Source organism: Priestia sp. SB1 (genome assembly GCF_038898415.1).
Genome location: NZ_JBBJSS010000009.1, coordinates 171906 through 287248, shown reverse-complemented (window position 1 = coordinate 287248; position 115343 = coordinate 171906). Strand labels below are relative to the sequence as shown.

General features: G+C 37.8%; 124 protein-coding genes and 1 riboswitch (2 of these 125 cut by a window edge). Of the genes, 29 read left to right on the top strand and 95 right to left on the bottom strand.

Annotation, left to right across the window (positions count from 1 at the left end):
• From WKH56_RS29250 to WKH56_RS29240, 3 genes are all read left to right on the top strand, one after another.
• Window positions 1–21, top strand: partial view of a hypothetical protein gene (locus WKH56_RS29250; RefSeq protein WP_028413566.1) — the final stretch only. 288 nt of this gene lie to the left of the window's left edge; the window shows 21 of its 309 coding nt (coding positions 289–309); its start codon lies off the left edge, out of view; it ends in the stop codon at window positions 19–21.
• Window positions 22–161: 140 nt separating this feature from the next.
• Window positions 162–308 (top strand): hypothetical protein, encoded by a 147-nt coding sequence (locus tag WKH56_RS29245; protein WP_098626789.1) that lies wholly within the window; start codon window positions 162–164, stop codon window positions 306–308.
• Between the two features lie 129 nt (window positions 309–437).
• The gene (locus WKH56_RS29240; protein ID WP_028413567.1) at window positions 438–650 is read left to right on the top strand and encodes a hypothetical protein; all 213 of its coding nucleotides are present in this window, start codon (window positions 438–440) and stop codon (window positions 648–650) included.
• A gap of 60 nt (window positions 651–710) precedes the next feature.
• Here WKH56_RS29240 and WKH56_RS29235 read toward each other — a convergent pair whose 3' ends face one another.
• The 5 genes from WKH56_RS29235 to WKH56_RS29215 all read right to left on the bottom strand — a co-directional run bounded on the left by WKH56_RS29235 (window position 711) and on the right by WKH56_RS29215 (window position 3233).
• Window positions 711–1145, bottom strand: coding sequence for a MerR family transcriptional regulator (locus tag WKH56_RS29235; protein ID WP_033578828.1), 435 nt, complete (start codon window positions 1143–1145; stop codon window positions 711–713).
• A 238-nt stretch (window positions 1146–1383) separates the two neighbouring features.
• Window positions 1384–1521, bottom strand: coding sequence for a hypothetical protein (locus WKH56_RS29230; RefSeq protein ID WP_176551739.1), 138 nt, complete (start codon window positions 1519–1521; stop codon window positions 1384–1386).
• A 148-nt stretch (window positions 1522–1669) separates the two neighbouring features.
• Window positions 1670–2278, bottom strand: coding sequence for a methyltransferase (locus tag WKH56_RS29225; protein ID WP_342837182.1), 609 nt, complete (start codon window positions 2276–2278; stop codon window positions 1670–1672).
• Window positions 2279–2346: 68 nt separating this feature from the next.
• Window positions 2347–2523, bottom strand: a complete 177-nt coding sequence (locus WKH56_RS29220; RefSeq protein ID WP_165573411.1) for a hypothetical protein — start codon at window positions 2521–2523, stop codon at window positions 2347–2349.
• A 95-nt stretch (window positions 2524–2618) separates the two neighbouring features.
• Window positions 2619–3233 carry a poly-gamma-glutamate hydrolase family protein gene (locus WKH56_RS29215; protein ID WP_230624623.1) on the bottom strand — a complete coding sequence of 205 codons (615 nt, stop codon included), beginning with the start codon at window positions 3231–3233 and terminating at the stop codon, window positions 2619–2621.
• Window positions 3234–3624: 391 nt separating this feature from the next.
• On the opposite strand from WKH56_RS29215, the gene cyoE reads away from it, so the two are divergent.
• The gene (gene cyoE / locus WKH56_RS29210; RefSeq protein ID WP_013056789.1) at window positions 3625–4542 is read left to right on the top strand and encodes a heme o synthase; all 918 of its coding nucleotides are present in this window, start codon (window positions 3625–3627) and stop codon (window positions 4540–4542) included.
• 24 nt (window positions 4543–4566) lie between these two features.
• Here the strand turns inward: cyoE and WKH56_RS29205 are convergent, their stop codons facing one another.
• Together WKH56_RS29205 and WKH56_RS29200 are read right to left on the bottom strand one after the other, a co-directional pair.
• Window positions 4567–5505 (bottom strand): carbohydrate kinase family protein, encoded by a 939-nt coding sequence (locus tag WKH56_RS29205; protein WP_310884374.1) that lies wholly within the window; start codon window positions 5503–5505, stop codon window positions 4567–4569.
• Between the two features lies 1 nt (window position 5506).
• Entirely contained in the window at window positions 5507–5716 is a 210-nt protein-coding gene (locus WKH56_RS29200) for a cysteine-rich CWC family protein (protein WP_033578825.1), read from the bottom strand.
• A gap of 158 nt (window positions 5717–5874) precedes the next feature.
• On the opposite strand from WKH56_RS29200, the gene WKH56_RS29195 reads away from it, so the two are divergent.
• Window positions 5875–7233 carry a D-serine ammonia-lyase gene (locus WKH56_RS29195; RefSeq protein ID WP_310884373.1) on the top strand — a complete coding sequence of 453 codons (1359 nt, stop codon included), beginning with the start codon at window positions 5875–5877 and terminating at the stop codon, window positions 7231–7233.
• 31 nt (window positions 7234–7264) lie between these two features.
• Here WKH56_RS29195 and WKH56_RS29190 read toward each other — a convergent pair whose 3' ends face one another.
• The 3 genes from WKH56_RS29190 to WKH56_RS29180 form a co-directional block, all read right to left on the bottom strand.
• Window positions 7265–8647 carry a PH domain-containing protein gene (locus WKH56_RS29190; protein WP_257042552.1) on the bottom strand — a complete coding sequence of 461 codons (1383 nt, stop codon included), beginning with the start codon at window positions 8645–8647 and terminating at the stop codon, window positions 7265–7267.
• Entirely contained in the window at window positions 8640–9122 is a 483-nt protein-coding gene (locus tag WKH56_RS29185; RefSeq protein WP_310884372.1) for a PH domain-containing protein, read from the bottom strand. The genes WKH56_RS29190 and WKH56_RS29185 overlap by 8 nt, the downstream gene beginning before the upstream one ends.
• 142 nt (window positions 9123–9264) lie before the next feature.
• A complete protein-coding gene (locus WKH56_RS29180) occupies window positions 9265–10596 on the bottom strand; it encodes an NAD-dependent malic enzyme (RefSeq protein WP_034265658.1) in 1332 nt (443 codons plus the stop codon).
• Window positions 10597–10899: 303 nt separating this feature from the next.
• Between WKH56_RS29180 and WKH56_RS29175 the strand changes: the two genes are divergently transcribed.
• Window positions 10900–11478 (top strand): LOG family protein, encoded by a 579-nt coding sequence (locus WKH56_RS29175; protein ID WP_028413576.1) that lies wholly within the window; start codon window positions 10900–10902, stop codon window positions 11476–11478.
• 29 nt (window positions 11479–11507) lie between these two features.
• Here WKH56_RS29175 and WKH56_RS29170 read toward each other — a convergent pair whose 3' ends face one another.
• Window positions 11508–12719: a cytochrome P450 gene (locus WKH56_RS29170; protein WP_310884371.1), complete on the bottom strand. Its 1212-nt coding sequence runs from the start codon at window positions 12717–12719 to the stop codon at window positions 11508–11510.
• Between the two features lie 285 nt (window positions 12720–13004).
• Between WKH56_RS29170 and WKH56_RS29165 the strand changes: the two genes are divergently transcribed.
• Together WKH56_RS29165 and WKH56_RS29160 are read left to right on the top strand one after the other, a co-directional pair.
• The gene (locus WKH56_RS29165; RefSeq protein ID WP_155404483.1) at window positions 13005–13736 is read left to right on the top strand and encodes a ZIP family metal transporter; all 732 of its coding nucleotides are present in this window, start codon (window positions 13005–13007) and stop codon (window positions 13734–13736) included.
• 83 nt (window positions 13737–13819) lie between these two features.
• Complete coding sequence (locus tag WKH56_RS29160; RefSeq protein WP_028413579.1) at window positions 13820–14365, top strand: DUF4825 domain-containing protein; 546 nt, start codon at window positions 13820–13822, stop codon at window positions 14363–14365.
• Between the two features lie 20 nt (window positions 14366–14385).
• Here the strand turns inward: WKH56_RS29160 and WKH56_RS29155 are convergent, their stop codons facing one another.
• The 11 genes from WKH56_RS29155 to WKH56_RS29105 all read right to left on the bottom strand — a co-directional run bounded on the left by WKH56_RS29155 (window position 14386) and on the right by WKH56_RS29105 (window position 26347).
• Window positions 14386–15288, bottom strand: coding sequence for a GNAT family N-acetyltransferase (locus tag WKH56_RS29155; protein ID WP_048021212.1), 903 nt, complete (start codon window positions 15286–15288; stop codon window positions 14386–14388).
• Window positions 15289–15437: 149 nt separating this feature from the next.
• Window positions 15438–16787: an L-fucose:H+ symporter permease gene (fucP, locus tag WKH56_RS29150; RefSeq protein WP_048021214.1), complete on the bottom strand. Its 1350-nt coding sequence runs from the start codon at window positions 16785–16787 to the stop codon at window positions 15438–15440.
• A gap of 88 nt (window positions 16788–16875) precedes the next feature.
• A complete protein-coding gene (gene nagB / locus WKH56_RS29145; RefSeq protein WP_048021216.1) occupies window positions 16876–17601 on the bottom strand; it encodes a glucosamine-6-phosphate deaminase in 726 nt (241 codons plus the stop codon).
• Between the two features lie 107 nt (window positions 17602–17708).
• Window positions 17709–18668 carry a shikimate dehydrogenase family protein gene (locus tag WKH56_RS29140; RefSeq protein WP_048021218.1) on the bottom strand — a complete coding sequence of 320 codons (960 nt, stop codon included), beginning with the start codon at window positions 18666–18668 and terminating at the stop codon, window positions 17709–17711.
• A gap of 19 nt (window positions 18669–18687) precedes the next feature.
• Window positions 18688–19641, bottom strand: coding sequence for a phosphotriesterase family protein (locus tag WKH56_RS29135; protein WP_048021221.1), 954 nt, complete (start codon window positions 19639–19641; stop codon window positions 18688–18690).
• Window positions 19641–20303: a bifunctional 4-hydroxy-2-oxoglutarate aldolase/2-dehydro-3-deoxy-phosphogluconate aldolase gene (locus WKH56_RS29130; protein ID WP_048021223.1), complete on the bottom strand. Its 663-nt coding sequence runs from the start codon at window positions 20301–20303 to the stop codon at window positions 19641–19643. The genes WKH56_RS29135 and WKH56_RS29130 overlap by 1 nt, the downstream gene beginning before the upstream one ends.
• Window positions 20287–21252 carry a phosphoglycerate dehydrogenase gene (locus tag WKH56_RS29125; RefSeq protein WP_047751097.1) on the bottom strand — a complete coding sequence of 322 codons (966 nt, stop codon included), beginning with the start codon at window positions 21250–21252 and terminating at the stop codon, window positions 20287–20289. Before WKH56_RS29125 ends, WKH56_RS29130 begins: the two co-directional genes overlap by 17 nt.
• Window positions 21253–21271: 19 nt before the next feature.
• Window positions 21272–21856: a glucose-6-phosphate isomerase family protein gene (locus WKH56_RS29120; RefSeq protein WP_310884370.1), complete on the bottom strand. Its 585-nt coding sequence runs from the start codon at window positions 21854–21856 to the stop codon at window positions 21272–21274.
• A gap of 22 nt (window positions 21857–21878) precedes the next feature.
• A complete protein-coding gene (gene xylB / locus WKH56_RS29115; protein ID WP_048021225.1) occupies window positions 21879–23387 on the bottom strand; it encodes a xylulokinase in 1509 nt (502 codons plus the stop codon).
• Between the two features lie 107 nt (window positions 23388–23494).
• A complete protein-coding gene (locus WKH56_RS29110) occupies window positions 23495–24253 on the bottom strand; it encodes a GntR family transcriptional regulator (protein ID WP_049164277.1) in 759 nt (252 codons plus the stop codon).
• 234 nt (window positions 24254–24487) lie between these two features.
• Window positions 24488–26347 (bottom strand): N-acetylmuramoyl-L-alanine amidase, encoded by a 1860-nt coding sequence (locus tag WKH56_RS29105; protein WP_048021226.1) that lies wholly within the window; start codon window positions 26345–26347, stop codon window positions 24488–24490.
• A 471-nt stretch (window positions 26348–26818) separates the two neighbouring features.
• Here WKH56_RS29105 and WKH56_RS29100 point away from each other — a divergent pair, with 471 nt between their 5' ends.
• Window positions 26819–27199 carry a plasmid mobilization protein gene (locus tag WKH56_RS29100; protein ID WP_028413582.1) on the top strand — a complete coding sequence of 127 codons (381 nt, stop codon included), beginning with the start codon at window positions 26819–26821 and terminating at the stop codon, window positions 27197–27199.
• 56 nt (window positions 27200–27255) lie between these two features.
• Here WKH56_RS29100 and WKH56_RS29095 read toward each other — a convergent pair whose 3' ends face one another.
• From WKH56_RS29095 to WKH56_RS29040, 12 genes are all read right to left on the bottom strand, one after another.
• Window positions 27256–27435: a DUF8096 family protein gene (locus WKH56_RS29095; RefSeq protein ID WP_025752091.1), complete on the bottom strand. Its 180-nt coding sequence runs from the start codon at window positions 27433–27435 to the stop codon at window positions 27256–27258.
• A gap of 97 nt (window positions 27436–27532) precedes the next feature.
• Window positions 27533–28534, bottom strand: coding sequence for an N-acetylmuramoyl-L-alanine amidase family protein (locus WKH56_RS29090; protein WP_048021228.1), 1002 nt, complete (start codon window positions 28532–28534; stop codon window positions 27533–27535).
• A 96-nt stretch (window positions 28535–28630) separates the two neighbouring features.
• Window positions 28631–29167 (bottom strand): hypothetical protein, encoded by a 537-nt coding sequence (locus WKH56_RS29085; RefSeq protein ID WP_048021230.1) that lies wholly within the window; start codon window positions 29165–29167, stop codon window positions 28631–28633.
• A 135-nt stretch (window positions 29168–29302) separates the two neighbouring features.
• Window positions 29303–30625 (bottom strand): LLM class flavin-dependent oxidoreductase, encoded by a 1323-nt coding sequence (locus tag WKH56_RS29080; protein WP_048021231.1) that lies wholly within the window; start codon window positions 30623–30625, stop codon window positions 29303–29305.
• Between the two features lies 1 nt (window position 30626).
• Window positions 30627–31349: a riboflavin kinase gene (locus tag WKH56_RS29075; protein ID WP_048021233.1), complete on the bottom strand. Its 723-nt coding sequence runs from the start codon at window positions 31347–31349 to the stop codon at window positions 30627–30629.
• A gap of 165 nt (window positions 31350–31514) precedes the next feature.
• The gene (locus WKH56_RS29070; protein ID WP_048021236.1) at window positions 31515–32288 is read right to left on the bottom strand and encodes an amino acid ABC transporter ATP-binding protein; all 774 of its coding nucleotides are present in this window, start codon (window positions 32286–32288) and stop codon (window positions 31515–31517) included.
• Entirely contained in the window at window positions 32285–32995 is a 711-nt protein-coding gene (locus WKH56_RS29065) for an amino acid ABC transporter permease (RefSeq protein ID WP_014460395.1), read from the bottom strand. Before WKH56_RS29065 ends, WKH56_RS29070 begins: the two co-directional genes overlap by 4 nt.
• A 27-nt stretch (window positions 32996–33022) precedes the next feature.
• A complete protein-coding gene (locus WKH56_RS29060) occupies window positions 33023–33721 on the bottom strand; it encodes an amino acid ABC transporter permease (protein WP_048021238.1) in 699 nt (232 codons plus the stop codon).
• A 74-nt stretch (window positions 33722–33795) separates the two neighbouring features.
• Window positions 33796–34617, bottom strand: coding sequence for an amino acid ABC transporter substrate-binding protein (locus tag WKH56_RS29055; RefSeq protein ID WP_033578803.1), 822 nt, complete (start codon window positions 34615–34617; stop codon window positions 33796–33798).
• 69 nt (window positions 34618–34686) lie between these two features.
• Window positions 34687–34953, bottom strand: coding sequence for a glutaredoxin family protein (locus WKH56_RS29050; RefSeq protein WP_028413591.1), 267 nt, complete (start codon window positions 34951–34953; stop codon window positions 34687–34689).
• A gap of 26 nt (window positions 34954–34979) precedes the next feature.
• Window positions 34980–35504, bottom strand: a complete 525-nt coding sequence (locus tag WKH56_RS29045; protein WP_048021240.1) for a GNAT family N-acetyltransferase — start codon at window positions 35502–35504, stop codon at window positions 34980–34982.
• A gap of 10 nt (window positions 35505–35514) precedes the next feature.
• A complete protein-coding gene (locus WKH56_RS29040; RefSeq protein ID WP_048021241.1) occupies window positions 35515–36045 on the bottom strand; it encodes a hypothetical protein in 531 nt (176 codons plus the stop codon).
• Between the two features lie 327 nt (window positions 36046–36372).
• On the opposite strand from WKH56_RS29040, the gene WKH56_RS29035 reads away from it, so the two are divergent.
• Both WKH56_RS29035 and WKH56_RS29030 read left to right on the top strand, forming a co-directional pair.
• Window positions 36373–37398 (top strand): LLM class flavin-dependent oxidoreductase, encoded by a 1026-nt coding sequence (locus WKH56_RS29035; RefSeq protein ID WP_048021244.1) that lies wholly within the window; start codon window positions 36373–36375, stop codon window positions 37396–37398.
• A 305-nt stretch (window positions 37399–37703) separates the two neighbouring features.
• The gene (locus tag WKH56_RS29030; RefSeq protein ID WP_048021246.1) at window positions 37704–38525 is read left to right on the top strand and encodes a Cof-type HAD-IIB family hydrolase; all 822 of its coding nucleotides are present in this window, start codon (window positions 37704–37706) and stop codon (window positions 38523–38525) included.
• 48 nt (window positions 38526–38573) lie between these two features.
• On the opposite strand, the gene WKH56_RS29025 is transcribed toward WKH56_RS29030, so the two are convergent.
• Together WKH56_RS29025 and WKH56_RS29020 are read right to left on the bottom strand one after the other, a co-directional pair.
• Window positions 38574–39917, bottom strand: coding sequence for a 2-hydroxycarboxylate transporter family protein (locus WKH56_RS29025; RefSeq protein ID WP_028413595.1), 1344 nt, complete (start codon window positions 39915–39917; stop codon window positions 38574–38576).
• A 143-nt stretch (window positions 39918–40060) separates the two neighbouring features.
• Window positions 40061–41770, bottom strand: a complete 1710-nt coding sequence (locus WKH56_RS29020) for an NAD-dependent malic enzyme (RefSeq protein ID WP_034269256.1) — start codon at window positions 41768–41770, stop codon at window positions 40061–40063.
• 498 nt (window positions 41771–42268) lie between these two features.
• On the opposite strand from WKH56_RS29020, the gene WKH56_RS29015 reads away from it, so the two are divergent.
• Window positions 42269–42673, top strand: coding sequence for a hypothetical protein (locus WKH56_RS29015; RefSeq protein WP_048021248.1), 405 nt, complete (start codon window positions 42269–42271; stop codon window positions 42671–42673).
• A gap of 28 nt (window positions 42674–42701) precedes the next feature.
• Here the strand turns inward: WKH56_RS29015 and WKH56_RS29010 are convergent, their stop codons facing one another.
• The 8 genes from WKH56_RS29010 to WKH56_RS28975 form a co-directional block, all read right to left on the bottom strand.
• The gene (locus WKH56_RS29010) at window positions 42702–44192 is read right to left on the bottom strand and encodes a peptide MFS transporter (RefSeq protein ID WP_048021250.1); all 1491 of its coding nucleotides are present in this window, start codon (window positions 44190–44192) and stop codon (window positions 42702–42704) included.
• A 527-nt stretch (window positions 44193–44719) separates the two neighbouring features.
• A complete protein-coding gene (locus WKH56_RS29005; protein ID WP_048021252.1) occupies window positions 44720–46084 on the bottom strand; it encodes an allantoinase in 1365 nt (454 codons plus the stop codon).
• A gap of 376 nt (window positions 46085–46460) precedes the next feature.
• A complete protein-coding gene (locus WKH56_RS29000) occupies window positions 46461–47888 on the bottom strand; it encodes a sensor histidine kinase (RefSeq protein WP_048021254.1) in 1428 nt (475 codons plus the stop codon).
• Entirely contained in the window at window positions 47878–48552 is a 675-nt protein-coding gene (locus WKH56_RS28995; RefSeq protein ID WP_028413601.1) for a response regulator transcription factor, read from the bottom strand. The genes WKH56_RS29000 and WKH56_RS28995 overlap by 11 nt, the downstream gene beginning before the upstream one ends.
• A gap of 178 nt (window positions 48553–48730) precedes the next feature.
• Window positions 48731–48889 carry a hypothetical protein gene (locus WKH56_RS28990; protein ID WP_155017217.1) on the bottom strand — a complete coding sequence of 53 codons (159 nt, stop codon included), beginning with the start codon at window positions 48887–48889 and terminating at the stop codon, window positions 48731–48733.
• A gap of 30 nt (window positions 48890–48919) precedes the next feature.
• Entirely contained in the window at window positions 48920–49795 is an 876-nt protein-coding gene (locus tag WKH56_RS28985; RefSeq protein ID WP_048021256.1) for a peptidylprolyl isomerase, read from the bottom strand.
• Between the two features lie 25 nt (window positions 49796–49820).
• Window positions 49821–50822 carry an acyltransferase family protein gene (locus WKH56_RS28980; RefSeq protein WP_048021257.1) on the bottom strand — a complete coding sequence of 334 codons (1002 nt, stop codon included), beginning with the start codon at window positions 50820–50822 and terminating at the stop codon, window positions 49821–49823.
• A 298-nt stretch (window positions 50823–51120) separates the two neighbouring features.
• Window positions 51121–52533 (bottom strand): amino acid permease, encoded by a 1413-nt coding sequence (locus WKH56_RS28975; RefSeq protein ID WP_034269273.1) that lies wholly within the window; start codon window positions 52531–52533, stop codon window positions 51121–51123.
• A 364-nt stretch (window positions 52534–52897) separates the two neighbouring features.
• Between WKH56_RS28975 and WKH56_RS28970 the strand changes: the two genes are divergently transcribed.
• The gene (locus WKH56_RS28970) at window positions 52898–53551 is read left to right on the top strand and encodes a GntR family transcriptional regulator (protein WP_048021259.1); all 654 of its coding nucleotides are present in this window, start codon (window positions 52898–52900) and stop codon (window positions 53549–53551) included.
• Between the two features lie 179 nt (window positions 53552–53730).
• Here the strand turns inward: WKH56_RS28970 and nhaC are convergent, their stop codons facing one another.
• On the bottom strand, window positions 53731–55137 hold the full coding sequence (gene nhaC, locus WKH56_RS28965; protein ID WP_028413606.1) for a Na+/H+ antiporter NhaC: 1407 nt from the start codon (window positions 55135–55137) through the stop codon (window positions 53731–53733).
• A 323-nt stretch (window positions 55138–55460) separates the two neighbouring features.
• Here nhaC and msrA point away from each other — a divergent pair, with 323 nt between their 5' ends.
• The gene (gene msrA, locus WKH56_RS28960) at window positions 55461–56366 is read left to right on the top strand and encodes a peptide-methionine (S)-S-oxide reductase MsrA (RefSeq protein ID WP_033578792.1); all 906 of its coding nucleotides are present in this window, start codon (window positions 55461–55463) and stop codon (window positions 56364–56366) included.
• A gap of 3 nt (window positions 56367–56369) precedes the next feature.
• Here the strand turns inward: msrA and WKH56_RS28955 are convergent, their stop codons facing one another.
• Together WKH56_RS28955 and WKH56_RS28950 are read right to left on the bottom strand one after the other, a co-directional pair.
• The gene (locus WKH56_RS28955) at window positions 56370–57065 is read right to left on the bottom strand and encodes a YqjF family protein (RefSeq protein WP_221833449.1); all 696 of its coding nucleotides are present in this window, start codon (window positions 57063–57065) and stop codon (window positions 56370–56372) included.
• A 19-nt stretch (window positions 57066–57084) separates the two neighbouring features.
• Window positions 57085–58038 (bottom strand): NAD(P)/FAD-dependent oxidoreductase, encoded by a 954-nt coding sequence (locus WKH56_RS28950; RefSeq protein WP_342837161.1) that lies wholly within the window; start codon window positions 58036–58038, stop codon window positions 57085–57087.
• A 199-nt stretch (window positions 58039–58237) separates the two neighbouring features.
• On the opposite strand from WKH56_RS28950, the gene WKH56_RS28945 reads away from it, so the two are divergent.
• Entirely contained in the window at window positions 58238–58570 is a 333-nt protein-coding gene (locus WKH56_RS28945; RefSeq protein WP_033578790.1) for a hypothetical protein, read from the top strand.
• 35 nt (window positions 58571–58605) lie between these two features.
• On the opposite strand, the gene motB is transcribed toward WKH56_RS28945, so the two are convergent.
• The 3 genes from motB to WKH56_RS28930 all read right to left on the bottom strand — a co-directional run bounded on the left by motB (window position 58606) and on the right by WKH56_RS28930 (window position 60499).
• Window positions 58606–59439, bottom strand: a complete 834-nt coding sequence (gene motB, locus WKH56_RS28940; protein WP_025752068.1) for a flagellar motor protein MotB — start codon at window positions 59437–59439, stop codon at window positions 58606–58608.
• A complete protein-coding gene (motA, locus tag WKH56_RS28935; protein WP_033578789.1) occupies window positions 59432–60226 on the bottom strand; it encodes a flagellar motor stator protein MotA in 795 nt (264 codons plus the stop codon). The genes motB and motA overlap by 8 nt, the downstream gene beginning before the upstream one ends.
• Window positions 60227–60355: 129 nt before the next feature.
• The gene (locus tag WKH56_RS28930) at window positions 60356–60499 is read right to left on the bottom strand and encodes a hypothetical protein (RefSeq protein WP_014460421.1); all 144 of its coding nucleotides are present in this window, start codon (window positions 60497–60499) and stop codon (window positions 60356–60358) included.
• Window positions 60500–60639: 140 nt separating this feature from the next.
• Between WKH56_RS28930 and WKH56_RS28925 the strand changes: the two genes are divergently transcribed.
• Window positions 60640–60918 carry a hypothetical protein gene (locus tag WKH56_RS28925; RefSeq protein ID WP_014460422.1) on the top strand — a complete coding sequence of 93 codons (279 nt, stop codon included), beginning with the start codon at window positions 60640–60642 and terminating at the stop codon, window positions 60916–60918.
• Window positions 60919–60931: 13 nt separating this feature from the next.
• Here the strand turns inward: WKH56_RS28925 and WKH56_RS28920 are convergent, their stop codons facing one another.
• From WKH56_RS28920 to WKH56_RS28890, 7 genes are all read right to left on the bottom strand, one after another.
• Window positions 60932–61591 (bottom strand): serine/threonine-protein kinase, encoded by a 660-nt coding sequence (locus WKH56_RS28920; RefSeq protein ID WP_028413611.1) that lies wholly within the window; start codon window positions 61589–61591, stop codon window positions 60932–60934.
• A 119-nt stretch (window positions 61592–61710) separates the two neighbouring features.
• Entirely contained in the window at window positions 61711–62997 is a 1287-nt protein-coding gene (locus WKH56_RS28915) for a cytochrome P450 (RefSeq protein WP_080968672.1), read from the bottom strand.
• Window positions 62998–63104: 107 nt separating this feature from the next.
• A complete protein-coding gene (locus WKH56_RS28910; protein WP_013082880.1) occupies window positions 63105–64598 on the bottom strand; it encodes an aldehyde dehydrogenase family protein in 1494 nt (497 codons plus the stop codon).
• Window positions 64599–64726: 128 nt separating this feature from the next.
• Window positions 64727–67708 (bottom strand): type I pullulanase, encoded by a 2982-nt coding sequence (gene pulA / locus WKH56_RS28905; protein WP_310884369.1) that lies wholly within the window; start codon window positions 67706–67708, stop codon window positions 64727–64729.
• Between the two features lie 79 nt (window positions 67709–67787).
• Complete coding sequence (locus tag WKH56_RS28900) at window positions 67788–69182, bottom strand: L-cystine transporter (RefSeq protein WP_063247276.1); 1395 nt, start codon at window positions 69180–69182, stop codon at window positions 67788–67790.
• A gap of 252 nt (window positions 69183–69434) precedes the next feature.
• Entirely contained in the window at window positions 69435–69803 is a 369-nt protein-coding gene (locus tag WKH56_RS28895) for a hypothetical protein (protein WP_013056739.1), read from the bottom strand.
• Window positions 69804–69907: 104 nt separating this feature from the next.
• A complete protein-coding gene (locus WKH56_RS28890) occupies window positions 69908–71191 on the bottom strand; it encodes an ATP-binding protein (RefSeq protein ID WP_048021268.1) in 1284 nt (427 codons plus the stop codon).
• A gap of 325 nt (window positions 71192–71516) precedes the next feature.
• Between WKH56_RS28890 and WKH56_RS28885 the strand changes: the two genes are divergently transcribed.
• Together WKH56_RS28885 and WKH56_RS28880 are read left to right on the top strand one after the other, a co-directional pair.
• Window positions 71517–72893, top strand: coding sequence for a M28 family peptidase (locus tag WKH56_RS28885; RefSeq protein ID WP_048021271.1), 1377 nt, complete (start codon window positions 71517–71519; stop codon window positions 72891–72893).
• A 164-nt stretch (window positions 72894–73057) separates the two neighbouring features.
• Complete coding sequence (locus WKH56_RS28880) at window positions 73058–74536, top strand: potassium/proton antiporter (protein ID WP_048021273.1); 1479 nt, start codon at window positions 73058–73060, stop codon at window positions 74534–74536.
• A gap of 39 nt (window positions 74537–74575) precedes the next feature.
• Here the strand turns inward: WKH56_RS28880 and WKH56_RS28875 are convergent, their stop codons facing one another.
• The gene (locus WKH56_RS28875) at window positions 74576–75343 is read right to left on the bottom strand and encodes a polysaccharide deacetylase family protein (protein ID WP_048021275.1); all 768 of its coding nucleotides are present in this window, start codon (window positions 75341–75343) and stop codon (window positions 74576–74578) included.
• A complete protein-coding gene (locus tag WKH56_RS28870; RefSeq protein ID WP_013056734.1) occupies window positions 75344–75487 on the bottom strand; it encodes a hypothetical protein in 144 nt (47 codons plus the stop codon).
• A gap of 139 nt (window positions 75488–75626) precedes the next feature.
• Here WKH56_RS28870 and WKH56_RS28865 point away from each other — a divergent pair, with 139 nt between their 5' ends.
• Both WKH56_RS28865 and WKH56_RS28860 read left to right on the top strand, forming a co-directional pair.
• Window positions 75627–76136 carry a hypothetical protein gene (locus WKH56_RS28865; RefSeq protein ID WP_033578782.1) on the top strand — a complete coding sequence of 170 codons (510 nt, stop codon included), beginning with the start codon at window positions 75627–75629 and terminating at the stop codon, window positions 76134–76136.
• 21 nt (window positions 76137–76157) lie between these two features.
• A complete protein-coding gene (locus WKH56_RS28860) occupies window positions 76158–76733 on the top strand; it encodes a hypothetical protein (RefSeq protein ID WP_048021277.1) in 576 nt (191 codons plus the stop codon).
• Window positions 76734–76779: 46 nt separating this feature from the next.
• On the opposite strand, the gene WKH56_RS28855 is transcribed toward WKH56_RS28860, so the two are convergent.
• The 3 genes from WKH56_RS28855 to ltaS form a co-directional block, all read right to left on the bottom strand.
• Window positions 76780–77925 (bottom strand): toxic anion resistance protein, encoded by a 1146-nt coding sequence (locus tag WKH56_RS28855; RefSeq protein WP_310884366.1) that lies wholly within the window; start codon window positions 77923–77925, stop codon window positions 76780–76782.
• A gap of 24 nt (window positions 77926–77949) precedes the next feature.
• The gene (locus tag WKH56_RS28850; protein WP_028413622.1) at window positions 77950–78594 is read right to left on the bottom strand and encodes a 5-bromo-4-chloroindolyl phosphate hydrolysis family protein; all 645 of its coding nucleotides are present in this window, start codon (window positions 78592–78594) and stop codon (window positions 77950–77952) included.
• A 165-nt stretch (window positions 78595–78759) separates the two neighbouring features.
• Entirely contained in the window at window positions 78760–80697 is a 1938-nt protein-coding gene (gene ltaS / locus WKH56_RS28845; RefSeq protein WP_013056729.1) for a lipoteichoic acid synthase, read from the bottom strand.
• Between the two features lie 669 nt (window positions 80698–81366).
• Between ltaS and WKH56_RS28840 the strand changes: the two genes are divergently transcribed.
• Window positions 81367–81819, top strand: a complete 453-nt coding sequence (locus tag WKH56_RS28840) for a hypothetical protein (RefSeq protein ID WP_013056728.1) — start codon at window positions 81367–81369, stop codon at window positions 81817–81819.
• On the opposite strand, the gene WKH56_RS28835 is transcribed toward WKH56_RS28840, so the two are convergent.
• The gene (locus WKH56_RS28835; protein ID WP_228307693.1) at window positions 81816–82334 is read right to left on the bottom strand and encodes a glycosyl-4,4'-diaponeurosporenoate acyltransferase CrtO family protein; all 519 of its coding nucleotides are present in this window, start codon (window positions 82332–82334) and stop codon (window positions 81816–81818) included. The genes WKH56_RS28840 and WKH56_RS28835 overlap by 4 nt on opposite strands.
• On the bottom strand, window positions 82277–83380 hold the full coding sequence (locus WKH56_RS28830; RefSeq protein ID WP_048021281.1) for a glycosyltransferase family 2 protein: 1104 nt from the start codon (window positions 83378–83380) through the stop codon (window positions 82277–82279). The genes WKH56_RS28835 and WKH56_RS28830 overlap by 58 nt, the downstream gene beginning before the upstream one ends.
• Window positions 83381–83516: 136 nt before the next feature.
• Between WKH56_RS28830 and WKH56_RS28825 the strand changes: the two genes are divergently transcribed.
• Window positions 83517–85028: a phytoene desaturase family protein gene (locus tag WKH56_RS28825; protein WP_048021283.1), complete on the top strand. Its 1512-nt coding sequence runs from the start codon at window positions 83517–83519 to the stop codon at window positions 85026–85028.
• A gap of 31 nt (window positions 85029–85059) precedes the next feature.
• On the opposite strand, the gene WKH56_RS28820 is transcribed toward WKH56_RS28825, so the two are convergent.
• On the bottom strand, window positions 85060–85812 hold the full coding sequence (locus WKH56_RS28820) for an SDR family NAD(P)-dependent oxidoreductase (protein ID WP_033578776.1): 753 nt from the start codon (window positions 85810–85812) through the stop codon (window positions 85060–85062).
• A gap of 219 nt (window positions 85813–86031) precedes the next feature.
• On the opposite strand from WKH56_RS28820, the gene WKH56_RS28815 reads away from it, so the two are divergent.
• Entirely contained in the window at window positions 86032–87405 is a 1374-nt protein-coding gene (locus WKH56_RS28815) for an MATE family efflux transporter (RefSeq protein ID WP_028413627.1), read from the top strand.
• 86 nt (window positions 87406–87491) lie between these two features.
• Here the strand turns inward: WKH56_RS28815 and WKH56_RS28810 are convergent, their stop codons facing one another.
• Together WKH56_RS28810 and WKH56_RS28805 are read right to left on the bottom strand one after the other, a co-directional pair.
• Complete coding sequence (locus tag WKH56_RS28810; protein WP_025752053.1) at window positions 87492–87770, bottom strand: AbrB/MazE/SpoVT family DNA-binding domain-containing protein; 279 nt, start codon at window positions 87768–87770, stop codon at window positions 87492–87494.
• Between the two features lie 374 nt (window positions 87771–88144).
• The gene (locus WKH56_RS28805; RefSeq protein WP_013056721.1) at window positions 88145–88525 is read right to left on the bottom strand and encodes a replication termination protein; all 381 of its coding nucleotides are present in this window, start codon (window positions 88523–88525) and stop codon (window positions 88145–88147) included.
• A gap of 229 nt (window positions 88526–88754) precedes the next feature.
• On the opposite strand from WKH56_RS28805, the gene WKH56_RS28800 reads away from it, so the two are divergent.
• Window positions 88755–89189, top strand: coding sequence for an Hsp20/alpha crystallin family protein (locus tag WKH56_RS28800; RefSeq protein ID WP_013082862.1), 435 nt, complete (start codon window positions 88755–88757; stop codon window positions 89187–89189).
• 42 nt (window positions 89190–89231) lie between these two features.
• Here WKH56_RS28800 and WKH56_RS28795 read toward each other — a convergent pair whose 3' ends face one another.
• Together WKH56_RS28795 and WKH56_RS28790 are read right to left on the bottom strand one after the other, a co-directional pair.
• Window positions 89232–89993 (bottom strand): anti-sigma factor, encoded by a 762-nt coding sequence (locus WKH56_RS28795; protein WP_028413628.1) that lies wholly within the window; start codon window positions 89991–89993, stop codon window positions 89232–89234.
• A complete protein-coding gene (locus WKH56_RS28790; RefSeq protein ID WP_028413629.1) occupies window positions 89990–90556 on the bottom strand; it encodes an RNA polymerase sigma factor in 567 nt (188 codons plus the stop codon). The genes WKH56_RS28795 and WKH56_RS28790 overlap by 4 nt, the downstream gene beginning before the upstream one ends.
• A gap of 149 nt (window positions 90557–90705) precedes the next feature.
• Between WKH56_RS28790 and WKH56_RS28785 the strand changes: the two genes are divergently transcribed.
• Window positions 90706–91104, top strand: coding sequence for a thiol-disulfide oxidoreductase DCC family protein (locus WKH56_RS28785; RefSeq protein ID WP_028413630.1), 399 nt, complete (start codon window positions 90706–90708; stop codon window positions 91102–91104).
• A gap of 159 nt (window positions 91105–91263) precedes the next feature.
• Here WKH56_RS28785 and proC read toward each other — a convergent pair whose 3' ends face one another.
• Genes proC through WKH56_RS28765 form a run of 4 tightly spaced genes read right to left on the bottom strand, consistent with a single transcriptional unit; the run spans window position 91264 to window position 94038 of the window.
• Window positions 91264–92067, bottom strand: a complete 804-nt coding sequence (gene proC, locus WKH56_RS28780) for a pyrroline-5-carboxylate reductase (protein ID WP_028413631.1) — start codon at window positions 92065–92067, stop codon at window positions 91264–91266.
• 3 nt (window positions 92068–92070) lie between these two features.
• Complete coding sequence (bshB2, locus tag WKH56_RS28775; RefSeq protein ID WP_048021287.1) at window positions 92071–92733, bottom strand: bacillithiol biosynthesis deacetylase BshB2; 663 nt, start codon at window positions 92731–92733, stop codon at window positions 92071–92073.
• Window positions 92734–92756: 23 nt separating this feature from the next.
• Window positions 92757–93104 carry a YojF family protein gene (locus WKH56_RS28770; RefSeq protein ID WP_013056714.1) on the bottom strand — a complete coding sequence of 116 codons (348 nt, stop codon included), beginning with the start codon at window positions 93102–93104 and terminating at the stop codon, window positions 92757–92759.
• 46 nt (window positions 93105–93150) lie between these two features.
• On the bottom strand, window positions 93151–94038 hold the full coding sequence (locus WKH56_RS28765) for a 5'-3' exonuclease (RefSeq protein WP_048021288.1): 888 nt from the start codon (window positions 94036–94038) through the stop codon (window positions 93151–93153).
• A 243-nt stretch (window positions 94039–94281) separates the two neighbouring features.
• Here WKH56_RS28765 and WKH56_RS28760 point away from each other — a divergent pair, with 243 nt between their 5' ends.
• The gene (locus WKH56_RS28760) at window positions 94282–94593 is read left to right on the top strand and encodes a hypothetical protein (RefSeq protein WP_016763842.1); all 312 of its coding nucleotides are present in this window, start codon (window positions 94282–94284) and stop codon (window positions 94591–94593) included.
• Window positions 94594–94643: 50 nt separating this feature from the next.
• Here the strand turns inward: WKH56_RS28760 and WKH56_RS28755 are convergent, their stop codons facing one another.
• Window positions 94644–95444 (bottom strand): GIY-YIG nuclease family protein, encoded by an 801-nt coding sequence (locus WKH56_RS28755; protein ID WP_028413633.1) that lies wholly within the window; start codon window positions 95442–95444, stop codon window positions 94644–94646.
• Window positions 95444–96373, bottom strand: a complete 930-nt coding sequence (gene panE, locus WKH56_RS28750; RefSeq protein ID WP_048021290.1) for a 2-dehydropantoate 2-reductase — start codon at window positions 96371–96373, stop codon at window positions 95444–95446. Before panE ends, WKH56_RS28755 begins: the two co-directional genes overlap by 1 nt.
• Before the next feature lie 251 nt (window positions 96374–96624).
• Between panE and WKH56_RS28745 the strand changes: the two genes are divergently transcribed.
• Entirely contained in the window at window positions 96625–97545 is a 921-nt protein-coding gene (locus WKH56_RS28745) for a CobW family GTP-binding protein (RefSeq protein WP_014460454.1), read from the top strand.
• A 32-nt stretch (window positions 97546–97577) separates the two neighbouring features.
• Here the strand turns inward: WKH56_RS28745 and WKH56_RS28740 are convergent, their stop codons facing one another.
• Window positions 97578–97736: a hypothetical protein gene (locus WKH56_RS28740; RefSeq protein WP_013056708.1), complete on the bottom strand. Its 159-nt coding sequence runs from the start codon at window positions 97734–97736 to the stop codon at window positions 97578–97580.
• Window positions 97737–98030: 294 nt separating this feature from the next.
• On the opposite strand from WKH56_RS28740, the gene WKH56_RS28735 reads away from it, so the two are divergent.
• The gene (locus tag WKH56_RS28735) at window positions 98031–98357 is read left to right on the top strand and encodes a MerR family transcriptional regulator (RefSeq protein ID WP_013082852.1); all 327 of its coding nucleotides are present in this window, start codon (window positions 98031–98033) and stop codon (window positions 98355–98357) included.
• Between the two features lie 91 nt (window positions 98358–98448).
• Here the strand turns inward: WKH56_RS28735 and rarD are convergent, their stop codons facing one another.
• The 14 genes from rarD to WKH56_RS28665 form a co-directional block, all read right to left on the bottom strand.
• Window positions 98449–99375: an EamA family transporter RarD gene (gene rarD, locus WKH56_RS28730; protein ID WP_048021292.1), complete on the bottom strand. Its 927-nt coding sequence runs from the start codon at window positions 99373–99375 to the stop codon at window positions 98449–98451.
• 146 nt (window positions 99376–99521) lie between these two features.
• A complete protein-coding gene (locus tag WKH56_RS28725; protein WP_310884365.1) occupies window positions 99522–100091 on the bottom strand; it encodes a cob(I)yrinic acid a,c-diamide adenosyltransferase in 570 nt (189 codons plus the stop codon).
• Complete coding sequence (locus WKH56_RS28720; RefSeq protein ID WP_033578770.1) at window positions 100088–100513, bottom strand: bifunctional adenosylcobinamide kinase/adenosylcobinamide-phosphate guanylyltransferase; 426 nt, start codon at window positions 100511–100513, stop codon at window positions 100088–100090. Before WKH56_RS28720 ends, WKH56_RS28725 begins: the two co-directional genes overlap by 4 nt.
• A complete protein-coding gene (locus WKH56_RS28715) occupies window positions 100465–101079 on the bottom strand; it encodes a histidine phosphatase family protein (protein WP_048021295.1) in 615 nt (204 codons plus the stop codon). The genes WKH56_RS28720 and WKH56_RS28715 overlap by 49 nt, the downstream gene beginning before the upstream one ends.
• Window positions 101037–101810, bottom strand: coding sequence for an adenosylcobinamide-GDP ribazoletransferase (cobS, locus tag WKH56_RS28710; RefSeq protein ID WP_028413639.1), 774 nt, complete (start codon window positions 101808–101810; stop codon window positions 101037–101039). The genes WKH56_RS28715 and cobS overlap by 43 nt, the downstream gene beginning before the upstream one ends.
• Window positions 101807–102367 (bottom strand): bifunctional adenosylcobinamide kinase/adenosylcobinamide-phosphate guanylyltransferase, encoded by a 561-nt coding sequence (locus WKH56_RS28705; protein WP_028413640.1) that lies wholly within the window; start codon window positions 102365–102367, stop codon window positions 101807–101809. The genes cobS and WKH56_RS28705 overlap by 4 nt, the downstream gene beginning before the upstream one ends.
• The gene (gene cobD / locus WKH56_RS28700) at window positions 102364–103443 is read right to left on the bottom strand and encodes a threonine-phosphate decarboxylase CobD (protein ID WP_028413641.1); all 1080 of its coding nucleotides are present in this window, start codon (window positions 103441–103443) and stop codon (window positions 102364–102366) included. Before cobD ends, WKH56_RS28705 begins: the two co-directional genes overlap by 4 nt.
• On the bottom strand, window positions 103418–104404 hold the full coding sequence (gene cbiB, locus WKH56_RS28695; RefSeq protein ID WP_033578767.1) for an adenosylcobinamide-phosphate synthase CbiB: 987 nt from the start codon (window positions 104402–104404) through the stop codon (window positions 103418–103420). The genes cobD and cbiB overlap by 26 nt, the downstream gene beginning before the upstream one ends.
• Window positions 104405–104408: 4 nt before the next feature.
• Window positions 104409–105017, bottom strand: a complete 609-nt coding sequence (locus tag WKH56_RS28690) for an adenosylcobinamide amidohydrolase (protein WP_048021298.1) — start codon at window positions 105015–105017, stop codon at window positions 104409–104411.
• A gap of 88 nt (window positions 105018–105105) precedes the next feature.
• The gene (locus tag WKH56_RS28685; protein WP_028413644.1) at window positions 105106–106065 is read right to left on the bottom strand and encodes an ABC transporter substrate-binding protein; all 960 of its coding nucleotides are present in this window, start codon (window positions 106063–106065) and stop codon (window positions 105106–105108) included.
• 259 nt (window positions 106066–106324) lie between these two features.
• A riboswitch (cobalamin riboswitch) is annotated at window positions 106325–106457 on the bottom strand.
• Window positions 106458–106547: 90 nt separating this feature from the next.
• Window positions 106548–106862, bottom strand: coding sequence for a thioredoxin family protein (locus WKH56_RS28680; protein WP_013056696.1), 315 nt, complete (start codon window positions 106860–106862; stop codon window positions 106548–106550).
• A gap of 188 nt (window positions 106863–107050) precedes the next feature.
• A complete protein-coding gene (locus tag WKH56_RS28675) occupies window positions 107051–107653 on the bottom strand; it encodes a YpjP family protein (RefSeq protein WP_028413645.1) in 603 nt (200 codons plus the stop codon).
• 380 nt (window positions 107654–108033) lie between these two features.
• Window positions 108034–108819: a class I SAM-dependent methyltransferase gene (locus WKH56_RS28670; protein ID WP_221833481.1), complete on the bottom strand. Its 786-nt coding sequence runs from the start codon at window positions 108817–108819 to the stop codon at window positions 108034–108036.
• Window positions 108820–108947: 128 nt separating this feature from the next.
• Window positions 108948–109385, bottom strand: a complete 438-nt coding sequence (locus WKH56_RS28665) for a BrxA/BrxB family bacilliredoxin (RefSeq protein WP_013056693.1) — start codon at window positions 109383–109385, stop codon at window positions 108948–108950.
• 241 nt (window positions 109386–109626) lie between these two features.
• Between WKH56_RS28665 and WKH56_RS28660 the strand changes: the two genes are divergently transcribed.
• A complete protein-coding gene (locus WKH56_RS28660; RefSeq protein ID WP_028413647.1) occupies window positions 109627–110511 on the top strand; it encodes a polysaccharide deacetylase family protein in 885 nt (294 codons plus the stop codon).
• 30 nt (window positions 110512–110541) lie between these two features.
• Here the strand turns inward: WKH56_RS28660 and WKH56_RS28655 are convergent, their stop codons facing one another.
• The 5 genes from WKH56_RS28655 to WKH56_RS28635 form a co-directional block, all read right to left on the bottom strand.
• Window positions 110542–111666: a conserved virulence factor C family protein gene (locus WKH56_RS28655; RefSeq protein WP_034269350.1), complete on the bottom strand. Its 1125-nt coding sequence runs from the start codon at window positions 111664–111666 to the stop codon at window positions 110542–110544.
• A gap of 63 nt (window positions 111667–111729) precedes the next feature.
• Complete coding sequence (locus tag WKH56_RS28650) at window positions 111730–113628, bottom strand: ABC-F family ATP-binding cassette domain-containing protein (RefSeq protein WP_033578764.1); 1899 nt, start codon at window positions 113626–113628, stop codon at window positions 111730–111732.
• Entirely contained in the window at window positions 113609–114262 is a 654-nt protein-coding gene (locus tag WKH56_RS28645; protein ID WP_033578763.1) for an HD domain-containing protein, read from the bottom strand. Before WKH56_RS28645 ends, WKH56_RS28650 begins: the two co-directional genes overlap by 20 nt.
• A gap of 124 nt (window positions 114263–114386) precedes the next feature.
• Window positions 114387–114863 carry a glutathione peroxidase gene (locus WKH56_RS28640; protein ID WP_028413651.1) on the bottom strand — a complete coding sequence of 159 codons (477 nt, stop codon included), beginning with the start codon at window positions 114861–114863 and terminating at the stop codon, window positions 114387–114389.
• A gap of 61 nt (window positions 114864–114924) precedes the next feature.
• Window positions 114925–115343, bottom strand: the 3' portion of a protein-coding gene (locus WKH56_RS28635) for a hypothetical protein (protein ID WP_168760665.1). It continues 100 nt past the right edge of the window; 419 of the gene's 519 nt are visible here — the last part of the coding sequence; the start codon falls outside the window, past its right edge; the stop codon is at window positions 114925–114927.

Below are 115343 nucleotides of genomic sequence, written 5' to 3'. Positions count from 1 at the left end.
GCAAGCCAGGACGGATTTTAAACTTACCTCAAGCATTCCCGTTTCTTTTGAGCGAGAATGCTTTTTACATATCTTCCGTCGTTTTTGATAGCACGAAGGATATTTGATTAAACTTTACATAAAATAAAATTCGACTATAAAAAAGAAAAGGAGAAAATCACATGAAATCCCCTGTTGTTATTTGTCCTAACTGTCATTCTCAAAAAGAGCTCGCTACCGTTTTAACTGCTCAGTCCAATCAAAACGTTATCTATATATGCTCAGCTTGCGGCTATAAGCTGACAAACATTAAAACAAGCAAAGGATAACCAGTATCTCTCCCCTCACTTAGTACCTATACTTAATACGTTCTTCTGTCCACATACAAAAATTAACGTTTACGTAAATGTTATTATTTTTGTATACTGATAGTATTATGGGAAAGGGAGTTGAAGAAGTTGAAGTTTAAAATGAAGGAACGCGGGCAGCTGCATTTGAGTCCAGAAGGAAAACAATTGATTTTAGACTTATACGAATCAAATATGATGGAATCTGTAAATGAAGCTTTGGATGCTGAAACAAGAAGCTTTCACAGCGGAAAAGCCGACGGGATACAGGCTATTCTACTTCTTTTAGGGGTACAGCTAGAAGAAAACTCTTCACAATCATAAATAAATTCCCTATAAAACACATAAAAGCAGACGCACTCTTCTGGTGAATGCGCCTGCTTTTTATGATTCTTCCTGCTCGAATTTTACAATTGCAGCCTTAGCACGATCTCTCAGTGACAGAAGGTCAGACTCTACTTTTAAGATGTTTTTCTTTTTCTGTTCAATCAGCTTGAGCTGCTCTTCTACCGTATGTAACACTTGCTCTAACTTTTCTTTTTGTTGACTTGTTCCTTTCACTTGCCTATAATCCATCTTTTGTATTTCAAGAGTATCACTTAAAGCAAGAAATTCCTGTAATTCTTGAAGTGAAAAACCCATGACTTCTTTGGCATTCGTAATTTTCTTTAAGAATTCTACGTGTTCTTCCGTGTACAGACGAAATCCACCTTCACTTCTTGGAGGTGCTGGCATCAGTCCAATTTGTTCATAATAACGAATCGTACGTTTTGTTAAACCGCTTTGCTTCGCTACATCATCTATTTTTAGTTCACTCATTTTTAAATCCCCTTTAATCAATTAACAATGTCAACTTTTCGTACTTTTTACTATTATACACTAACGCTAGATATCTCAAAACAAATCTGAACAGCTGTGCACTTATTTAAAAATAAATAAGCAATTTCTTCACCCTTTTTTAGAGTAAAAAAATTGCTTATACAGTATATACTGGGTTCTTTTCTCTAAAACCTTATCATAAATGCCGTTTCTGTTAATTTACGATTTAGCATACAAATTAATAAATTTGTTTTTGAGACTTCTTATTTCTATCGACTAAATGTTTATTAACTTGTATGTAGCCTTCTCTTTCTGTACTAGCCCCGCCTGCGCTGAGTACACCGATAGCCACGCATGCTATCCAACCTAGTTTCATTATAACAGAAAGCGCTTACATAATAAAGTGTTATGCTTTAATTTCTAAAAAGTTATAAATAAAATCAGCAGGTCTTTTTCTAGCCCCTGCTAATTTGTTAAATAGAACGAGCGACGATACACCTTTATGAAATAGTAAATAAGTCGTCTTAATAAGCTACTTTATAAATCAAAAACCGTTCATATGGATTTTTACGATTCAACTCTGGCAGCATTACCTCTTCTTTTAAAATGAAAGAAGGGTGTTTTTCGAGATGATGAAGATAATCCTCTGAACTATAATACAAAATTAAATCAATCTCGCGCTTATTCTCTTCCCACGAAAGCAAAATATTGTTCACTACTTGGATAAAAATTTGAACTGAAAAAGGATAAAAAAAATAAAAGCAGTTGTCTAGTGGGTGAATCTTATATTCCTGGGCTAAACAACACTGAAAATAAATATGACTTTTTCGGCCCTTGGCTTTTTTTAAATAGCGCCTCTGATTATCTATGGCCTGCTCATAGAAGTGCTCATTCATTTCTATCCCTACAGCGGTGGCATTACATAGGTAGTTCACATAAAAATTCAGCCTTCCTTTCCCACACCCGAAGTCGACAATTCTATCGCTGCTTGTTAGCTCATACTGACTGAAAAGTGCTTCTAATGCACTATAAGGCGTGGGTTCATAACGATGGTAATGAAATGAATCATTAAATCCCTTTTGTTCTCCCGTTGTTTTTATATTTAATAAAGCGTCATAATATTGTTCATTCATGGCCAATCTCCTGTTTATAGTTGTCGAAAAAGAGAAAGAAGGACAGATGTCCTTCTTTCTCTTTTTACTCACTCTACTTTTACGCGCATTTCTGATATTTTAAGACCAATCTCTTCGATTAACTGCACAGCTTCCGCTCGTTTTTGATCATCTAATGTGCTGATTTCTGGTATGTCTATGCTTTTTAAATATCGATAAGAGGCTTTAAGTCGTTCTAGGGTATCTTCTTGGTCAAACTTTTTCATGATTATCTCCTCCAGTTTATGTAGTTACTATATGTATACCACAAACATGTCCGTAATAAATCTAACCTGTTTAATAAATACTAAACGTATCTGATTTATCTAAGAGGAAATGCACTTCTAATAGCTGATATATACTCAAAAAATTCCTGGGTTTTAGAATTTTTACGTTCATTTCTCGTGTTAGTTGAAAAAAAAGCTTCTCTTTGCGCTTTACTTATCTCAATTTGCACACCCATCCGCCTAGCTGTTTTATTGGTTATATTTCTAGGGCTTGTACCGGAAACAGGATCTTGATCTGATAAAATTTCTGTACTAAAGCCTTTAGAAACAAGCGCTTCATGTATTTTGGACCTTAACGCTTTGTCAGCACCGCCGATTTTAGTATGCTTTTCACTTTTGTCGTTGTATCCATGAAAAGATACTGCATAGTCTTCTTTTGATATAATCGTTAACGCATGAGGTTCATCAAAATGAGTGGATGTGATATGAAGATCGGCATTTCCTGATTTCTTTAACCCTTCAAATATATAGTACGAGTATTCGTTGCCCGCTAGGCCAACAGCAAGTTCGGATGTTCCAGTTTCGATACCTCCGCCGTGTATCGCGAGCATAATAATGTTAGAAGGTCTGATTTCAAATTGAATTTTGTAGTCTTGGTTGTATACTTCATAAGAGGCAAGTTCAGAGAAGCTAGCATATTTATCTGGCATCATATATCCTCCTTGTGAATAAGACATAGTAAATAAACTTATTAGTTCTTTCTTTAATGTACCACATCTTTTCTTTCATCACATACTATGTGATTGCAATTACCAATAAATATGGTACGATTAAGTTCGAGTTTCTTGCTCGTTAAAAGTTCACCAGATAGTCAAAATTTTCGTTTTTAAGCATTCCATTTTTATCTTATAATAAAGGATGTACTTATTTTCAGTCGGAAATTCGACATTTTTCTTTGTTTTTTAAAAAAGTTCAAGGAATGTTAACAATTTTTACGAGCAACCTTGATGTAATTACGATATTTTTTTGTTAAAATAGTTTAGTTGATTAATAAAGATTAGGTTTATTCGTGTAAGAATAAGCTCAAAAAGGAGAATTGCTGTGAAAAATACCGAAGTTATCACAAAGGAATCACTTCCTATCAATCAGTATTTTTCCCGGGAAGTAATCAGTGCTATTATAAAAACTGGGATTATTAAATCGAACTCACTAGGAATGGTTGCTGGGCTTTGTCTCGCAATTGCTGTTAATGACTTAAGCTTTGTGACACAAATTCCTATCATTATTTTGGCTTTAATTGGGACATCCTTTGTCGTAGGAGGAGCTGGGGCAGTTAATAACTTCTATGACCGTGATATCGATGCGATCATGAAACGTACAAAAGACAGACCGACGGTAACAGGAGCGGTCAACCCTAAATTTGCTCTATGGTTAGGACTGGCTTTATTTGTTATTGGTGTAGGTATTTTATTTTTAGTTTCTAACATGGCCGCCATTATGGGTATTTTAGGATTTTTCTTTTATGTAGTGCCTTATACTATGCTTACAAAACGTACAACCATTTATAATACCGAAGTCGGAAGTATTTCTGGAGCTATGCCTCCAATCATTGGATGGGCCGCTATTTCACCAGACTTATTCCATCCAGTAGCAATTGGATTGTTTGTATTTATGTTTTTATGGCAGCCTCCTCACTTCTACGCTATTGCGATTAGAAGACTTGAGGAATATAAAGCCGCAGGTGTACCAATGCTTCCTGTAGTAAAAGGTATCCGTCGTTCCAAAGTCCAAACGCTTGTATACCTAGTTATTTTGCTAGCGGCATCGTTCTTATTTTTATCGTTTAGTAAAATTATCGCATTTACAATGTTCGGTTTAACACTCGTGTGGATGCTTCTTGGGATTGTTGGATTTAAAAAATTAGAAGATACAAAATGGGCTACTTTAATGTTTGTGTTCTCATTGAACCACCTTACGATTATTTTTGCCCTTATGATTATACTGTCATTTTTTAAATAATAAACGTTCAAAAGCAGGTAGCTATTAGCTACCTGCTTTTATATTAGATACTTCTTTTGCTTTCAGTGAAATTATTCCTCCGTATCTCGCCGAAACTGCTCCACCTAACGCGTTGGCAAACATTGTGTACTGCTTACATGACTCCTCACGTTCAGGCAAACCTTTTTCATGAATACACCAGAGAATTCCTGCCATAAATGCATCCCCCGCTCCCGTTGTGTCTATCGCCTGTACTTTTTTTACACTCACATGAAGCGTTTGATTTGCAGTAACGGCTACTGCGCCATTTTCTCCTTGAGTGACCCATACGAACGGAATATGATACGCTCTCAGTTTCTCTAGGCTTTCTGCCAGATCTGTTGAATTCATCAAAAATAGGAGCTCATCTTGAGAAATTTTCAAAATATCTGTTTCGTACAAAAACGATGTTACGATATTTCTACATGCTGCTTCACTTTCCCATCTTTTCATTCGAATATTCGGATCAAACGCTACAAGCATACGATATTTTTTTGCGAGCCTCACAGCTTCTCTTGTAGTTTCCTGGGAAATCGGATGAAACAAAGTGCCTGATCCAAAATAAAAAATCGCTGCCTTCTCAAATAGAGCTTCCTGCAGCTCATATTTATACACTTGCTCATGAGGGGTAGAATCTATGTAGGAATGAAAGTAACGATCTCCTTCTTTATTTTTATGTACATACACTTCACAAACTTTTTTCGTCACCGAAGTTACACAGCCGCTTTGGTTTACTCCTTCAATTAAAAGCTTCTTTCTTACAAAATCACTTGTTTCATCACTCCCTAACTTGCAGATATAAGATGCTTTTGCTCCTAACTTCTGAACTCCAACTGCTACATTAACGGTTGTGCCTCCTAAAAAAGGGTCAAAGTCAGTGTTAGATTCATTTTTGGCGATAAAATCAATAAATGCCTCACCGTATGAAATAATTCCTTTTTTCACGTTAATCCCCACCTTCTTCCTTCTGTCTCGCAACGCATTTGACGCATACACACGCTTTCCCTCTGCTTTCTAAAGGAATTTGTTTAAACAGATCAGGAGTAAAAACTTTCTGCATGCACCAACACTTTTCTATTTCTCTGCCTTGTACAGAAGCACAGTTATTTTTCTCTCCGCAGATAGGACATCTGCTATCATCGCCTGAAAATGCCATAAATTCCTCTCCTTTTTTCTATGCAGTTGTATAAGTTATCTTTATTAGTATACAAGAGGCAGTTAAAATGCGCTTTCTGCTTTTTGATATTTTCGTTTTCAACTTCTTCTATTCTTGATACTATATAAAGGAAATAACATATTGAGAAAGGAGCCTTTATGACTACACATTTATTTCACCAAAAACCCCTTGCTACATGGATGCGTGAATATCCTTTATTAACACCTTTAATCAATAAACAGGAAATACTTTGGATAAATCCTTATTTAAAACCTGCTCAAGAAGCACTTTCGTTTCTTTCTTTACATACCAAAGATATAAAAGATGCAAAAGAGCGACTTTCTCGCTTTTCTTCTTTTCTTCAAATCGCTTTTCCGGAGCTAAAAGCATCAAAAGGAATCATTGAATCACCTCTTCAAGAAATTGCATACATGAAAGACTATTTAAATCAACAAATGAATAACGAGCTGCAAGGAAAATTATTGATGAAATGCGATCACGACCTTCCTATATCAGGTTCTATTAAAGCAAGAGGCGGCATTTATGAAGTATTAAAATTTGCTGAAAGTCTTGCTATCAAAGAAGGGCTGCTTACTGAAGAAGACAGCTATGCTCTTCTAGCTGAAGAACGATGTAAAAAGTTATTTTCTTCTTATTCTATTGCAGTAGGATCTACCGGTAATTTAGGTTTAAGCATTGGTATTATAAGCGCCGCTCTCGGCTTTAACGTCACCGTCCATATGTCAGCCGATGCGAAGAAATGGAAAAAAGATCTGCTTCGTTCGAAAGGCGTAACCGTTATTGAATATCAGTCTGACTACGGAAAAGCCGTGGAAGAAGGACGAAAGCAAGCCGAAGCAGACCCCGCCTGTCATTTTATTGACGATGAGCAGTCTAGAGATTTATTTCTTGGTTATTCCGTCGCTGCCTTACGCTTGGAAAAGCAGCTAGCCGAGCTGCAAATTCAAGTAGACGCTGAACATCCTTTATTTGTCTATTTACCTTGCGGAGTAGGCGGAGGTCCTGGCGGTATTACGTTTGGATTAAAAGCAATATACGGTGATCATGTTCACTGCTTTTTTGCTGAACCTACTCACTCTCCTTGCATGCTGCTTGGATTAATGACCGAGCTGCATGATGGCATTTCCGTTACCGATATTGGACTTGATAACATAACAGCTGCCGATGGACTAGCTGTAGGAAGGCCATCTAGCTTTGTAGGCGAAACGATAAAATCGCTTATTAGCGGAATTTATACTGTAGAAGATGATCAGCTTTTCCGATTTATTTATGAGCTAGCCAATCGTGAAAATATGTATATAGAACCTTCAGCAGCGGCTGGTTTACAAGGGCCTCTTCACCTGATGGAAAGCGGGTCTTCCTATATACAAGCGCAAGCACTAGAAAACGATATGTCAAAAGCTACTCACCTTGTATGGTCAACTGGAGGCAGTATGGTGCCCGCTGACGTGATGAATAGCTATTACGAGCAAGGAAAAAAGTTAATGAATAGATAACGTCAAAAGGCATGAAGAACAATGATATTCTTCATGCCTTTTTAGAAGAAGTAGCTTGCAGAAAGATAGGATGCCAAATTTCAAATGGAAAATATCCCGATTTATAGCTGCCGCTTGTACCCATAGTTGAAATTTTTATTTTCCTGTATCCTTTTTTCCATAAAAAGGTGCCTGCAAACACCTCAATTTGCTCCACTTTCTTCCTTCTAATAATCGTTGTTTTTCGTGTTAAAAACTGTGAGCGAATAGCGACAAATACCTCGTTCATCATTAAGCCGCCTTGGCGATAGCCCAACCAGTGAATAAGTACATATGCAAGGCATAGCACAGCAATAACCCACACGAACATTGATTTCCAAAAGCTGATGCCAATCCCTGCCGCTACAAATAACAAGAGCGGTAATAGTAATGGGTACCATGCATATTGAATAGCTGTATTTCTTGGACACTTTATATATTCGTAGTGCGGGACATATACGTTCATTAACGCTGAAATCTCTTTTTGCTGGATAAACGGGTGTAAATAGACCTTTTCTTTTAAATCAGAGGTTACGACATTTAACGAAACGGAAGACCATCCAAATAAGCGTCGAACCAACCCTTCCTCTATCGTAACAGCCTGTATTTTATGAAAAGGAATCGTAAGGGATTTCTTATTTAATAGTCCGTATTTAATATGTAGATAATGATCGTAGCGTTCCACTGTGAAACCGCCAAATCGTATCACATATAAAACGATAGACAACAAATAAGCAAGCACCACAATTGCAGCCACTAATACAAATAAACCAAGCATCGATTGATGAATCACTTCTTCGTAAGCTGTCTTCACCCAGCGGTTGATATACGTATCAATATACTGATAGAGAAAACCAAGAGCAGCAAATATATAGCCAAAATTCCCGGAAAACGCAGCAGCTAACGCCAGCTGTTTCACCGACACTTTCATCATACGTTCAGGACTTTTTTCTGTTATTTCCGGCTGACTCCCTGACAGCTTTAACGTATCTTTAAGATGGTGCGCTTCTTTTAGTGAAATACCAGATAAATCAATTTCAGCATCCGTACCGCTGCTGGCCGTGTCAATACGAAGCCGGGCTAAGCGAAGAATTCTAAAGACAAACGGCTGATCTAACTGAATCGATTGAATGCGATTTCGTTGAATAAATCGTTTTTCTTTTTTAAAAATCCCTTTATACAGACGCACTTCCGTTTCCGTTACTTCATAACGAAATTCCCTCCAGGTAAAAAAAGCAAATAAAGCGACTACGCCTCCCGCTAATAGCGTTGCCCACCAATATGTAAACAACAGGTGCCGATTGACGATAAATACAAACACAAAAGGCAGGATATTATTTTTTATATGTTCAATAAATGCTATTGCAATATATAGCGGATGCAGCCGCTTACTCATCTTCATCATCTACCTCTGCTAGTCTAGCAATATACTCTCGCAGTGCTTCAGCATCTCTTTGTACGAGTGCAGGAATTTCGACGCTTCCAGCTGCTGTGATGATTTTAACAGATGCCAAGTCGAATTTTCGAAAAATCGGCCCTGTCAACGTTTCAACGTGCTGTACTTTCACAAGGGGAATTTTCGTATGATACCAGATGAAGAGCCCTCTTTGCACATCAATTTGAGTATCTGTTACTTCATATGAATATACATTCATATATACATTTGGAGCTATAATTGTATATATGATAAAGCTCACGACTAATAGTCCAGCTGATATCCATCCAATAATTGACCACCAATCAAAAAGATGAACGAGTAGAAAATAACCCGCTGTTGCCAGAAGCCACAGGCTATGCGTAAAAATGGATTGCCAGCGCATCGCTTTTTTAGCCTCGAGGGGCAATTTGCCCTTTAAATGTTCAAACTCCATAGAAACTCCTTTCTCTACCTTTTTTACTATTACTATTACTATATTACGTTAAAAAAGGAAAAAAGTTTCATCGTTTACTATTTTCTTATTATTTTTTGATAAAAAACAAACAAGGCTGCCTATTTCGAGGCAGCCTTGTTTGTTATCGATAAACGCCGTCTTTCTCTCCGTGTGCAACAGCCGCTCTTTCAACTGCTTCAGATACTGCTTCGTGTACAGCTAGATTAAGAGGGTGAGGAACTAAATCGCCTGGACGCGTTGAATTTGCAATGGCTTCAGCTGCAGCTACAAGCATCGTATGCGTAATATCACGCACTCCCGCATTTAATACTCCTCTGAAAATACCTGGGAAGCCAAGCACATTATTCACTGACCTTCCGTCAGTAGCATAAATAGCTCCTGCTTCAAGAGCATCTTCAGGTTCAATTTCTGGTTTTGGATTAGAAAGTGCTAAAATGATTTGCCCTTTTCGAATCCATTCTTTCTGTATTAAGCCAGGTACACCTGTTGTCGCAATAACAATATCACAGTTCTCCATAAGCTCTTCTAATGAATCAGCTACTTTTCCACCGTAGCTGACCAAGCGCTCATTCGCTTCAGGAGACTTATCAGCTCCTATCACCTGTTTGACACCGTAAGCCATGAACATTCTGCAAGTAGCGATACCAGCAGCTCCTAAACCAATCTGCCCTACTTTTGCTTCTTTCAAATTCACACCTGTGCTGCGACAAGCTGAGATAGCTGCTGCTAGCGTCACAACTGCTGTTCCGTGTTGATCATCATGCATAACTGGAATATCTAGTTCTTCTTTTAAACGTTCTTCAATTTCAAAGCAGTGAGGCGACCCTATATCTTCTAGTAAAATACCGCCAAATCCTGGTGAAATATTTTTAACCGTTTGAATGATTTCTTCCGGCTCATTTACATTCAACAAAATAGGGATAGCGTTTACACTGGCAAGCTGATCAAATAACGCAGCTTTTCCTTCCATAACAGGCATTCCTGCAACTGGACCAATATTCCCTAGTCCTAGTATAGCGGTACCATCCGTTACAATCGCAACCGTGTTTCCAATGCTCGTATAAATTTTAGCTTTGTCGGGCTGTTCTTGAATAGCACGGCAAACGTTTGCTACACCTGGTGTATATACTCTTCTTAAGTCAGCGATCGACTCAATTTTCATTTTGCTTTTCATTTGAATTTTACCGCCTTCATGCGCATGAAGAACTTCATCTGATACTGTATGTAAAGTAATGCCTTCTAAACTGCGAACCGCTTCAAGCAATTCCTCAAGCTGGTCTTCACTTTCTACTTGAACCGTAATACTTCTCATCGTGTAGTTATGTCCTACTTTAACGGTTTCAACCTCGCCAATGTCTCCTCCTACATTTCCAATGGCTGTTGCTACTCTTCCTAAGTTTCCCGGTACAGTCGGTGTTTGTACCATTAATGTGCGTATTAAATTATTCATCATATCCCCATATCCCCCTTGTCCTAATCCTGCAAGTACGTATACTTACTAATGAAGCATTTAAAACGGTCCAATCTCCCATAAGTTCATATTATCTACTTATCTTACAAGTAGATCTATGCGTACTCTCTTTTTCATCGAAAGAAATAGATAACGCTTTCAAACAGATGTTTCGCTTTGATTATAAGCAAAGTTTTTAGAATAATCAAGCGATGACATTGTGAAAATTCATAAATTATTAAGAAGGATTTTGTTGTTCATAAACAGAAAAGACTTATATAGAGAAGAAACAAAGGAGTGAAGAAATTGAAATCAATTTGTGTGTTTGCAGGATCAAGCGCAGGAATAAAAACAGAATATAAAGAGGCCGCCGTCTCGCTAGGACGCTACATGGCCCAAGAAAACTACCGGCTGATTTACGGAGGCTCACGAATGGGCCTGATGGGAGAAGTCGCAAATGAAATGCTTGAACATGGGGGCGAAGTCATTGGTATTATGCCCCGCGGTTTGTTTAGCGGTGAAATTGTTCATACCGCGCTGACAGAACTCATCGAAGTAGAGAGCATGCACGAGCGAAAAGCAACTATGCACGAGTTAGCAGATGCTTATATTGCCCTTCCTGGAGGTTTCGGGACATTTGAAGAGCTGTTTGAAGCTCTTTGCTGGGCTCAAATTGGCATACATAAAAAACCAGTGGGGTTATTAAATGTAAACGGCTACTACAACCCGCTTATGCAAATGGTTCAGCATGCAGTAGATGAAGGATTTTCTACGGATTCTGCTATTCGTCTCATCAATATTTCTGATACTCCCGAACAGCTTATCTCTTCAATGGACACCTATACGTCTCCTTCAGAGGACCAAAAATGGAAGACTGAACGCTAAAAAGCAAGCGCATCATTTGCGCTCGCTTTTCAGGCGTTGTCAAAAGTAATTTCATATTTTTTTACCCCAAAAACAAAAGGGCTATCTATTGGCTTCAAAGACTGATTCTGAACTTTGGAAAATTCCCCTTTTTCTAGTAATTTAGCAAAGGCAATTTTCCCTTCCATTCTTGCTAACGGTGCTCCTAAGCAAAAATGGATGCCAAAACCAAAGCTTACGTGAGGATTCGTTTTACGACGCACGACAAAAGTGTTAGACCGTTCAAACTTAGCTGAATCTCTATTTGCACTTGCTGCCCAGCTAATTACCTGCTGCCCTTTTTTAATTTTACACTCTCCAAGTTCTACATCTTCAGCGGCTATGCGTCCAATCGCTTGAATAGGAGGATAATAGCGGAGCGTTTCTTCCACGAGATTCGGAACTAGGGATATGTCTTGACGAACTTCATTCTGTATGTCTATGTCTTCTGTCATATACCGGACTCCGTTCGTAATTAAGTTTGTTGTTGTTTCATTGCCCGCTACTAGCAATAGAATACAAAACCCTAGTACTTCCTCTTCTGTTAAATGTTCGCCGTCAATTTCTGCTTCTAAAAGCAGCGAAATCAGATCTTCTTGTTTCTTTCTCTGACGCTCAGCGATAATTTCTTTAAAATACCCTTGTAAAAAAAGCACCCCTTCATTACGCTTTTGCATCATTTTCGCAAAAGCTTCGTCTGAATTATTTTCAGCACCGCTCACTAAGTCATCGGAGTACTTTTTAAACAGTGCTCGATCTTGTATAGGTACTCCTAGCAGCTCAGCTATTACAATAATCGGCAGTGGTCCAGCAAAATCTTCTACTATATCAAACTTTTTTTTGCTGCTTACTTCATCTAATAAATAATCTGCAATCTCTTCAATATGACCCTCCAAGTGCTGAATAGCTCTTGGTGTAAAAGCTTTATTCACTAAGTTTCGTAATTTTGTGTGTTTTGGAGGATCCATCATTAAGATACTTTCTTGGCGTTCTTCCATTGCTCGTTTGGATGAAAAAAGCGACGGGTTTTTTAAAATATACTTTACTGTTTCGTAATCAAATACATCCCAGCAGTTTCGGCTTTCATCGTAACGAATAGGTGCTTCTTGACGCAGACTGTTATAAATATCAAATGGGTAAAGCTGGTGTTCAACGGATTTAATTTCTTGCATAGGAATTAAGTTAGCATAACGATTTTCTCTTTTCACTGCTTTTGGATTCATCTCGTCTTCCTTCTTTCGTTTAAAAGTGACCTCATTAAGTTTTTTGACCTTCTACAGATGAAAGAATTTTTTTCCATCTTTATATCTTTTGATCAGACTATCACAAGGTTTTTTCACTTTCAACGGACATAATCAGAAAATTTTGTCAATTATACAGAAGACTTATTTTATTTAAGGTCTAAATCAGTGATTCTTTTCCATTTTTTTAGTTCTTTTATCTTGTTTCATAATAATCACATAGATGGTTACACTACAAATAAGTACGCAAGAAAGTAGGGATCTCATGTGATAGATGCCCTTATGTGGGGTGGTGTCTCAGGCTCAGCTGTATTAATTGGAGCTATTATAGCTATTTTTGTACCTTTAAAAAAACAGTTGACTGCTTATATTATGGCTTTTGGCACGGGCGTTTTGTTAGGAGCTGCTACTTACGAGCTCATTCAAGATTCGGTAAAAGAAGCGGGAATTATTGCTTCTTCTTTAGGCTTCTTAACAGGCGCAGCACTTTTTACTCTTCTTGATATGTCTTTAGCTAAAAAAGGTGCTCACAAAAGAAAACGTTCAAACCACCTTGTCCCAGCTAGCTCAGGACTAGCCATTTTTATTGGTACCATTATGGATGCTATACCTGAATCACTGATGATTGGCGCAAGTTTGATTGAACAGCACCACGTTAGCTGGCTGCTTGTTGTTTCTATTTTTATCAGCAATATACCGGAAGGAATCTCCGGGACAAGCGGACTACTAAAAAGCCAATATAAGCGAAAGAAAATTTTTTCATTATGGCTTTCGGTCTTCTTTATATCAGCTCTTTGTTCTTGGATTGGATATCTATTTCTTCAAGACGCTACCCCAAACATGATGGGCTTTATTGCCTCATTTGCCGGTGGTGGAATTGTGGCCATGGTTGCTTCTACGATGTTGCCGGAAGCTTTTGAAGAAGGTGGTCCTATTATTGGTTTTATTGCTTCATTAGGGTTATTAACTTCTATTATTTTGGATTATCTGTCTTTTTAATGAATAAACTTATATTTTGTATGAAACAAAAAGTGTAGGTCTTTCGTCTTTACAAATAGATATAAACAAAAGGAGTTACCATTATGAAAAAAATAGATGCTTCTCTTACACTTTGTATAGTGCTCACTTGCCTATCAGGGTGTGCCTATGCACCTCATAATAATCTGTCTGCTGAAAGAGTCTCTGCTTCTTCTATTCATCATACTTCTTCTTTAAAACGTGATACTTCAATAGAAGAAATAACAAATAAACTTCCAGGACACGTTTATTTAAAAGGTATAACTTTTCAAAATGCGCAAAAACCTTACTACTTAGCAATTAACTACGCTGCAACAGATAATCAGCATGCGTTTGAAAAAAGCTGGACGTCTGTTAAAACTAAACGTACACTTTTACATAACGCAACCATTTTACTTTCTGCCGTACAAAATGTTGACAGCGTTCACTTTACTATTAACACGACTGTTCCTCAGACAATCACGATTACTCGAAAAGAGTTAACCGACTTCTACGGAACAGATCTGCGCAATTATAAGGACGGGACTCAAGCATGGAAAGCAAAATACGAAGGGCAGCAAGAAAAAATCGAGGAATTTTATGATGCACATCCAATTACGGAAATGCAGTAAAAGCGGCCCATTGCCGCTTTTTAAAGTTGTTTTTTCATAAACACCTGCTCAAGTTTGATTCCTTCATCTGTATATAAATCTTGAAAACCAAATGATTTTAACATTTTCACGAGTAAGCTATTTCCTTTTTCAGGTACATTATGTGTATTGTAAGCAATTGGTCCATACATATTAAAAATGGTTGCTAATAAAAAGGCCAGAACGTCCTCTGAATTTGAGATATGTTCCTTAACGCTTCCTTGATAAAAAGTAACGGAATTCACGATGCCTATGGAAGAAAAATTCTTTTGAAATAATAGATAGCCAACTTCTTCGTTTCTTTCATTCAACGCAATAAACGATTCTCCATCACAAATACAGTCAAATTGATTTTTCCACGGAACGTCGTATGCATAAAAGGGTAGGTTTTGAATATCTTTTGCAAGCCGTCGCTTTAACGAATATGCAAGCTGATTCTTCTTTTTAAGTAAAGAAGCGGGAAAACTACCTCTATGCTTTAGAAAGAAAAGCGTATCTACAATTTCATATCCATATTTCTCATAAAGGTGAATAGCTTTTTTATTGACTGTAAATGCTTCCAGACTGGCTTCCACTACTCCTTGCTGCTGATATTTCTCAAGTGTAGCTTTTAGTAAGGCTTCACCAATTCCCATTTTTCGGTAAAGGAATGCTACACTTGTACCTCCATTCCAAGCATGTTTCTTTCCTTTGACTCTTTTTATTCCATTTAACATAATTCCAGCTGGTGTGTCATTATAAAAAGCGACAAAAGAATGCTCGACAGATAAACGATCCACACCAAACCTACAAATGAATTGATCTAGTGACATCTCAACCGGAATGTAATAATCTTCAAAACCCTTATTAAATGCTTCTAGCGCATCAGAAAAAGAACACTGACTTAAAGGCTTAATTATAATCACAGGACATTCCTTCCTTTTTTAAAAAGATAATAATAAATAATTAAAGTAAAAAAAGAAAACTGCTTCCAAAGCAGTTTTCTTTTTAACTTAAGGCAATTTACATTGTATTCGATGAAAAACTTAAAATTCCTTGTTTATAAAATCAATTTCTATTTAGCTGAATTAACTTGGTCTTCATTCATTAGTTTTTTTACTTTTTCACGTTTGTTTACACCACTATAAAAATAGTATCCTACATAGATAAAACATGCCGTCGGAACTAAAAAAGCGAGTTGAAGCGACCCTGTTAAGTCTGATACAAGTCCTTGAACGGCGGGAATAACAGCTCCTCCTACAATAGCCATAACTAGAATAGCTCCCGCGACTTCCGTATGCTGTTTTTCTTCTACTATTTCTAACGTTTCACTATAGATTGTTGCCCAACATGGACCAAAAAGCATGCTTACAGCAACAGCTGCATATACAGCCATCGTACTGGATGCAAACGACGTATACGCAAGTAAAAGCGTACCAATAATTGAATAGATAACTAACACTTTTTTGGCTGAAAAACGTGTCATCAATAGATTAGCTATAAATTTCCCAACAAAAAAAGCAATAAAACTATAAATCATGAAATTTGATGCGCTTCGCTCATTAATTTCGGAATTAAGATCTAAGGCCAATCTGATGGTAAATGACCATACAGCTACCTGCATCCCTACGTATAGAAATTGGGCTATGATACCTTTACGAAAACGCGAATTCCCCCCTAAATACTTTAGCGTTTTTATTAATTCGCTTTTTTGCCCTACCTCGTGCTTCTCTATTTGAGCTTTACATGAAGGATATTTCGTTATAAGAAAAAGTACCAGTACGGCAATAAGAACTAAAATCATATATTTATAAGGCTGCAGCGTATGCTGTAACATTTTAAGGCCAAAGATATGTGCTTCTTCCGAGCTCATTTTAGCAAGCTGATTATCAAGGCTTTCCCCTTCTTGGAAGATTAAATACTTACCAAGTACAATTCCTAAAAGAGATCCGATAGGTGTAAACGTCTGACTGATATTAAGGCGTAGCACTGCGGATTCCCTAGGTCCCATCATGGAGCTATACGTATTAGCTGATGTTTCAAGAAAACCTAAACCAATGGCGATTGCAAAAATTGCGCATAAAAACATAGAATAGGTAGCCATATGAGAAGCAGGAAAAAACAGTGAACAACCTATAATATAGAAGATTAGTCCCGTAATAACAGCAAGCTTATAATTTGTTTTTTTAATAATTAACGAAGCTGGAATAGCAATTAAAAAGTATCCCCCGTAGAAAGCACTTTGCACAAAAGCCGTTGCAAAGTCGCTAAGAGTAAATACACTTTTAAACTGAGCAATTAAAATATCATTTAAACTCGCGGCTGCTCCCCAAAGTGGGAAAAGAATAGAAAGTAAAATAAATTGAAAGATAGGCGTTCGATTAAGATACCCATTAGGCATTTGAACTAAATTTTTATGTTTCATTGTAAAGCCTCCCTATTATCACTCATCATTTCTTTACAAATCCACTTGCTTCCGTGTTCACCTATGCTGTTAAAATACTCCTTGACATCTAAAGTAACGAGGCTGCTTCTTTGTCTACAATAACTGTGACGTTAGGATGTAACTGAAGAAGAGAAGAGGGACATCTTGTTGTAATATGTCCATGTAACGTTTGATAAACAGCCTCTGCTTTTTCATTACCACTGGCGATAAAGATAATGTGTCTTGCTTTTAAAATGTCTCCTACTCCCATTGCTATTGCTTTTTCAGGGACATCTTCTATATTTGAAAAAAACCTAGCGTTGTCTCGTATCGTTTCTTTGGTTAACTTAGCAATATGCGTAGCCCCATGCAAGTAATCTTGAGGCTCGTTGAAACCAATGTGACCATTCCTTCCAACTCCCAATATCTGTACGTCAATTCCGTTGGCTTTCATTAATTTCTCATTGTATTCTTTCACTGCTTGATCTTCGTTCTCAAATATACCTAAAGGAATATGCACCTGCTCTGCTTTGATATTTACGTATTTTAAAAAATTTTCCCATGTATAGTACGCGTAACTTTGGAAATGCTCTGGCTCCAAACCGATGTATTCATCTAAATTGAATGTTGTTACATTTGAAAAATCTACTTTTCCTTCCTCGTATAACTGAATTAAATTTTTATACGTACCTAGAGGCGTTCCTCCGGTCGAAAGACCCAATACTAACTCTGGATTTTCCTTTATACATTTAGCCGTTTCAACAGCTGCCATGTAACTCATTTCCTCATAATTTTCTGTGCTTATAATCTTCATAAGAGGCACATCCTTCACCTTTTTGTAGTCTTTTTTGTTAACGCTTTCACTTTTAGTTATCTCTGTTTTATGTAAGTGAAGAGGAGAAACATTTTCTCCTCACTCCCTTATTTCCCACTTACTTTTGATTGATTAAACTCACTTGAAATTCTTTCAATTTCAGTAAATTGCTCATTGCTTAGTTGGATTTGGAACACTTCTGAAATTACCTGAGTCCACCCATGTATGAAATAGATCCATCCGTCTTCAACATATAATGACTGCGTCTCTTTTTGCGACAGCGCTTGGTGCATAAACAACAAATCCCCTCGATAATTCAGTTCCCACACAAGACTATTGTGAGGAAATAGCGCCTCGTTGCTTAGCGGAGAGCCTGGTCGATCTTTTCCAAGCCCTGTTGCATTAATAACTAGAGAATAAGGCTTGAGTTTAGATAACACTTTATCATTTTTAGATGGCTCGTCTACTGTAAGATACTGAATAGGTACATCCGTAGACATTTCCGAGATAATTTTCTGCATTGAATCTAACCTCGGTTGACTTCGGTTTGTCACATAGATAGCAGATGGCATGCCATTACGTTTTGCATCGTGGATCAAGTTTGAAGCAATGGCAATGGCACTTCCGCCAGCTCCCATAATAAGGACATCCCCCTTATGTTTGTTCCAATAACCTTTTGGAAGGAAACCCTCCATGGCTAATCCGCTAGAGATATGATCCTTAGCATGTCCAATCAGCTTTCCGTCTCTTTTGGAAATACTTGATAACTCTCCAAATAACAGCGCATAAGGATCAAGCTCATCGAACAAGTCTTTTGCCGCATGATATAGATCAATTTTATGTGTTGTGACCAATGCCCCCAGCGACAGAGGATCATTCTTTAAAAAAGTTACCACTTCACGGTACACTTCACGGCTTGCATGAATATGAATATCAATTCCTTTAATCTCCGCATCGATACAAAGAGATTTAGCCCATAAAGGAAATAGCTTCATGATAGAGGATTGTCCTGTTGTAACGCCAATAAAATAAAAGGTTGGTTTGGTTGCATTTACTAGATTTAACATAGTGTCCTCCTTGATTTTTCTAAACGCTTAAAGCTGCGAGCGGATTATCCAGAACTAAGGTACTAATGGTTTTATCTGAAATCCCACTTATTTTCAACTTTGGAATAAAGGTTTTAGTTAAGTAATCAATTCCTATTTCTCCCCCATATGCTTGCAGCCTCGCTCTAGTTGTATCCAGGCTAATTAAAAGAGATTCTTGAAAGCCGCTATTCAACATGTGGTGAATTAACTCAATTTCTTTATCATCGCTGTGATATTTAAACCGTCCAATCGTATCGTACTCAAGGTAGACACCCGTTGCCGCTACTTCTTTATGCAATCCGTAGTCATGATGAGTACGATCGAGATGACAAAGAATTATTTTTTTAGCTGCTACCTGTTTATCCGTCAAAAATTGAATAATTTCAAACGGATCGGATTCTTTTTCAATATGAACCATAATAGGGACGTTTGTTAAAAGCGACGCTTCGGCAGCTGCCTCAAACTTCATTTGATAATAGGGAGTTAACCCCTTTTTATCGACGGCTGTTTTAATTAGCCCTGCCTTTGCATTAACTTTTTTAGTGGGCCTCTCTATTCCATTACCTACATACATTCCTTTTTGAATTTCAGAAACAAAAAGCGCTGTAAGGACCTCTGCTGATTCATTATGGATCCAATGATCTCGCCAATAGAACATGGATTTATGGAACCCTGTTGAAGCAACAATATGAACATCTGTTCGCTTGGAGACTCGTATCAAGTCCATTGCCATGCGCCCCGCGCCGATCGGCTGTGCGTCCACTACAAGAGAGCGCGCAGACAGTTTCTTTACTTCACTTACTGTAACATCGACATTATCAATGCATAAATCTGAATTAGTACTCGCTGCATGACCTTTTTCAAGCATAAGGTGCTCATGCGGCTGAACATGTACGATTTCGTTTGAATCCACAAGGCCTAAAACAGTTTGTATACGACTTGAATTTTTCATTATCTAATACCGCTAAGCATCAATTTAGCCTGCTGCGCTTTACGTATCAACAAAGAGGCATATTCACGAATTTTTTGGGAGTCAAGCGATTCCCCACCTGCTTTTGTTAAATTAGACCCTACCCCTACAGCGATTGCTCCTGCTTGAATCCAGTGCTCAATATTTGTTTCATTGACGCCTCCAGTAGGCATAATATTAGCTTGAGGCAAAGGCCCTTTTACATTTTTAATATGGGCCGTTCCTGCTAAGTCTGCTGGGAATAATTTAAGAATTTCGCACCCTGCTTTAAGCGCAGTAACCATTTCTGTCATTGTAAAAGTTCCGGGCATAACAAGAGCTTGATATTGATGGCTTACCGCAATAATGTCCATGTCCAAGTGAGGAGTCACAACAAAATCTGCTCCTGCTTGAAGGGCACTAACCGCCGAATGAACGTCTATGACGGTACCCATTCCTATGTAAACGGACTGAGAGGCACATTCACTTTTTAATTGACGTAATATGTCAATTGCATTTGGAACTGTCATCGTTAGTTCGATTGCCTGTATTCCGCCATCAATTGCAGCTCTAGCTGTCGTTAACACTTCCGCTTCTGTACCTCGTAAAACTGCCACAACACTACTTTTACAAATACCATTCATAACTTCACGTTTGCGTGACATGCTGGTTCCCTCCTTGCCCTTTTGAAATTCCTTGCTGAAAAAATTTAATGACGCTATGCGTTGACTGTAATGTCATACGCTCGATTGCCTCTTTACTGGCCGCTGCATTATGAGGGGTTAAAACAGCATTATCTAACTCTAGCAAAGGAGAATCTGTAGGCGGCTCAACGGAAAATACATCAATTCCCGCTCCTAGTATTTTTTCTTCTTTTAAAATATGAAAAAGATCGGTTTCATTTATGATTCCGCCTCTTGCGGTATTAATGAGAATTGCCTCTTTCTTCATCTTCTTCATCATTTGATAGTTTAGAAGGTTTGTTGTTTCAGGCACAAGAGGCATATGAACAGATACAACATCGCTTTTTGTTAACAATTCATTTATGTGGACGTAGGTTGCACCATATTCAGCAGCTGCCTGCTCATCTTGAAAAACGTCATAAACAAGGATGTTCATTTGAAATCCTTTAGCACGGCGGGCAACAGCTTTTCCTATTGCACCGAACCCTAGAATCCCTAGCGTTTTCCCATAAAGTTCAACACCTACGTTTTTTGTCCACTGCCCTTTTCTGAGCCTTTGAGAAGATAGTGAAATTTGTCTGGCTACAGACAGCATTAAACCAAACGCGTAGTCTGCAACAGCTTCATGATTCACACCGGGAGTATTCACGACCACAATTCCTTTTTGGGTTGCATATTCTTTAGGAATATTATCAGTACCTGCTCCATATTTTGCTATAATTTTAAGCTCCGAAGCGTGGTTTAAAACTTCTTTACTAAGATGGTCAGTTCCTATGATTAAGGCTTGTACATTTTGTATGAGCTCTATAAACCTGGACTCAGAAATAGGGCCGACCTCTCTTATCACCTCAAACCCCTCTTCGCGCCATTTATTCATAATGTCTTCTGTAAACATCCCATATGACCGAGGGGTAATTAATACTTTAAGCATGTGGTTTTCTCCTTTTTTGTTATTTTCCCGCTTGTATATAGCGAGGGTTTTCAATATATGTTGGCTTGTCATTTTGTTCAACTAACGCCTTTACAAATCCTTCTGTTTCAATACCTCCGTAATCATGGCCTGCATCTCCCGGGTAAGCTGCAAAAAACACAAAAGGTTCTTCCCCCGTATTAACAGTGCGATGAGCCCATTCTGGTGCCACATATGCCACTGTTCCCGGCACCATTTCTAGGCTAGAAAATTCTCCGTCTTTTGTTTGCATTAGCAGCTCACCTTTTCCTTTAAGGCAAAAATAAATTTCAGCTCTATCTAATACTTCGTGATAATGTCCCTTGGTCATAAAATACTCTTTTCCTACTTTTCCTGGATGCAAAATAGTTACGCAATGCTGAATGTGAGGCATTGTCTCTGGAACTACTACGTTATAAACCTCGTAAATAAGCGGGTTGTTCTTAAGTTGATTTTCAAATTCTCCCTCGTCTAAGTACATGCCTTCCATATCCGATAAATGTCGAATAATGACTTTTCCTTCTGGATTTAATTTACCTGTTTCAAAATCTAATTGTGTAGCAAAAGGTTGAAATAATGTACTCATTTATCATGCATCTCCTCTATTTTTAATTAAAAACTTTTAACTTTTGGTAAACTGGTTTTAGCTGTTCATACGTTTCATTAAATACCGAAAAAAACTCTTGATACTGTTCTTGAATATCTGGCTGAGGATGGTGAATACCTACTCTCTGCACCCATTTTTTAGCCTCTTTAAAATTATCTACTATCCCTACTCCAACGGCTCCAGCCATCGCTGCCCCCATAGATGTTGCTTCATCTAAATAGTTAGGCACATACACATCAAGCCCGTAAATATCTGCTAGAATTTGACGCCATAAAGTGCTTTTTGCTCCGCCGCCTAATACCCACATCCGGTCAATTGGTGCTCCTTCTTTTTGAAAAGTATCAAGTACAATTTTCAAGTTATATGCCACTCCTTCCATGACGGAACGAGCAATGTCTCCTCTTGTGTGAGTAATGGACAAACCAGCAAAAGCTCCCCTAGCATCCGGATTCCATCTGGGTGAGCGTTCTCCCATTAAGTAAGGTAAATAAATTAGCCCTTTTGACGTAGGGGGCGATTGCTCGGCTTCACTATTCATAAGTTCATAGCTTTTGTTGGAATTTTGATAAAGTAACTCTGTGATCCATTGCATAGATCCCCCACCGCACTGCATTGTTCCATTAGGGGAATATTTAGTAGAATCAAGGTGAACCCATGTATACGTTTTCATTTCAGGATCAAAAATAGGCTTGTTTGATGCCGTTGCAATCCATGAAGAAGAGCCAATGTAATTAAAAGCTTCTCCTTCATCCATAACGCCCACGCCGGCTGCTGCACACACTCCATCACCTCCCCCTATTACCACAGGAGTTCCTTGAAGTAAGCCTGTTTCGTCTGATGCCTTAGCTGTTACTGATCCTACTACATCAGTAGAAGCATACAAATCTGGAAAAAGCTCCGGCTCAATTCTCCATGTATTTAAAATGTCACGAGACCATACTTTATTTACTAAATCAAAACAGTTAGTTCCGCATGCATCTGAATAATCGGTTGCAAATATACCTGTTAGTTTATACACAAGGTAATCTTTCGCTTGTAAGATTTTATATGCTTTTTTAAAGCGTTCCGGCTCATTTTCCTTGACCCATTTAATCTTTGCTCCAGAATATGATGAGCTAATGCGGTGTCCTGTGATTTCATAAACATTTTTCATACCTATTTCATTCTCAAACCGCCGAGCCTGATCGGCCGCCCGCATATCTGCCCATATAATGGAATTACCAAGAGGAGTTCCATCTCGATCTACAAGCAAGCAGCCGAGCATTTGCCCGCTGAAACTCACAGCAGAAATTTCTTCGCGTTTCACTCCACTTTGCTCAAGCAAAATTTTTGTTGTTTCACAAACGGCTTCCCACCAGTCTGATGGATTTTGTTCAGCCCATCCAGCTTTAGGATAGAAGGTTTTATATTTATAGAGCGTACTATTAACCAACGTTCCGTCAGCCTTGTATAAAGTTGCTTTATTTCCCGTTGTTCCGATATCATGAGCAATAATATACCCATTACTCATACCCATCCCTCCTTCAATAGCTCATAGACTAAATCTTTCATCTTGTAGTGACGTAATTACCAGTTAGTGCAGAGAAATGAACAAGTTAAAAAACTCGTTCAGCTTTCTTATATTCTTTCGTATTTTACCTCTACTGTAAACTTGTTTAAATCTCCACGGTAACGCCCTATAGAATACTCAAAAGGCTGAGAATCTTTTTGAAAAGCCGTTGTTTTTGTAATTTGAACAGCAGACATCGGAGGAATATTTAAAGCGCCAGCGTCCTCACTCGTAGCATTAACAGCCTCTATTACACGCTTAGCATGACTGATATGAAATCCATATTTTAATTCAAGCGTCTTGTACAAAGACTGAACCTCTAAATCTTCATCAAGCAGACCCGATGCAAGAGATGCTGGAATATAGGTCGTTACAAGGACGTATGGATCTTCCTCAATATACCTTAGTCGATCAATTCGGTAAAAAAACTGATATTTATCTCCAAAGATCTCTTGAAGAGTGGACGTTTTTTCAACAATCTCTTTATTTAACACTTTTGTTTCAAAGGAAAGTCCTTTACGCTCCATTTCATCTCCAAAACTACTCAAACTTTCCAAAAACATTTGGTCAATCTTCTTTGGTGCAACGAAGGTTCCTCTACCGTGCTCTCTTCTCAAAAAACCTTCAGCCACTAGTTCATTTAAAGCCTGCCTTACAGGTGTTCTACTTATCCCATAAGTATCAATTAGTTCTCGTTCAGAAGGAATCAATTCATCCGGCTTATAAATTCCTTTTTCAATTTTTTCTTTAAGTACTTCTTTCAGCTGAAAGTATAGAGGCAAAGGTCTATTTTTTTCTACCACTATTTTATTTGTATTGTCTATCACAATGCACCTCTTCTAAAATTTATTTCTTTTCTCCATTGTAAGACAAATGAATTAAAAAATAAATTTTATTTACACTTACAACTCATAATGATGTAATTACCAGTTGAATAATCTTATTAAATCACTATAAGGCAATACTGTCAATAAAATTCTGAATTTTTCATAACATTTTATTAAAAGGAAGAGACAAACCCTTTATACACCCTGTCTCTTCCTTTCTTTTAACACTCTATTCTATTGTTTTTTAATCTCTACATCCGAAGCTTTCACAAACGCATAGCGGTGATTAAAATGAATTTGATAATATTCATCTTTTCCCACAATCATTTTGTGATCGTTTGGATTTGTTGTAAAAGTGGGTGCATAGTAATAGTCACTCTTTACTTTTTCTACCCCTACGTACACCTGATCCGGAGAGATTGTATACTGAAGTGGGACCATGTCTTTAACCGGGATATCAGAAGGATAGGCTGAAGCTTCCGGGAAAGCTCCTCCGTACACTTGAATGCTTTCTTTTCCTGCTTTTGGCGTTAATAATATGCCCGTACCTTTACTCGTATTTTGATTATGTGGATTATAAAACCACGCTTTTTGTCCTCCGTACCAAATCGCTGTCCATTCTCCTTTTGTCTCAGCGACTGCGTACGTTTGGCCCGTTACAGCTTTGCTTCCCCAGTCTAACGTTTGTTTCGTTCCTGGCCCTGAAGCGGCAGGCTCATTCAGTAGCGGTGAATCATTGCTAGGAGCTTGATGCAAATACACAAAGTTGGCCGGCTGCTTTGGTGCATCTGATACCTCTGGCTGATTGTTTTCAAAAACGGGATTAATTGTAACGGCTAGTTTGCTTGTATGCTGGCGCTCGACTGGGCTTCCTACTAAATCCATATAGTGCCCCCAATCCCAAAACGGCCCGGGATCCGAATGCATACCTGATTGAGCCTTAGGAGACAAACCCGGTACCTCGTCATGACCGATAATATGAGCTCGGTCTAATGGAATATGATATTCTTTGGCAAGGTGGCGGACGAGTCTTGCTGAAGAACGGTACATTTCTTCTGTAAACCACGTGGATCCTTCAAGGGCGAACCCTTCATGTTCGATTCCAATACTGTGCGTATTAAAATACCAGTTTCCTGCATGCCATGCTACATCTTTGTTATCAATCATCTGTGCAATGTGGCCATCACTTGAACGTATGACATAGTTTGCAGCTGCTCTGTTAGGGTTAGCAAACAAATCAATGGTTCCGTCATAACTTACTTCTGTATCGTGAATAACAATATAGCGAACATCTGATTTTTGACGATTTGCAATATCATAGTTTCCGTAATCTGAAGGACTTTCGCTGAATTTCCCGTAAAAAGCAGGAATGTATTCACATTTTAAAGATGCCGGACAATCCGCTTTATTCGTATTGGAATTTTCAGCACGAGGAATCGACATATCTATATGTTGAGGAGAAATTTTAAGATGCTGTCCATCTGATGTTGTACGCTCTGCCCCTTTTTCCAGCGTTTCATATACATCATCGGCAAATACTTGAGCGTTTTCTTTATCTTGAGAAGAACTGTAAGCGGCGACTGCGTCGTACCATTTCTGATCAGTAGACGGTACGTTTCCATTTTTGTCTTTTGCAATAAAAGCTAGTACAGCAGCGCCACCACGAATATTTTGCACAGGGTCATTTTTTAATCTTTCTTTATCTGACTTAAGCAGCTTAGCAGCTAAGGAGAGCGTTTGCTGTTTGTCATATGCTGGTTGTGAAGACGCAGTTCCGTTTCCTTTTCCATCTTCTAAGAAAGGGATGTCTGTTAAGTGCATGAGGCCGTATCCCCCGGCTGCGCTAGGTTTCCCATTATGACTTTCCCAGCGCGACTTGTTGTAGGAAATTGCTTTTAAAAGCGAAGCTGGCACACCAAATTCTTTAGATGCTTGTGCAAATGCTAGCTCCAAAGAGTCCGACTGATTCTCTGCAGCCTGAGCGACTAGAGGCGCTTGTAGCATATGAATAGGCGTATAACCTGTACATATAACCCCAGCCGCAAGCATGGCTGCCCCTATCTTGTTTAGTTTTAATCGTTTTTTTAGTTTCAAACGTATTCCTCCCCCGTAAAGTATGTAAATGAGGTAAATAAAGACATAATATGACTTTACCTCGTTCTCAACCATTTCGGCTTCTTTCTTTCTATTCCCTTGAGACAATAGTCTAGAAGATTCGACAGAGTTACTAGGAGGAAAGATGTGGTAGGAGGAAAAAACGATAAAAACCATCCCTCTTCTTTAAAACTGCGCTTTCAAAAATGGTGAGTACAAAGGCGTTATATTCATCCCTTTGGCTGCCTTTTTAATAAAGCAGCAATATTGTAGATAATGACATTACTTCTATAATTCAACTATTACTAAACCAAATTTCTTAATTTACCAGTTTTTTAACAGACTGTACGTTCGACATTTTAGTAACTTTTCACCATAGTTAACCATGGAAAAGGTTGCTATTATTAAAGACAAGAGAATGTTTACATATGATTGAACGCAGCAAGAACTGCTCTTGAAAGGAGATACCTTATGAGAGGACACAGCATTCCAGCAATTAAGTTGAATGAAGAAGAAAAAGAAAAATTAGAGGAACTTATTGAACATTATAATTTAAAACGAACGTCTCTCATTCGAAAATTTATTATGGACGGAAAAGTTAAGCCGCCTTTAATCGGCAAAGAAGCAGGTGTGGAACTATTAGTTAACCTGCGAAAAATTGAGTCTGAGTTAAGCCGACTAAGCAATAATATGCATCAAATCGCAAAGTATTTACATAAACCAAAAGATAAGCAAAATCATTCACAGAACCTTGAACAAATCCTGTTAGAAATGATGAAAAAACAAAAACATGTGCAAGAAGATGTAGAAACTATTTCAGAGCAGCTTAGCGATCATTTATACGTTAAATAGAGAAAAAACGCTCTTTTCATTTTAGAAAAGAGCGCTTTTTATAAAGAAGTAGGGATTTAAATACTTTTTTTCATGCCGCACTTTGCGCATGTACGGATAAAAATAAAGTCTTTTACTAAGCTTTTAAATTTCACATGTCCACAGTTATCGCATCTGCCTGCAACTTTATCCGGAAACTCCTCATATACATATACTTTTGTTAAATCAATCGCTTCTTGTTGCTCTTCCATTTCCATCACACCTTTATGCATCTTTACGATTCAGCTCTTTATATTCTATCAAAAATAAGTAAAATTACTAGGGTGAAAGCTTCAAAAAAACAAGCAGGTTTTTTCACGATGTTTTTATCCGTTCAGCTTTGTACCACCATTTTTCTCTATCTAAAAATGCTTTTACATTCAATATTTTTTTATCGTGAAGTGTAAAGATGGCTACCGCAGCTCCTTCTTTAGAAAAGGTTACCGCTGTTTCTAACTTTTCTTTCGTCACAAACACTTTTAATGTTTCCATATTCTCTTTTGTTAATTCCGCAGTTGTGATAGTTTCTCCTTCAATGATTGTATCTTTTTTTTCAATAAAATGTTCTCCATCAATTATCCAGGCTGCATGCGTTTCACTATCAACTTGAAAGAGGGTATTCTTTTTTAAATAACCTGTTCTCTCTGACATATTGGTATACTTATACGTCTCCTTATCCTCGGTTGTTTTTATCCATAAAGGTTTATATAAAAAAGTAGGCTTTAGAAACCCTTCCTCGTCAGGATCTCCCACAGAATTTGTAGATTTAGGCTCCAAGTTTAAAAACTGCGCAATCCCTTTTGCATATGCCACCCCCATATCTTTTAGAAATTGAGGATTTTTTAAGAGCTTTGCATCGTGTTCTGTATCAATAAACCCAATTTTAGTTAATACAGACGGCATATATGAACGCCTTAACACACTATAATTAGCTAATTTCCTGCCTCGGTTAGAGTAATTGTATTTAGCGAGAACAAACTTCACATGATCGTGAATATCGTTTCGTAACACAATGGTTTGGTTATTTATATTTTTGCTATAAATAAAATCTTCATATCCCGTTTCGCCACCTGAACTTATATGAATAGATAAGTATACATCAGCCCCCCACACATTGGCTTTGTTGACCCGTTCATTTAATGACAAAAACACATCGGTTGTACGCGTTGTGCAAAGAGAAAATCCTTGATAGTGAGTAGAAAGAAAAGAGATGATGTACTGTTGAACAGCTAACACTACGTCTTTTTCATATAACCCGCTGGCTACAGCTCCTAGATCTGCCCCTCCGTGACCTGCATCTAAATAAATTTTTTTCATATAACCTGTCTCCTCCTTATCCGTAGCATATGCATGAATAAGCGAAGACGTTTGTTATACAAAACTACTTTTATGTATAAAGCTTTTTGCTATAGCTCATTTAGAAGTCTTTACAACTGATTTACCATAGCTGGTAACATTAAAATATGTATTTGATCCATCGTCTTCATTGATCACAACATCTAAGTCATGAAAATAACGATGAAGTTCTTTTAACAGTGCTTCATCTTTCCTCTGCTCTAGCTGTCCAGCAAGCTTCTCCATATGCTGAAAGTCTTTCTTTAAAACAGAATCTTTTACTTCAATCGTGCCAATGGTATTTTTAATGGCTGCCGCTTCTTCTTGTACGGCAGGCCAGTCTGGGTGCTCAATGGCACTCCACCCCGTCAAATCATTTAGTACGTCATGATGTTCAGCTATAAAATCTTTTGCCTGCTGATCGTTGCTTTCCAGCTTATCAACTTTTTGTTGATTCACTTTAATGGCACTTGCCTTTATACTTTGCTGTGATAAAAAAGGAATTTTTCCGTTTTGGTACAATATCCATCCTGTCGCTCCTCCCCCGACTAAAAGAACGGATAAAGATATCCACATAATCATACGCTTCTTCTTACTTTTATGTCTTTTTTCCATTTGACTCCTTTCCGGGTATTCAAAACCCTTTAGGCCTTATGAACTGAAACGAATAACCTACAAAAATAATTTTACCATATTTTTAATATTAAAAATATTAAAAAAGAGACTCCTTCGAGTCTCTTTTAATCCACTTCAGTTAACTTTCACCTGTGTGTAACGATTTTTAGGAACATTCAATTGCAAGTTACTTCTTAACGTACTCCCTTCGTATTCTGTACGATACAGGCCTCTTTCTTGCAGTATCGGTACGACGTGTTCAACAAAGTCATCTAAGCCATGCGGAACGCTTGAATGAATAATAAAGCCGTCAGCTCCTTTTTCTTCAAACCACTGTTGCATCAAATTAGCGATATGCTCTGGCGTCCCAATAAATTGTGTTTTAGGTGTAGCAATTCGTAGCGCCACTTCTCGCAGTGTCCACTTATGTTTTTTAGCGTTTTCTTTGATTTTATCAGTTGTACTGCGGAAACTATTACTTCCGATATCCCCTAAATCAGGAAACGCCTCGTCTAATGGAAACTGTGAAAAATCAAAATGATCGAAAAAACGTCCTAAATAGTTGAGCGCATGTTCAATTGTTACCAATTGAGCAAGTTCTTCATATTTTCTTTCGGCTTCTTCGGTTGTACTGCCAATGATAGGACCTATTCCCGGGAAAATTAAAAGTTCGTTTTCATTGCGTCCTTGCGCTACGGCTCTTGATTTTACATCTTGGTAAAAAGCTTTCGCTTCTTCTAAATTATCTTGTCCCGTAAACACTGCGTCAGCCGTTTTCGCTGCTAAATCTTTTCCGCTTTCAGAGGAGCCTGCTTGAAACACTACGGGCTGCCCCTGAGCTGAGCGGCCAATATTTAACGGACCTTCTACAGAAAAAAATTCCCCTTTGTGGTGCAAGCGATGCAACTTTTTCTCTTCAAAAAATTGTCCGGTTTCTTTATTTCGAATAAATGCATCATCTTCCCAAGAATCCCATAATCCCTTCGTTACTTCTAGAAACTCTTCAGCTATTCTATAGCGTTTATCATGAGTGGGGTGCTCTTTTCCATAGTTAAGCGCAGATCCTTCCAATGGAGATGTTACAACATTCCATCCCGCTCGGCCGCTGCTAATATGATCAAGTGAAGCAAATTGTCTAGCCACCGTAAACGGCTCGCTATACGAAGTCGATAGAGTGCCAACTAAACCAATATGAGAAGTGACAGAAGCAAGTGCTGATAGAATAGTGAGAGGTTCAAAACGATTCAAAAAATGCGGAAGCGATTTTTCATTAATATATAACCCATCGGCAATGAACACTAAATCAAATTTTCCGTCTTCCGCTTTTTGAGCCTGCTGCTTGTAAAAACCGAAATTAACGCTGGCATCTGACAAAATTTCAGGGTGTCTCCATGCCCCCATGTTTCCTCCCACTCCATGAATAATAGCCCCTAGCTTTAATTGTCTTTTTATTGTCATATTACCATTCTCCTTTTTCATATCCATTCATAAATTCTCGTAGTTGATTGGTCAAACCGCCTGCTCCAAAGCGAAGGACTCCTTCTTTTTCTGTCTTTCTTTCATTTCCTTCCTGTGCAAATTGCAAAAAAGCGATAACGTGAACTCTTCTAGGGTGAATATTTTTAATTCCTTCGTCATAAAACCATTGATCAATTGTATTGTAAATCCCTTTATTAACTCTGAATTGGCTGTGGCACCAATTAAAAAACTGTAGATCAGGCAGATTTAAATATCTCGCTTGCCCTAGCTTGGAAGCTGTATGTTCACTAGATACATAGCCCATATGTTGAAATCTTTGCTTAACTTGTAGTGTATCAGCTTTAATTTGATGTTTTAAAAACTCAATGGAAGGGAACTTTTTCTCACCTCGCACCCGAAAGATAACGTCGCATTGAACTGTCTCTCCATAAATAACGTCGTTAAAATCCAAAATATGAACCTCAAATGTTTTAGATAGTTCCGATCCAAATGTCGGCTTAACGCCTACATTCATAACTCCTATATGTTCAAGTCCCCGCAGATGAACGAGGACACCATACACGCCATTTTTTAATTCCTCATGCTGAGTATCTATATTAGCTGTCGGAAAACCCAAATGTCTTCCTTGCTGCCTTCCAGGTACAACCTGGCCTTTTATAATAAGTTTTTTGCTCGTTTTAGCTTTTAATGCTCCTCGATTCACTACGTTCACCCTTCTTCCCTTAAGTCTAGTAAAAAATAAAAGGTTCTTTGCACAATGCGTGACATTGTGCAAAGAACCTCTAGTGATCTAGTCGGTTTGTTTAATTTGATGATTTTATCATATACTTATTATTCCTATGAGTCAAGTGTGTTTTAAATTAAAATATTAGATTGTTTTTTCATAAACATAAGAGTAAGGCGAATGCGTTGGGTTAATACGCTTGAAAAATTGCTTTGTTCGATCTTCTTTTGGATTTAAAAATATTTCTTCAGGATGACCTTGTTCGACAATCTTTCCTCCGTCCATAAACACCACGTGATTAGAGACTTCACGGGCAAAACTCATTTCGTGCGTAACAATAATCATCGTAATTCCTTCTTCAGCAATTTTACGAATAACAGACAGTACTTCACCCACCAGTTCAGGGTCCAAAGCAGACGTTGGCTCATCAAATAAAATGACTTCAGGATTTAAAGCAAGCGCTCTAGCGATACCCACTCGCTGCTGTTGACCTCCTGATAACTGACTTGGGTACGCATTTGCTTTTTCAGCAAGCCCAACTTTTTCAAGGACGTCTAAACTTCGTTGTTTTGCTTCTTCCTTTGGCAGCTTTTGAACAATAACTAGCCCCTCCATAATATTTTCAATAACGGTTTTGTGTTTAAACAAATTGTATTGCTGAAAAACCATCGTTGTTTTTTGTCGAAGAGTTAAAATATCTTTGCGGTTTGGCTTTTGGCACTGAACCGTAAATTGATCGATCGAAACTTTTCCTTCATCTGCTTTTTCTAAGAAATTAATGCAGCGTAAAAACGTAGTCTTTCCAGAGCCACTCGGCCCTAAAATGGTCACAACGTCCCCTTTTTTAACAATTAAATCAATACCGTCCAATACTGTATGTTGACCAAATGTTTTTTTAATATTTGTTAATGTAATCATACAACCCCTCCTCGATTATAAACCGTTAATTTTCGTTCAAGCAGCGCTGTTATTCCTTCTATTAACATCGTCAGCATCCAATAAATAAGGGCAGCAGCAATATAGGCTTCTAAAAATTTAAGATTATTTGAAGCTACGATATTAGCTGCACCGTTTAACTCTTTTTGTGAGACGATGAATGCGATAGAAGACGTATGCAAAAAGCCGATGAAGATATTGCATAAATTTGGTAAAGATAAAGCAAACGCCTGAGGGAAAACAATTCGTTTCATCGATTGAAAACGATTCATTCCAATGGAATACGCAGCCTCAATTTGTCCTTTTTCTACCGCTAACAAACCAGAGCGAATGATCTCTGACATATAAGCCCCCGCTGTAAAAGACAAAGCGATTAATACAAATACGACAATAGGAATGCTGTTTGCATTGAAGCCCCATCCATAGTAGCTTGATAGTTTATTAATCAATAGCGGGAACCCTAGGTAAATAACCATAATATGAAGAATGGCAGGCGTTCCTCGAAAAAATGATACGTATACGTTGGCAATAGGCGTTATTATTTTTACTGAATTAATTCTCACAGCCGCAACAGCAATACCAATAAGCAATCCGCCTAGTAATGGACCGATGGTAATAAGGAGTGTTAAAGGTAATGCCTTCAAAATTTCTACAAATGCTGTCCATATAAACGGTACGTCAATAATCATGTTTACACCTCTTTTAGTAAGCTCGTTTTATACATGAACAGGCTGATCGTGTTTTTGCAGCTTCTGTTCGGATTTCATAAAAAATTTCTCTAATATAATGGCTACCAAATAATAAATAATGGCAAGTGCAATATATACTTCAACTGCATGAGCCGTTGCTGCGATAATGGTATCTCCTCTTCCCATCATATCCATGACACCAATGGTAAAGGCTAAAGACGTATCTTTTAAGGAACCAATCACAAGGTTTCCAAAGTTAGGAAATGCTACAACGAGAGCTTGCGGCAGCACAATTCGAGTGAACGTTTGTTTTCCGGTCATTCCTACACTATACGCTGCTTCAGTTTGCCCTTTATCTACACTATTAATGGCACCGCGCATCATTTCAGAAAAAGACGACGCCGTGCTCAGTGAATATGTGATAATCACAAATACCAGCGGAGCCATTCTAGAAACGTCAATATGAATCAATTGTAAGAGGGCAGGTACCCCGTAAAAAACTAAAAATAATTGAATTAAGATAGGCGTCCCCCTCATAAAAGAAATATAAACTGCTGCTAATTGACTTAACACCGGTACTTTATAAATACGAGGCAGGGCAATAAACAATCCCAAGGTACTGCCAATCAAAAGTGAAGCAACCAAAATCCAAATTGTAATATGCAAATAAGATAATAATTGAGGAATAGAGGTGAAAATCAGCTCTATATCAAATGCTTTTCCCATCTTTTTCTCTCCTTTGTTTCCCTCTACAGGTAGCGAAAGGACCCAAGTTCAAGGCTTGGGTCACAGTAAGTGATTTAGTTATTTCCAGCTGCTTTTGTATAATCTTCTCCTAGCCATTTTTTGCTTAATTTTGTCAATGTTCCGTCTTCTTTTATTTCTTTTAGCGCTTTATCAACATCTTTTTGTAAACCTGTTTCATTTTTTCGAAGCATAAAATATACTTTTGAATTTGAAATAGCAGGTCCCACAACTTTTTGCTCTGCGTCCGCTTGCTTATTGACAAAGTCAACTGCAAACGGCGTACTAATTGTAGCGTCCGCACGTCCTGTTTTTAGCTGCGTTTTTGTATCATCAGATCCTTGACCTGAATAAACGATATCAATTTTATTTCCATGTTCTTTGTTATACTTATCGATTAAGTTAGCAGAGTTACTCGTTGCTCCTACAATTACCTTTTTACCGCTCAAATCTTTAATTGATTTAATTGACGTATTTTTTTCATTTACAACTACATGTAGCGGAAAGATATTATAAGGTTCTTTATTAAACAGGAACTTTTGTTTTCTTTCTTCATTCACTTCCATCTGATGGGCGACTAAATCAATTTTGTTGGATTCCAAGCTCAAAAGTAAATTAGAAAAATCCATCGTTTTGAATTCAAACTTATAGTTTGGAAGACGTTTGTCTATTTCTTTAACAAGCTCTACGTCATACCCCGTTAGATTTCCTTTATTGTCAAGAAAGCAAATGTTGGGAAATTGCGTACCCGTTCCCACAATAATTTTTTGCACTTTGTCTTTGCTTGCGTTAGCTGCTGTTTCTTTATTGGGTGTTCCGCAAGCGGCTAATAATAAAAGAAGTGATAAAAAGATAGCTGTCAGCTGTAGTTTTTTCATGTGTTTGGTCCCTCACTATGTCTCAAAATAATTTATTGTTTTAACGAGTTAATAAAATGGATGTTGCAGCTATTTAACGATTGGTGAATAGTCTTCAATCAACTTTTCTATTTGTTCATAATCTTTTTCAATAACTCCTTTAAACTGCCCCTTATCTCCAATTTCAACGACCGGTACATGACGAATACCGTATTTAATTTCAAGTAAATCTCGCAAATAATCTTTTCCTTCTACATCGATACTTTCATATTGATGGCCCTTTTCATGAAAATATGCTTTTAGTTCTTCGCAATGATGACAACCTTTTCGATTCCATAATAAAATTTTTACTGACATGGTTTCTCCTCTTTTCTTTTAAATGATTAATTAGCTTGTTGTAACTCCTTGTGTTTTTCTAACTCATATCTTTCGGGATGTAAGATCTTCCTTAAGAATACGCCTTTTCCTTCTTCTCCTTGATCGACTTCAAAAAAGCGTTCATACCCTTTTCTTTCATACATAGGAATCAGCCATGGGTGTCGATCAGAAGTAGCTAATGTAACAGCAGGAGCCCCCAGTTGATCTCGAATAACCGTTTCTTCAACCCACGTTAAGAGTTTAGAACCTACTCCTTTCTTTTTAAGCAAAGGATCTACCGCAAACCACCATAAGAAAGGCCAGTTCGTTATTTCTTTATACGTTCTTGCTGTAATCGTAGCTACGATTTTTCCATCACTTTCCAGCACGTAGCAGCGGCTGTTTTGAATGTTTTCTTTTACAAGTTGAATCGTTGCCGTCGCAGCAGGAAATTTAATTCCTAGCTTTCGAATCGGCTCATATGCTCGAAGCGTTAAATCCAACAGTTCTTCAGCATCTTCTACGGTAGCTAATCGAAATAATTCACTCATTTTCTTCACCTCATTTTATAAATGTTTGAAGGGATAGATTACCTTTGTAAATCAGCTCATCCACCGCTTCCTTTAAACGACTTTTGACATTCGCATTGTTAATACCTGTAAAAGAGACGTATTCATGCAGTAGAAAAAGACTGCTGAGCCAGTAAGGTCTACCTAAAAAAGACGCTAAAAGTTTTAAATCATACTTAGCTTTTAGTAAAGAATTCACATTTTCACCAATAAGAATTGGCAGAAGTATTTTTTTATACAATAAATCTTCTGGCAATATTTTTGTTAGCCGTTCAAAAGATTCTACGTATGTTTCATTTACTCCCGATAACAGAACGACAATGCTTTTAGCTTGGTTCATTTTCGAAATAAATGCCTTTACTTCTTTCTGCGCTTCCTGCTTCAAAGCGTGTACATCATGATACGAGATAGCTTCGGCGTGCACTCCTTTTGAGGTTAAGCAAGCTTCTAGCTCATCTTTCACTGAGGCTATTTGTTGATAATTATGAGAGCTTCCGTTATATAAAATACATACATCGCTCACCTTTTCCCCCTCCTTTTTACAGCAAAAAGGCTCCTAGAGTTTCCTCAGGAGCCTTTGGTAGACCAATCAGCTTTAACTGTTTTTTTGATAAAACCAGAGAATGAAGTGAAGTGTCTTTGAAACATACTCACTCAATTCTTATTTATCCAAGTTGTTTTATCGGTTTTTCTATTTGATGATTCAACTATATAGCCTCAAAATGGCAAAGTCAACTTATTTTTCAAAAAATATTTTTCTTTAAAAAAACTCTTTTCATCTGGAAAATCCTTTGCTAAAATTAATCCCAATTATTCTTACCTTTTTTATCAACTTTAAGGAGTGTTTTCAGTGAAATTAAGTATTTTAGATCAAAGCCCGCGTTATGAAGGTGAGCGTGCTGAAGATGCATTTCAGCATACCATTCAATTAGCTCAGCTAGCAGAAGAACTTGGCTACCACCGTTTTTGGGTAGCGGAGCATCATGACTCTGAACATGTTGTAGGATCATCACCCGAAGTGTTAATTTCTCACCTACTCGCCAAAACACATCATATCCGTATCGGCTCAGGCGGTGTTATGCTTCAACACTACAGCCCTTATAAAGTAGCAGAAAATTTTAACGTTTTAGCCTCATTATCTCCAAATCGCATCGATCTTGGAATCGGCAGAGCACCAGGAGGACTACCTCATTCTACTCAAGCCTTGCAACAAAACTCTCAGCCCACTAAGTCCTTAACAGACAAACTGATAGAACTTAAACAATACCTAAACGATACGCTGCCGGAAGATCACCCTCTTTACGGTTTAAAAGCCTATCCAAGGCCCCAAAAAGCAGCAGATATGTTTTTACTGGGAGCAAGTGCTTCAAGCGCAGAGCTAGCGGCATCTCTAAATCTTCCTTATGTATTTGCTCAATTCATTAATGGTGATCAAAAAGTGCTAGAAGAAGCGATTTCCGTCTATAATCAGCACGTTTCATCCCATGCACGCTCGCTTGTCGTTGCCCTTTCCGTCATCGTAGCGGATACCGTAGAAGAAGCAAAAGCATTAGCATCCAGCACAAAAATATTTAAAGTATACTTACAAAATGGGAAATCCGCTACATTAGGCTCCAAAGAAAAAGCGGAAGAATTTGGTCAGCAGTCTAAAGAAAGCTATCGAATTGAAGAAAAAGAAGCAAACGTCATATACGGCACAAAAGAAACCGTTCGTCAAAAGCTCCAAGCTTTGAAACAGGCATTTTCTATTGATGAATTTATTATTCTTACTGCTCTTCAAGATTTTGAACAAAAAAAGCGGTCTTATACGCTCTTAAAAGAAGCTTTCAGTGAAGGAGATGCTCAGAAAACGGATCAAACTCTAGCAGCTTACTAATCAAGAGGCTGAAATAAAAGAATTTTAGTCGAAGTAAAATACGAAGTAATAATCAAAATGATTGATTATTACTTCGTATTTTTTCGTTGTCATGGTAAACGTAGCTTTCATGTGTTTAATTGCTTTTAGCTATTGATTGGGCTGTTTTAGCTATGTCTCAAGTTCTTTGTTTCATCTACTTACGAGGCGTTCAAACAAAGTATACGCATGCTTCTTGTTTTCAAAAAATCATTAAATTGAATCAAACGTTTTTTTATAGTACCATATGAAGATATGAGTCTAGTAGAAGAAGGGAATTTAAAATTATGCCTTACAAAATGATTGTTTTAGATTTGGATGATACACTATTATGCGATGATCACACTATTTCTCCGCGCACGAAAGAAGCATTAATGAAGGCGCAAGAATCAGGAGTAAAAGTTGTACTTGCTTCTGGCCGACCAACTTACGGAATGGTTCACATCGCCAAAGAACTAGAATTAGAAAAGTACGGAAGCTTTATTTTATCGTTTAATGGGGCGAAAATTATTAATTGCTTAACAAATGAAGAGCTATTTAGCAGCACATTATCTCCGAGAACCGTTGCACGTCTCGACCATATTAGCCGCGAAGAAGGCGTCTTAATTCATACGTACGTTGGAGATGAAATTATAACTGAAGTAGAAAATAAATTTACGGATATTGAAAGTGACATTACAGGTCTGCCGATCCGTGTTGTTTCATCTTTTACTGATGCCGTTACAGAACCTGTTGTAAAAGTACTCATGCTGGCAGAGCCGGAAAAGCTAGTTCATGTGGAAAAGAAACTTCAAAAGCAGCTTCAAGGAGAGCTAAGCGTAATGCGCTCTAAACCATACTTCCTTGAATTTACAGAAGAAGGTGTCACAAAAGGGACAAGCTTACATTTATTAATTCAACAGCTTGGCATTACACGCGATGAAGTGATTGCTATTGGCGACAGTTATAATGATCTTGCCATGATTGAATTTGCTGGACTTGGCGTAGCAATGGGAAATGCTCCTGAAGATATTAAAGAAAAAGCCAACCACGTAACAGATACAAACATGAACGACGGTGTGGCAAAAGTTGTGGAAGAACTCATCTTAAAACCTGTTAGTGTTTCATAAGACAAAAAAAGCAGCTCGTACGAACCGAGCTGCTTTTTTGTTTTGATTTTATACTCCTAAAAGTTTCATAAGAAGCGTAGCTAAAATAACAGTGGAAGCGCCTCCAAGTCTTGTTGCTACTTGAGCAAATGGCATAAGTGACATACGGTTGGAAGCTGATAAAATCGCTACGTCTCCCGTACCTCCTAAACCGCTGTGACAGCCGGTTACAATTGCTGCATCCACCGGATGCATTTTCATCATTTTACCTACAAAATAACCGGTTGCTACCATAGCCATAACAACTGCTGCACATACGACTACATAACCTGGTGTCACAATTTTCACTACATCTTCAAGAGGAATATACAAAATTCCTAGGCCTACCATTAACGGCCATGTCAAGCTCGTAGAAATGAATTTGTACATATGGTAAGCACCTTGCTCCATCTTAGCAGGCATTACTTGTAAACATTTGACTAGCGTTGCCGCTACGATCATTAAAACTGGACCTGGAATTCCTAAAAACTTATGTGCTAAGCCTCCGAAAATAAAGAAACTACATGCAATTAAAAGACCTGCGCCCATTAACGAAAAATCTACTGGTTTCTTGATATTTGTATCTTCTGAGATGCCATCTCCGCCTTTTGTCTTCACAAGAACTCCATTACCTGTTAATTCTGGCTTTTTCTCTCCTAGACGTTTCATTAAGCCAGCACATACGATAGCAACGATGTTTCCAATAACAGCAGCTGGAATCATTTGCGACACAAAAGATTCTGCTGAACTACCTAAAATTTGAGAATAAGCAAGTGAAAGCGGTAAAATACCTTCACCAATTCCTCCTCCAATGATTGGTACAACAATATAGAAAAATGTATGTTTTGCTCCGTAACCAAATAACATCCCAACGGCTACGCCTGCAGCTACAGCGGCTAGCGTACCTAACACAAGCGGTACGAACATACGTGTAAAGCCTTGAATTAAAACTTTACGGTTCATGCCCAGAATACTTCCGGCTACTAAACAAGAAATATAAAGGTATAAAAAGTTTGATGTTTTCATCAAAGTTGTTACCGCTTCCATAGACGCGGGATTTAAAACATTATAAAAAACTAATACGGAAGGTACAAGCAGTGATAAAATAGCTGGTCCGCCAATATCTTTTAAAATCGGAATTTTTAATCCTAAATCACCAAGCAGCATTCCCATTACCATAATAATCGCAAATCCGCCAATCATATCTGGAGGAAGTTCGTTGTAAACGGCCGCGCCATATACAATTAATGCAAGTAAAACGTATAGCGGTAGAGGAATAACTCCTACTTTAATATTGTTGATTCGGTTCCAAAAACCCTTATTTTCAGGCTGTGAATCTTGAGTAAACGTTTCCAATTTACGTGCTGTATTCATCTCATAACCCCCTGTAGTTCTAATATAGAGAATCATACACAAGTTTAAAAAAACTATATACGTTATGTAACTTAAGAATTATTTTTGTAACTAAAAAAAGCACAGCTTCTTTTTTCAGAAGCTGTGCTTTTTCTATCTAAAAATTAAGCATTTACTGTTTCTAAAGCTTTAATTTCTTTGTATGTTGGTTCCCACATTGCTGCTTTTACTGCCGCTTTTACATCTGTTGGAACTTCTTTTGCAACGCCATCTTTAATTGCTGCGTTAGCAACCGCTAAAGCAACGTTATATGATACTTCACGTAATTCTTCTACGCGTGGTAGTAATGAAGCTCCTGGTTTGCTGCTGTCTACCATTTGAGCTACAGCGTGTGCACATGCTGCGAACATGCTGTCTGTAATAACTTCTGCTTTTACCACGATTGATCCAAGACCAAGACCAGGGAAAACAAAAGCATTATTAGATTGACCAATTTCATATTCCACACCGTCGTAGTTAACTGGTTCAAACGGACTTCCAGTCGCTACAAGTGCTTTTCCTTCTGTCCAATTTAATAGGTTTTCAGGAGTAGCTTCCGCAAGCGGAGTTGGATTTGACATTGGTAAAATAGCTGGGCGTTCTACATGCTTCGCCATTTCTTTTACGATTTCTTCTGAGAATGCGCCTGCTACACCAGACGTACCAATTAAGATTGTTGGCTTAACTTGTCTGACAACTTCTAAAAGAGAAATTTTGTCTTCTTCACGGTTCCAGTCCTTCACTTCTTCTGCTTTTCGTGCATAAGGCGTTTGGAAACCTAATAAGTCGTCCATGTCATCTGTTAAAAGGCCTCGGAAATCGACTGCCCAGAAGTTTTTGTATGCTTCATCTTCTGTGATCCCGTCTAATACCATTGCATCACGTACTTGATCTGCAATACCGATACCTGCTGTACCTGGTCCAAAGATTAAAACACGGTGGTCACGAAGTGGCATTTTAGACACTTGAACTGCTGAGAAAATAGCGGCAAGCGTTACGGCACCTGTGCCTTGAATATCATCATTAAACGTTAGAATTTCTTTTCCGTACTTGTTAATAATATTACGAGCATTTACATTACCGAAATCTTCCCAGTGTAACAGTGCATTAGGGAATATTTCAAGAGATTTTGAAATAAATTGATCTACGAAATGATCATAGCGCTCACCGCGGATACGTTCATGGCGGTTTCCGATATATAAAGGATCATTTAATAATTTTTCATTGTTTGTTCCTACATCAAGAACAACTGGAAGTACTCTGCTTGGATCGATTCCTGCTGCAGCTGTGTACACGGCTAATTTACCGATAGCAATATTAATACCACCAACGCCCCAGTCACCAATTCCTAAAATACTTTCTGAATCTGTAATAACCATTAAATCAATGTCTTCACTATTTGCATCGATATTTTTAAGAGCTTCTTCAATGCCTTCTACATTATCGATTGACAAGTATACGCCACCCGGACGGCGATATTCGTGGCTGTATTCTTGGATTGCTTGTCCAACTGTTGGTGTATAAACAACCGGAAGCATTTCTTTTAAGTGATCTTGCAATAAACGATAAAATAATACAGCATTACGGTTCTGTAAATCGTTTAAATACACATTCTTACCAAGGTTATCTGCCTGAGCTAAAAATTGCTCATATGCACGTTTTGCCTGCTCATCTAAACTTAAAGTCATTGGAGGAAGTAAACCTTCTAATCCTAACGTTTTACGCTCTTCTTTTGTAAAAGCTACTCCTTTGTTTAACATTGGAGCTCCTAAAATTTCTTTCCCACGTAAAGTCGTTTCAATTGTTTCATTATCTGTAAAAAATACGTTGCGCATACGACTATCTTCCTTTCTGTAGACTTGTATGACAAGCATACAAGTTGGTTAGATTTAAGTAATTGATACCTTATATGGATATTACTCATATTATTCAAATGTCCGTTAACTTTTTATGAATAGATTGCTAATTCATTTGACAATAGTATATTTTATGCCTATCTATTTCTGCTGTCAACTATTTTAGTAGAGCAATTTTTTAGTTATAAAGAGGTAGAAATTTCTGAATTTAATATCTTTTATCAATTTTCTTTTTATATAGGTACTAAGAACCTTCTTTATTCTATTCATCTCTTTTGGAAAGTCAAAACAATCCTTTAATATGGAAAAAATGTTTAATTATAAAAAATTTATTTTGAAATAATTTTAGTTTGCCTATAAAAGAATATTTTTTATTTTTTTGTCTATGCTGATTAGTGAATTACTATGAATATTCTTTCCTTTCTATCTATACATATAAACTACATAGTTCTTTTTTATAATAATGGAGGTTATTATATGTTAAAACCAGATACAGCTATTATTTTTGGATTTCTTATCGAAGAAGCGGCCAGTCGATTAGACGATCAAGAGATTAAAGAAATTGCGTCTAAAGAGCTAGAGAATGGAGAATTGGTGTTTGAAGAAGCCAGTTATTTTTATAAACGCTTTTTTATCCCTGCTTCCTCTGAATTAAGACAAGCTCTTCGCCGAGAGGTCTTATCGCTCCATTTAACATTAAATCAAATTAAAAATGCTTATGGCAACGGATCCATGTCTAAGATTGCTCATATGCATCAAATTATTGCAGAAACTGAAAAATCAACAAACGAACTTAACAGACTTTTAAATCTTGCGTTCTATGAGGGTGAGGACGATCAGACATACGCCTCCTTCATGAATATTTTTTCAAATAAATCATAAAAAAAACCGCCCTTAAGGACGGTTTTTTTTATTGAACACCTTTCATTAAACGCTGAATTTTTGGCGAAATCATTAGTACAATTACACCTAAAATGACCGATACTCCGCCCAGTGCAGCAAAATAAACAACTTGCGAAATGTTTTCATAGTATTGAACAAGCTGAGCATTGATTGCCTGCGCCGCTGCGCTTGTTAAGAACCATAAACTCATTGTCTGAGCCGAAAACGCTGCAGGTGCTAGTTTTGTTGTAGTTGATAATCCTACTGGTGATAAACAAAGCTCTCCAACTACAACTAAGAAGAAGCTTAACACTAGCCATAGCGGGCTCGCTAACGTTTCATTTCCATGAATACTAGCCGGGATAACCATGACAAGGAAAGAAAGCCCTGCAAATAAAAGTCCTAATGAAAATTTCTTTGGTGTAGAAGGCTGTCTGTTTCCTAATTTCACCCAAATTGCTGCAAAAACTGGAGCAAATATAATAATGAATAACGGATTTAACGATTGGAACCAGCCAACTGGAATTTTAAAGCCGCCATACGTTAGCTGTGTATGATCTTTTGCATACGTTGCTAAAATTGTTGACCCCTGCTCTTGAATTGCCCAGAACATTACTCCAGAAACAAAAAGAGGGATATAAGCTAATACGCGTGAACGCTCATCAGCTGTTGTCTTGGGACTTTTATACATAACCACAAAGTAAATAATAGGAATAACAATCGCTAAAATACTTACAAATAAAATAACGCCTTCAACTGTTAAAATACCTGCTAAAGAAGTCAGTACAATAAAGATAGCAAGTACAACTACAGCAAGTGCAATAGTACCAAAAACTTTTTTGCGTTCTTCTGGTTTTAAAGGGTTTGGAACTTGTCTGCCTGCACGACCTAAGGTTTTACCTCGTGTAGCCATAAATACAATTAGACCTAAAAGCATTCCTACTGCTGCGATTCCAAAACCTAAGTGATAATTATATTTTTCACCTACTGTTGAAACAACTAGCGGCGCGATAAATGCCCCTGCATTTACACCCATGTAGAAGATACTAAATCCAGCATCTCGACGGTTATCAGTCGGGCTATACATATCGCCCACAACGCTTGAAACGTTTGGTTTTAATAAACCTGTTCCAATGATAATCAAGAACATTGAAATAAACAGCGCTGTTACACCTGCTGGCAATGCAAGCACTAGATGTCCGAGCATAATAAATATACCGCCGTAAAACACCGTATTAGACGTACCTAAAATGCGGTCTGCAATCCAACCGCCAATAATTCCAGACATATAAACAAGAGAACCATAAATAGAAAAGATCGCTAAAGCGGTTCCTTGTTCCATTCCTAATCCACCGTTTGCAATTGTATCGTACATGTACAATACAAGTAGCGCACGCATTCCATAGTATGAAAAACGCTCCCAGAATTCTGTAAAGAACAAGGTAAATAAACCTTTAGGATGTCCGAAGAATCCTTTTTGAGGAACTGTTTCATACACTTTTTCTCTCTCTACCGACATATTCCTTAACCTCTCTTTCAACCGTAAACCACCATAGACAAAACTGTCAAAAAATTATGATGATATAAAAAAATAGAAACAAGAAAATTTTATTCTTATAAAATGATTCTGTCAATATCAGAATTTTACAATGAGTGCATAATATACGGTTTTTCATTATAAAATTGCACCTATAAAAAGCTTTAAATCAAGATTTCCTTTCTTAAAATATCTTTTTGAAAATTTTTTTATACAAAACCCTTGATTATAAAGCATCTGATTATCTACTTTTCATACAACCAGATAATATTTTTCTTTTTGGGAAATTTTTCTTTATATTTAAAAAGAAGCTTTATTCTTTTTAAATTATGCTTCCCTCAATCAAAAATATACTTTTTTAAAATAATAAAACCTTCTTTAAAAATGTCTCTTTTGTTATAGTAGATACTCTTTTTTCACCTATGTAATACTTTTAATATAAGTCATCCTCATTTTTTTATGTAAAAAAAGAGATAAAAGGTTTATTTTTCATCTCTTTTTTACTGTGCCTACAATTTTACGTATTCACCATTTACCATTTGTCCTTTGTGAAGAGGAAACACACCTTCTTCTTTAGTGTATACAATCGTTCCTCTATTAATGGTAGTTAAAATAACGCTATTAAATACCGTTCCTTCATATATACTGTGCTTATGTTTGAAAACCATTCCTTCTTTTGTCACTTTTTCAGTTTGATCCAGATCAACGATAACCAAATCCGCATCGGCTCCTAGCAAAATGCTTCCTTTTTTGGGATATAAGCCGAATCGTTTAGCTGGATTGGTTGATACAAGCTTTGAAATGTGAGAAAGAGAAATCCCTCTAGTGATCGCTCCTTCACTAATCATTGCTTGCAAAGAGTACTGACCGCCTGATATTCCACCCCAAACTTTAAATAAATCATTCTGATGAGCTGTTTTTAACTCAATCGGGCAAGGAGAATGATCCGAAGAAATCATATCTACTTCTTCTGATTGAATACATGCCCATAATTTTTCTTTTTGACTCCTGCTGCGAAGAGGAGGTGCACACTTAGCCGTTACGCCAATTTCTTTAAAGTCTTCCTCTGTAAAAAGTAAATAATGCGGACAAGTTTCCAGCGTAACGTTCATTCCATTCTTCTTTGCTTCCGTAATAAGCTGCACTGCTTCATAGCTGCTAATGTGTACAAAGTGAAGCGGACATCCCGTTTCTTCACCGTACTCAAGCGCTTGCTTTACTGCGTTTACTTCTGCTACAACCGGTCTCGTTTCTAAATAATCTTTAATAGCCGTTTGCTTTTGCTTCTGTTTAGCCTGTTCAAGCTTTTGTATTAAGTCATTTCTTTCAGCATGCAGGGCAAGCACTTTATTTAGTTTTGCAATCTCTTTCATTCCTTCGTATAATGTGAGGTCATCTGAGAAATCAAATTCAGAACCTGCTTCTGACATAAATGCTTTAAAACCTATTACACCCGAATGAGCCATTTTGGCTAATTCTTCTTTATTACCAGGAACCAACCCTCCCCATAGACCGTAATCTACTACTGACTTTTGATCAGCCAGCTTTTTCTTTTCCCACAGCGCTGCTTCTGTTACGGTAGGAGGAACGCCGTTTAAAGGCATATCAAAATATGTAGTGCAGCCTCCTGCGGCCATAGATGCTGAACCGTAGTCAAACCCTTCCCAATGGTCTCGGCTCGGTTCATCAAAATGCACATGAATATCAATCATTCCAGGCAGAACATATTTGCCTTTAGCATCTACGTATTTTTTTGCTGGTATGCTAACACCTTGCGCTATTTCTGCAATCTTTCCTTTTTTAACACCTATGTCCGCTTTTACTATTTCGTCTTCTAATACGACCGAACCATCCCGAATAATTAAATCGTACATATTATCAAACTCCCCTTTACTTACTTCATCTTTTTGTTAAACGAAGTAGTCTGCTATTGTTCTATCATGCACTGTTTCCTTTAAAAAGTCTTTATCATTGTAAAGAACCCTGACACACAGACTGATTATTACGTCAGTTAATATAACTGAATTATCCGATTTTTTCATTCGCCATTTTGTCTAAACTTTTCTTTTTCATTTGGTCACTTTCACTAACTGAAAAGAGATGGAGACATAACTAAATCAACGGACGAACAAATTGGATAAATGAAACCTACCTCCACTCTAACCATAAAAAAATCCGAACGAGTTTGATTCTCCATCAAGAATCAAACTTGTTCGGATCTTCCTTCAACTAATTTTGTCACAGTCTCTTTTAACTCTTTTTTACTTTTTGTGACATTGGCAACCTTACTGTAAATGTACTTCCTTTTTCTTGTTCACTTTCTACATCAATTTTGCCTTTATGTGTTTCTACGATCCATTTAGCGATTGCTAGGCCTAGCCCGTGACCTCCCATTTGACGGGAACGCGATTTGTCAGCACGATAAAAGCGGTCAAAGATTCGATCCTTTTCATCTGGATGGATCCCAACGCCCGTATCACGTACTTTTAATATACATTCACTCCCGTGCTGAACTACTTGAATGTTTACACTGCCATGAGGAGTCGTATATTTAATCGCATTATCTAACAAAATGTAAATCAGCTGAGTTAGACGCTCTTGATCTCCAGTTACCACTAATTTTTCCGGTGTATCCAGCTGCAAATCAATATGTTTAGAAACCGCTAGGGTTTCAACGGATTCCATTACCTTTTGCACCGCGTCCGTAATATCAAAGGGCATCATTGCTTTTTCTACTTTATTAGAGTCTGAGCGTGCAAGCGTAAGCAAATCACTGACGAGACTCGTCATGCGCTTCACTTCAGCTTTCATATTATTGATTAATTTTTTAGAAAAAGGATCTTCTGTTACTTCCTCCTGCATTTCTAAAGCGTTGATAGAAGAAAGCATAACGCTAAGCGGCGTTCTTAACTCATGGGATGCATCCGCCACAAACTCTTTTTGCTTTTGGAAAGCTGTTTCAATTGGGACCATGGCACGTTTTGACATTAAGCGGCTGATATAAATGGCTACTCCTACAAACAGGACGGTAAGGCTCAGCATAATAATAAGGAGCCACTTTAACAGCTGATAAAGAAATGAAACGTCTTTTCCAATATAAAGCATCCCTAAAAATTGACCTTTATAAAAAATAGGTTCACCCGCCATCATCAAATCAATATCTATTCTGCCTTCCCCGTTTTGCCCTTTTACTCCTTCAATGTGTTCAAAACTAGGACGGGGAGCTTTTATTCGTTCTTTCCTCACTTCATTTTCAATAGGGATCCACCCATCAATTAAATCTAACAAGTTAGAGCGAAGCCGCTCACTCGCTTCGTTTCCCATAATAAGATCCCCTTCAGGACTGATGACATAATAAAAAAACTGATCTTCACCGGCTACGACAATGTTTTTGTACTCTTCTTTTGACTGCTGATTCGAGCTGTTTACCGCTTGTTTAATTAAGATGCTTTGGACAATTCGAGACTCTTGCTTTAGCATGCTATTTAAGTTTTGCTGCTGACTGTTGGATACAACCACATACACCAATGCATAAACAATAAATACGAATAATAGCAGAAACAGCATCAGCAATGCGCTATATCGGAATGTTAAACGATTTTGCGTCTGGCTGAATAAATCTTGCTTTACTTTTTGTTTTACTTTCTGTTTAGCTCTTGTAAGGAGTTTAGCTTTCAATTTTGTAGCCTACTCCGCGAATGCTTTGAATAAGATCCTGTTTGTTGAATTTCTCTAGTTTTTTCCGCAAAAGTTTAACCGTCGCATCAATCGTTTTAATGGAAACATCTGATTCATATCCCCATACCCGGTCTAAAATAATATCTCGAGAAAGAACTTGTCCTTTGTTTTTTACTAAAAAATCTAGCAGTTGAAATTCACGAGGACTTAATTGAATAAACTCCTCGTCAAACTGCACGGTTTGACTTGCTCTTTTTAATATCATGCTGGCAATCTCTACTTCTTCTTCTAAAATTGGTGCATAATTACGACGAGCCAAAGCGCGAAGCCTTGCAAGCAGCTCGTCAATTTCAAATGGCTTAATAACGTAATCATCCGCTCCCGCATCTAAGCCTTGTATACGATCTTGAACCGCATCTTTTGCTGTTAACATAAGAATGGCCCCGGCGTATCCTTCTTTTCTTAGACGTTTACATACATCGATTCCGTCTCCATTGGGCATCATCCAGTCAAGAATTAACACATCATAATGTGCTTCAGATGCATAGTCATATGCATCATTCCCTTCCGTCACCCATTCGACGTTATAGCCTCCTTTTTTCTTCAGCATATAACTAACTAATTCACCTAGCTGCAAATCATCTTCTGCTAGCAGTACGTTCATTCTGCGTAACTCCTTCCTTCGTTTGATACATTTCCCTGCATCCTTTTGTTTACTTTATTATACAAAAAGAATCAGCAGAAACAAGCTGCCTCTACTGATCTCTTTTCATTTTAATTTTCCCTACCTGTATTAAGAACGAGAGCAAACTGCTGTTCAGCCGTTCGCGTCTTTTGTACTTTTATGAATGACTAACGATTTGATTTGAATATGAAGGATTTGATCCATTAACAGTTTCTGTGACCTTTACAACACGCCGGCATATTTCAGCTCGTACACCTCTGTGCTTCAATTGTTCGACGATTTTTTCTAATTTGCTATAAGACGCTGTTTGTTTCATATCCATCCCCTCATTTCGTTAAGGTATTATTTATGAATCAAGTTTGTTTGTAATATCATACTTTTTCTTTAGCTTTTGTAACCATGTTGGATACTCTGTTTGGTATTTTTGATCAAGCAGCGTTTGCTTGATTTTTGCTTTGCTGTTTTCATATGTTGCTTTTTGCGCTTCTTTTTTGCCTGTTACTTTAATAATATGGTAACCGTATTCTGTTTTAACAGGATCACTTACTTCATTTACCTTCATTGAAAATGCTTTGTTGGCAAAAGCTTCGACCATATCGCCTTTTTTGAAGTATCCAAGGTTTCCGCCATCTGATTTAGAAGCTGTATCCGTTGAATATTCTTTTGCTAGCTTTGCAAAATCTTCTCCTTTATCAAGCTTTTCCTTTACTTCTTTTGCTGTTTTTTCGTCTGCTACTAAGATATGACTAGCTTTTACCTGTGCTTCTGTAGCTAGTGAATCTTTATTTTGATTAAAGTACGATTTCATTTCACTATCTTTAATATTAATAGTCGACTCGACCATTTTTTTTGCTTCAATATTCGTCTTTAAATCTTTTTTCAGCTCTGACAATTTTACACCGCTAGATGCTAATGCTTGATTTAGTGCATCTTCTCCACCGTACTGACTTTTAAGGTTTTCTAATTCAGCATTAATTTCTTTATCGGTTACTTTAATATTTTGTTTAGCTGCTTCTTTTGAAATGACTTTTTGTTCGATTAGTGAATCAAGGACGCTTGATCCTCCTTGAGCAAGAAGAGCATCATACAGCTGATCTTTTGTGATTTTTTCATCACCAACGGTAGCAACTACCTTTGATTTATTCATTGCTACGGCACCAATAGCTACTGCAGCAATAATGACAACGGCTGCGATAATCATAATTATTTTGTTTTTAGACATCATTAAACTCCTTTTCCATTTCTCATTACTTACCTAAACTTAAACTTTTGCGCGTTGGTAACGGTTTAAGCTCAATTAAAGGCCTTGCAATCGTAGATACGTATTTACTCGACAACAGCCACGCCACTCCACAAGCTCCAATCAAAAGAATGCTGTATCCTTGTACACTTTCTATCCATTCTCCAAAAGAAGATAAGCGAATATATTTAATCAGAAATCCATGTAGCAAATACACATAAAAGGTTTGAGCACCTCGAGATGTAAAAGACATCGTCTGTATAGGGATCAAAGCTAAAAAGGAAACCGTCATCGCTAAGCTGATGCTATAAAATAGTGTACGAATGATCATTCCCTCTACTTGATTTACACCTAAGGAGGCATAAGATTTTGAACCAAATAGCCACTCTTTCTCAAAATCCGGTGCTACGTACTGGATCCACAGAGCAATAATGAGCAATGTGCCTCCAGCTATTTTCTTACAAGAAACAGACGTCAACTTTTTAAAATGTTCTTTTTTCATATAAAACCCTGCTAAGAAGAAGGGGAAGAATACAAATGTTCTAGAAAGACTTAACGTTGTTTCTAGCGGTTCACATAAGCCAATCATAATTCCTAAAACTGCCGCGACGGCTAAAGGATATTTGATCTTTGTAAAAATGAACAGCATCGCATTCCAACAAAATAAACTTAGTAAAAACCACAGTGACCAAGCTGGCTGAAATACTGAAACTTCAAATGACGATTCATCATACAGTTTATAATCATATACCGCATAGATAAGTTGAAAGATAATATAAGGAAGTAATACTTTCTTCGCCATCTTCCACATATATCCTTTCTTTCGGTATCCCTTTGCAAAATATCCGCTTATTAAAATAAACGCTGGCATATGAAAAGTATAAATAAATATGTAGAGTGTTCGTAACCACTGTTCATCATTAATGAAGGGAGTTAACAAATGGCCAAACACTACCAGTACAATTAAGATAAATTTCACGTTATCAAAATACGCATCCCGCTTAGCCATTTGACTTCCTCCTTTCTTTTACGTTCTATGGATTTGTACGACGTGCTGCTGCGAATATCTTTTCTTTACATCCCCTACTATACATAGTGAAAATGAAAAAACAGTGAAAACTTTTCTTTTTTCTATTTTTAAATAAGGCGCCGCTAAATAAGTTTGACAAATGGCGCCTCTTTCTCTACTATATAGATACGCACCCTATCCAATTCAATTTCGCTTGTTGCGGGACACTTAACCAGTACGGATGGATAGGGTGTTTTTGTATTGCAAAAAAAAGCAGAAGACCTAGGTCTTCTGCTTTTTATTTTGCTATAGGCTGACTGTCATCTTTTCCGTTTTCTTTTTTACTTTTTAAATAATAAAACAGATAACAAAAAAGGACAAACGGGATACCGCAGTATAATGCGATACGCTGACTCTTATCAAAAGCAAGTCCTACACAAGCAGCAAAGCATAAAACGAATGCTAAGATAGGAACGAGAGGATATAAAGGAGCTTTGTAAACAAGCTTTGATACATCATTTCCTTCTTTAATATAGCGTCTTCTGAACATAAAATGAGAAGCTGCAATAGCCATCCATACAGCTACCACCGCAAATCCAGAAATAGAAACTAATACTAAGTAAACAGTAGTTGGTGCAACCACGCTTGACAGCAAGGACAGACAAGCCACTCCCATGCTGATAAGCAACGAATTAAATGGAACTCCTTTAGACGTTACTTTCCCTAACCAGCTGCTAACCATTTTTTGATCGGATAATGACCAGAGCATTCTCGAGCATGCATATAAGCCTGCATTAGCGTTTGATAGTAAAGCTGTTAAAATAACCAAGTTCATAATATCTGCTGCATAAGGAATACCTATTTGATCAAACACCGTCACAAAAGGACTTTCTAACACTCCTGCTTGTTTCCATGAGATCAACCCAGATAGTACAAACATGGCGCCAATAAAGAAGAAGAATGTACGCCAAATGATATTTTTAATGGCTCGAGGTATGTTCTTTTCTGGATCTTCTGTTTCTCCCGCCGTAATACCAATTAATTCTGTTCCTGAAAAAGCAAAACTCACGGAAACCATCGTAATTAATACAGGCATAAGTCCATTTGGAAATAAACCGCCCTCTCCTGTAAAATGAGAAAGCATCGGCGCTTTTTCATGACCGCTAAGGGGAATGAATCCAAACATCGCTGCTGCGCCTAAAATAATAAATACAATAATCGTTAATACTTTAATACTTGAAAACCAAAATTCTGTTTCGCCGAAAAAACGTACAGATGTTGCATTTAAACCAAATAATAAAAGAGCAAACAGCGCGCTCCATATCCAAACCGAAACGTCAGGAAACCATCTTTGCATAAGCAGCCCAGACGCTGTAAACTCCGAACCGACAGATACTACCCAAGTCAGCCAGTAGAGCCAGCCCACCGCAAAACCAGTTCCCGGCCCTATAAACTTTGTAGCGTATACTTGAAATGATCCTGACACAGGCATTGCTACGCTTAGTTCCCCTAGACATATCATGACTAAATACATAATTAATCCACCGATTAAATAAGCAAGGAGCGTTCCCCCAGGACCTGCTGCATTAATTGTATAGCCAGAATTAAGAAACAACCCCGTACCGATAACACCGCCAAGGGAAATCATAAATAAATGACGGCTTTTCATTTTTCTTTGTAACTGATTCATAGATGTTGTATTCTCACCCATTATGTACCTCCTTTTTTATAGTAAACCCATCCAAAAACTTGGTTTTTTTACATATTCTCTATAGTCTCTTCTCTTCAGGAATAGGCTCTATTTCTTCGATATGTACGAATTTTGTATATTGTATACAATATACACTTCTTAAATCTTTTTACGATTATATCATTTTTCAGATTTTTTACAACAATGAATAGTAAAAAATATTTCAATAATTCTATTTTTTTATATTCTAACTAAGATTAAATGAAGTGATATGATATGATTATTTTTACACCTGTACGTTCTTTCTTGCTATTTTTATACTCTTTCATCACCATGACATGAAGAGAAAGAACGGCTGATGCGATATTTATTTTAGGGGGAAACAATGAACAAGGGGCCTATGATTTATCATTCATTAAAAGATCATGTATATAACTACATAGCAAGTCAAATTCAAGAAGGTACACTGCTGCCTAACGACAAAATAAATGAAGCCAGTATTTGTTCTCAGCTGAATGTCAGCCGAACGCCTGTAAGAGAAGCGCTTATTAAATTAGCTTCAGACAACCTATTAGAATACAGACCGCGCAGAGGGTTTACTGTAAAGGAAATTGATACACAAAAAAAACTAGAAGTATTTGAAATCGTCGGTGCTTTAGATGGTCTGGCAGCTGCCTTGTCCATTGATCACTTAACTGAAGAAGATTTTACGAAGATGGATGAGCTTATTAAAAAAATCGATGTTTCGATTGAATCAGAAAATTATCAGGATTATCAAAAATATCAAACGTATTTTCATCGAGTATATTTGAACCGATGCGATAATGTGACCTTAAAAGAACAGCTTATGTCTTTACAAGACGGATTCATCAGACAAACGTACTTTAGCGATGACACCAAAGAGCTATACGCCATTTTACGCGTAATGAATGAACATCACCGCCATATTCTAAAACTTCTGCAGCAGAAAAAAAAGGCCGATGTTCAGCTTTACCTTCAAAATGTTCACTGGAAAATCGAATACCCAGAAATGATTTGATCAAAAAAAACTCGAGACATAACTAAATCAATTCGATCAACAGCTAGAAGAAACGAAATACATGAAACCTACGTTTATCATACCAATGAAAAAATCCGAACGAAGTGGATTCTTCATTAAGAATCTCAATTCATCGTTCGGATTTTTCTTCAACTAAAACTCTTTTGTCCCAGCCTCTTTTATTTTGCTATAGCAGAACGCTGTTTTTCTTCTTTTACGTACCAAATGAATTTCCCTGTATATCCGTAAACAATCGCCAAAATAATAGAGACAAAACTGAGCCACATAAACGGCAGATAAGCGAATGTAGAGATCCCAAGCGTTGTAGCTAGAAATACACCGTTATCCGTCCACGGAACCATTCCAGAAGTTAAGGTTCCCCCTACTTCTGAGTTACGGGCAAGCACTAGACGCTGTATTCTTAACTTATCGTAACTTTTCTCCATAATTTTCGGTGTTAAAATTAATGAAACATACATCGCACAACCAAATATATTTCCTAATAATCCAACGAAAATAGTAGAAGCCGTAACGTTTCCTGAATTGACAAGAATTTTTTCAAATTTAGATAGCAGGACTTCTAAGACGCCGAGCTCATCTAATAACCCGCCAAATCCTAGTCCAAAAATAATGACAATAATAGAACCGACCATGCTTAAAATTCCGCCACGATTTAATAGCTCACTTAAAAATGTGTTGTCGGTATTAATTTTAAATCCTTCATAAGCCGTATTAAATGCGCTCGCCACATCCATATGTTGAAAGACAACTGCCCATATAATTCCTAATAATGAACCAACCGCAATTGCTGGAAGAGAAGGTTTCTTTAATGCTAAAAGGACAATGACAGCCAAAGCCGGAATCAGCATCCACCCGCTGATGTGAAATGTATCCAACAGCGAAGATTTTAATTCTTCTACCCGTCCAGCATCAAAATCTTTTCCCCCATACATAAACCCTGTTACCGTAAATAATACTGCCGTAATGAGATAAGCAGGAATATCCAATACTAACATTGCTTTTACGTGATCGATAACGTTCACTCGGGCCATTGACGCAGATAAAATGGTACTATCAGAAAGAGGAGAAAGCTTGTCTCCAAAATAAGCTCCTGAAATCACGGCTCCAGCTACTAAAGGAAGCGGCATACCTAAGCCTTGTCCGATTCCCATCATCGCGATTCCGGCTGTACCAACCGTTCCCCAAGATGTTCCTGTTGAAATCGAGGTAATAGAGCAAATGATAAGTGTAGCAAGTAAAAAGAATGTTGGATTAATAAACTCTAATCCAAAATAAATGAGAGAAGGAACAACTCCTCCGGCAATCCATGTTCCAATTAACGTACCGACGGCTAATAAAATTAAAATAGCTTCTAAGCCGTTTGATATTCCTCTTGTAATGGCCCCTTGCAGCTGATTATACGTATATCCAAGTCGTACTCCTAGCGCCATAACAATAAACCATGAAATAAATAAAGCGAGCTGAATAGGTAAATCAAAAACAGTTGCAAACGAAATAACAACAGCTAAAAATAAAGCAAGCACAATCATTATTTCCCACATAGATGGTAAACGGGTTGTGTTCAAACTAGCTCCTCCTAAACTGGTATGTAGATTCTGGAATGTGGTATCGTTTAAGAGCAAAACGTCCTTATTTTTTAATTGTTCCTCTTACTGCTCCAACGTATGTATTTCTATGAGTACTTAAACAATAAACTGCATCTTTTTAAGAACATAAAATAAGGATACTCGCGTAAACAATAAGCCATCTTTCTTTTATCCAGTGGTCATAATACCATAAGAGTGTGCTTTCTTACAAGACTCGTTATAAAGCGCTTTCTGTTTGTTTATACATTTTAATATATAAATATATTTTCATTTATTTTATTCAACGAAAAGAGGAAAGTAACATGAAAGAATATGCAACGTTTGCAGGAGGATGCTTTTGGTGCATGGTCGCTCCTTTTGATCAGCTTACAGGAATCATTAGTATCCGCTCGGGCTACGCTAGAGATGAACAAATCGCTTCTGAAGCTAAACAGGAAAGCGAGTACGTAGAGGCCGTGCAAATTGTATGGGATCCTTCTCAAATTACGTTTGAAGAGCTGCTTAACCTGTATTGGCAGCAAATTGACCCTACGGATTCCGCCGGACAGTTTTCAGACCGCGGACCATCGTATCGAGCCATTATTTTTTATCATAACGAAAAGCAAAAAGAAGTGGCTCTCGATTCTAAAAGAAAGCTCGCCCAAAGCGGACGTTTTAAGAACCCTATCGTCACACCTATTTTACCTTTTTCTTCTTTTTACGAAGCAGAAGAACAGCAGCAGGATTATTATCGAAAAAATGCATTTCACTATAAATTATACAAAGAAGGCTCGGGGCGAACTGATTTTCTGACGCAGCATTGGCCCAAGGACCGCTCTTACCTTAAAAAGTTCCTAACGCCTATGCAATATTTTGTTACGCAGGAAAACGGAACCGAACCCCCTTTTACAAATTTATATTGGAATAACAAAAAAAAAGGAATTTACGTTGACCTTCTAACTGGAGAAGCACTGTTCAAAACGTCAGATCAGCTTCCTTCTCATACAGGCTGGCCCATTTTTAAGCGTCCTATCTTATACGGAAACATAAAAAAAGTGCCGGCTCAGCATTCAACAGCGCTAAAAAGCAAAGAAGGAGATAACTATCTTGGTTTACTTTTAACAGAAGAAAACAGCGAATACTATCAAGTAAATTCTGCGGCTCTTCGCTTTATTCCAAAAGAGAAGCTTAAAGAAGAAGGCTATGAAGATTTTTTAATTTTGTTTTGATGCCTATACTTTCTTAAACGGGTAAAAATAAGCAGTTACTTTCTTTGCGTAGTGTACAGTTAAATTATGATAGTCCGCCGGACGCAAAAAAGGCTGAGTGATAGAATCATCTCTTATTTCACACTCTCCTTTTTGCAGCTCCCAAGGATCATGATAAAGGTCTCCTCTGTAGACATTTCCTTGATGAGTGGTAAATAAGCAATAGCGCTCTGTAAGCCAATGAGCTAATTCTCCTTTTTTACTGCGATAGGACGGAGAAGTACCTCTATATGTAAGCTTTACTCGCTCTTTTTTTGAGTCTCTGTGCGTTCGAACTGACTGAAAAGAAATATAGTTCTGAGTTTTGTTGAATGTCATAGCAGCGTGGTAATAAGGCAAGTGAAAAAACTGACGAGCAATCCATACTCCTAGTGGATTGCTTGCGTCTAAACTAAAAAAATAAACGCCTTTTTCCCCTTTATATGTAACATAGGTACGCACATTTAGCTCATATAGCCGTGAAAAGATGGGCACGGCAGGCGTTCCTTTGAATCGAATGTCTGTCATCGTAAAAGGCACAAGCGCAATCCACGCTTGACCATTATAGGTGTCAGGCTCTAACTGACTCGGCAATAAAGAAGCCAAAAATGCCGGATCTACAGGCCAATGAATAAACAGTAAATCTTTCCACGTTTGTTTCATTATCCAATTATTTTTCACTTCTTGGTCCCTCCTTTTTCTAGATGTTCTTTTCCATTAATTCAGCGGCTGCCGATTTGCCTGACAAATATGCGCTCTCTAACCGTGAGTGATTCGTCTCGTCTTCCCTTCTTAAAAAAGCATCTCCTGCCACCAGTAGCGACGGCATAATTTTAGCAAAGGGCTGATGAAGAACTTGTTCAACCTCTGCATAGCGCCATTTCTTTATCTGGATGCTTTTAATATGATTTGCACCTATCCATTCTTTTATTTCATTTTTTATCATCGGCAGCAACTCACGTTCATGTTCATCAACATGTTTTTCTGACCAGTCTTTATTCATATATATGCTAAGAACGGGCGTCTTTGATATTCCTTTTTGCTCATGATTAATGATTCTTTGGATTGTGCCAGATGGATTCGTGAGTTGACCATGATCACCAAACAGCGTCTCTGTGTAAAGCTCCACGATAGCAACCAAGCAAGGACTGAATTTCAGTGTTTTAAGAATAGATTGGTCCACCTGTAACCTGCTGTTATTAAGCATCTCAATAACCTGAGGAGACGGAGGTGTAAGAATGATATCAGTCGCTTCAAAAATCTCATTTTCTTCTGTATATAACTGATACCTTCCGTTTTGAAAATCAATAGCTTGAACTTTTCGATTTACATATACGCGTAGATTTTCAGCTAAATATTTAGCTAGCGCATTCATGCCATTCGGACTTTGATACCGAGGGTGATGGTCACCAAACCACTTCTTAACCTTTCTATCACCTATCCATTTATTTACGTCTTGTTGAAATTCATCGGATCTCACTGTAAAAAATTGAGCTCCGTGATCTGCTTTTCCATCCCCTACTCGTCGGGTAGCCATTCGTCCCCCTACACTTTTTCCCTTATCAAGAAGAAAGACCTCTATTCCCTCTTTTCGCAATTCAGCCGCTGCTTTAAGGCCCGTCATTCCAGCACCTACTATGCCTACTCGTCTCATTTTTTCCTCCTTATTTAACGCATTTATTTACAGTATAAAAAAAGCGGAATGATTGAGCTAATTTAAACTGTCTTTTTCATTTACCTTTGCTCCTGCTTGTCTCAAAAAAATAGTCTACGATTCCTTTCATCTGAGTATACTTGTCGTATACAAATATATCTTTACCTGCTAGCACGTCTATAAATAGGAGGACTGTCACATGATGCTCTATGATATTAAGCATAAAGTATATTACGAAGTATTTAATACAGCTCGCCCTAAAATGAAGGACGCTCACCAAGGACGAAGCTGGGGATATGTTTATAAAAATCTCAATGGACAACCTACCAAGTTTTGGATTGACTTTACGCACGGACGTTTTATGTACTTTCAAGTTGAAGGCAAGTGGTATCGCGTGCAATATTTGCAGTCCAATGATAAGAAAAAAACAGCAGATGTCTTTAAAGGCGCTCTCATTGATTTGATTTTAGATGGAATGGACCTCAAGTTAGTACGAGGAAACTTTGAAAAGAGAAGACTCTTAGCTTTATAACACATAGAAAAACAGCCGTAAAAGCAGGACTGCTTTTACGGCTGTTTAATTGTACGAGGAGTAATCAATATTTCAACCCTTCTATTTTTCGCTTGCCCCTCTGCTGTATTGTTAGATGTCACTGGTTTGAACTCTCCAAATCCTTTTGCACTGAACATGCTTGGATTAAGCTTATCGTTTTTTAAGATAACTTTCATAAAGTTAACTGCTCTCATCACGCTTAACTCCCAGTTGGATTCAAAACCAGCGTTGCGAATAGGTACGTTATCGGTGTGGCCGCTAATAATAATATTACGAGGAGGATCAATCACCAAAAGCTCTGAAATATCATTTGCGATTTTTGTATCTTCACTCCGCACTTGTGCTCTTCCCGAATCAAACAATACATTGTCTCGAATGGAAATTAAGAGACCTTCCTCGGTTAGCGAAGTCTGTAATTGATTTGTTAAGTTTTTCTTTTGAATATACGCATTAATTTTAGATTGAATTTGCTGAAGCTCTTCTTGATCAGCTTCTCGAATGGTTTGCTCCTTTTGTTCGCTCGTTAACGATTGTGAAGAAGCAGGAGACTGATTAGGAGCTGTCTCTACTTCATTTGTTTTTTCCGTACTTTTAGCTGCAGGAGTATTTGAAGGCTGAACCGCTTCTTCAGATTCCTGCAGAGATTGAAATTCCATCACGCCCGTTCCTCCAACGAACGCTTCATTAAATGCGCGGGAAAGGTTCTTAAATTTTTGCGCATCCACTGAGCTCATTGCAAACAATACAATGAATAAAGCAAGTAAAAGTGTAAGCAAATCTGAGTAAGGAAGTAGCCAGCTTTCGTCAACATGGTCCTCTTCATGCTTTCGTTTTCTGCGTCTACTCATTTGTGCCCACTTCGCTTTCTTGAAGAAGCTTTTTACGTTCCGCTGTTGGCAAATAGGAAGCCAGCTTTTGCTCAATTACTTTCGGTGTTTCTCCTTCTAGAAGTGAAAGCACTCCTTCGATCATCATATACTTTACCTTTACTTCATGTTTCGATTTACGCTTTAGTTTATTTGCAAACGGATGCCATAGTACATACCCAGTAAAAATACCAAGAAGCGTAGCAACAAACGCCGCGCTGATCGCATGTCCTAGCGTATCTGTATCTTCCATGTTCCCAAGCGCAGCAATTAACCCTATAACAGCTCCAAGTACACCGAGAGTTGGAGCATATGTACCTGCTAAAGCGAAAATACTTGCACCCGTTTGATGTCTTTCTTCCATCGCATCAATTTCTTCAGACAACACGTCTCGTATATAATCCGCACTTTGACCATCAATAGCTAAATTCAAACCATTTTTTAAGAAAGGGTCATCTACATCAATAATTTGGGCTTCAAGTGATAGTAACCCTTCTTTTCGAACAACTTGTCCCCATTCAGAAAACATGGATACTAAATCAACGGGCTGCAGCATTTTTTGTTCTTTAAACAGGACACCAAACAGTTTTGGGACTCTTTTGATTTCATTTGAAGGAAATGCAATCACTACTGCTCCGACGGTTCCGACAATAATAATTAAAATAGCAGCCGGATTTCCTAACACAGATGGATTAACCCCTTTGAAAAACATGCCTACAATAAGAGAGGCTATTCCTAAAATCAGTCCAATAAAAGATGTTTTATCCATATGTAATTCTCCTATCCTTAACTTCCTGTTCTTTCTTTTTGTGTATTTTATCCTCATCTTTTATTTCGACTATTTCATAGAATTTTTAAGCTTTTTATGAATCATATTTACAATTACATCTTTTCTCTATTATAAAAACACTTTTTTCAACTTTTCATACAGAATATCTGAAGGTCCAGCTATAATCGCTACAATTTGATTTTCCACATAAATAGCAGCCGTCATCTTATTATCAATATCAGCTAAAATTGCAAACCCGACGTTAATATTCAACTTTACTCACCTCTGTAACGTTGTTGTTTATTCAACATATAAAAAGAGCAGTCTTACCATTTATTTTTCCGTGTTTTATTGACATTTGTAAATTTTATATTAAGATTATGTAAATGAGTTGACAAAATGGAGGTGATATTATGCTACTAGAAAAATACTGTAAAGACACTGATTTAATGATTATCCAGTTTACAATCGAACTAACAAAAGATATTCACGCTAAAATCTCCGCACGTACTTTATTTTATGAAGAACAGGTGATACGTTATGCTGAAAAAAGAATACGTTCTTTCTTACACCCTCTTTCCCTTAAACATACGCTAAAATTTGTCTATCAATCTGAAATACTACAAACCATTCTATTCAAATTAAAACCAACTTTTGAGCAGCAGCATGTATTGCGCTGTATTTCATCTTAAAAAGGAGTTTCCTTTAGCGGAAACTCCTTTTTGATTTGATTCTACGATATAGACGATATGCTTTTCTGATCACGTTTAACAACGGGTATGGCAAGCGGATATGGTACTTATCAATAAACGGATAAAAGGTGTAATAAGCTTTTACAAGGTCTGTCCATTTTTTATCAATACCTTCCTTATAAAAGTCAGAAATATCCACCACATACCCTCTTCCATCTTTCATCATGACATTTTTACCATGCACATCATACGGGTTTAACCCCTGGCTTCTTGCATAGTCCAAAGCTTTGTTCACATCTTTTATGACTTGTTCGGGAATCTTTATTCCCCGCTGTACAGCATCATACAAAGTAACACCTGTAAGTCTTTTTAAAATCAAGTACGTCTTTCCCTCATGAAAAAGTTGAGAATAAGCTGGGTGAACGCCCAGCTTTCTATACACTTGCGCTTCTTTTTTTACACCATAAACGTCTCTTCCGTATACTTTTACGACAAATTCAGGATAATTCTCGTGCGTAAACACACCGGCATAGTTTCCTTTACCAATAAGTACCCACTCTTTTGTTTTGTTCGTAACTTCAACTGGATCATAGTCACTTTCACTTTGAATCTTAACTTGCGTTAGTAATGATGTTTCAACTAGCGACACTAACTGTTTAATTGTTTTATCCATAGTCCCCTCTAAAAATCCTTCAGTAATCTCTATCAAATATTATCCTATGATAAATCTCAATGCAGGATGTGTCAATAAATTGACAGCCTGATATAAAGAGGGAAAGGATTCCCGTTCATTCAAGACTGCGTGTGAACTTTGTGAACATTCACATCCAGTTCTTCTTTCATATTCAGCATAACGCCCGCCATCGGAGCAATAGGCTCGGGCTTAGTCAGTTGAAATAAAAAGCGCTTTGTCATTTCTGACAGAAAAATAGTTACTATTTCAGTGATATAGTCCATGCCTCTTTCCGCTTGATGCTCAATCCCAAGCGGCATATACATATAGCTTGGGACATCAATGGATCCTCCTTTTTCAAAACGGTCAGGTAAAAATTCACTTGGCTCTAAAAAATAATCTTCATGGCGATGCATCATATAAGGGCTAATTAACATAATCTCCCCTTTTTTAATGCTGTAACCATCTATTTGTATATCTTCACGTGCTTGACGCCCAAATAGCCAAAGAGGCGGATACAGCCTCATGCTTTCAGCAATTATTTTGCGCATATAGGTCAAATTTTTGGTTGAAAGCGATTCACCGCTAGCATAGGCTTGAATTTCTTTATGCAGCTGAAGGTGCTCCCTAATATTTTGAGACAGTAAATGAATAGACCAGCTGCATACGTGCGTAATCATTTCATACATCGAAAGGAATATAGAATTTAGCTGTTCGTATATTTCTCTTTCATGGATGTCTTCCCCGTGAGAATTTAATACACACTGCAGTAAGTCATTTCCTTCGGTTTTGTTTTGAACACGCATTTGAACGCGTTCAAAAAGGAGTTGTTCTAGCTGCTCATCTGAGTCAGGCTGGTGCAAGGGTAGACGAATATAAATTTTGCCTAACTTTTCTTTTTTTCTCATAAGTGCTTGAACATAGTGAATTTTGTCTTTATCCTCAATCGAAATGCCAAATACAAGTTGAAGGAGTACAGCTACGACTATCTGTCTTATGTCTTTTACTATCGTTCGAAGCTGCCCTTCTTCCCACGTTTCCGTATGCTTTTCAATTATTTTTGCGATTGCTTCCTTATTATAAGTTAGATGTTGTTTTAGTTGTGAGGGTTGAATGGGGCTCATGTATAATGCTTCATCTGTCCATAACATTTCTTCGCCTAGCAGCGTTTTAAACATGTGCGTTAGTTTAATTTTTTGAAACGCCTTGCTGTTTGTAATGACTACATCTTTAATAAGTTGAGGGTCTCTCGTTACATAAAAGCGTTTGTGCGCAACTCTAAATGTTGCAATTTCTCCATACTGAGTCAAGTTTTCCAAAAAACCCAGGGGGTTCTCTCTAAACTTTTGCAGGTGACCGGTAAGCTTATACGACGAGGGGCCCTGTATAACCGGCAATGTTATCACTCCTTTTCTAAAAATGCGGGACTTAAACAAATAAAAGAGTAGTCCACTAAAGACTACTCTTTTTCACACAAAGATATGCTATTGATTTTCACAAAAAATCTTACTTATTATTCCATATTGATCCATACGCTTTTCACTTCAGTGTAATTATCAAGCGCATAGCTTCCCATTTCACGACCAATTCCCGACTGCTTATAACCTCCAAACGGGCTTGCTGCATCAAATACGTTGTAACAGTTCACCCAAACTGTACCCGCTTTAATACCATGAGCAATATAGTGTGCTTTCTTTAAATCCTGTGTCCAAACGCCTGCTGCTAGACCATATGCTGTATCATTTGCTTTGGCAATCAAATCATCAAGATCGTCAAACGGCATAGCAGCTACAACCGGACCAAAGATTTCTTCACGAGCAATCGTCATCGAATGATCGACATCTGCAAAGATAGTCGGTTCTACGAAATAGCCTTGATCAAACGGTATGTTTCCTCCTGCGAGTACTTCCGCTCCTTCTTCAATTCCTTTATCAATATAGGTTTTCACTCGTTTTTGCTGCTGCGCAGATACAAGCGGCCCCATTGTTGTCTCATCTGCTAATCCATTTCCTTGTTTAATAGATTTCGTTTGAGAAACTAAATCAGCTACGACATTATCATATAAGCTTTTTTGGACATACAGACGACTTCCAGCACAACATACTTGTCCCTGGTTAAACATAATACCTGAAAGCGCACCAGGAACAGCTTTTGTTAAGTCTGCATCCGGGAGGATAATGTTTGGTGATTTTCCTCCAAGCTCTAACGTCACACGCTTTAAAGAGTCGCTAGCTTGTTTCATAATTGCTTTTCCGACAGCAGTAGATCCTGTAAAAGCAATTTTATCGACAAGATCATGATGAACGAGCGGTTCACCTGCTGTTTTCCCGTAGCCTGGCACAATGTTTAGCACGCCTTTTGGGAATCCTGCTTCATCGGCTAGTCGAGCTAAGTAAAGTGCAGAAAGAGGCGTTTGCTCGGCTGGCTTGAGCACAATTGTACATCCAGTTGCCAAAGCGGCTCCGAGCTTCCAAGCGGCCATTAAAAGCGGGAAGTTCCACGGAATAATTTGGCCAACAACTCCTACTGGTTCATATCTCGTATAGTTAAAATACGCTCCTTGCACAGGAATAGTTTGTCCAACCATTTTAGTTGACCACCCTGCAAAGTAGCGGAAATGTTCGATGGCTAATGGAATGTCTGCATTTGATGTTTCACGAATTGGTTTTCCGTTATCAAGCGTTTCAAGCTGCGCAAGTTCCAATTGATGTGTTTCCATTAAATCAGCTAATTTATAAATAAGTCGACTTCTTTCAGCTGCTGACATCTTTGTCCAAGGTCCATGATCAAAGGCTTCTCTAGCCGCTCTGACGGCGCGATCAATATCCTCTGGATTTGCTTCAGCTACATCTGCCAATTTTTCACCCGTTGCTGGATTTACTGTTTCAAACGTTTTTCCTGAAACAGAGTCTACCCATTCGCCATTAATGTATAGCTGTTTAACTCCTTTTAAAAACTCCACTACTTTCGGACTCATTTCAACTTTTTTCGCTCCAAGATTTTGCATCAAATACATACCTCCCCACGAATTTTGAAAACGCTAACAATGAATATTTTACCATGTTATCTAGTAAAATCAACAATTTTGCATACAATATTCTGAATTTTTCTACATGCATTCTAGCTATCTAAAGCTTATCTTACTAGTACAAATGTCGAAAGAGGCGAAACGTTTATTGTATTTCCTTTCACCGTACGGAGCGTTTTTGTTCCGGCCCGCTCGCCGTCAACAAGTAATCTCCACGTTCTGTTAGAAGGCAAATGAACCGTTTGAGCTTGTTTATTTGCATTATGAATCACCATTATTTCGTTTGCTTTATCTTTATTAGCTTTAGCATTTAACGTATAACCTACTACGTTTGCTGGTGCATCAACAAAGCGTAAATTTTGATGAATAGCCTGTGCACTCGTCATTCTAAATGACGAATATTGCTTTCGAAGCGCAATAAGTCCCTTCATGTAATTTACTTCTTGGCTGAAAGCTGCTCGGCGCTTCCAATCTAGCTGATTGACAGAATCGGGTGACTGATAGCTGTTATGGTCTCCGCCTTTTGTTCTCATAAACTCTTGACCTGCATGTATAAAGTTCATTCCTTGAGATGTTAAAATAATAGAAGAAGCAAGCTTGTGCATTTGCTTTTTCGTTTGCTCGGTGTCAGCAGGGTTCGTCAGCTGAAGCTTATCCCATAACGTATGGTTATCGTGCGCTTCTACATACGTAACAACTTGATCTGGATCTTCATACGTGGCAGTTGAACGATCATAATCAATTCCAGCTGCTATACTTTGCTGTATGAGCTTTTCTTGTCCTTGCTTTCCATTCACAAATCCGTTGTCATGATCAAAAAATACGCTGCCTTTAAGACCATCCCGCATACCGTCATTAAAGTGAGCGATGCGCTTCATATCCTGAGCGTTTTTCTGGTTAGCTTTGAGCTTAGCGTCAAGCTCGGTTCCTAGATCCCAGCCCTCTCCTAAGACGATAATGGAAGGATCAAGTTCATCTAATTTCTTTCTCACTTCATTCATTGTCTTTGTATCGTGAATCCCCATTAAATCAAACCGAAACCCGTCAATGTGGTACTCTTTTGCCCAATACGCAACAGAATCTACGATAAACTTCCGAACCATTTTCCGTTCAGACGCCGTGTCGTTTCCAACACCTGTTCCGTTGGATAGAGTTCCATCTTCTTTATAACGGAAGTAGTAGCCTGGAACTAGTTTATCAAAGCTATGCTCACTCACTGCATACACGTGATTATAAACAACGTCCATTACCATGCGAAGCTGCTTGTCATGAAGCGTTTGAATCATTTGTTTAAGCTCAATAATTCTAGTCTTAGGATTATATGGGTTTGTTGAATAGGAGCCTTCTGGGACGTTATAATTTTTCGGATCATATCCCCAGTTAAACTGCGGCTCGTTTAATTTCGTTTCATCCACCGTACGATAATCGTAAATAGGCAGGAACTGGACGTGCGTTACACCTAAATCTTTAATATGACTGAGTCCTGTTTTTACTCCATTTGGTCCTTTCGTATTCCACTCCGCTACGCCTAAATATTTTCCTTTGTTTTTGATACCGCTCTCTTTTTGAGACGATAAATCTCGTACGTGCAGTTCATAGATAATGGCATCTTCTGGATTTTTAAATTTCGGCTTATTTGTACTCCACTTTTTCGGATTTGTTTTAGCCAAATCTACGACGACTCCGCGATCTCCATTGACCGTTGTTGCTCGTACATATGGATCAACCGCTTCATTCCAGACGTTCCCAATTTTTACTTTGTACGTATAAATTAGTTCATCTTGATTTCCTTTTAACTCCGCTTTCCACGTTCCTTTTTCACTTTTAGTCATAGAAATTTCTTTTAAAGCTTTCGAGTTCCATGACGAATAAGTCACTAGCTTGGCTTCGCTTGCAGTTGGAGCCCATACGCGAAAATTTGTTTGTTTCTTAGAATATGTGTTTCCTAAATCGCTTCCGCTATATGCATACTTTTCGTCAAATTCTTTCGTACGCACGACATTTCCATTGACTACATCAGCTGATCCGTATCCTTTTTGCTTAACTTTATACGTTTTTGTAACGTCCAAAGGCTGTTTTGTTATGATTTTAACTTTATTAGTAGCAGCGTCTTCTCCCTCTTTATAAGGTATCACTTTCTCAATTTGAGCTCCGTCAATTTCAATGTCTCCTACACTCTTAGAAGAGTCAAACGGCACGTTTGTTTCTAAGGTGATTTGATTAAATGTATCCATAGTCGCCTTCGTGATTTTCCGAGTGATATCTACTCCTGCTCTATCATAATAAATTCGATTTTGTCCTTGAACAATCCATACTTCTACATTCCCATCTTTACCAACCTTGGTAATAAAGCGGTTTCCTCCGTCTTTATTTTCCCAATCGCTGTCACTAGTAGAATGGCGTACAATAAAACCAATTTTGTCAAATAAATTTCCACTTCCACTGTTAATGGCGTAAGTCGCTCTCTTCCCAAAATTCGTGTCTTCCGTAAATTCGATTTGCTTGCCTTCTTTTTCATCACCGGGCCATGTCCAAATGTTCCACCCGCTGTAATCTCCGTCGTACCGATGATAATTCAAGGTAACGTTTACTTTATCAAACTTCGGTAAATCTCGGTATTCACCGTCAGGAGGAGACGTATATGTATGTTCATCTCCACTTTTCACCCATACTTCTCCTTCACCGTTCTCCACCGAAACGAAGCGGTCTCCTCCATCTTTTTCCCACGACTCTGTTCGAACAATAAAACCTACTTTGTCATAAGTACCGGGTAATTCAACTTCCGCTACTTTTCCAAATTGATCTTGCCCTGTAAATGCGTAAGGCTTCCCTTCTCCTCCTTCAGGAAAAACCCATAATCCCCATTCCTTTGTATCATTTGGAGCAGGCTGATAGTGAATCGTGATTTTTGTTGCATCTGCTGCAGATGCAAACGATTGCATAAATGGGCTAAAAAAAGAGCTTACTAGTAAGAGTAAAGCCGTCAGTACCATTGCATATTTAGTCCAACTACGTTTCAATGAAAACCCTCCCATAAAATAAAGTACGTACACATTTTTCACTATAACCTTTTTTGAAAGCGTTATCATAAGTATTTTTTCCTATTTTATGTGGATAAAGAAAAAAAATCCATAGTTAACAATGTTAACTACGGATGACGTATCTCTTTTACACTTCTGCTGTTTCAGGTGAGATGGTTTGATCGTTGTATACGTTTGTATCTAGCTCTTTTGTTAATTTACTAGTGACGACTCCGGCTGTCATGCTTCCACTTACATTAAGCGCCGTACGCCCCATATCAATCAATGGCTCTACTGAAATTAATAAGCCTGCTAGCGCTACGGGCAAATTCATAGAAGATAATACAAGTAAAGCCGCAAATGTCGCTCCTCCGCCAACCCCTGCTACGCCAAACGAACTAATTGCTACAATGGCAATCAACGTGAAAATAAATGAAGGCGTTAAAGGATCAATACCTACCGTTGGTGCAATCATAACGGCTATCATAGCTGGATATATTCCAGCGCATCCGTTTTGACCGATTGTAAGACCAAATGAACCTGCAAAATTCGCAATTCCTTCTGGAACCCCTAACTGTCTTGTTTGTGTGTTAACATTCAAAGGCAATGCTCCAGCACTCGTACGAGAAGTAAAGGCAAACGCCAATACAGGAAATACTTTCTTAACATATGTGATCGGATTTACACCGATGATTGTTAGAATAACTAAGTGAACGATAAACATAGCTGTCAATGCGACATATGATGCTACAACAAATTTTCCAAGTTTAACAATTGCATCAATATCACTCGTTGCTACTGTTTTGGTCATAATTGCAAGTACCCCATAAGGAGTTAAACGAAGAATTAGCGTCACTACACGCATGACAATTGCATAAAGCGTATCAATAATTTTTGAAAATAACGCCGCTTCCTCAGCTTTTTTACGCTTCACGCCTAAATACGCAATTCCAACAAATGCGGCAAAGATGACAACGCCAATCGTGGAAGTTGATCGTGCGCCTGTTAAATCAAGAAACGGATTAGCAGGTAATAATTCTACTACTTGCTGCGGAATTGTTTTTGCTTCTAAACTAGATAAATTGTTTTCCAAGTCCTCTCCGCGCTGAAGTTCCGCTTCCCCTTTTGTGATTTGGACAGATTCTAAATTAAAGCTCGTTGTTGTAAAAATACCAATTGCAGCTGCTATCGCTGTTGTGACAAGCAAAATCCCAATAATTAAACTACTAATCTTTCCAATATTGCTCGTCAATTTCAAACGAGTGAATGCCGATACAATCGATACAAATACAAGCGGCATAACAATCATTTGAAGAAACTTCACATATCCGCTTCCTACAATGCTAAACCAATCGGCGGCCGCTATCGTTACTTCATGAGTCGGACCATACACCCACTGAAGAGCAAAGCCAAAAATAATCCCTAGGCCAAGCGCCGTGAACACACGCTTTGAAAATGATACATGTTTTTTCTGCATCATAAACAGCCCCGCAAGCAGTGCCAGCATAATAAGGATGTTTAGAATGACTAATAAGTTATTCATAGATGTTCCCCCTGTAATTTTTCCATAATTTATGTCTCTATTACTTATAATACAACAATACCAATAAGTCAACTAGGTTTTATGTTTTTTCCTAAAGACAGTTTTTTTGAATAATTTTGACAAAACAAAAAAGCTAAGGATTTTCCTTAGCTTTCTATTTTACGCTTGTATGTACTTCAGTGGTCTTTTCCTCCGTTACCAGAGATGGCCTTTCTTTCATCAGACCGGATGTACTACAATTCATATATAGGATTACATTTCATATAATTCATTTAGCCATTTTACAAACAAATGTCTGGGTAATTCTAGTTCGTGAAGCTCGACATATTGAATATCAGATAGCGTCGTTCCTCTAGCCATATAAAAGTACCACTGCCAGCCAATATCTTTAGCAATGGCATAGGATTTAGCTAGATCTTGCCTATTATCTGTCTGCTGCATATCATTCATCCACTGCGTTTCATCCGCTTCATACTCATAATAATGGAGAGTATATTTATCACACCAATACGCAAGGTCTTGATGGGAAAACGGGTTTTCTCCGTCACATACTTGAAGCAATAGCATTCTTAAATTTTCCGGTGTATACGGTAATATAATTTTTTGATCTGCACGTCTCATTTTGCTACCTTCCTGACATGTTCGTTTCTTTTATTACATCATGTACAGCTGCGTTTAGCAATAAGAAATGGATGACGTTTTCATTACTTTTCGTTTACAACATTTCATTTGCTTGCAAAAACCGCCGTATCTTCGATATACAGAGGCAGTCGGATTTTAACAATCGTCCCTTTTTTCTGTTCACTCTCAATCTGCAGGGTACCGTGATGATCATGAATAATTTTAGAGCTGATTGTTAATCCAAGCCCCATTCCTTTTTCTTTTAAAGTAAAAAACGGTTCTCCTATATGTTCTAGACGGTCTTTAGAAATTCCTACCCCTTCATCTCTAACTTCTATAAAAATATGCTCATCCTGCGCTGTTTTGATTGTGATATAAATATTTCCAGGCTTATCCATGGCTTCAATTGCGTTTTTAAAAACATTAAGTAATACTTGGATAAGGTGATTTTTATTTCCATATACACTAGCGTTATTTGTTTGTTCATCGTATAAGAAGTCAATATTTTTCAATAAAGCTTCATGGGAAGTTAGACTCATTACATACTTAACCGCTTCTGTAAGAGAAAACACGCGAAAATGTTCACTTTCAGGTTTTGACAACAGGAGCATTTCACTAACAATACCATTAATTCGTTCCAGCTCATCAAGCATGATATTAGCATACCCTACCGCGGATCGGTCTGTTTCTTTCATGAGCTGAACAAACCCTTTAATACTCGTAAGCGGATTTCTAATTTCATGGGCAATTCCAGCAGCTAATTCGCCTACTACAGAAAGCTTTTCCTTTTTTATCAGAAGCGCTTCTGCAAGCTTTTGCTGAGTGATATCTCGTCCAATCGTAATAAGAGCTTTTCTTGAGCCATCATCAAAAAACACAGGTACTTTAATGACGTCAAATGTTTTGACCTCGCCGTTTGGTATTTCAAATGCTTCTTCCATGCGTACCTTTTCCTTTTTTCTCCAAGCTTCTTCATCCGATGAAATACAGTGTAAGAAAGCCGCTTGAAAGAAAGGCACAAGCTCCCCAAGCTCTGCATCGGTTTTACCCCTGTAATCAATACCCTTTAAATGATAAAGTTCTCTTCCAAAATCGTTCACCGCCACCCATTTGCCAGCTCCATCTTTAAAACAAATAAAATCTGGCATTGAGTTTATTAATGTAGCAAGCTGATACTGTTCATCAGACACCTGGGTATAAACCGAACGCTTATGAAGTAAATAAAACGTGCCAGCCGTTATGCCCACTAGTAAACTATCTTTTATCAAACTGCTAAGAGCATATGCTCCTTTAAAAAATGCCATTGTTTGAAAGACGGTGTACACCCCTAAAAGCAGAAGACCCGTTACCGCCGCTGCTTTTCGTACACCCTCCCTATTTTTTATCAATATTTCCCACCAGCCTTTGTTTTTTATGTGAATACTCTCTATGTTTCATCAATTAAGTTCTGAATATTCTTCTTACTTTTAAACTAGTTTACCTTATTTTTTTATTCTTATCTAATACCTTTTCTTATTACTTTTGACACAGTTTCTTTTATCCTCTTTATTTGTTTCCGCATTTTCATTTTATTTGAATTATTTTCTCTATTAAAATAGGAATTTAGATACGGAATATCCTGGAACATTTAGGTAATAATACTCTTTTTTGTATTTTCTTAATATTGTAAATTCGAATAGTACCAACTACATCGATAAATTTAGGGGAATTTTAATGAAAAAAACCGTGATTTCTTTGGCTGTAGCCACAAGTTTGACTTTATCTTTTACAAGTGTACAAGCTTCTACTTCTGCAAATGCTTCTCACCATCAAAGTTCTGAACAAAAAGTATTAAAAAAAATTAATGCTGAGAAAATTTATCAAGACATTGCGTATCTCTCAAAAAAACCTCGTGTGGCAGGAACTGAAGCTGAACGCGAAGCTGCTACATTTGTTCAAAAGCGTTTGTCTAAACTAGGCTATGAGAGCGAAGTGGAACCTTTTACCTTTACCGGTTACACACCAGCAGCTAGTTTTTCACTAATCGTAAACGGTACCGGCTACTCTCCAACAACTTTTACTTATAGCACCAATGGAAATGTCACAGCTGAAATTGTCGATGGAGGGCTGGGTACAAAAGATAATTTAGCAAACAAAGATGTGACAGGTAAAATTGTATTAGTTCAGCGAGGCAGTATTACTTTTGGTGAAAAAGTATTAAATGCTGCTGAAAAAGGGGCTGCAGCCGTCATTATTTTTAATAATACAGACGGTGAGCTAAACGGAACGCTTGGAGGCGCTAATGATAACTACATTCCGTCTCTTGCTGTTACCAAAGAAGAAGGTGAAAAGATTCTTACTTCTATTCGAAAAGGCGAAAAGCCTTCAGGTACAGTAAAAATTGAAGGAGCTGTCGTAAGTGAGCGAACATCTTATAATGTAACCGCTGCTAAACCTTCTACTTTTAAGAAAAAAGGAACAAATGATATTATTGTAGTAGGTGCTCATCATGATTCTGTGGCCGGAGCACCTGGGGCAAATGACGATGCTTCTGGAACAGCAATGGTGCTTGAATTAGCTCGCGTATTTAAAACTCTTCCTACCGATACAGAACTGCGATTTGTTACATTCGGAGCTGAAGAAGTAGGCTTACTAGGATCCGAGCATTATGTTAGTGAGCTATCTGAAAATGAGAAAAATCGTATTGTTGGAATGTTTAATTTAGACATGGTAGGAAGTCGAGATGCGGGAGATTTGGTGATGAATACAGCTGATGGAACACCAAATCTTGTCACAGAATTAGCTCAAGCCTCAAGTACAAGATTAAATGGATCACCTACGCCATTCCAAGCTGGCGGCCGCAGTGATCACGTTCCTTTTGCAGAGGCAGGAATACCGGCTGCTCTATTTATTCACAGTCCGTCTGAACCTTGGTATCATACGCCTGAAGATACCCTTGATAAAATAAGCAAAGAAAAACTTCAAGATGTGGCTGAGATTGTTGGAACAGCTATTTACGATCGTTCCCGTCCAGACCAACAAGGTTCTTCCGTTAAAAAGAAAGCAACATTTAAAGCTCCTCATCTTTATCACGAGCAAGATGTTAAATAAGAATCTATCCCTGTTATTCATACATGACCAAAAAAGAGATGTTTATGCATCTCTTTTTTTGATAAGCAGATTTCTCAAGGTTTTAAATCCATTATGCTACAATTATTGTAGAGGAACCTCACTTATTGCTTACATAAAAATTTTAAACAAAAGAGGTGTATTTTTTGGATTTTACGGTAGACCATTCAATTCTCTTATTATCCATTCTCCTTCTCATAGGGGTACTTACTGCAAAGTTCTCTACTCGCCTTGGGGTCCCTTCGCTTGTACTCTTTATTATTGTAGGAATGGTTGTTAGCCACTACATCTACTTTGACAATGCTCTTTTAACACAAGGATTCGGAATATTAGCGCTTATCATTATTCTTTTTGATGGAGGCGTGCAGACCAAATGGAAAGATGTTAAACGCGTTGTTCGCCCTTCCGTTTCATTAGCTACTTTCGGAGTCCTCATTACGACAGTTTTAACGGGTGTACTTGCCAAATATATTTTGGGCGTTACTTGGCTTGAAGGCTTTTTATTTGGGGCAATCGTTGGCTCTACAGATGCTGCAGCCGTGTTCTCTGTACTAGGGACACAGAACATCCGCCAAAAACTAAACTCCACGCTAGAAGCAGAATCTGGTTCCAACGATCCGATGGCCATTTTCTTAACCGTTTCTATTATTGAATTAATTCAGCATCCAGACTCTCCTATCCTCTCATTAATCTTTAATTTCTTTTGGCAAATGGGAATCGGGCTGGTACTTGGTTTAGTACTTGGAAAAGCATCCGTTTGGATTATTAATCGAATTAATTTAGATTCTTCTGGGCTTTACCCTGTGCTCACATTGTCATTGGCCGCCTTAACCTATGGAATTTCCACATTTGTAGAGGCAAGCGGTCTACTTGCTGTATACGTAATGGCAGTGGTAGTAGGAAATGCAGATCTAACTTATCGTCACACAATTGTCCGCTTTAACGAAGGTTTTGCATGGATGATGCAAATTTTAATGTTTATTTTACTCGGCCTTCTTGTCTTTCCTAATCAACTGCTAGATATCATTTGGCAGGGTATACTGTTATCTCTTTTACTTATGTTTGTCGCTCGTCCACTCGGCGTATTTCTTTCGATGATGTTTGCTAAATACTCATCCAAAGAAAAACTGTTTATTTCTTGGGCCGGTTTAAAAGGAGCTGTTCCAATTGTATTGGCTACTTATCCTATGATGGCAGGTTTGGAGAACAGCACGCTCATTTTTAACGTCGTTTTCTTTGTGGTCTTAACTTCCGCTCTTCTTCAAGGAGCAACAATCGCTCCTTTAGCCAAATTTCTAAACCTTTCTCAAGGTGAAAAAGAGACGGTTCCTCACAGTCTCGAGCTTGTTTCGATGGGCAAAACCAAAAATGAAATGATTGAGTTGAAGCTCGTGGAACATGCAGATATATCAGGTAAATCGCTTGAAGAACTTCACCTCCCTGAAGACATTTTAGTGACTGCTGTTATTCGAGATGATAAATTACTTACACCTAGAGGAAATACACAAATTTTTGCAGGTGATACATTATATATTCTTATTTCGAAGAAAAAACGAGATAAAGTAAAAGCATTTTTCCAAAAAAATACGTCTGATGGGGACGAAAGAGAAGGAAAAACCAGTTAAAAGATTAGCTAAAGCTTTTACTAGAAAAACAGCACCCGCTTATTGAACGGAGTGCTGTTTTTGCTGTTGCATCAAATAAAGAGATTTATAATTGGGATGATGTTTTAAAAGTTCTGAGACCGTTACAAATTTATACCCCTCTTCCTTTAACTTCGGTAAAATTTGTTTTAATGCTTCAATGGTTTGGGTTCGATCTCCTCCCATATCATGAAACAATACAATATCTCCTGATCTGGCATGGTTAAGCACTTGACTTACAATTTTACCGACGCCTGGATTTCTCCAATCAAATGTATCTTGATGCCAAGACCAAAGAATAATCGTATACTGCTGATTTTTAGCAGCTTTTACTACCCGATCGTCATAATAACCAGTAGGTGGACGAAACAGGTAAGGTTTTATTCCTGTAATAGCTTGTATACGTTCATCCGCTTTTTCAATTTCTTGTTCAATTCTCTCTACTTCCTGGCCCCTTACTTTCAAATGGCTATATGTATGATTAGCAAGTTCATGACCTTCACGAACTTCTCTTTGAGCAAGCTTGGGAAATGACGTTATTCGATCGCCGACTACAAAAAAAGTTGCTTTGGCACCGTATTTTTGCAATAAATTTAAAATAGTCGGCGTATATTTAGGATCTGGTCCATCATCAAATGTAAGCGCAATTAACTTCTCATCTTTCATGGGAACTTCCCACACGATATCTCCTTTTCTTTCATAATAAAATCTGCTCTTCTTTGCAGCATCCACCTGAATACCGTAGAAATTAATGGAAACAATAATAATAATTGACAAGCACCATTTCACTCAATGACCTCCTTTTTTGTCTAGGTGTGATTCATGCGTATTGTCAATAAACGCTTTAATACCAACTGCAAATAATCGTTCATCACCCAAACACACGCGCTGTTGACGGCGATTAGCTGCAGAAGTTGATTTACGGTTTTTCATAGTCTTCTCTCCATTACTAATTGATTGTGTTTTTAGCTTTACCAAAAAGTCAAAAATAAACCTACGGGTTCTCACATGGCGAAAACATTTTTATATAGTAATTACACGCTGTCTAGCGTTTTGAATAGGAGATATATACATGCGAAAATTTTATTTAGCGCTTCTGTTAATGATAAGCGGAACCATGGTTATACTGCCTTCTGTTAAAGCAATCAGTGAAAGCAACGAGAAACATCAGCAGCTCACCGTAAGCGAACAAGGATATTCTCTTTCATTGCCCGGTGAATATACGCTTCAAAAAGAAGAAGATGGAAAAGATATTCTTTTTTCAACCAAGACTCCCTATACGTGGATGCGAATTGAAGTCCTTTCCGGGAAAGAAAGTACAAGCACACCATATCTAGATCGTTCAAAAGAATTGTTTGATGACCAGTTTGGAAAATCGTTAAAAATTTCTTCTACATCCCCATTTATTCAACCCGTTGTGTTTGCATCTATGTCTGGGAGTAAAAAAGAAACGGCAAAACTATATGTATTAAGAGAAACAAAGGGGCACCCTGCTTTAAAAATCACGATGGTTACGGCTAAAAATTCCGATGATGAAAAAAAGTTAATTTCAATTGTTAACTCAGTAAAAACGCATGAATGAAAATAGATAAGGAAGCCAGCTATGAAAAAAAAGATATTTCTTGTTTGTTTTATATGTTTGATGAGTGGCTGTTCAACTGCTTTTCGCGAAGAGCTTATCAACACACAAAAAGAAATTCCAAGAGAACGCTTGCCACAGCTAAACTTCACCTATCCTTACAAAGGAAGCAGCAGAACAGATGTAGGTTATCTTAAAAGAAGCAGTAATCAAAACTATACGCTTTACGTACTAGAAGGATACGAGTTTACAGAAGAAGAGCCCCGAAAAGATGTCATTTACAATAAAAAAAATGATGCTTTGTGGATGCGGATTGAAGTGTTTCCCTCAAATAAAAGTGTAGAGGAGCTGAAGAAAGAAACAAAAGAAATTTTAAGAGCTGGCTTTTCGGAAGTGGCTTCCCTTGACACGCACCTCATTCAATCTAGCTTAGAGATAGAAGCTGCGTACAAAGCGTCCGATGATAAAAGTAATGCATACGGCTTTCTTGTTCGAAAGCAAAATCAACACCCTACTTTCCGATTAACGATCTTTGCTCCTAAATCCGAAAGGGATTTAACTCCGTTTTTGGAAATGGCGAAAACACTTCAAAATGCATAAAACAGAAAAAAAGTCGGTTTACAAAGTGTGTAAACCGACTTTTTCTTTATTTCATATCTAACAGTTTAGTTTTTAAATCGTTTTCCATTTGATACAGCTCTGATTCTGCCTCGGTACGCTTCGTACGCCCTTCTTCTTGTATCTTTAATACTTCTTCTAACGTAGTAATCAAGTCGGACTGCGTTTTTTTCAATGTTTCGATATCGACAATCCCCGCCTCGTTTTCACGAGCTACTTCAATTGTATTCTGCTTGAGCAGCTCTGAATTTTTAGTAAGCAAGTCGTTTGTTGTCTTAGATACTTGTTTTTGGGCTTCCATTGCTTTCTTTTGGCGCAATAAAGTGGTTGCGATGACTACTTGATTTTTCCAAAGTGGAATAGCTGTTAAAATAGAGCTTTGAATTTTTTCCACAAGGGTCTGATTGACTTCTTGAATTAATCGAATCTGCGGTGCACTTTGAATGGCAATTTGACGGCTCAGCTTTAAATCGTGCACTCGTTTTTCTAGCCTATTGATAAATTGATTTAAATCATTGACCTCCTGAGCCATTAAGTAGTCATTTTTTTGAGAGGCTGTTTGCTGCAGCTGGGGCAGCGTTTCATTCTGCAGCCCCACTAACTTGTATTCTGCCGCTGCAATGTAAACGTTAAGCGCCTCATAAAACTGTTTATTTTTATCATATAAGCTATCTAACATTGTAATGTCTCGATACAGCATTTGTTTTGAGCGCTCTAACTTATCTGCAATTTTATCAATTTCCACATTAATGCTTTGATATTTTGTTAATAAATTTTGAATAGGCCTAGAGACTCCTGAAAACAATCGACCGATGACTCCTTTTTTCTTTGAAGAAAAGTCATCGGGATTTACTTGGCGAATCTTACTCATCAAATCTCCTATAACGTCTCCTACTGGTCCTGTATCTTTCGTTTGAACATGCTGTAGTACAGATTGAGAAAACTGAGATAGTTCTGACTGAGCTGCTACCCCGTACTGTAAGATAGCCTGCTGATTTTTATAATCAATTTGATTTGCGATTTTCTGTGCTTTTTCCTGATATTCCGGTGTCAAATCATCGTATGTGCTTCTTTTTGCAGCGCGAGCATCCGATTGTAACTGCGGGGTAGGCGAAGCAAAAGGATCATCAATCAGCGCATCTAACGATTTATTTTGATCATATTCTTTCATCATAAAATCCCATCCTTTGCATTTACATTACTTTGTGCGATTAGTAGCTGTCGGTATATATGGCTGCTCTTCTTCAAATGCTTGCTTTAGCACTTTAAGCTCTACATCTAATGTCAGCTTATCTTGTGAAAGAGCATTTGTTAATAAATGCTCATACTTCCCTGATAACCCGCGCAGCATGTCTTCCGCTTCATGAAGACTTTCTTTTACTTCTATGCTTTTCGTTGGTTTTGATAATAAAAACATATACCTTTCAATGACGGTAACCGTTGATTGTAAGTAGTTCGTAAAAAAGGGCTGAACATCTTTATATCGTGCGGGCTCTTTTTCTACCATTTCAATGATGCTTTTGCCTACTTTGTATAGTTTAGAAAGTTCTGTCCACATATGAACAGACCGAATTTTAAAACGATAGCTTCCAATGGTTCTTAATTGCTTTCTTGCCTCTTTTACTTGATGACGCACATATGCAATTTCTTCTCTATATGGATTTTGATAATGACGTCGAGCACTGCTCATAATAAAAAACAGGCTCATCACGACCATTACTCCTATACTAATGCCAACGGATTGAATCATCGTGGTACTGAATCCAAAATAGCTGACCGGAACGGCTACTGCTCCTGTTACCCAAATGGCAAGAATCTTTTTTATGATTCGAACGACTTTCATCGCTTTCACTCCTATCTTAAATGTGACCGAACTTTTAAACGTATACATATTATACCATTGTCTTCCCATCTCTTAAAACGATTACTGTTATAATTTATATACGGATAAATCCCTTAAAAGTTTCACAAAACAAAAAAACAGGCAGCTTTTATAGCTGCCTGTTTTTTATTGATCTTCGCGCTTGTTGTAATCATACTTCGAACGTTCAATTGGTTTGAACCCTTCTGGTGTATGAAAGCGGAGTAAGTCTCCGTAAACAAGTTTATCTGATAGTTCTAGCTTTTTCTTAACTAGTTCATCATACTTATCATACTGTTTCGCTTCCTTATCTGAAAGCTGCTTGCCCGTTGCGTTGTCATACACTTTCTGATCAACTTTTGTTACCTTCGGTGTAACAAAGTCACCGTTACGGAAAGGTACAACTTGCTGATGTTCTTTTGATAATAAGTCTGTACCAAAGTCAATATAGTCTTTTGTATCAAGACCTAATAAATGCATCACTGTTGGACGAACATCTACATCTCCACCATACGTATGATTTACGCCGCCTTTAAGGCCTGGTGAAGTAATAAATAATGGTACGCGCTGCAGTTGAGCTTGTTCAAAATCATTGATGTTTTTACCCATTACTTTGCCCATTGCACGCTTATGGTTTTCAGAAATACCATAGTGGTCACCGTACATCACAACCATCGTATTGTCTGCTAAGCCAGAGGCCTGTAAGTCCTCAAAGAATTGCTTAATTGATTCATCTAAATAACGAGCCGTTTGGAAGTATTGGTCAACTGACTTATCTCCCGTATTATGAGGTCCAATCGTTTGGTCTTCCTTATCTAATGGATAAGGGAAGTGGTTTGATAACGTAATGAACTTCGCGCTAAATGGCTGCTTTAAGCCTTTTAGGTACGGCATTGATTCTTTAAAGAAAGGTTTATCTTTTAAACCATAGTTCAGCGTATCTTCGTCTGACATATTGTAATAAGCTGAATCAAAGAATTTTTCTACACCCATTGATTTATACATCTCATCACGGTTCCAGAACGATTTTCCATTTCCGTGGAACACAGATGTTGTATAGCCTTGCTGATCTAGAATACCAGATAGCGACTGATAGGTGTTATTTGCTTTTGTTGTAAATACAGAACCTTGAGGTAAGCCGAATAATGAGTTCTCCATCATGAATTCAGCATCTGACGTTTTACCTTGCCCTGTTTGATGGAAGAAGTTATCGAAATACATTGTGTTCTGATCTTTTAATAGTGAATTTAAGAATGGCGTTACTTCTTCACCATTTAACTTATAACCAATCATAAATGACTGAAGCGATTCTAATGAAATATAGATAACGTTTTTGCCTTTTGCTTGACCGAAATATTCTTTGTTCGGTTCAGCATACGTTGCTTTTGCATAGTTCTCTACCTCAGCCACATCACTGCTATCTGCTAGCGCGCGCTGTGCTGAAGATTTCGAGCTCTGGATGATGTCATAGATCGTATAGTTATACGTTCCTAAATATTTTACTAAATAGTTGCGGTCAAATGTTCTTGTTAATAGTTGAGGACGATCCATTTCCGCTAGTGCGATGTTGGCACTTAAGAATAAAATCCCTGATAAAAATACACCTGTCACAGTACGTCGACTAATTGTTGCTGGTAAGTCAACTTTTTTCCATAATACTAAAACTAAAAGAATAAAGAAATCTGTGAAGTATAAAATATCAGTTGGGCTAATTAAAGCCATAGCACTGCCGCCTAATTGACCAAAGTTGTTTGACTGAGTCAATACAGGAACAGTAATAAAATCATTAAAGAAGCGATAGTATACTACATTTGCGTACAGGATGAATGAAAGTAAAAAATTCATTCCAAGCAGTGCTCGTACTTTTCCGCGCCCTTTAAATAGTAATGCAATGGCAAAAAAGAAAATTGCCGAACCAATTGGGTTTATGAAAAGTAAGAACTTTTGCATAAAATTATCTAGCCCTAAGTTAAATTCGATACGATAAACGGTATACGTTTTAATCCAAAACAACAAAACTGCAATTAGAAATAACGGCAGCTGTTTCGAAAAAATATTTTTACCGTTTGTCATGAGCTGTTTCATATTCCCACCTCTGTCTCTATTGAAATTTAAGCTCACTTTTATTTTTATAGTAAATGTAAAAAGAAATCTCCCTTACAAAAAATGTAAGAGAGCTAATCTGTTCTTTCACATTTTAACTCTTTAAAAAAAATTGTCAACACCGCTACGTATAATTTTCACCAAACGTGAGAAAATAACTACTTTCTTATTCCCAGCTCTATCGGCTTTCAAACACAAATATATCCTGCGCTTTTTTCTTCTCACTATTTAATACGGACAGCTTCTCTTTAGGTTTCACTATTTTATATTTATTTTTTATTTTGTCCACTATACATATAAATTTAACACTTGCCTTAGTTTTCCTTCTGCTTTACAAGAGAATGCATAAAAGCACTTGTGAATATTTGTTATATCAATGCCTCTTATTTTCTTTTCTTTCTACAGTAAACCACATATTCTGAGTTATTTCTTTCTTTAAATATGAAAAAAATGTGTCAGTTTGCATCGAAAATTTTTATTTTTTTACCTTTTTGTTTATAATATAAATTATAAATATTATTTGAAATTTCAGATCTCTTTAATATTTGATCTAGAAAGTGCATTTTTTATATAAAATTGGAATGAGTACGGGCTACGTATACTTGTATACCTAGAAGTTTAAACGTCTTACATTTTTATAAAGGAGAAAAAATGAAAGAATGTATTGTTTTCATTACAAATATTATTAATGTATTGCACGATGGATTAATTTATATTTTTTATTTACTAGGATTTTCTCTTTCAGATAAAGAACTTCACTTCTGGATTATTGGCATTATTGGACTGCTCACGTTTTTAAGCGTTTATATGATCTTTAAATTATTGTCAAAATGGAAATTTAGTATTACAGCTATTTCTTTTATCTATACTCTTACCGTTATGCTTGTCTTAGTTTTTGCTATTGAAATTCAGCAAGGAATTACCACTCGAGGCAACATGGAATTTGATGATGCCATAGCAGGCTTATGGGGATTTTTAGTGTTTTTTAGTATTTATATCGCCTTTGCTTCTTTTTTTCTTTTATCCAAGAAATTATTGTCTTCAAATAAGGAGAAAAAGATAAAAACCGAGGCCCCTACTCGGAGCCAAAGGCATGTTAATTAATTTCGTTTGAGTTTTAAAACGACTTGATGAATCCGTATTCGATTATATCGTTGAACCAAAATAAACGGTACGTTTGCAATAATCGCATAAATAACCATCCAAACACCTATAGAAGGAGAGTTCCATATAAAAAAAAGAATAGAAGGAAGTATGCTGATCCAGTGAGTTAACTCTGCTCGATTTGTTTCCATTAAAAAAAGCTGTGCATATTCCTTCGTTCTACTCTCCCATTTCTTTTTATAAAACCCTCGTTTAAATAGCTTTCCTGCATCAGGAAGCCACGTTTTCCATCGGTGCACCCCGAATTTTTTATATATTCCAACTGTTTCCCAGCTGTGAACCTTAAACAGCGCAAGGTCTTTTTTTAAATAAAAGGCAGAAATTTTTGTGCACCTGTAGGCGATGAACATGTGAATCACAAACCATGCCATGATATTAATTAAGAGCTGAGCACCTGTCATTTTATCACTTTCTTCTTTTTTTCTTCTTCTATAGATATGCTGCGTTCTTTCCATTTAACTTGCTTTCTCACCGCTGTTTGGATGAAAGACCATACGAATAGGCCCAGAAAAAACAGGACGTGAATAGGAAATAAGCACAAAGAAAAAAAAGTAAACGAACCTATTTTTCTTAAGCTATTAAATAAGAGACTGACATAGCAAACATAACTGCTAATTGCCAAGCCTGCATGTTGATTCCATAGAGTAGGTAAAAAAAGAACATAATTAATCATGCTAGTAAGCCATAAACTTACTAGAAATAAATAAATGGCTTCCGTTTTCCCCGCACCTGAAGCAAAGCTCTTACTCCACCCTCTTATCAGGCTTTTCATACCATCTGGATACATGCGCATGGAAAGAGCTCCTTGTCCACTCATACACGTAATAAATTCACCTTGTTTGCTCATTTTCTCAACCAGTGCCATATTTTCAACCACTTCTTTTTTTATCCCTTCGTGGCCTCCGCTTTGAAAGTAGGAGGCTGCGCTGCAAAGCAAGCACTGCCCGAAACCGACGGAAGGACTTTTCCAATTTTTAAAGGGGTGAAAAGCGCCAATCGATGCAAACGTAACATAGTGAAATAAAGCAGAAAACATTTCATAAGGCCTCTTAACAAGATGATAAGGATGAACCGACAGCACCCCCCCTTGCTGTTGATAGTAGAAAAATACTTTTTCAATTCCGTCTTTCTCTACTGTAAGATCAGCATCTAAAAACAAAAGCAACGAGCCTTTTGCTTCTCTTGCTCCATTCCAGCATGCCCATGACTTTCCTAACCATCCAGCTGGAAGTGTCCCCGGGTGCACTACTTTCACGCCAAATGCTTTGGCTACCCGCTCAGTATGATCTGTTGAGTTGTCATCTACAACAATCACTTCAAAGTCAGCGTTCTGTAACTGGAGTGACTGCAATAAAAAGGTAAGGTTTTTTTCTTCATTTCTAGCTGGAATAATAATGGACAAACATGACATATCGTTTCTTACTATTTTTACACGTTTAAATGTAGGGATAGTGATGACAAGCGTACCTGTCAAGACAAGAGCAACCAGTAAAAAAGACATCTCTTTCTCCTTTCCTTCACGTATGAAAATTAGCGAACTGGATAAAATAAAAAGTTGTAGACCTATTTTTATTTTGCGTGAAGTCATTTTATACACATTGTTGACAACTCGCTTTTGTTTTATAAGGAGGAAAAAGATGAAAAAGAAAGTAATTGTTGTAGGCGCAGGTTTAGGTGGTCTGTCAGCTGCTATTCGTCTGTCAGCTGATGGATATGATGTAACAGTCGTTGAAAAAAGCGAGCGAATTGGCGGTAAGTTAAATATTCGCAGCGGCAAAGGGTTTTCTTTCGATACGGGACCTTCTATTTTAACAATGCCGTGGGTGCTAGAGCAGCTGTTTGACAGTGCAGGCCGCAATATCCACGACTACTTGACAATAGAACGAATTGAGCCTCAGTGGAGAACTTTTTTCCAAGATGGTACACAAATTGATTTGACCAGTGACCTTCCTCGCATGCTTCAGCAGCTTCAAGAACTTGCTCCAGAAGACATTGAAGGTTTTTTTGACTATTTATCTTATGCAAATAAAATGTACGAATCGAACTTAAAAAGTTTTTATAAAAAAAGTTTATCTGGACTGCACGATTTACGAACGATGCACACGGTAAAAGAACTGCTTCAAATGGATCCAATGAGATCTATGGATGCTACTACACGCAAATATTTTTCAAACAAACATTTGCGTCAATTGTTTAATTTTTTAATTATGTACATCGGCTCTTCTCCTTATCATGCACCGGCTGTATTAACACAGCTTGCTCACGTTCAGCTAGGATTAGGTATTTATTACGTAAAAGGCGGAATGTACAAAATTGCTGAAGCGATGGATAAGCTCCTTCAAGAACTTGGCGTCACTGTGCATCTAAATACGCCGGTAAAAGAAATCACAACAAGCGGAGCAAAGGCAACTGGAATTACACTAAAAAACGGTGAAAGCCTATCAGCAGATGTTGTGGTATCTAATCTAGAAGCCATTCCAACTTACCGCTATTTATTAAAAAATCATGCGCAAGCAGCTAAGCAAACTCAGCAGCTTGCAAAATTTGAACCTACTGTTTCTGGCCTTGTTCTTTTATTAGGGGTTAACAAACAGTACAAACAGCTTCAACATCATAATTTCTTCTTCTCAAAGGATCAGAAAGAAGAGTTTGATACAATCTTTAACAAAGGGAAAATAGCGATGGATCCGACAATTTACATTGGCGTATCATCTAAATCAGATCCTACGCAAGCTCCTGAAGGAAAAGAAAACCTGTTCGTTCTTACTCATGTACCTCCTTTAAAAGAAGGCGACGACTGGGCTGCATTAAAAGACCGCTACCGTGATGTCGTACTAAAAAAGCTTGAGGCAATGGGATTAGAAGACTTACGTTCCAGCATTGAGTTTGAATATACGTTTACTCCTAACGATATCCAAGAGCTTTACGGCGCTAACGGCGGGTCCATTTATGGCGTAGCAACTGACCGTAAGAAAAATGGAGGGTTTAAAATTCCGGCAAGAAGTCAGCTTCTTTCTAACCTTTATTTTGTAGGAGGCTCTACACACCCTGGAGGCGGCGTGCCAATGGTGACATTATCAGGTCAGCTTACAGCGGACGCAATTAATGAAGATTTTCAGATTCCTCGTATGCAAAAAGATATTGGATAATGAAAAAGTGCAGGAAATTCCTGCACTTTTTTTAAAAGTTCATTTTTGACTGTCCACCATCTACGTTTAACGTCGCACCTACTATCCATGAAGCTTGAGAAGATGCTAAAAAAACAACGGCGTTTGCCACTTCTTCTGGCTCTCCAAAGCGGCCCGCTGGTATTTCATTTTCAACAAACTGCTTGATCTTTTCCGGATTTTCCTCCATTCTCTTTTTCCAATTACCCGTCTCGTGCAAAATGCTTCCCGGAGCAACACCGTTTACACGAATTCCTTTAGAAATCATTTCATCTGCAAATGACTTTGTAAAGCTGATAAGCGCTGCTTTTGCATTATTGTACGTAACTTTCCCTCCACTTTCTCTCCCAAAAATAGACGTAACATTAACGATTGCCGCATCTTTTGTCATACGAGCTGCTGCTAGCTTGCTCAAGTGGACAGCTGAAAAGTAGTTTAGCTCCATTGCTTCCTGAAAAAGAGATAAATCTGTTTCCATTGCCGTGCTTCCATTACTTCCTCCAGCGTTATTAATTAAAATATCAATACTCCCAAAGTCGTTAATGAATTTCTTAATTAACGCAACTCTATCCGCTTCGTTTGTTAGATCTGCTGTATATGTACGTACGTTTTCTAATTCTGACTGTGCATGCTGTAATGCTTCCTCTCCTCTTGCAGCAATTCCAACGTTTGCTCCTTCTTGAATAAACAAAGCAGCTATAGCTTTCCCAATCCCTTTTGATCCACCGGTAATGAGTACATTTTTACTTTGCAACTGTAAATCCACACGTATCCCTCCACGTTAAATGATAACTACTATACTTTCTATCATATCCCACCGCGTCTCAAAATTAAAATCATATACTACTTTACCTTTTACTTCCTTTCAAAGTGTGTTCTTTATGGATACATTCTTTGAATTTATTGTCAGAACTCTTAGCAAAAACAAGCCTTTGCGTGATATAATGCTTTTTGGTGTAAATGTTTTCAAATTGGGGGTTTTTTAATGCAACAAACGTTTTCAACGTCTCAAAAAGTTAAGCAGTTCGTTTTTATTTTATTTCCGATATTGGTCACCCAGTTTGGAATGTTTTCAATGACTTTCTTTGATACGATGATGTCAGGAAGAGTTAGTGCAGATGACTTGGCAGGGGTAGCAATTGGTTCGAGCTTATGGGTGCCTGTTTTTACAGGGCTAAGCGGAATTTTAATGTCTATTACGCCAATTGTTGCACAGCTGGTGGGAGCTAATCAAAAGAAAAAAGTTCCGTTCTCTGTCATTCAAGGGCTTTATGTCTCCATTTTAATGGCCGCTGTTATCATTTTAATCGGCTTTTTTGTTGTTAGTCCTATCTTAAAAGGAATGAATTTAGAAGCAAACGTGATGCGCATTGCCAAACAGTATTTAATCGCTTTATCTTTTGGTATTATTCCGCTTTTTATTTATACGGTTTTACGAAACTTTATTGATGCTTTAGGGCAAACTCGTACGTCTATGCTGGTCACCATTTTAGGGCTTCCGATTAATGTGGCTTTAAACTATGTATTAATCTTCGGTAAGCTGGGCTTCCCTCACTTGGGTGGCGTAGGCTCTGGTTATGCAACGGCCATCACATATTGGTGTATACTTGTCATATCGATTTTAATTATTCATAAAAAAGAGCCTTTTTCTAGCTTCGGTTTATTTAAAAAATTTCACCGTATCTCATTTTCTGCCTGGAAAGAAATATTAAAAATTGGTTTACCTATCGGTTTTTCCGTATTTTTCGAAACAAGTATTTTTTCAGCTGTCACGCTGTTTATGAGCTCATATAATACCATTACAATCGCTTCTCACCAAGCAGCTATTAATTTTGCCTCATTTCTCTATATGATTCCACTGAGTATTTCGATGGCTTTAACAATCGTTGTAGGATTTGAAGCGGGTGCTAAACGGAATCAGGATGCACGAAGCTATAGCAGAATTGGTATAACAATTGCTGTTGGCATGGCTTTTGTTTGCGCAGGTCTTTTATTTACTCTTCGAGAATCCGTAGCATCTTTATATACAAAAGATGCAGAGGTGCTCGCATTAACTTCTCACTTTTTGATTTATGCAATTTTCTTTCAGCTTTCTGATGCTCTTCAAGCTCCTATTCAAGGTGCGCTGCGAGGATATAAGGATGTAAATGTAACCTTTTTAATGTCCTTGGTATCTTATTGGGTAATTGGTCTACCTTTAGGCATTGTGTTAGCAAAATACACCGATTTGCAGGCGTTTGGCTATTGGGTTGGACTAATTGCTGGGCTCGCTGCAGGAGCAACAGGACTTGCGTATCGTTTGATAAAAATACAAAAAAAGCAGCTGCTAGAGGAGGATAAATCTTCTCGAACGGCTTAAACCAAAAAAGAACGTTCTCAAAAGAACGTTCTTTTTTGGTTTAAAGATGGATGGATATTCTTCCTTATACTAAGACCTAAAACTTCTTATTTATTTAAGGTACGCTCTAACTCTTGTAAAAGCTGTTCCGCACCTTTTTTACTTAACACAACGTTTCCATTACCAAAGGTTAAGTTTTCACGCGTAATTTCCCCAGTTACTAAGCAAGCACCATACGGGCTATACTTTTGTAAAATAATAATATCTTCATCAACATATATTTCTACTGGATCACCTGTGTTGATATTTAAAATACGGCGCAATTCAATAGGAATTACTACGCGACCCAATTCATCTACTTTTCTTACAATTCCTGTAGACTTCATAAAATCCATTCCTTTCATAGTAAACAAATAATATCTTCTCGATACAAATCTAGTCAAATTCGTCAGAGTTGCTAAAACCAAAATGCTTGAATGATGGTCTGATAACGGTTTATAAGTTCTTAAAATATGGCAAATAACGTATTAAATAGATTTATATACACTTTGTATCATATCAATTCGTACACTATTTATGAATAGTGCATAATCTTTAAAATCGAATTCATCCATATATGTTAAAAGTGTGTATTTTATCCATAATATAACTATATATCCATCTTTTACACTACTTTGTACCCATTTTATAACTTTTATTCCGACATAAGACGACAAAATCAGCTATAGAAAAAACGTGTCTTTTCTAACTAAAGACACGTTCATTTGGACCCGAAGTTGTCACGAATAGCTTTTTGAATCATAGCTTCACACCGCTCCAGCTCTACTTTTAATTGTTTTTTATATAATTTAGCTTTCTCTTCTCCCTCATTTGTAAATGTATAATAAACCACTTCTTGAAGCTTCATTCCTTCTTTTTTACGCTTCACCTGTTTGAGGACACCGTCTTCAATCAAGTCATGAAGAGCTTTGTATACCTCAGAATGATTAGGTTTGAATCCAAAAGGTCGAAATTCATCTCTCAACACATCTAATAACCGAAGGCCATACAGACGCTCTTGCTCCGTCATTGTAATCATATATAATTTTAAGAAAGCACGTTGTTTTAATAGAAAACCACTGGATGTACGCTTTTCTCTCATCTCAACTTCCCCCTTCACATACTTGCTTTCATTTAGAATAATAGAAAGCTCTATACGTAATTATACTTTTTTTATTCTACATAATCCTTCTTTTTCATTCAAAATCTCTTTTTTTCCTCACATTTTTTCACTTATTTACGCATTTTTCTCATTCTTTGTAAGCAGGCATTGAATTTTCTTTTTTTCATATATATAGAAGGAATTTACGTGAATATAAGGAGGGGTTCCTTTGAGTAAAAAATATGAAGAGATTGATTGGGGTTCAATTCAGCATAAGGTAGAAGATATGCTTGGAAATCACTTTTGGAGCGATTTAAATCACATCTTGCCAAAGCGATTTCCAAACGTCGATTTATATGAAACCGATAAAGAAGGCATTATCGTCGTTGAAGTTCCTGGACTACATTCCACTAACGACATTCAAATTAAGTTGGACGCAAATATATTAACCGTTGAAGGGAACGTTCCTTATGCTTATGAAGCATCTAAACAAAAGCTAAAACTGAACGAACGCCATACAGGCGTATTTTCTCGCACGGTCAAACTTCCTTTTCACTACACGGACGAACCAGTTCGCGCTAAGTACAAAAATGGTTTATTGGAAATTCGACTGAATAAGATAGAAAATGATCAAACCATTGCTATACAGTTTGAAGATGATTAACTGCACGTAACAAAAACCCTTCTGCTAGCAGAAGGGTTTTTGTTAGAGCGCTGAACTTAACACAACGTTTCCTTTTGGCGTCTTATTATTCGCGTTCGGTTCTAAAGTAATAGCCATAACATCCCACTTTTCACTCTGTTCTTTTTGGCTCATCGTATAGACCACTGTCCCATTTCCATTTTTATCTGTTACAAAAGCACCTGCCGGGTGAGGCTTATCACCTTTTATGAGCCATACCTGATAGACTTCATTCCCTTTTACATTTTTCAAGTTATTCGCTTGAATGACCACATTTAAATTTCCACCTTTTTTCGTCAGAGATGCTGTTGCTTCACCAGAAACATTCGGCTCTGCCTGCAGCTTCATCGTTTTCTCAGATGTAAGAGGTTCATTTTGAGGAGCAACCGAAACATTTGGTTCTTGTTTGCCTTTGTCTCCATCTTTCAACAGAAAGTAGCTGTTTCCTACAAGGGATAAAATAAGTGCCGCAGCTAATCCAATAATGACGGATTTTTTATTTGATTTCTTAGACGCAGCATATTGTTTTTCATTTTTTAAAGCTATTGATTCTCTCTTTGTCTCACCTTGATCTTCTTCGAATACATTTGCAAGTATTCGCTGTTTCATTTCTGGAGGAGGAGATTGCTCTGGTGTCAAATACGTTAGATCTCCAAGAACTTCCTCCAGTTCTTTTAGTTCATCCTGACAGCTTTGACAGTTTTTTAAGTGCATTTCAAACTCTTTTTTCTCATGGGAAGTCAACTGATCATTATAGTAATCAATTAGTTTATCGCACATACTCATGAATCAGCTCTCCCTTCTGCATCGGTACCTAAATATGTTTTTAATTTCCGCAACGCTAATCGCACCCTACCCTTTACTGTTCCTAATGGGATTTGCTGCTCTTCTGCTACTTTTTGCTGCGTTAATCCCTTAAAATAAACGGATTGAATAATCTTTTTTTGGTCTTCAGACAATTTTGATACAGCGTGCCGTACTCTCTGCTGTTCTTCTTTCCACTGAAGGTGCTCGTCAATCTGAGGATGATCATCTTCAATAAAATCAAAAATTTCTTCTGAGAAAATAGGATCGTTTTTTCTTTTTCTCACCATATCAATCGCGGTGTTTCTTGTAATCGTAAACAGCCATGATGAAAACTTCCCTTTTTCATCGCTGTAAACTCCCTTTCCTCTCCACAGCTTAATAAATACTTCTTGAACAGCTTCTTCAGCAATATCAGAGCTATTTGTTAACCGGTATACAAACGAATAAAGAATTCGCTCGTACTTGTCATACAGCAGTTCAAGGGCTTTTTTGTCTTGTTCTTTTATTCTATTGTATAAGACAACGTCGTTTTGCTCTTTCATACCCTTCTCCTTTAACTCTTATGAGTCCTTATTATATAATCGAATTACCTTTGCATTTGGATCACTTTCACATCTTTTAAACGTACCTTTATTTTTCAAAAATAACAAGTAATTATACTTTTTTTATGGAATAGGAGCGAAATTGTCCAATGAAACATTTGATTCTTTTTGACGGCATATGTAATTTATGTAACAGCAGTGTTCAATTTATTATTAAACATGATGAACAAGCTTTGTTTTCTTTCGCCTCTCTTCAATCAGATTTCGGAAAGCAGCAGCTCGCCTCTCACGGCTTACTTCCTGAGCAATTAGACAGCATTGTATATATCCATGGAAAACAAAGATATATAAAATCAACGGCTGCTTTAAAAATCGCCAAGCGCTTAGATGGACCCGTTAAATTTTTATATGCACTTATTATCATTCCTGCGCCTATTCGAGATATCGTATACAACTGGATCGCTCGCAACCGATATAAGTGGTTTGGCAAACAGCAGCACTGCATGCTCCCAACTTCTGATACAAAAAAGCGATTTGTCGATGACTAAAAAAGCTCGGCACATAGAGAAAAAACGATTCCAAAGAGGCATATTTTTATGTTAAGAAAGTCTATTCATAAAAAAATCCGAACTGATTCAACATTCTAATGAAAGAATGCTGAACTATAGTTCGGATTTTTTATCTAACATATGATTGTGTGAGCTTTTTTAGCTTCCACCCATTGCTTTTTTATTCGTTGCTTCAATTGCCTGCTTCATTGTTAAGAAAAAGTCTTGTTCTTTCATCACTTTTAATCCTTCGGCAGTAGCGCCGCCTGGAGTTGTTACTTGCTCTCTTAAAGACGCAGGATCTTTGGTTTCATGTAGCATTTGTACAGAGCCATACATCATTTGAATAACTAAATCTTTGGCTGTTTTTTCGTCCACACCGTAAGCAGTCGTTGCATCAATTAACGATTCTGCAAAATAATATAAAAACGCAGGTGCACTGCCAGTTACAGCCGTTAGCTCATGTACTTCTTTTTCTGAACACTCATGCGCTTCACCAATTCCTTTTAAAATCATTTGAAGCACTTCTTTATGCTCTTTTGTTGCAGAAGTTCCAAGTGTATACAGGGACATCGATTGCCCAATCATAGCAGCTGTATTTGGCATAATCCAAGCGACAGGCGTTTCCTGAGGAAGGTGGTTTTCTAAATAACTCGGACCAATTCCTGCAGCTAACGTTACAACAAATTGCTGATTTAAATGAGTCGAAAGTTCCTTGAGAACGGAAGGATGCGCCTCGGGAGGCATCGCTAAAATAATAACGTCCGAATTGTCAACTTCCTGGCGCCAATTTTGCGTCGTTTGTACGCCGTACGTTTTTTCAACTCGCTGTAACCGACCGATATCTCCGTTGTTTGACATCACCACTGCCTCAATACTATCAGCGCTGCTCGTAACCAAGCCAGCCGCTACGGCTTCAGCCATTCGTCCTGCTCCAATAAATAAAATTCGCTGTTTTTTCATCTGTTACTCCCAGTTATATGTCCAGAATTCTTCTCTTGTTAATAGACGTTCCATTTGCGGATAGTCAGATAAGCGATCGAAGTCAATTGCGTTCATCATTCCTTCTGTTTGAGAACGATGGGCTTTTAACGCTTCAATTTTTTTATCTTTCATCGCTGTTACATCAAAAATAACATCTGGTTCTCCAATATGTTCAATACGATCTTTTGAAAACGCATGACACCAAACAACCGGCCGCTTTTCTTTTGGCATACGTTTTACCGCTTGGATCGTAGCTGCTCCCGTGGCATTGTGATCAGGGTGTACTGCAAAGCCAGGGTAATGCGTTAAAATGTGAGTCGGCTTTACATCGTTAATAATTTCTTCAATTTTATCTGCAAAAACATCAATATCAAGAAATTCTAGCGTTTTATCACGAAGCCCTAGCATACGCAAGTCTTGAATGTCTAAAACGTTTGCTAAATCTAAAAGTTCTTTTTCTCGGATTTGAGGTAGAGTTTCACGGTTAGCAAACAGCGGTCTACCCATGTTTCGTCCCATTTCACCTAGCGTAACACAAGCATATGTAACGGGCGTTCCTTTTTGTCTAGCTTGCGTGATCATTCCTGCTGCTCCATATGCTTCATCGTCAGGATGCGGAAATACAATTAATAATCTTTCTTCCATGTTCTATTCTCCTCTCTTTTCTGTTATGAAAACGGATGTTCACTTAATTGAAGGGCAACTGCTAAACGACCTTCAAAGTCATGCCCTGCTAAAAGAAGTCTGCCTTCTTCATCAATTTCCCAATCTGTTAATCCCTCTGCATAAATCCATCCTAAATCAATTTGAAGACCTACACGATAAGGACCTTCTCCAGTTATCTTTCCGTTTGAAATAGTGACTTTACCATTGCGAATAAAAGCCCCAACTGTCATTACTTTTTCATTTACGTGTGAAGCATATGCACCGTTTGTCGTTTCAAGGTGTACATATACGTCTTTATTTAAAAATGTTTGTATTTTTTTTTGAACTGTTTCTTTATGAATTGGTTGCACGCTTGTTACTCCTTTCTCATGTTCATAAATTGTATTGTACTAAAAATCAGGAGCGAATCCTAATGTTTAGTTCTAGACTTTGAATTTCTTTATTCCATCGTTCATAATCATACATAAATGTTAATTCTTCCCAATTCAACATACTGATTTCTTGAATGTCTATAATAATCTCAGCGAGTTCACGGCTAAGCATACCTAGTTCTTTTCCTTCTGCTAGCTTTTTTTTGTAACGATTAAAAGCTGGATCTAATTGTTCAATTTGTGCATAAATTTCATGGATAGAGCCATATTGTTGAATAAGAGGCAGTGCGGCTTTTTCTCCTACACCTGGAACGCCCGGAATATTATCAGATTTGTCACCAAGCAATGCTTTTACGTCCACCCATTGACGAGGATCAATATTATATTCTTCTTGAAAGTGCTTAAAGCCATAAACAAGATCGCCAACCTGCTTCTTAGCAATAATTTGCGAAATATGTTGATCTAGGAGCTGAAGCAAGTCTCGGTCGTTGCTATAGATGTACCCTGGACTTTGCTTTTCCTTACTCCACTTGCTTGCAAGTGCTCCAATTAAATCATCTGCTTCATAAGAAGACAATGACATTTGATAAATGCCTACTGTATCAAAAAATTGCTTTAACGTTTCGTACTGCTGAATCAGCGGATCAGGCAGCTCTGCTCTTGTTTGCTTATATAAAGCGTATGTATCTTTACGTTTTGTATCCTCGCGTTTAACATCCCAAGCGACGAAAATATGGCTTGGCTCATATTGGTGAATCAATGTATGCATTTTTTGAATCGTTACTCTCAGGGCATTCGTAAATTGGCCCTTACTGTTTCTTGTCAACGCTGCTTCATCTCTTCCATAAGAAGTAGCAAAATAACAGCGGCTTAATAAATTAAATCCATCAATTACTAATAGTGTTTCGTTCACATAGTCACGTCCTTTGAAAACTTTGCTCCTTTAGCTTTTAGAGCAAACATACTATAGCACTTGTTCTTTGCACGCGTCAATGAAGTACACAAAGCTCAAAACCCGCCCATTTTTTTCTCTCAATGTAAATGTAGTATAAAGATGTTAAATTGTTGTTATGATTTATTCGTTTGACTTTTAGAACTTTTGACTATCCTATAAAATGAGGATGAAAGATCAATCCTACAAATGAAGGTGAAAAAAGTGAATAAAAACACGATGATTAAAACATTAAAAGTTATATCTGTTGTGTCGCTTCTCGCTTTGTTATTTATCATTGCTTATGATCGTTCCATGTCTACATCCATGATTATTTTGTTCAGTTCGCTCATTTTCTTTGTATTTGTACTTAGCGACTTTTTTTTCGATCGCAAGCCGTGGGGATTAAAAGGCCTTCAATTATATATATCACTGATGTTATTCATCATTGCCATTTTTGAAATGCATCAAGTTGTCAGTTCACTTTGCGTTATTTCCATTATGGCTCTACCAAAAGTTATTGACGAATTAGCTTAAGCGCGAATGATAAATGATAAAATCCATGATCACAATGATCATGGATTTTATTACGTTTTGAGTAATTTTTCAGAGATGCGAAGAGCTTCTTCTATGCCAAATTTACGCACTAAACTGATGGCTTCCTTTATTTCTCTCTTTTTCAAATCATGAGTCGGATTTAAATTTAACAACACTTGAATAACAACTAAATCCCGCATCGTAAACATCATATTCTTTTTCATATCTCGCTGAAATGTATACTGTTCTTTTAAGAGCCGGTCACTTATTGCTAACACTTTCGACTCCGGAAGATGTAGCTGCGCTCCTGCTTCTTGACAAGACCACAATTTTTTCACTCGATCTTCAGCATTCATATTTGCGACTCGTGCATATGTAATATCGCTGTTTTCTTGACGAATCTCTATCTCTTTTAACGTTGGCTTTAGCACCGTTTTTCGCTTAGAGACTTTTTTCTTGTTAACTCCTGTATCCCTAAGGACTCTGCCGTGAACGGTGTAAATGTCGTATTCATTTTCTCTTTTTACATCTTGTTTATTGTATTTTGGAAAATAACCATTCACAAGCATCGTTCTCAACATATCTAATTCTTTTTTTAATCCATGAACTTCAATATATCCAACCGCATGAATTTCTTTGTGGAATTTTTTTGTATTGCTAACACCTTTTCCTGCAACGTGAGCTCTTACTCTTTCTGATAGAGAGCCCGTCGTGGTTCCGATATACAAAAGCCGGCCGGGTTCATCGAAGAAAAAATAAATGCCAGGAGCGGAAGGCAATTGTCCCATTTCTGCTGTACTTAGCAGCTTTTGCAATACTTGCATGACTGCTAAATCAATTTTTGCTGTCATTATTTTTGATAACCTTTTAACATTTCTTCATATACTTTTAGATGCGTATGTACAGTTTGAAGAAGCGGTACGTGTATAGACGATTTTTCAGCTAACTTCAGCAAATATCCTTGAAGGTGGTCTCCTTCAATTTGAGAGCTTTTTTCCATGTCGCGCTGCATCGATGACTTCATGTCATACGTCATTTTGTCCATCGTATTCATATGCTGTTCAATGATTCCTTCGGCTAATGGTGCATCGTAGGCCATCATAATATTTTCCACTTCTTTAAAAAGTTCTTGCACAAATTGACGCCCGCCTTTTGCTGCTAAAACTGGTCCAACAGGTGCGCGCATAAGAGTAGTCATGCCTGACATAACCGTAATAAACAAATACTTATGCCACATATCCTGTTCAATATATGAACTTTTCACAAACGAAGCTTTTGTACCACTGAACGCTTGCTCAATCAGTTGTAATCGTTCTGTGTCCTTCTGCTTAAATTCACCAAATACAAGTCTGTGAGCAGGACTCGTCTGGACGACCTCTCCATCTTGGTTTAAAGTAGTTTCAATAAAGCACAGCCCTCCAATGACTTTCTCTTCCCCAAAAGCTTCCTGCAATGGAGCGACATGAGCCATACCGTTTAACAAAGGTATTACAACGGTCTGATTCCCTACAAAAGGACGGACATCTTCAATTGCTTGTGTAAGATGATAAGCCTTCGTTGTGAACAAAATAACATCATAAGGTCCTTTTACCTCAGATTTTATAATAGCTTGTACAGGTGAAGTGAAGTCACCGTGTGCACTTTTAATCACAAGTCCGTTTTGTTCCAGCTCTTTTTTTCTGCGTTCTCTGACAAGGAAAGTAACATCTTCTCCTTTTTCCACAAGCCTGCCTCCAAAATAACCGCCAACGCCGCCTGCGCCTAAAACTAATATTCGCATAACTTTTGCTCCCCTTTTCTTTTTCTTTTATTGTAGCACAGCTAGTTTGAAATTTTATAATATTCTTATTTCATTGTATTTTGAGTTTTCTACAAAAGATAGCCATAGCGCTTTTAAAGTTGTTATAATGAATACAAAAAAGCATAAAAATTTACGTTTAGACATTTATCCCCTCTTGGATATACGATTTACCAACCCGTAATCGGAAAAATTCCGATTTAAATAATGTTATTTACATAGGAGAGACTGAAATGAAAACAGAAATCTACATTTTATCTGGATTTTTAGGCAGCGGAAAAACAACGTTGCTTAAACAGCTGCTTCAGCAAGAAAAAGATCGTAATCGCAATATTGCTGTTGTGATGAATGAGCTTGGCCAAGTTTCGATTGACTCAAATGAAGTAGAAGAAGACACGCCGTTAAAAGAATTGCTAAATGGCTGCGTGTGCTGTACGATTCAAGGTCAATTTGAAACGCAGCTTCATTCACTTTTACAGGAGAACACATTGGATGCTATCTATATAGAAACAACGGGAGTTGCCCATCCCATTGAAGTATTAGATGCTTGTATGTCTCCTCTTTTTGCGCATCAAGTTACGATTAAAAGTATTATCACCACACTGGATGCGACAAGATGGAAAGAACGTGGTTCCTTAAGCATTCAACTTCAAAAACTTCTTCAAGAACAAGTAAAACATGGGGATGTAATTTTATTAAATAAAACGGACATGCTGTCTGAGTCAGAAAAGTCTTCCCTGCTTTTTGAGATTCAATCCATTAACGCTAGTGCAAGGACATTATTAACGACATTTTCCCGCGTGAAGCTTGATGTGATTCAAAAAGCTCAGCTGTCTCAAAAACAGCCGCACCATAAGGCTCATGTTGAAGATCATCTTCATTTGAAAACATTTGTATATGAGTTTACAAAAAAAGTGGATCTTGAATTATTTGAAAATTGGCTGCGCCAAATGCCAGATACCATTTATCGCATTAAAGGCTATATGCGCTTCACTCATTCGAATGATACGTATTCGTTTCAATATTCATACGGCATGCCTCTATATATGAAAGAAATGATGAAGCTGCCCACCACTCTTGTCTTTATAGGTGAAAACCTCGATCACGCTAAGATGAAACAAGAATTATTTAATCTTGAACAACAATCTCATTAAAAATCCCGCTCTAGGCGGGATTTTTTTATTACTTATAAACAGGCATTTTGTACTCTGCGCAAAATTTCATATGCACGATTTCCGGCTAACTCTGTCAATTCTTCAAATTTTTCATCTCTTTTCAAATCGAGTTCAATAATTTCTTTTGCCAGCTCAATAATCTCTTCTTTTTTCAATTGTTGCACAGCCATGTAAAACGCCCTTCCCTTTTAGAATTTATGTATATTCTCACATTTATTTTCTATTCATCATTTTGAAAGCAAGTGATTAACCACAAGGCTTTATCCTGTATGGTTAACCACTTGGGATCGAGTTAATCATTAGTTTATAGGACTCTTTTCCCTATTTCATTATTTATGTCACTTTTTCTCACATAGTAATTCAAAAATATAACATATATATGTTAGAATGTATTACATGTTATAATTTTTTGTATTTTTTTCCTTTATAATAACATACTACTACGTACTCAGGGGTGAGGGAGATTGTCTACGAATGAAGCGTCATATCGAGATAAAAAAGTCATGTCTATTGGGATTGTAAAAGAATTAACCGGTTTATCAGAAAGACAAATTCGCTACTATGAGAAAAGAAGCCTGCTCTTTCCGGACCGAACCAATACGGGTATCCGGAAATATTCGTTTTCAGACGTCGAACGATTAATGGATATTGCCGATCGTATAGAAGAAGGAGTTCAAACGAGTGAAATACGCACAGAACTGGCTAAAAAAGATGAAGCGAGAAAAATGAAAGAAGTAAAAAACCAAATGCTTCAAGGTCAGTTGAACGCTCATTTCAAGCGGAAGCTATAAAGTATACATACGGTGACTTTTCCGTCTCCGTTTTTATTTCTTTACAGCAGACAAAAAAGCGCATATCTAAAGATATCCGCTTTTTTGTCCGTTAAGCTGAACGCCCTTTAAAGAATTTCGGCTGATGAGAGCTCATGAACTTAGTTTTAGATAAAATGAACATCACCGACCCGCCCCAAATGAACAAAAAGGCAATCATTTCCACGCTAGAAAACGGTTCGTGATACACGAATACCCCTAATAAAAGCGTCATGGTAGGAGCAATGTACTGCAAAAAACCGACCATCGATAGCGGAATAAGCGGGGCCCCTTTAGCGAAATACAATAGTGGCATAGCTGTAGCAACACCGCCTCCAATTAAAAGAGCACTCACATCAAGCGACTGAAGGGAAAAACTTGAAGATCCTTTCACTAAAAGAAAAATAAAATAAATAACTGCAATAGGTGCAACCATCATTGTTTCAATCGTTAATCCTACTTTTGCTTCTAACTGAATAGTCTTTTTTACAAGACCGTACAAACCAAAGCTAAACGCTAAGCTTAATGATACCCATGGGATATGTCCGTATGTAACTGTCATAACGATAACACCTATAGCAGCCAATCCAACCGAAGCACCTTGCCAAAAATTAAGCTTCTCTTTTAAAACGACTATGCCAAGCAAAATACTAACGAGCGGATTGATGTAGTAACCTAAACTTGTTTCAATAATATGATTATGGTTAACCGCCCAAATGTAAACGAACCAGTTGATGCTGATCAGCACTGAAGCCACAAATAAAATGGCCGCTTGTTTCGTATTACGAAATAATAAACCAAGCGTCTTCTTTAAAGAACTCATTTGCTTTGTCACAAGCAAAAGTAAAAGCATAAAAACAAATGACCATATAACGCGGTGAGCGAGTATTTCATTCGCATTCACCTCGCCAAGAAGCTTCCAGTAAAGCGGAAAAAGCCCCCACATAACGTAAGCGCTGGCTGTATAAACAATACCTGCTCGTTTAGAATCTTGATTCATTTCTCAACCTCTTTTCTTTATCTCTCTGTCTCTTATCATTATAGATGCATTTACCTCTTTTTTATAGCTTTATTTTGCCTATCGAAATAGCTCAAAAAAAAAAAAAAAAAAAAACGATCGCTTTTAGCTCGACCGTTTTTTATACATTATTTTTTAGGTTGTTTAAATACTTTGGCACTGCGAATATACTCTACGTCTCGTACATTTTCTCGCGCGTTAGCGATTCGAGCCGCAGCAAAGAAATAATCGGATAAACGATTTAAATACTGAAGCACCGCCACATTAATTTTATGCTCACGCTGCACGCCAACAACAAGCCGTTCTGCGCGGCGTGTAATCGTCCGACAAATATGAAGCGTTGTCGCTGCAGGTGTGCCTCCAGGTAAAATAAAACGCTCAATGGCCGGCGCTTCTGACATATAGACATCAATGCGCTTTTCAAGTACTGCTATCATGTCATTCGTTACTTTGTACGGATGATCATCTTTTGCAAATGCTAAATCACTTCCACAGTCAAAAAGCTCATGCTGAATCGTAATTAGCTCTTCTTTTACATCTTTTAATGTTGTTTCATCCAGCTGATAAATCGCTTGACCTACAAAGCCATTTAGCTCATCAATCGTCCCGTATGCTTCCACTCGAATATCATCTTTATTTACTCTTCCTCCAATTAAGCTTGTCTGCCCTTTGTCCCCTGTTTTTGTGTAAATGTTCATTGTATTTCCTCCTTCAATCGATTAGCAATTCCGTACCAAATGTGATCTACTTTCTGGGCATGTGCCGCCAAATGCTGATACGCATACCCGCATTCATCTCTCCACTGCCGCTCTATTGGATCTAAAGGAACAATGCCTTTGCCGACTTCAGTTCCAATCACTATTAACTGTTCCCATACACCGCTGTCTCTCCACTTCTGTATGACCTTTTTAACAACAAGATGCGGAGCCTCCAGCTCGCTATGTATTAATTCCTTAACATAGTGCTCAAATCCTTCTAGCACAATGTAACTTTCTTCAAACTCAATGGCCGGTAAAACGGGGTCTTCATACAAACAATGCCATTTTATCGACTCACTGGCATACTGCTGCTTCACCCATTTTCTTTTGCCGGTAAATGCACCGCCGAATACGAAATGCATGCTCTTCTCTCCTTTGCCTGTTTGTATGTGCACGTTACTGAAAAACCTTCTCCATAAGAAAAAGAAACATCCCAAAGCGACGCTGTCTGTTTAAAATGGGACGCAAGTAAACGCAGTGGTCCGCCGTGTGAAACAATAGCAATGTGACGCAATTGCTGACTAGCCGCCAAATCGACCGCTTCTTCCCAAGCTTCCCAAACTCGGTTTGAAAATCCTGAGAAGCTTTCACCATTCGGAGGCGTATGTTCTGCCCAGTGATCGATCCAATTTCTATATGCCCGTATGTTTTTTAAATCTTCATACGTCTTCTCTTCCCAATCTCCAAAATGCAGCTCACGCCAACTTTCCCTTTTAATCACCTGAGATTTAGGAAAAACAATTGAACTTGTTTCTAGCGCTCTTTTTAAGTCACTGGAAATAACGAGCTCCGGCTCTAGAGAAAGCTCTTTTAATTCATTTTTCCCTTCTATACTTAAAGGCGGATCACTCCACCCTATATATTTTTTTTGTTGATTTTCAAGCGTCATGCCATGGCGAATACATGTGATAACCAAAGGATTATCCATAAAAACGTTTCTCCTCCTTCAATGGTTGCACCTATAACATCTCCTGTTACGCCACCAAACTGCGAACGATAAAACCGTATCCAGAGCCATAAAAAACCGGCAAAGAAAAAGATAATGAATTTATTGTCTATAAAAACAATGAAAATAGCAACTAAGAATAGGCTCATGACGATAAATGCATAAATAGACCATTTGGTGACTCCTTTTTGAAAATAAGCAGCAAGCCCCGTATCTTTAGCGGGCTTATCTCTCATGACTAAGAAAGCGGCTCCGATTCTTGGAAGTGTAAAGACGGTTATACATGCCCAAACCGATAAAGAAGAAAGAGACGTTAATTCATAGATTGCACTAAAGCGCAGCAGAAGCAGAACAATAAGAGAAAGAATAGCAAAAGACCCAACGTGCGGATCGCTTAAAATCTGCAGTTTCTTTTCCTTTGACTGATGGGAAAAATACGCATCACTTACATCCATCCACCCGTCTACATGAAGACCACCCGTTAAAACAAGCGGCAAAAGCAAAACTAAAATACTGCTAACAATAGCAGTGATAGGTGAATAGTGAAGCAGCTGTAAAAAGCTATAAAACATTAAACCTAGTAATATGCCAATCCAAGGCAGGACAAAAAGTGAGCGTGCCGTTCTTTTTTCAGTCCATTGAACGGTTTTAGCCAGTGGTAAGATCGTAAAAAACTGAAGAGAGATTCGTAGTATGGCTATCCATTCTTTCATTTGCTTACACATTCCTTTCCTTTTTTAAAACGGGAAAGTCCCGCTTCTACACAAATAGCCACATCTGCTTTTTCTACAATATACTGATGTAATTTCCCTAACATATGCATATAGCTATATGTCGGCTCCTCTAACACGCCCGCTTCAAACAGTTCATTAGATACTAGCACGACCGTCTGAGACTGCGCAAACAGCTTATCGAGCGCTTCTATCATCTGACGAAAAACCTCTTGTTTACCTTCTTTTGTTTGCCACCTTTTTTCGGTTAAAAAAAGCTCATTGGCAAGCCAGTTTGTGACACAGTCCAAGAGTATAGTATCATCACTTCGAAGGTTTGGAAGAATTTGTTGTAAATCTACAGACTGCTCGATCGTTGCCCAAGGCGTGTTCGCCGCTTGACGTTCTGTTTGATGAAGCTGGATACGTTTTTGCATTTCACTATCTGTTTGCCGGCTTGTGGCAATATAAACAGCGCGCTTTGTACAAAAAGTTTGAACCATATTCTCCGCTGCACGTGATTTGCCGCTTCGAACCCCTCCGCTAATAAAGATGATCATATTTCATCGAGTCCTTGTTTGATTACGTTAAGTAAATAGTCATTTTCTTCTTTCGTTTTCACAGCCAAACGGATATAGCGTCCATTTAAAAATGGGAAGTTTTCGGTATGCCGAGCTACCACACCGCGGCTTGCTAAATAGATAAGCCAATCGCGCGTTTTAATAGAAGACGGAACGCTGCAAAGATAATAGTTTGTTTGAGACGGAGAAACCAAAAGCCCCCATTCTTCTAATTGACTCAAGATCCGTTTTCGTTCTTGTTTAATATAATGTACGGTTTTTTTCACAAAATCTTTTTCATCTACACATATCATCCCTACTTGCTGCGACAATCCGTTTACACTCCAAGGAGGTTGTTTTTTAGACATCTTGCTAATGATTTTTTCATTTGCCAAAATATAGCCAAGGCGAAGCCCCGCAATATTAAACATCTTTGTCATCGAACGCACAACAATGAGATGTTCATAGTTTAGAATAAGAGAATCAAATGAAGGCTGATGTTCGACAAAATCAATAAATGCTTCATCAATTATTAAGTATGTACCATGATGAGCAGCAGCTTTTACTACTTTCATCCATTCCTCGTGACTATACATAACGCCCGTTGGATTATTTGGGTGACAAATCCATAGTACTTTTATATCCGGAAGAATACTCATAATCAACTCTATATCCCAGCTCCAGCCATTTTCTTCAGCTAAAGGAACGTATGTCACTTCACATCCATACGCTTTACTTGCCTGTTCGTATTCGACAAACGTCGGCTGTACAATCCCCGCTTTCTCTCCTGAAAATAAAGAAGCAATAAGGAAAAACGCTTCAGCGGCTCCATTTGTGGGCAGCACTTGAGCAGCGGAAACATGATGATGAGCTGCAAGTTTATTTTTTAGTTCTGTTACTTCAGGATCAGGGTAACTAAACGCAGCTTCCTTGAATTCGTTCCACTTTTCGTGAAGAACAAGGGGAGCCCCTAAAGGATTTGTGTTTACGCTAAAGTCTTTTAGATGCGACAAATTCTCGGCCCCTATTGCTTTTAAAAAGACATTGGGGTTAGCTCCATGTGTAGGTAATAGCACTAATAACTCCTCCTAACAAAAGATAGAATAACCACGTAGCATAGACCGTCCTTTTCATAATGAAAACAGCTTGTTCAATATGACCGGCTTGCAGGGGAATGAGTGGTTCGCCCATTTTTGCACGATTAGATTCTATGCCTTTATATGTATTAAGCCCGCCGAGTTGAATACCTAAAAGGGCAGCCACTGCACTTTCCCCGTATCCGCTATTTGGACTTGGATGCTTCTTAGCATCGCGCTTAATCAAACTCGTTACATGCCAAAGAGAATATTGGCTTTTTGCTACATTAACAGCGGTCATCACCACTGCAGTTAACCGACTTGGAATATAGTTTAATACGTCATCGGTTTTTGCACTAAAATAGCCGAACAGAAAGTAGCGGTCATTTTTATACCCAACCATTGAATCGCATGTGTTAATAGCTCGGTAAAAAAAGGCTAGGGCTCCTCCTCCTATAAATGCATAAAAAAGCGGAGCTGTAATACCATCACTTGTATTTTCAGCCACGGTCTCTACCGTCGCTCTGGCAATTTCTCCTTCTGATAAACGATCCGTATCTCGTCCCACAATCATGCTTACTTCATATCTAGCTTTCTCCATATCTCCTAGCTGAAGCGGCTTTTGCACCTTATAAGCAGCTTCGCTTAAGGAACGAGTGGATATAGTAGTCGCAATCATTACCCCCTCTACTAAAACACCTAGTATAAAATGAACTCCGTACAAAGCATGAAGGAATAAAAAAGGAATAACTCCTGCGAGCACCACCATACTTATCACAAGAAGCAATCCTTTGAATCGTTTTCCTGCGCCTTTATTTAATCTGGAATCCATCCAATAAATCCACTTGCCAAACCAGCGAACGGGATGCGGCCAATTTTCTGGGTCGCCTATGATTCGGTCAATGAGTAGAGCAATCGTCATGGCTGTCAGGTGTGCAATCATCGCTTGTGCAATACTCATTTCTTCACCTCTTTTCCTTAAGTGCCTGCTCTAAGCTTATTTTTACCAGCTTGGCTACCGCTTGACCTAAAGCGGTCATAGAGCCTGCATATTCATATAATGGTCCTTGCTGAGACGCTGCAACTGAGATACTGTCCGTAGATGTTCCCGTAGCAATCGTCTTTGTAGCTGGATCTATGACACCCAGCTGTGACAGCGTTTTTGTTTTGGCTTCTGTAGCGGCAATAAAAAGCTGTAAAAACGCTGCATCCGTAAGCGTGCCTTCCACGAAAAAAAACATATTAATTGTACCGGGAGAGGAATAAAATGGAACAGCTTCGTCAGCTGTAATATCTACTGCGTTTCCTACTCCAGCCGTTATCACGGAAGCTACTCTTACTCCGTAGCCTTCGTAACAGTAAACCGCTCTTTCTTTTAACCAAACCGCTGTCATCAACCCTACGATTTGCTCATGGCGCACATTTTCTTTCATCAAATATTGCTCATACTCTAAAGAAGGAGTATCTGAATAATAGTCTTTATGAACAAATCGATTGTAAAAGGTGTCCGTTTCCATGATGCCTGTTCCTAAAACGCCTGAGCTGTATGTTTTATAAGAAGTCTCGGTTTTCATGATTAAAAGCTCAGGCCGTTCTTCAATTTTAAGATGTGAAAAGGGACCAATCCCCTTTTCAATTCGAACTGGAATATGGTCCCTCTTTTTATTTATTGTACACCTCAGGGTATACTGCTTTTGCTAAGTCCTCTAAGCCATCTACAATACGAGGTCCTAAGCGGTTGATTTTGTTTTGATCAACCTTTTCGATGTTCCCCTCTTTTACAGCAGTCATGCTGCTCCAAGCGGGACGCTTCATAATCTCATTTTTGTCTGCATCATACGTTGCGATAATAACGTCAGGGTTTAACTTAACAACTTGCTCTTCAGAAAACTTAACCCAACCCTTTTCACTAGCCGCTACGTTATCAGCACCGATCATAGTAAGCATTTCGTTCATGAACGTACCTTTTCCTGTTGTATAAATCTCAGGAGCTCCCGATACCTCTATCCATACTTTTTTACGATCTTCTTTTGAAATCGTTTTTGCTTTTTTCTCAATTGAAGCTACTTTTTCTTTCATGTCTTTAATTGTTTGATTAGCTTCTTTTGTTTTACCCGTTAATTTACCAATTTGCGTAATAGAATCATAAACCGTATCAAACGTTGTTGAATCTTTTACAACAAATACCGGAATACCCGCACTTTCAATTTGTTTAAATACTTCATCTGAAACGCCCATACTTGAAGCGTGTGCCAGCACTAAATCAGGATTTAAAGCAATAACTTTTTCTGCATTAACGTTCATATCTCCCACCTGCGCTTTTTTCTTTACGCTTTTAGGATAATCATCGTTGCTTGTGACACCGACTAATTCTTTCTCAAGGCCAAGGGCATATACAATCTCCGTATTACTTGGCATTAATGAAACAATTTTCTTAGGCTGTTTTTTCAACGTAATTTCTTTATCACGCGCGTCTTTTACCTTCACTGGAAATGCAGCTTGTGACGTTTGTTCTGTATCTTGCTTCGTTTTTTTATCACTGTTGCTTTGGCTGCCTGCACCGCATGCAGCAAGTACGATGACTAACAGCGCAATAATGGAATACGAAAGCCATTTTTTCATCTAAATACTCCCCCTATATATTGTTCATTGTGAATACGAAACCTCCACGTTAAAGAAAAAGCAAATGATCATGCAAAAAGCAGCGCTATCCCGTTTTTTCCGCTTTGACTATGTATACTGCTCGGCAGCAGCTTCAAAATAAAAAAGCTTTACTTTCAATTGAAAGCAAAGCAGGTAACGTCAAGATAAGCAGGAAAAGAATCCGTTCACTATACTTGATATGTATGTTCATTACCCTGCTTCACCCTTCCTCGAAGGTTTCACAGCTAACAATAAGGCAGGTCTCCTGACTTACGCACAAAGCGCTTACAGTGGCGGGACCGCGCTGGTTTTTCACCAGACTTCCCTTTTCACTCAATCTTTAAATTGAGACCTTATTGCTTTACGATTATTCACTTGTCCTAGTATACCCCACTCATCGAAAAATGGAAATAGCCATTCTCACAAAAAAAGCTGCGAGAATGCTCTCGCAGCTTAGGGAATTAAAGAGTTGCTAAAAATTCACGGACCGCTTCAGGCGTTTTAGCATTTGCACTGTGCAGGTGCGCAATTTTTTCACCGTTTTTATATACAAGAAGAGAGGGAATACCCATTACATTGTTTTCAGCAGAAAGTTCTTCAAACTCATCCTTGTCAATTTTAAACCATGCTTTATCTGTATTTTCGTCAACGATTTCATCAATAAACATATCCAAACGTTTGCAATCAGGACACCACGTTGTCGTAAAAATCCCAACGCTTAGTGTTTCATTCTTAATTTGTTCGCGAAATTGTTTTTCTTCCGTAAATTGTTTCATTGTGTTACCTCCAGCGTCTATTCGTTCCTTCCTACAACTCTATAGTAAGAAGTCTGACTTCATTATAAACGATTTTTTTATCGTTGTGCTAATGTTTCAGCTTATTTAGACCATAACGGTTTTAGACGTAAAAAAATGCTAGCTTAAAAAAGCTAACATTTCGAAATTGTAGAATGTTGTGTCTATTATCAGCTGAACCACTTAGGCGGCATGTTTCGGTTCCAATAAATTTTCCCTAAATCATAATGCTTTTGAAAATTATCTGCGGCCGCATGATAGTGAAAATTAAACCAGTATCCATCTTTTGGAGGATTTTCACGCCGTACATGAAACCGTATTAAGTCCTGACCGGTTTCCCGGTCATATACATGGAAAATCTTTTCACCGTAGCCAGCAGCAGGGTGCTCGCTTATCTCGAGATTCTGAATTGACTGTTCACGTTCAGTGCCAATGTCGGTCAGCACTTCTTCAATTTTAGGTAACACTGCTTGACGAAATTCATCTTCAATGACAGGACCAATTTTTGTTCCGAATTTTTCCACTGACTGTTTTTCAGCTGATTCCATTGCATACGTAACAAATGATGAAACGTCTTCATATTTTGGTTCTTCATATGGCAAATGAATATCTTCTATAACAGCTGTGACAGGAGTTGTTTCTCTTACATACCCTGCTTTATGTTGCTTGTCCGCTTTTGCATCATCAACGTATAAATATTCTGGTGGAGTGACAAGCCCAAATGTAAATACTGTAATAAATACAATTAGCATTCTTTTTATCCATCTAGGCATTCGTATCTTTCCTTTCTCATCTTTTCCCATATGGTCTTTTCATATTGTAAAATTCATTATCATAACTCACTAGGTATTGTAACATACTTATTAATTTTTTACCTATATTTGCTTATTCATTTATGCTGTCTACGGGCATTTGACGACTTTTCAGTTACCACCTTCCTTCTTCTGTTTGAGGTTGTCACACCGAGCGGAAACCTATACAAGATATTCCTTTTTTGCTGGATGCTTAAACACAAAAGTATTTTTATGTTCAAAAATATATCATACTTTTATGAACTTTAGATGAAATTCATAAAAAAAACTTCCAAAACTTTTTAATTCCTAAAAGGTTTTGGAAGTCTTTTCAATGAGCGTAATTAATTTTACTTTTTTGGTTATTTTTGTATATAAATTGTCCCGTAATGAAATTTTGATGTTTTTCGTTTTTGCACAGTAAATCCATGCTCTTTAAAACGACTGCTTTTCCAATGATCTTTTAGCACGACCTTTTGTTTGGCTACTCTTTTTGCTTCTTGTATAGCCATTGGCGTCAGCGTGGTATACAGTGCTATTGCTTTAATACCATTAATTCCATTCGATTCCTCAATTTGTTCTTGAAACATCGGATCAAAGTAGACAACATCAAAAGAATTATCTTCACAACACGCCAAAAACGATTCAAAATTTTGATGAACCACGTTTATACGCTTCATTGCATCATTCAACTCTCGTACGTCACTTTCCCAATTTAAAAGTCCTTGTTTGACTAAATAAGCTACATAGCGGTTGCCTTCTAGTCCGACAACTTTCCCACTTTTCCCTACCGCTACGCTCGCCATCATACTATCCGATGCAAGACCAAGTGTACAGTCAAGCATGCTCATTCCTTTTTCTAAACCAGCAGCTTCAATAAACGGATCACGTTCTCCCCGCAGCCATCTCTTCACTCTAAACATAGCGGAGTTTGGATGAAAAAAAATAGGTTCCTCTTCATTTTGGACGTGCAACTCTACTCTATTTTTACCGACAACCAGCACGTCTGCCGCTTCAAGATTTTGAAGATCTGCAACAGATTTCTTCTCTCTTGTTACAAAAGGTATACTTAAATCAGCGGCTACTTGTTTGGCTTTTACAATCATCTGTTCATTTGTTCGACCAGCAGTCGTAACAATCACTTTCATAACTCCCCCTACACTGTTTGGCTATTTACATAAAGAAAAAGGATGCCGATAGACATCCTTTTTCTTATAAAGTATATGCGATTTTTCTTTAAAAATCTATATACTAGATGTGACAAAAGCAGGACATTTTATGAACAGTGCTGCTTAAAGCCATTTAAAATGTTTTCAAAAATAACTTCTAACGGCTGACCTTCAATTTCATGTCGAGGAATAAAATGAACAACTTCTTTTCCTTTTAAAAGTGCCATAGACGGTGATGAAGGCTCAATGTCCCCAAAATATTCACGCATTTTAGCTGTTGCTTCCTTATCTTGACCGGCAAAAACAGTTACCACTTGATCTGGTTTTTGCTCAGACTGTAAGTACGCTTGCGTTGCTGCAGGACGTGCTAAACCAGCAGCGCATCCACAAACTGAATTAACGACAACAAAAGTTGTTCCTTCTACGTTTTCCATAAAATCAACTACGGCTTCCTCTGTTGTTAATTCTTCATAACCAGCTTGAGTTAATTCTTGACGCATTGGTTTAACTAACTGACGCATATATTCTTCATATGCCATTGACATATTAACATTCCTCCTAACAATCATTCACGCTAAAAGCATACTATAAAAACCAGGAAAAATCTAGCTACTCACTCTTCAAATCCTTATCGCTGTCTCGTTCTCCTTTTTCATTTGACAAAAAAAGATTAAAACCGGGTCATATCATCTAATTTTTTTCCATAAAAATGTCGATTTTTACTATTAATATTCCATTTTTTGTACTATAGTAGTAAATAGTAGTTTAGTAGAAAGGATTTTCAAATTGAACCAGCGATTTAAACCGAACAAACGATTTAAGCCAAACAAACGATTTTATGCATTTTTGTCTTTAGTGTTAGTGATCGTCGCTTCTTTATTTTTTATTACAGAAGCCAAAGGAAGTGAATCCGCTGCATCTCAGCAAGTCTTAGCATCTACTGCATTGCCGCTGAAAGAAGCTGCATCTTCAGCACAACCTGAGAAGCTGCTTAATACACTTCACCATAATATGTATGTAGGAAATACCGTGAACGATCAAAATCAAGCTCTTACACAGCCTGTTTACCTTACGTTTGACGATGGCCCAACGCCTGATACCCTTCACATTTTAGATGCTTTGCGTCAATATAACGTAAAAGCAACTTTCTTTATGTTAAAGTATCAAATTGACGCTCACCCTGAAATTGCTAAAAAAGTAGCACAGGAAGGACATGCCATCGGCTGTCACGGCGTCTCTCATGATATTCATGTCATGTATAGTGAAGACGGCGCCGCGTTAAAAGAAATGCAGGAGTGTCAAGCGACAGTTAAGAAAGTAACCGGTGTTGACAGTAAGTTAATCCGCGTTCCTTACGGCAGCGTTCCTTATTTAAAAGAGCCGCACCGTACAGAGTTGCTAAGCCACTTTAAATTATGGGACTGGAATGTAGACAGTGAAGACTGGGCACTTCGTTCTGCACCTAGAATTATTCAGGGCCTTGAACCTCATATTCAAGGGGTTAACTCCAACGGAAGAACACCCGTCATTTTATTTCATGACAAATCCTTTACGGCACAGTCTCTGCCGACTATTTTGACTTACTTAAAACAGTCCGGTTATCAGCCTATTAAAATTGATAACACGATGCAGCCTATGCAGTTTCCAACTCCCGCTGCAAAACAGTCATAAAAAAAGATCATTCAAGTGAATGATCTTTTTTTATGCTTTTCTGCTTTCCGTCATTTGTTTCCAAACAGAACCTTTTGCTTCTTCTCCGCCTTCGATACGTTCAATCGCTAGCTTGATTTGTAAATCCACCTCAAATTCTTTGTCATTCTCTGCTGCTTTTAATGCAGGAAGAGCCGTCTCATCCCCTACCTCGTATAAATACATCGCTGCACGCCAGCGCACAAGCTTGTTTTTATCACCAAGGGCTTCACACATTGCCGGAATACCTTCTTCAAAACCTAAATCCGACATGCAGTCTCCAGCAGTACGGCGCACAGTGACTGATTTATCTTTTAATGCTTTGTATAAATAAGGCAGTACCGCTTTTGATTCAATCATTCCTAAGTAGACCGTAGCTAAGCGGCGAATAGATGCTTTTTCATCATCAAGCGCTTTATTTAAAACGTCTAAATCAGCTTCTGTTGGATCCATTTGTTCTAAATGGGCATAGCGCACTGACCAATCGTTGTCTTCTAGCATCTCTTCTGTAACTTTATAGGTTTTACGCGGCTGTACCGTTTTTCCGCCTTCTTTTTCTTCTTGTGCATTGGCTACAAGGCGAGTTAATCTTTCTTGCGGATATGCTGCTGCTAATTCTTCCACTACTTCGTCTCCGATAGCCGCTAACTCTCCGTAACGAACGCCTTGTTCTTTCCATTTCCGTTCTAGCACTACATTATCTGAAAAGCTTTGAAGCTCTGCTACCGCTTTTGCGAATCGTTCAGGCAGACCAAATCGCTTTTCTTCATTTCCATCCGTTAGCTTAACTTGCATTGGTACGTTTTTGAACATTTGAACGGACACATTGACCTCACCAAAATGCTCATTCATTTTGTGCTGTTCGCTGCTGCTTTGCAAATCTTCACCAAACGCTGCACGAACTTGCGGCAAAATTTGCTTCCAGTCATATTTAGCATTTCGCTCTACTGCTAAGAAGTCCGCTACGTGATAGACTCCTTTTACCCCTTCTACTTTCAAGATGTCTTGAACAACTTCAGGCGCTGCTTCAGCATTTTTTTCCGTATAGTTATTGCTTTTTCCGCCTGATAGCACTTCGTCTAAATTAATTTTCATTGTATTCGGACTTGGCGTTGGCTCAATTGATTTAATGTTCATATCGTATCGTACTCCTCTCGTTAAAATTGTAGCATGTGGCTTATACTCAGTCTAACGACTTGTTTACGCGTTTTCAATTTCTTCAATCAGCTCTGAAAGCTCTGCCCAGCGATCAAGCAATGCATTTAATTCTTCATTTGCTTTTTCTTGTTCTAACGATAGGTTATGCGCTTTTGTATAATCGCTGCCCACCTGTTCAATTTCACTTGTTAAGCGTTCAATTTCTTCTTCTTTTGCTGCAATATGATCTTCGATTTCTTCCCATTCTTTTTGTTCTTTATACGTTAAGCGACGCTTTTTCGTTTTCTCCGGCTGTTTTGGCTTTTCTTCTTTCACTTTAGCCTGCTGAGCCATTGCCTGCTTCTTTTTCACCGCTTCTTCTAATTGATCTGTATAAGCGCCAAAATAAGTCGAAATGTTTCCTTCTCCTTCAAAGACAAGTAAGTAATCTGCTACTTTATCTAAGAAATAGCGATCATGTGATACCGTGATAACAACACCTGGAAATTCTTCGAGGTAGTCTTCAAGCACCGTTAGCGTTTGAGTATCCAAATCATTAGTCGGCTCATCTAGCAGTAAAACATTTGGGGATGTCATCAACAATTTCAATAAATATAAACGACGGCGCTCTCCTCCGGACAACTTTTGAATCGGTGTTCCGTGCGTATGTGAAGGAAATAGAAATCTCTCAAGCATTTGCGATGCAGAGATCATTTTCCCATCCGTCGTATGAACAACTTCTGCCGATTCTTTAATATAATCAAGCATGCGTTGATTCAAGTCCATATCATCGCTTTCTTGAGTATAGTAAGCAATTTTAACCGTTTGTCCTCTGTCAATTTCACCGCTGTCCGGCTCAATGCGTCCTGCAATCATATTCAATAGGGTAGACTTTCCGCTTCCGTTCTTACCGACAATTCCAATTCGGTCTTGTTTTTTCACGATGTGCGTAAAGTCTGAAAGAATGATTTTATTTTCATACGTCTTAGACACATCTTTTAATTCAAACACTTTTTTCCCAAGGCGGCTGCCTGCTAAACTTAAATCCAATGATTCTTTTTCAGAAGAATCGAGTTTTCCTTCTAATTCATCAAATCGCTGAATACGCGCTTTTTGTTTAGTCGTACGCGCTTTTGCTCCTCGGCGAATCCAAGCCAATTCATTGCGATATAAGTTGCTTAATTTTGCTTGAGTTGCTTTTTCCTGCTCTTCTCGAATCGCTTTTCCTTCTAGGAAAGCAGCATAGTTTCCTTTATAGCTATATAAATTTCCACCGTCTAATTCAAAAATTCGGTTTGTAACAGCATCCAAGAAATAGCGATCATGAGTAACAAGCAATACGGCTCCTTGATATTTGGATAAATATTCTTCGAGCCATTTAACCGTCTCATAATCCAAGTGGTTAGTGGGCTCATCTAAAATTAATAAATCAGGTGTTTGAATTAGGCTTTGGGCAATTGACACGCGCTTTTTCTGTCCACCTGAAAGTTCGCCGATTTTTGCACTCATATTTGAAATTCCCAGCTTCGTTAAGATCGACTGTGCGTTAGAATTGGCTTCCCACGCGTTCATCGCATCCATTTTCTGCTGTAAATCATACAGTGTCTGCTGGTTCTTCTCGTTTGCAGAATCTTGCTCTAACGCATATAGAGCTAGCTCATAGTTTTTTAATAAATTAAGAAGGGGCGTATCTCCGCTGAAAACTTGCTCTAAAACCGTTAAGTCTTCATCAAAATCGGGATGCTGAGGTAAATATGTCACGCTGTAGTCTTTAGCATGAACAATATCCCCTTCATCTCCCAGCTCTAGACCTGCGATAATTTTAAGAAGCGTCGATTTTCCTGTTCCGTTTACACCAATTAAGCCGATTCGCTCATTTTCCGTAATTGTAAACGTTAGCTGATGAAACAGCTCTTTTTCTCCATATGTTTTTGTTAAGTTTTCAACAGTCAGCATTTTCATAATGATAATTCCACTCTTTCTTAAATTGAACTAAAAATTCTTTCATATATGTATGTCGCTCTTGCGCTAGAGACCGTGCTGTTTGAGTATTCATTAACGCAGTCAGCTTTAACAACTTTTCATAAAAATGAGCAATAGCCGTTGATTTTCCGTGTCTGTATTCTTCCTCTGTCATCTCACTTCGTACAGCAATGTTTTCGTCATACAGAGCCGTGCCTTTAGAACCTGCATACATAAACGTACGTGCGATACCAATCGCACCAATTGCATCTAAGCGATCTGCATCTTGAACAACTTGACCTTCAAGCGTGGCCATAGCCGGACGGTTTCCGCCTTTAAATGACATCGTTTGTAAAATATGAACGATATGCTTGCAGTTCTCTTCTTCTACGCGCTGACTCTTCAGCCACTCCCGCACTTCTTCATACGCTTTTTCAACATCTTCCACTAGCTTATCATCTACCACATCGTGTAAAAGCGCGGCTAGTTCAATAACTTCCCGGTTGCCGCCTTCTTTTTTATATAAAAGCACTGCATTTCGACGCACGCGATCGATATGCTGCCAGTCATGTCCCGTCGTGTCATGCGCAAGCTTTGCTTGAACCCACTTTTCCGTCTTTTCTATTTTGTTCATTTGCTCACCTCAATTATATCCACCATTATTTTAGCACAAAGTAAGGCGCTCGTCTCACTGACAGCTGAGCACCCTTTGAAAACCCTGGCTGAAAAATAAAAAACAGATGGAGATCCACCTGCTTTTACAGCAATTCTTTTATATCTTTTTGAATATCTTTTGGTGCAGTTTGAGGTGCGTATCGCTTCACGACTTCACCTTGACGATTCACTAAAAACTTTGTGAAATTCCACTTTATCGCTTTAGAACCTAGCAGGCCAGGTGCTTGTTCTGTTAAGTATGCAAATAACGGATGTGCATGCTCACCTTTTACATCTACTTTTGCAAACATTGGAAACGAAACGCCGTAGTTTAACTCGCAAAATTGTTCAATATCATTTGAACTTCCTGGCTCTTGACCACCAAATTGATTGCAAGGAAAACCTAGAACCGTTAGACCGTTTTCTTTTTCTTCTTCATACAGCGCCTGTAAATCTTTATATTGAGGGGTGAAGCCGCATTTGCTAGCTGTATTCACAATCAAGAGTACGTCACCTTGATAGTTAGATAGTGATACGTCTTCGTCTTTAATTGTTTTTGCAGAGTATTCATACACGCTCATTAAAACGCCTCCTTTTCCCTATTGTAATTCACTTTATTTCTGAAGTACAACTGAAACGCTCTTATGATTTGTCGTAAAGAACCTTTAGCTGATCAGTCGTTTGCAGCATATAATCAATCATTTCGATTAAATCTCCTACTTGATCTTCGTAAATGAATCGGTTAAAGGTTACCGCAATATTGTTTTCATATTCGTTTCCTCCAACTTCATGAGTAATACGCTGCTTAACCACTCTTGTTGTTCCCCAGATCCTTTCACACATTTCCTGTATGTTTTGAAACTCAGCTTCTTCAAACGTTTTTTGTTTTTTCAGCTGAAAATGAATATAAACTGTACAACCTGGTTTTTCTACACGGGAAGGCGTTAATTCCGCATGAATATTATCTAAGTCGGTTGATAAAGTTAGCGACGCGGTACAGCAAAAATGCTGTTGAAAAGAAATGCGGTACGTTCGAGTAAACTGAGCTAAGTCTACAAAAT

Excerpts from the sequence above, each read along its gene's own strand:
- WKH56_RS29245 (WP_098626789.1), top strand. The coding sequence starts at position 162 with ATGAAATCCCCTGTTGTTATTTGTCCTAACTGTCATTCTCAAAAAGAG.
- WKH56_RS29235 (WP_033578828.1), bottom strand. The coding sequence starts at position 1,145 with ATGAGTGAACTAAAAATAGATGATGTAGCGAAGCAAAGCGGTTTAACA.
- WKH56_RS29230 (WP_176551739.1), bottom strand. The coding sequence starts at position 1,521 with ATGAAACTAGGTTGGATAGCATGCGTGGCTATCGGTGTACTCAGCGCA.
- WKH56_RS29225 (WP_342837182.1), bottom strand. The coding sequence starts at position 2,278 with ATGAATGAACAATATTATGACGCTTTATTAAATATAAAAACAACGGGA.
- WKH56_RS29220 (WP_165573411.1), bottom strand. The coding sequence starts at position 2,523 with ATGAAAAAGTTTGACCAAGAAGATACCCTAGAACGACTTAAAGCCTCT.
- WKH56_RS29215 (WP_230624623.1), bottom strand. The coding sequence starts at position 3,233 with ATGCCAGATAAATATGCTAGCTTCTCTGAACTTGCCTCTTATGAAGTA.
- WKH56_RS29200 (WP_033578825.1), bottom strand. The coding sequence starts at position 5,716 with ATGGCATTTTCAGGCGATGATAGCAGATGTCCTATCTGCGGAGAGAAA.
- WKH56_RS29195 (WP_310884373.1), top strand. The coding sequence starts at position 5,875 with ATGACTACACATTTATTTCACCAAAAACCCCTTGCTACATGGATGCGT.
- WKH56_RS29190 (WP_257042552.1), bottom strand. The coding sequence starts at position 8,647 with ATGAGTAAGCGGCTGCATCCGCTATATATTGCAATAGCATTTATTGAA.
- WKH56_RS29185 (WP_310884372.1), bottom strand. The coding sequence starts at position 9,122 with ATGGAGTTTGAACATTTAAAGGGCAAATTGCCCCTCGAGGCTAAAAAA.
- WKH56_RS29180 (WP_034265658.1), bottom strand. The coding sequence starts at position 10,596 with ATGATGAATAATTTAATACGCACATTAATGGTACAAACACCGACTGTA.
- WKH56_RS29170 (WP_310884371.1), bottom strand. The coding sequence starts at position 12,719 with ATGAATCCAAAAGCAGTGAAAAGAGAAAATCGTTATGCTAACTTAATT.
- WKH56_RS29160 (WP_028413579.1), top strand. The coding sequence starts at position 13,820 with ATGAAAAAAATAGATGCTTCTCTTACACTTTGTATAGTGCTCACTTGC.
- fucP (WP_048021214.1), bottom strand. The coding sequence starts at position 16,787 with ATGAAACATAAAAATTTAGTTCAAATGCCTAATGGGTATCTTAATCGA.
- nagB (WP_048021216.1), bottom strand. The coding sequence starts at position 17,601 with ATGAAGATTATAAGCACAGAAAATTATGAGGAAATGAGTTACATGGCA.
- WKH56_RS29140 (WP_048021218.1), bottom strand. The coding sequence starts at position 18,668 with ATGTTAAATCTAGTAAATGCAACCAAACCAACCTTTTATTTTATTGGC.
- WKH56_RS29135 (WP_048021221.1), bottom strand. The coding sequence starts at position 19,641 with ATGAAAAATTCAAGTCGTATACAAACTGTTTTAGGCCTTGTGGATTCA.
- WKH56_RS29130 (WP_048021223.1), bottom strand. The coding sequence starts at position 20,303 with ATGTCACGCAAACGTGAAGTTATGAATGGTATTTGTAAAAGTAGTGTT.
- WKH56_RS29125 (WP_047751097.1), bottom strand. The coding sequence starts at position 21,252 with ATGCTTAAAGTATTAATTACCCCTCGGTCATATGGGATGTTTACAGAA.
- WKH56_RS29120 (WP_310884370.1), bottom strand. The coding sequence starts at position 21,856 with ATGAGTACATTATTTCAACCTTTTGCTACACAATTAGATTTTGAAACA.
- xylB (WP_048021225.1), bottom strand. The coding sequence starts at position 23,387 with ATGAGTAATGGGTATATTATTGCTCATGATATCGGAACAACGGGAAAT.
- WKH56_RS29100 (WP_028413582.1), top strand. The coding sequence starts at position 26,819 with ATGAGAGGACACAGCATTCCAGCAATTAAGTTGAATGAAGAAGAAAAA.
- WKH56_RS29095 (WP_025752091.1), bottom strand. The coding sequence starts at position 27,435 with ATGGAAATGGAAGAGCAACAAGAAGCGATTGATTTAACAAAAGTATAT.
- WKH56_RS29090 (WP_048021228.1), bottom strand. The coding sequence starts at position 28,534 with ATGAAAAAAATTTATTTAGATGCAGGTCACGGAGGGGCAGATCTAGGA.
- WKH56_RS29085 (WP_048021230.1), bottom strand. The coding sequence starts at position 29,167 with ATGGAAAAAAGACATAAAAGTAAGAAGAAGCGTATGATTATGTGGATA.
- WKH56_RS29080 (WP_048021231.1), bottom strand. The coding sequence starts at position 30,625 with ATGACAATAAAAAGACAATTAAAGCTAGGGGCTATTATTCATGGAGTG.
- WKH56_RS29070 (WP_048021236.1), bottom strand. The coding sequence starts at position 32,288 with ATGATTACATTAACAAATATTAAAAAAACATTTGGTCAACATACAGTA.
- WKH56_RS29065 (WP_014460395.1), bottom strand. The coding sequence starts at position 32,995 with ATGATTATTGACGTACCGTTTATATGGACAGCATTTGTAGAAATTTTG.
- WKH56_RS29060 (WP_048021238.1), bottom strand. The coding sequence starts at position 33,721 with ATGGGAAAAGCATTTGATATAGAGCTGATTTTCACCTCTATTCCTCAA.
- WKH56_RS29055 (WP_033578803.1), bottom strand. The coding sequence starts at position 34,617 with ATGAAAAAACTACAGCTGACAGCTATCTTTTTATCACTTCTTTTATTA.
- WKH56_RS29050 (WP_028413591.1), bottom strand. The coding sequence starts at position 34,953 with ATGTCAGTAAAAATTTTATTATGGAATCGAAAAGGTTGTCATCATTGC.
- WKH56_RS29045 (WP_048021240.1), bottom strand. The coding sequence starts at position 35,504 with ATGAGTGAATTATTTCGATTAGCTACCGTAGAAGATGCTGAAGAACTG.
- WKH56_RS29030 (WP_048021246.1), top strand. The coding sequence starts at position 37,704 with ATGCCTTACAAAATGATTGTTTTAGATTTGGATGATACACTATTATGC.
- WKH56_RS29025 (WP_028413595.1), bottom strand. The coding sequence starts at position 39,917 with ATGAATACAGCACGTAAATTGGAAACGTTTACTCAAGATTCACAGCCT.
- WKH56_RS29020 (WP_034269256.1), bottom strand. The coding sequence starts at position 41,770 with ATGCGCAACGTATTTTTTACAGATAATGAAACAATTGAAACGACTTTA.
- WKH56_RS29015 (WP_048021248.1), top strand. The coding sequence starts at position 42,269 with ATGTTAAAACCAGATACAGCTATTATTTTTGGATTTCTTATCGAAGAA.
- WKH56_RS29010 (WP_048021250.1), bottom strand. The coding sequence starts at position 44,192 with ATGTCGGTAGAGAGAGAAAAAGTGTATGAAACAGTTCCTCAAAAAGGA.
- WKH56_RS29005 (WP_048021252.1), bottom strand. The coding sequence starts at position 46,084 with ATGTACGATTTAATTATTCGGGATGGTTCGGTCGTATTAGAAGACGAA.
- WKH56_RS28995 (WP_028413601.1), bottom strand. The coding sequence starts at position 48,552 with ATGAACGTACTGCTAGCAGAAGATGATTTGCAGCTAGGTGAATTAGTT.
- WKH56_RS28990 (WP_155017217.1), bottom strand. The coding sequence starts at position 48,889 with ATGAAACAAACAGCGTCTTATAGCAAATTAGAAAAAATCGTCGAACAA.
- WKH56_RS28985 (WP_048021256.1), bottom strand. The coding sequence starts at position 49,795 with ATGTCTAAAAACAAAATAATTATGATTATCGCAGCCGTTGTCATTATT.
- WKH56_RS28980 (WP_048021257.1), bottom strand. The coding sequence starts at position 50,822 with ATGGCTAAGCGGGATGCGTATTTTGATAACGTGAAATTTATCTTAATT.
- WKH56_RS28975 (WP_034269273.1), bottom strand. The coding sequence starts at position 52,533 with ATGGGTGAGAATACAACATCTATGAATCAGTTACAAAGAAAAATGAAA.
- WKH56_RS28970 (WP_048021259.1), top strand. The coding sequence starts at position 52,898 with ATGAACAAGGGGCCTATGATTTATCATTCATTAAAAGATCATGTATAT.
- msrA (WP_033578792.1), top strand. The coding sequence starts at position 55,461 with ATGAAAGAATATGCAACGTTTGCAGGAGGATGCTTTTGGTGCATGGTC.
- WKH56_RS28950 (WP_342837161.1), bottom strand. The coding sequence starts at position 58,038 with ATGAGACGAGTAGGCATAGTAGGTGCTGGAATGACGGGCCTTAAAGCA.
- WKH56_RS28945 (WP_033578790.1), top strand. The coding sequence starts at position 58,238 with ATGATGCTCTATGATATTAAGCATAAAGTATATTACGAAGTATTTAAT.
- motB (WP_025752068.1), bottom strand. The coding sequence starts at position 59,439 with ATGAGTAGACGCAGAAAACGAAAGCATGAAGAGGACCATGTTGACGAA.
- motA (WP_033578789.1), bottom strand. The coding sequence starts at position 60,226 with ATGGATAAAACATCTTTTATTGGACTGATTTTAGGAATAGCCTCTCTT.
- WKH56_RS28925 (WP_014460422.1), top strand. The coding sequence starts at position 60,640 with ATGCTACTAGAAAAATACTGTAAAGACACTGATTTAATGATTATCCAG.
- WKH56_RS28920 (WP_028413611.1), bottom strand. The coding sequence starts at position 61,591 with ATGGATAAAACAATTAAACAGTTAGTGTCGCTAGTTGAAACATCATTA.
- WKH56_RS28910 (WP_013082880.1), bottom strand. The coding sequence starts at position 64,598 with ATGCAAAATCTTGGAGCGAAAAAAGTTGAAATGAGTCCGAAAGTAGTG.
- pulA (WP_310884369.1), bottom strand. The coding sequence starts at position 67,708 with ATGATAACGCTTTCAAAAAAGGTTATAGTGAAAAATGTGTACGTACTT.
- WKH56_RS28900 (WP_063247276.1), bottom strand. The coding sequence starts at position 69,182 with ATGAATAACTTATTAGTCATTCTAAACATCCTTATTATGCTGGCACTG.
- WKH56_RS28895 (WP_013056739.1), bottom strand. The coding sequence starts at position 69,803 with ATGAGACGTGCAGATCAAAAAATTATATTACCGTATACACCGGAAAAT.
- WKH56_RS28885 (WP_048021271.1), top strand. The coding sequence starts at position 71,517 with ATGAAAAAAACCGTGATTTCTTTGGCTGTAGCCACAAGTTTGACTTTA.
- WKH56_RS28870 (WP_013056734.1), bottom strand. The coding sequence starts at position 75,487 with ATGAAAAACCGTAAATCAACTTCTGCAGCTAATCGCCGTCAACAGCGC.
- WKH56_RS28865 (WP_033578782.1), top strand. The coding sequence starts at position 75,627 with ATGCGAAAATTTTATTTAGCGCTTCTGTTAATGATAAGCGGAACCATG.
- WKH56_RS28860 (WP_048021277.1), top strand. The coding sequence starts at position 76,158 with ATGAAAAAAAAGATATTTCTTGTTTGTTTTATATGTTTGATGAGTGGC.
- WKH56_RS28855 (WP_310884366.1), bottom strand. The coding sequence starts at position 77,925 with ATGATGAAAGAATATGATCAAAATAAATCGTTAGATGCGCTGATTGAT.
- WKH56_RS28850 (WP_028413622.1), bottom strand. The coding sequence starts at position 78,594 with ATGAAAGTCGTTCGAATCATAAAAAAGATTCTTGCCATTTGGGTAACA.
- ltaS (WP_013056729.1), bottom strand. The coding sequence starts at position 80,697 with ATGAAACAGCTCATGACAAACGGTAAAAATATTTTTTCGAAACAGCTG.
- WKH56_RS28840 (WP_013056728.1), top strand. The coding sequence starts at position 81,367 with ATGAAAGAATGTATTGTTTTCATTACAAATATTATTAATGTATTGCAC.
- WKH56_RS28835 (WP_228307693.1), bottom strand. The coding sequence starts at position 82,334 with ATGGAAAGAACGCAGCATATCTATAGAAGAAGAAAAAAAGAAGAAAGT.
- WKH56_RS28830 (WP_048021281.1), bottom strand. The coding sequence starts at position 83,380 with ATGTCTTTTTTACTGGTTGCTCTTGTCTTGACAGGTACGCTTGTCATC.
- WKH56_RS28825 (WP_048021283.1), top strand. The coding sequence starts at position 83,517 with ATGAAAAAGAAAGTAATTGTTGTAGGCGCAGGTTTAGGTGGTCTGTCA.
- WKH56_RS28815 (WP_028413627.1), top strand. The coding sequence starts at position 86,032 with ATGCAACAAACGTTTTCAACGTCTCAAAAAGTTAAGCAGTTCGTTTTT.
- WKH56_RS28810 (WP_025752053.1), bottom strand. The coding sequence starts at position 87,770 with ATGAAGTCTACAGGAATTGTAAGAAAAGTAGATGAATTGGGTCGCGTA.
- WKH56_RS28805 (WP_013056721.1), bottom strand. The coding sequence starts at position 88,525 with ATGAGAGAAAAGCGTACATCCAGTGGTTTTCTATTAAAACAACGTGCT.
- WKH56_RS28795 (WP_028413628.1), bottom strand. The coding sequence starts at position 89,993 with ATGAGTATGTGCGATAAACTAATTGATTACTATAATGATCAGTTGACT.
- WKH56_RS28790 (WP_028413629.1), bottom strand. The coding sequence starts at position 90,556 with ATGAAAGAGCAAAACGACGTTGTCTTATACAATAGAATAAAAGAACAA.
- WKH56_RS28785 (WP_028413630.1), top strand. The coding sequence starts at position 90,706 with ATGAAACATTTGATTCTTTTTGACGGCATATGTAATTTATGTAACAGC.
- proC (WP_028413631.1), bottom strand. The coding sequence starts at position 92,067 with ATGAAAAAACAGCGAATTTTATTTATTGGAGCAGGACGAATGGCTGAA.
- bshB2 (WP_048021287.1), bottom strand. The coding sequence starts at position 92,733 with ATGGAAGAAAGATTATTAATTGTATTTCCGCATCCTGACGATGAAGCA.
- WKH56_RS28755 (WP_028413633.1), bottom strand. The coding sequence starts at position 95,444 with ATGACAGCAAAAATTGATTTAGCAGTCATGCAAGTATTGCAAAAGCTG.
- panE (WP_048021290.1), bottom strand. The coding sequence starts at position 96,373 with ATGCGAATATTAGTTTTAGGCGCAGGCGGCGTTGGCGGTTATTTTGGA.
- WKH56_RS28745 (WP_014460454.1), top strand. The coding sequence starts at position 96,625 with ATGAAAACAGAAATCTACATTTTATCTGGATTTTTAGGCAGCGGAAAA.
- WKH56_RS28740 (WP_013056708.1), bottom strand. The coding sequence starts at position 97,736 with ATGGCTGTGCAACAATTGAAAAAAGAAGAGATTATTGAGCTGGCAAAA.
- rarD (WP_048021292.1), bottom strand. The coding sequence starts at position 99,375 with ATGAATCAAGATTCTAAACGAGCAGGTATTGTTTATACAGCCAGCGCT.
- WKH56_RS28725 (WP_310884365.1), bottom strand. The coding sequence starts at position 100,091 with ATGAACATTTACACAAAAACAGGGGACAAAGGGCAGACAAGCTTAATT.
- WKH56_RS28720 (WP_033578770.1), bottom strand. The coding sequence starts at position 100,513 with ATGCATTTCGTATTCGGCGGTGCATTTACCGGCAAAAGAAAATGGGTG.
- WKH56_RS28715 (WP_048021295.1), bottom strand. The coding sequence starts at position 101,079 with ATGGATAATCCTTTGGTTATCACATGTATTCGCCATGGCATGACGCTT.
- cobS (WP_028413639.1), bottom strand. The coding sequence starts at position 101,810 with ATGAAAGAATGGATAGCCATACTACGAATCTCTCTTCAGTTTTTTACG.
- WKH56_RS28705 (WP_028413640.1), bottom strand. The coding sequence starts at position 102,367 with ATGATCATCTTTATTAGCGGAGGGGTTCGAAGCGGCAAATCACGTGCA.
- cbiB (WP_033578767.1), bottom strand. The coding sequence starts at position 104,404 with ATGAGTATTGCACAAGCGATGATTGCACACCTGACAGCCATGACGATT.
- WKH56_RS28690 (WP_048021298.1), bottom strand. The coding sequence starts at position 105,017 with ATGAAAACCGAGACTTCTTATAAAACATACAGCTCAGGCGTTTTAGGA.
- WKH56_RS28685 (WP_028413644.1), bottom strand. The coding sequence starts at position 106,065 with ATGAAAAAATGGCTTTCGTATTCCATTATTGCGCTGTTAGTCATCGTA.
- WKH56_RS28680 (WP_013056696.1), bottom strand. The coding sequence starts at position 106,862 with ATGAAACAATTTACGGAAGAAAAACAATTTCGCGAACAAATTAAGAAT.
- WKH56_RS28675 (WP_028413645.1), bottom strand. The coding sequence starts at position 107,653 with ATGCCTAGATGGATAAAAAGAATGCTAATTGTATTTATTACAGTATTT.
- WKH56_RS28670 (WP_221833481.1), bottom strand. The coding sequence starts at position 108,819 with ATGAAAGTGATTGTTACGACTGCTGGTCGAACAAATGAACAGATGATT.
- WKH56_RS28665 (WP_013056693.1), bottom strand. The coding sequence starts at position 109,385 with ATGTCAATGGCATATGAAGAATATATGCGTCAGTTAGTTAAACCAATG.
- WKH56_RS28655 (WP_034269350.1), bottom strand. The coding sequence starts at position 111,666 with ATGAACATTAAATCAATTGAGCCAACGCCAAGTCCGAATACAATGAAA.
- WKH56_RS28650 (WP_033578764.1), bottom strand. The coding sequence starts at position 113,628 with ATGAAAATGCTGACTGTTGAAAACTTAACAAAAACATATGGAGAAAAA.
- WKH56_RS28645 (WP_033578763.1), bottom strand. The coding sequence starts at position 114,262 with ATGAACAAAATAGAAAAGACGGAAAAGTGGGTTCAAGCAAAGCTTGCG.
- WKH56_RS28640 (WP_028413651.1), bottom strand. The coding sequence starts at position 114,863 with ATGAGCGTGTATGAATACTCTGCAAAAACAATTAAAGACGAAGACGTA.